Source organism: Mesorhizobium sp. P2_C7, assembly GCF_056404515.1.
Genome location: NZ_JBFUDW010000003.1, coordinates 278487 through 390830, shown reverse-complemented (window position 1 = coordinate 390830; position 112344 = coordinate 278487). Strand labels below are relative to the sequence as shown.

107 protein-coding genes, 1 other RNA gene and 1 pseudogene (2 of these 109 running past the window's edge) are annotated in these 112344 nt (G+C 63.4%); 33 read left to right on the top strand and 76 right to left on the bottom strand.

The window, feature by feature from the left end; genetic code table 11:
* Positions 1 to 1843, bottom strand: the 5' portion of a protein-coding gene (locus tag AC1D2G_RS09590) for a GcvT family protein (protein WP_477302075.1). The gene continues 569 nt to the left of window position 1, outside the view; the window shows 1843 of its 2412 coding nt (coding positions 1-1843); the start codon lies at positions 1841 to 1843; its stop codon lies beyond the left edge, outside the window.
* 309 nt (positions 1844 to 2152) lie between these two features.
* Here AC1D2G_RS09590 and AC1D2G_RS09585 point away from each other — a divergent pair.
* Positions 2153 to 3635: pseudogene (locus AC1D2G_RS09585) on the top strand (esterase-like activity of phytase family protein).
* A gap of 57 nt (positions 3636 to 3692) precedes the next feature.
* Here AC1D2G_RS09585 and AC1D2G_RS09580 read toward each other — a convergent pair.
* Positions 3693 to 4481, bottom strand: coding sequence for a L,D-transpeptidase (locus tag AC1D2G_RS09580; protein WP_477413522.1), 789 nt, complete (start codon positions 4479 to 4481; stop codon positions 3693 to 3695).
* Between the two features lie 142 nt (positions 4482 to 4623).
* Between AC1D2G_RS09580 and AC1D2G_RS09575 the strand changes: the two genes are divergently transcribed.
* On the top strand, positions 4624 to 6096 hold the full coding sequence (locus tag AC1D2G_RS09575; RefSeq protein ID WP_477413520.1) for an MATE family efflux transporter: 1473 nt from the start codon (positions 4624 to 4626) through the stop codon (positions 6094 to 6096).
* A 166-nt stretch (positions 6097 to 6262) separates the two neighbouring features.
* Positions 6263 to 6838, top strand: a complete 576-nt coding sequence (locus tag AC1D2G_RS09570) for a TMEM175 family protein (protein WP_477413518.1) — start codon at positions 6263 to 6265, stop codon at positions 6836 to 6838.
* A 143-nt stretch (positions 6839 to 6981) separates the two neighbouring features.
* Here AC1D2G_RS09570 and AC1D2G_RS09565 read toward each other — a convergent pair whose 3' ends face one another.
* On the bottom strand, positions 6982 to 7263 hold the full coding sequence (locus AC1D2G_RS09565; protein WP_184874898.1) for a hypothetical protein: 282 nt from the start codon (positions 7261 to 7263) through the stop codon (positions 6982 to 6984).
* 262 nt (positions 7264 to 7525) lie between these two features.
* Between AC1D2G_RS09565 and AC1D2G_RS09560 the strand changes: the two genes are divergently transcribed.
* A complete protein-coding gene (locus AC1D2G_RS09560; RefSeq protein WP_477413516.1) occupies positions 7526 to 8392 on the top strand; it encodes an SDR family NAD(P)-dependent oxidoreductase in 867 nt (288 codons plus the stop codon).
* 34 nt (positions 8393 to 8426) lie between these two features.
* On the opposite strand, the gene AC1D2G_RS09555 is transcribed toward AC1D2G_RS09560, so the two are convergent.
* The 3 genes from AC1D2G_RS09555 to AC1D2G_RS09545 all read right to left on the bottom strand — a co-directional run bounded on the left by AC1D2G_RS09555 (position 8427) and on the right by AC1D2G_RS09545 (position 10326).
* On the bottom strand, positions 8427 to 8852 hold the full coding sequence (locus tag AC1D2G_RS09555) for a low affinity iron permease family protein (RefSeq protein ID WP_477413514.1): 426 nt from the start codon (positions 8850 to 8852) through the stop codon (positions 8427 to 8429).
* Between the two features lie 251 nt (positions 8853 to 9103).
* On the bottom strand, positions 9104 to 9745 hold the full coding sequence (locus AC1D2G_RS09550) for a DapH/DapD/GlmU-related protein (protein ID WP_477413512.1): 642 nt from the start codon (positions 9743 to 9745) through the stop codon (positions 9104 to 9106).
* A gap of 77 nt (positions 9746 to 9822) precedes the next feature.
* A complete protein-coding gene (locus AC1D2G_RS09545) occupies positions 9823 to 10326 on the bottom strand; it encodes a CreA family protein (RefSeq protein WP_457151471.1) in 504 nt (167 codons plus the stop codon).
* 188 nt (positions 10327 to 10514) lie between these two features.
* Between AC1D2G_RS09545 and AC1D2G_RS09540 the strand changes: the two genes are divergently transcribed.
* From AC1D2G_RS09540 to AC1D2G_RS09530, 3 genes are all read left to right on the top strand, one after another.
* Complete coding sequence (locus AC1D2G_RS09540; RefSeq protein ID WP_477227001.1) at positions 10515 to 11093, top strand: SCO family protein; 579 nt, start codon at positions 10515 to 10517, stop codon at positions 11091 to 11093.
* Positions 11094 to 11172: 79 nt separating this feature from the next.
* Complete coding sequence (locus tag AC1D2G_RS09535; RefSeq protein WP_477413510.1) at positions 11173 to 12045, top strand: 50S ribosomal protein L11 methyltransferase; 873 nt, start codon at positions 11173 to 11175, stop codon at positions 12043 to 12045.
* Positions 12046 to 12190: 145 nt separating this feature from the next.
* Positions 12191 to 14035: an aminopeptidase P family protein gene (locus tag AC1D2G_RS09530; protein ID WP_477413508.1), complete on the top strand. Its 1845-nt coding sequence runs from the start codon at positions 12191 to 12193 to the stop codon at positions 14033 to 14035.
* 221 nt (positions 14036 to 14256) lie between these two features.
* Here the strand turns inward: AC1D2G_RS09530 and AC1D2G_RS09525 are convergent, their stop codons facing one another.
* The 23 genes from AC1D2G_RS09525 to mraZ all read right to left on the bottom strand — a co-directional run bounded on the left by AC1D2G_RS09525 (position 14257) and on the right by mraZ (position 41652).
* Positions 14257 to 14553: an AzlD family protein gene (locus tag AC1D2G_RS09525; RefSeq protein ID WP_477226998.1), complete on the bottom strand. Its 297-nt coding sequence runs from the start codon at positions 14551 to 14553 to the stop codon at positions 14257 to 14259.
* Positions 14550 to 15278 carry an AzlC family ABC transporter permease gene (locus AC1D2G_RS09520; RefSeq protein WP_477226997.1) on the bottom strand — a complete coding sequence of 243 codons (729 nt, stop codon included), beginning with the start codon at positions 15276 to 15278 and terminating at the stop codon, positions 14550 to 14552. The genes AC1D2G_RS09525 and AC1D2G_RS09520 overlap by 4 nt, the downstream gene beginning before the upstream one ends.
* A 111-nt stretch (positions 15279 to 15389) precedes the next feature.
* Positions 15390 to 16082, bottom strand: a complete 693-nt coding sequence (locus AC1D2G_RS09515; RefSeq protein WP_477227091.1) for a DUF2461 domain-containing protein — start codon at positions 16080 to 16082, stop codon at positions 15390 to 15392.
* Positions 16082 to 18286, bottom strand: coding sequence for an NAD-dependent DNA ligase LigA (ligA, locus tag AC1D2G_RS09510; protein ID WP_477226996.1), 2205 nt, complete (start codon positions 18284 to 18286; stop codon positions 16082 to 16084). The genes AC1D2G_RS09515 and ligA overlap by 1 nt, the downstream gene beginning before the upstream one ends.
* A gap of 264 nt (positions 18287 to 18550) precedes the next feature.
* Positions 18551 to 20224 carry a DNA repair protein RecN gene (recN, locus tag AC1D2G_RS09505; RefSeq protein ID WP_477226995.1) on the bottom strand — a complete coding sequence of 558 codons (1674 nt, stop codon included), beginning with the start codon at positions 20222 to 20224 and terminating at the stop codon, positions 18551 to 18553.
* A gap of 202 nt (positions 20225 to 20426) precedes the next feature.
* Positions 20427 to 21299 carry an outer membrane protein assembly factor BamD gene (locus AC1D2G_RS09500; RefSeq protein ID WP_095086961.1) on the bottom strand — a complete coding sequence of 291 codons (873 nt, stop codon included), beginning with the start codon at positions 21297 to 21299 and terminating at the stop codon, positions 20427 to 20429.
* A gap of 261 nt (positions 21300 to 21560) precedes the next feature.
* Positions 21561 to 22511 carry a UDP-3-O-acyl-N-acetylglucosamine deacetylase gene (lpxC, locus tag AC1D2G_RS09495; RefSeq protein ID WP_477413506.1) on the bottom strand — a complete coding sequence of 317 codons (951 nt, stop codon included), beginning with the start codon at positions 22509 to 22511 and terminating at the stop codon, positions 21561 to 21563.
* Positions 22512 to 22791: 280 nt separating this feature from the next.
* Complete coding sequence (ftsZ, locus tag AC1D2G_RS09490; protein ID WP_477413504.1) at positions 22792 to 24462, bottom strand: cell division protein FtsZ; 1671 nt, start codon at positions 24460 to 24462, stop codon at positions 22792 to 22794.
* 66 nt (positions 24463 to 24528) lie between these two features.
* Complete coding sequence (gene ftsA, locus AC1D2G_RS09485; protein ID WP_477302043.1) at positions 24529 to 25836, bottom strand: cell division protein FtsA; 1308 nt, start codon at positions 25834 to 25836, stop codon at positions 24529 to 24531.
* Entirely contained in the window at positions 25833 to 26774 is a 942-nt protein-coding gene (locus AC1D2G_RS09480; protein ID WP_477413502.1) for a cell division protein FtsQ/DivIB, read from the bottom strand. Before AC1D2G_RS09480 ends, ftsA begins: the two co-directional genes overlap by 4 nt.
* On the bottom strand, positions 26762 to 27688 hold the full coding sequence (locus tag AC1D2G_RS09475) for a D-alanine--D-alanine ligase (RefSeq protein ID WP_477226992.1): 927 nt from the start codon (positions 27686 to 27688) through the stop codon (positions 26762 to 26764). Before AC1D2G_RS09475 ends, AC1D2G_RS09480 begins: the two co-directional genes overlap by 13 nt.
* Before the next feature lie 300 nt (positions 27689 to 27988).
* Entirely contained in the window at positions 27989 to 28954 is a 966-nt protein-coding gene (murB, locus tag AC1D2G_RS09470; protein WP_477413500.1) for a UDP-N-acetylmuramate dehydrogenase, read from the bottom strand.
* The gene (gene murC / locus AC1D2G_RS09465; protein WP_477413498.1) at positions 28951 to 30357 is read right to left on the bottom strand and encodes a UDP-N-acetylmuramate--L-alanine ligase; all 1407 of its coding nucleotides are present in this window, start codon (positions 30355 to 30357) and stop codon (positions 28951 to 28953) included. The genes murB and murC overlap by 4 nt, the downstream gene beginning before the upstream one ends.
* The gene (gene murG / locus AC1D2G_RS09460) at positions 30354 to 31481 is read right to left on the bottom strand and encodes an undecaprenyldiphospho-muramoylpentapeptide beta-N-acetylglucosaminyltransferase (RefSeq protein ID WP_457150338.1); all 1128 of its coding nucleotides are present in this window, start codon (positions 31479 to 31481) and stop codon (positions 30354 to 30356) included. Before murG ends, murC begins: the two co-directional genes overlap by 4 nt.
* A gap of 1 nt (position 31482) precedes the next feature.
* Positions 31483 to 32634 carry a putative lipid II flippase FtsW gene (gene ftsW, locus AC1D2G_RS09455; protein WP_095086935.1) on the bottom strand — a complete coding sequence of 384 codons (1152 nt, stop codon included), beginning with the start codon at positions 32632 to 32634 and terminating at the stop codon, positions 31483 to 31485.
* Positions 32634 to 34034 carry a UDP-N-acetylmuramoyl-L-alanine--D-glutamate ligase gene (gene murD / locus AC1D2G_RS09450; RefSeq protein ID WP_477413496.1) on the bottom strand — a complete coding sequence of 467 codons (1401 nt, stop codon included), beginning with the start codon at positions 34032 to 34034 and terminating at the stop codon, positions 32634 to 32636. The genes ftsW and murD overlap by 1 nt, the downstream gene beginning before the upstream one ends.
* Before the next feature lie 8 nt (positions 34035 to 34042).
* Positions 34043 to 35125: a phospho-N-acetylmuramoyl-pentapeptide-transferase gene (gene mraY, locus AC1D2G_RS09445; RefSeq protein ID WP_023765130.1), complete on the bottom strand. Its 1083-nt coding sequence runs from the start codon at positions 35123 to 35125 to the stop codon at positions 34043 to 34045.
* A gap of 19 nt (positions 35126 to 35144) precedes the next feature.
* On the bottom strand, positions 35145 to 36575 hold the full coding sequence (locus tag AC1D2G_RS09440) for a UDP-N-acetylmuramoylalanyl-D-glutamyl-2,6-diaminopimelate--D-alanyl-D-alanine ligase (RefSeq protein ID WP_477302029.1): 1431 nt from the start codon (positions 36573 to 36575) through the stop codon (positions 35145 to 35147).
* Positions 36572 to 38020, bottom strand: coding sequence for a UDP-N-acetylmuramoyl-L-alanyl-D-glutamate--2,6-diaminopimelate ligase (locus AC1D2G_RS09435; protein ID WP_477413494.1), 1449 nt, complete (start codon positions 38018 to 38020; stop codon positions 36572 to 36574). Before AC1D2G_RS09435 ends, AC1D2G_RS09440 begins: the two co-directional genes overlap by 4 nt.
* A 54-nt stretch (positions 38021 to 38074) precedes the next feature.
* Positions 38075 to 39784: a peptidoglycan D,D-transpeptidase FtsI family protein gene (locus tag AC1D2G_RS09430; RefSeq protein ID WP_477226987.1), complete on the bottom strand. Its 1710-nt coding sequence runs from the start codon at positions 39782 to 39784 to the stop codon at positions 38075 to 38077.
* Positions 39781 to 40176: a cell division protein FtsL gene (ftsL, locus tag AC1D2G_RS09425; RefSeq protein ID WP_095086918.1), complete on the bottom strand. Its 396-nt coding sequence runs from the start codon at positions 40174 to 40176 to the stop codon at positions 39781 to 39783. The genes AC1D2G_RS09430 and ftsL overlap by 4 nt, the downstream gene beginning before the upstream one ends.
* 4 nt (positions 40177 to 40180) lie before the next feature.
* Positions 40181 to 41197: a 16S rRNA (cytosine(1402)-N(4))-methyltransferase RsmH gene (gene rsmH, locus AC1D2G_RS09420; RefSeq protein WP_477413492.1), complete on the bottom strand. Its 1017-nt coding sequence runs from the start codon at positions 41195 to 41197 to the stop codon at positions 40181 to 40183.
* Positions 41194 to 41652, bottom strand: a complete 459-nt coding sequence (mraZ, locus tag AC1D2G_RS09415) for a division/cell wall cluster transcriptional repressor MraZ (RefSeq protein WP_095086912.1) — start codon at positions 41650 to 41652, stop codon at positions 41194 to 41196. Before mraZ ends, rsmH begins: the two co-directional genes overlap by 4 nt.
* 409 nt (positions 41653 to 42061) lie before the next feature.
* Here mraZ and AC1D2G_RS09410 point away from each other — a divergent pair, with 409 nt between their 5' ends.
* A complete protein-coding gene (locus AC1D2G_RS09410; protein ID WP_457150347.1) occupies positions 42062 to 43177 on the top strand; it encodes a cystathionine gamma-lyase in 1116 nt (371 codons plus the stop codon).
* A 12-nt stretch (positions 43178 to 43189) separates the two neighbouring features.
* Here AC1D2G_RS09410 and AC1D2G_RS09405 read toward each other — a convergent pair whose 3' ends face one another.
* The 7 genes from AC1D2G_RS09405 to AC1D2G_RS09375 form a co-directional block, all read right to left on the bottom strand.
* A complete protein-coding gene (locus AC1D2G_RS09405; RefSeq protein ID WP_477413490.1) occupies positions 43190 to 43483 on the bottom strand; it encodes a type II toxin-antitoxin system RelE/ParE family toxin in 294 nt (97 codons plus the stop codon).
* Positions 43480 to 43764 (bottom strand): type II toxin-antitoxin system ParD family antitoxin, encoded by a 285-nt coding sequence (locus tag AC1D2G_RS09400; RefSeq protein WP_457150349.1) that lies wholly within the window; start codon positions 43762 to 43764, stop codon positions 43480 to 43482. Before AC1D2G_RS09400 ends, AC1D2G_RS09405 begins: the two co-directional genes overlap by 4 nt.
* A 170-nt stretch (positions 43765 to 43934) precedes the next feature.
* An RNA gene (gene rnpB, locus AC1D2G_RS09395) (RNase P RNA component class A) lies at positions 43935 to 44334 on the bottom strand.
* An 80-nt stretch (positions 44335 to 44414) separates the two neighbouring features.
* Complete coding sequence (locus AC1D2G_RS09390) at positions 44415 to 45095, bottom strand: lytic transglycosylase domain-containing protein (protein WP_477395104.1); 681 nt, start codon at positions 45093 to 45095, stop codon at positions 44415 to 44417.
* Between the two features lie 212 nt (positions 45096 to 45307).
* Positions 45308 to 46063, bottom strand: coding sequence for a peptidoglycan recognition protein family protein (locus AC1D2G_RS09385; protein WP_477413488.1), 756 nt, complete (start codon positions 46061 to 46063; stop codon positions 45308 to 45310).
* The gene (locus AC1D2G_RS09380) at positions 46060 to 46779 is read right to left on the bottom strand and encodes a J domain-containing protein (RefSeq protein WP_184874931.1); all 720 of its coding nucleotides are present in this window, start codon (positions 46777 to 46779) and stop codon (positions 46060 to 46062) included. Before AC1D2G_RS09380 ends, AC1D2G_RS09385 begins: the two co-directional genes overlap by 4 nt.
* Before the next feature lie 168 nt (positions 46780 to 46947).
* Complete coding sequence (locus AC1D2G_RS09375) at positions 46948 to 47208, bottom strand: hypothetical protein (RefSeq protein ID WP_109668284.1); 261 nt, start codon at positions 47206 to 47208, stop codon at positions 46948 to 46950.
* Between the two features lie 191 nt (positions 47209 to 47399).
* Here AC1D2G_RS09375 and AC1D2G_RS09370 point away from each other — a divergent pair, with 191 nt between their 5' ends.
* The 3 genes from AC1D2G_RS09370 to AC1D2G_RS09360 are packed head-to-tail and all read left to right on the top strand — an operon-like array spanning position 47400 to position 53015.
* Entirely contained in the window at positions 47400 to 51023 is a 3624-nt protein-coding gene (locus AC1D2G_RS09370; RefSeq protein WP_477413486.1) for a hydantoinase B/oxoprolinase family protein, read from the top strand.
* A gap of 31 nt (positions 51024 to 51054) precedes the next feature.
* Positions 51055 to 52353 carry a BtaA family protein gene (locus AC1D2G_RS09365; protein WP_477413484.1) on the top strand — a complete coding sequence of 433 codons (1299 nt, stop codon included), beginning with the start codon at positions 51055 to 51057 and terminating at the stop codon, positions 52351 to 52353.
* Complete coding sequence (locus AC1D2G_RS09360; protein ID WP_477413482.1) at positions 52350 to 53015, top strand: class I SAM-dependent methyltransferase; 666 nt, start codon at positions 52350 to 52352, stop codon at positions 53013 to 53015. The genes AC1D2G_RS09365 and AC1D2G_RS09360 overlap by 4 nt, the downstream gene beginning before the upstream one ends.
* A 3-nt stretch (positions 53016 to 53018) precedes the next feature.
* Here AC1D2G_RS09360 and AC1D2G_RS09355 read toward each other — a convergent pair whose 3' ends face one another.
* A complete protein-coding gene (locus AC1D2G_RS09355) occupies positions 53019 to 54398 on the bottom strand; it encodes a serine hydrolase domain-containing protein (protein WP_477413480.1) in 1380 nt (459 codons plus the stop codon).
* A 286-nt stretch (positions 54399 to 54684) separates the two neighbouring features.
* Here AC1D2G_RS09355 and AC1D2G_RS09350 point away from each other — a divergent pair, with 286 nt between their 5' ends.
* The 3 genes from AC1D2G_RS09350 (at position 54685) to AC1D2G_RS09340 (ending at position 57345) form a co-directional block, all read left to right on the top strand.
* Positions 54685 to 55488: a glycoside hydrolase family 25 protein gene (locus AC1D2G_RS09350; RefSeq protein ID WP_477413478.1), complete on the top strand. Its 804-nt coding sequence runs from the start codon at positions 54685 to 54687 to the stop codon at positions 55486 to 55488.
* Positions 55489 to 55732: 244 nt separating this feature from the next.
* On the top strand, positions 55733 to 56911 hold the full coding sequence (locus tag AC1D2G_RS09345) for a lytic murein transglycosylase (protein ID WP_477413476.1): 1179 nt from the start codon (positions 55733 to 55735) through the stop codon (positions 56909 to 56911).
* 50 nt (positions 56912 to 56961) lie between these two features.
* Positions 56962 to 57345 (top strand): hypothetical protein, encoded by a 384-nt coding sequence (locus tag AC1D2G_RS09340; RefSeq protein WP_477413474.1) that lies wholly within the window; start codon positions 56962 to 56964, stop codon positions 57343 to 57345.
* Positions 57346 to 57351: 6 nt separating this feature from the next.
* Here the strand turns inward: AC1D2G_RS09340 and AC1D2G_RS09335 are convergent, their stop codons facing one another.
* A complete protein-coding gene (locus AC1D2G_RS09335) occupies positions 57352 to 58572 on the bottom strand; it encodes an alanine racemase (protein WP_477413472.1) in 1221 nt (406 codons plus the stop codon).
* Between the two features lie 208 nt (positions 58573 to 58780).
* Between AC1D2G_RS09335 and AC1D2G_RS09330 the strand changes: the two genes are divergently transcribed.
* Positions 58781 to 59698 carry a DMT family transporter gene (locus tag AC1D2G_RS09330; RefSeq protein WP_477413470.1) on the top strand — a complete coding sequence of 306 codons (918 nt, stop codon included), beginning with the start codon at positions 58781 to 58783 and terminating at the stop codon, positions 59696 to 59698.
* Between the two features lie 411 nt (positions 59699 to 60109).
* Here AC1D2G_RS09330 and metF read toward each other — a convergent pair whose 3' ends face one another.
* Together metF and AC1D2G_RS09320 are read right to left on the bottom strand one after the other, a co-directional pair.
* On the bottom strand, positions 60110 to 61027 hold the full coding sequence (gene metF, locus AC1D2G_RS09325) for a methylenetetrahydrofolate reductase [NAD(P)H] (protein WP_095086870.1): 918 nt from the start codon (positions 61025 to 61027) through the stop codon (positions 60110 to 60112).
* Positions 61027 to 62034, bottom strand: a complete 1008-nt coding sequence (locus tag AC1D2G_RS09320; protein ID WP_095086868.1) for an ArsR/SmtB family transcription factor — start codon at positions 62032 to 62034, stop codon at positions 61027 to 61029. Before AC1D2G_RS09320 ends, metF begins: the two co-directional genes overlap by 1 nt.
* Before the next feature lie 180 nt (positions 62035 to 62214).
* On the opposite strand from AC1D2G_RS09320, the gene tsaA reads away from it, so the two are divergent.
* Together tsaA and AC1D2G_RS09310 are read left to right on the top strand one after the other, a co-directional pair.
* A complete protein-coding gene (tsaA, locus tag AC1D2G_RS09315; protein ID WP_457154110.1) occupies positions 62215 to 62754 on the top strand; it encodes a tRNA (N6-threonylcarbamoyladenosine(37)-N6)-methyltransferase TrmO in 540 nt (179 codons plus the stop codon).
* Complete coding sequence (locus tag AC1D2G_RS09310; protein ID WP_477413468.1) at positions 62751 to 63068, top strand: DUF2293 domain-containing protein; 318 nt, start codon at positions 62751 to 62753, stop codon at positions 63066 to 63068. Before tsaA ends, AC1D2G_RS09310 begins: the two co-directional genes overlap by 4 nt.
* Before the next feature lie 11 nt (positions 63069 to 63079).
* On the opposite strand, the gene AC1D2G_RS09305 is transcribed toward AC1D2G_RS09310, so the two are convergent.
* The gene (locus AC1D2G_RS09305; RefSeq protein ID WP_477413466.1) at positions 63080 to 63583 is read right to left on the bottom strand and encodes a hypothetical protein; all 504 of its coding nucleotides are present in this window, start codon (positions 63581 to 63583) and stop codon (positions 63080 to 63082) included.
* 155 nt (positions 63584 to 63738) lie between these two features.
* Here AC1D2G_RS09305 and AC1D2G_RS09300 point away from each other — a divergent pair, with 155 nt between their 5' ends.
* Positions 63739 to 64701 (top strand): D-amino acid aminotransferase, encoded by a 963-nt coding sequence (locus AC1D2G_RS09300; protein ID WP_477413464.1) that lies wholly within the window; start codon positions 63739 to 63741, stop codon positions 64699 to 64701.
* A gap of 131 nt (positions 64702 to 64832) precedes the next feature.
* Positions 64833 to 65672 (top strand): SDR family oxidoreductase, encoded by an 840-nt coding sequence (locus AC1D2G_RS09295; protein WP_477413462.1) that lies wholly within the window; start codon positions 64833 to 64835, stop codon positions 65670 to 65672.
* A gap of 78 nt (positions 65673 to 65750) precedes the next feature.
* Here AC1D2G_RS09295 and AC1D2G_RS09290 read toward each other — a convergent pair whose 3' ends face one another.
* Together AC1D2G_RS09290 and AC1D2G_RS09285 are read right to left on the bottom strand one after the other, a co-directional pair.
* Positions 65751 to 66368, bottom strand: a complete 618-nt coding sequence (locus AC1D2G_RS09290; protein ID WP_477413460.1) for an MOSC domain-containing protein — start codon at positions 66366 to 66368, stop codon at positions 65751 to 65753.
* Positions 66343 to 66942 (bottom strand): TetR/AcrR family transcriptional regulator, encoded by a 600-nt coding sequence (locus AC1D2G_RS09285; RefSeq protein ID WP_477413458.1) that lies wholly within the window; start codon positions 66940 to 66942, stop codon positions 66343 to 66345. Before AC1D2G_RS09285 ends, AC1D2G_RS09290 begins: the two co-directional genes overlap by 26 nt.
* A gap of 196 nt (positions 66943 to 67138) precedes the next feature.
* Here AC1D2G_RS09285 and AC1D2G_RS09280 point away from each other — a divergent pair, with 196 nt between their 5' ends.
* From AC1D2G_RS09280 to AC1D2G_RS09270, 3 genes are all read left to right on the top strand, one after another.
* Positions 67139 to 67561: a tautomerase family protein gene (locus tag AC1D2G_RS09280; protein ID WP_477301987.1), complete on the top strand. Its 423-nt coding sequence runs from the start codon at positions 67139 to 67141 to the stop codon at positions 67559 to 67561.
* A 31-nt stretch (positions 67562 to 67592) separates the two neighbouring features.
* Positions 67593 to 67991 carry a VOC family protein gene (locus AC1D2G_RS09275; protein ID WP_477413617.1) on the top strand — a complete coding sequence of 133 codons (399 nt, stop codon included), beginning with the start codon at positions 67593 to 67595 and terminating at the stop codon, positions 67989 to 67991.
* A gap of 118 nt (positions 67992 to 68109) precedes the next feature.
* Positions 68110 to 68688 (top strand): methyltransferase family protein, encoded by a 579-nt coding sequence (locus AC1D2G_RS09270; protein WP_477413456.1) that lies wholly within the window; start codon positions 68110 to 68112, stop codon positions 68686 to 68688.
* Positions 68689 to 68696: 8 nt separating this feature from the next.
* On the opposite strand, the gene AC1D2G_RS09265 is transcribed toward AC1D2G_RS09270, so the two are convergent.
* The 5 genes from AC1D2G_RS09265 to ettA all read right to left on the bottom strand — a co-directional run bounded on the left by AC1D2G_RS09265 (position 68697) and on the right by ettA (position 73435).
* On the bottom strand, positions 68697 to 69113 hold the full coding sequence (locus AC1D2G_RS09265) for a GFA family protein (protein WP_477413454.1): 417 nt from the start codon (positions 69111 to 69113) through the stop codon (positions 68697 to 68699).
* 203 nt (positions 69114 to 69316) lie between these two features.
* Positions 69317 to 70438, bottom strand: a complete 1122-nt coding sequence (locus AC1D2G_RS09260) for a beta-ketoacyl-ACP synthase III (RefSeq protein WP_095086841.1) — start codon at positions 70436 to 70438, stop codon at positions 69317 to 69319.
* Between the two features lie 108 nt (positions 70439 to 70546).
* Positions 70547 to 70882: a hypothetical protein gene (locus tag AC1D2G_RS09255; protein ID WP_477413452.1), complete on the bottom strand. Its 336-nt coding sequence runs from the start codon at positions 70880 to 70882 to the stop codon at positions 70547 to 70549.
* Between the two features lie 92 nt (positions 70883 to 70974).
* The gene (gene tam, locus AC1D2G_RS09250) at positions 70975 to 71742 is read right to left on the bottom strand and encodes a trans-aconitate 2-methyltransferase (RefSeq protein WP_477413450.1); all 768 of its coding nucleotides are present in this window, start codon (positions 71740 to 71742) and stop codon (positions 70975 to 70977) included.
* A 43-nt stretch (positions 71743 to 71785) separates the two neighbouring features.
* Positions 71786 to 73435 (bottom strand): energy-dependent translational throttle protein EttA, encoded by a 1650-nt coding sequence (gene ettA / locus AC1D2G_RS09245; RefSeq protein ID WP_457151700.1) that lies wholly within the window; start codon positions 73433 to 73435, stop codon positions 71786 to 71788.
* Between the two features lie 272 nt (positions 73436 to 73707).
* Between ettA and AC1D2G_RS09240 the strand changes: the two genes are divergently transcribed.
* Positions 73708 to 74994: a GGDEF domain-containing protein gene (locus AC1D2G_RS09240; protein ID WP_477395138.1), complete on the top strand. Its 1287-nt coding sequence runs from the start codon at positions 73708 to 73710 to the stop codon at positions 74992 to 74994.
* Positions 74995 to 75012: 18 nt separating this feature from the next.
* Here AC1D2G_RS09240 and AC1D2G_RS09235 read toward each other — a convergent pair whose 3' ends face one another.
* Together AC1D2G_RS09235 and AC1D2G_RS09230 are read right to left on the bottom strand one after the other, a co-directional pair.
* Positions 75013 to 75627, bottom strand: coding sequence for a hypothetical protein (locus AC1D2G_RS09235; protein ID WP_477413448.1), 615 nt, complete (start codon positions 75625 to 75627; stop codon positions 75013 to 75015).
* An 86-nt stretch (positions 75628 to 75713) separates the two neighbouring features.
* The gene (locus AC1D2G_RS09230; protein WP_477413446.1) at positions 75714 to 76721 is read right to left on the bottom strand and encodes a ribonuclease T2 family protein; all 1008 of its coding nucleotides are present in this window, start codon (positions 76719 to 76721) and stop codon (positions 75714 to 75716) included.
* Between the two features lie 188 nt (positions 76722 to 76909).
* Here AC1D2G_RS09230 and AC1D2G_RS09225 point away from each other — a divergent pair, with 188 nt between their 5' ends.
* From AC1D2G_RS09225 to AC1D2G_RS09215, 3 genes are all read left to right on the top strand, one after another.
* Entirely contained in the window at positions 76910 to 77842 is a 933-nt protein-coding gene (locus tag AC1D2G_RS09225; RefSeq protein ID WP_477413444.1) for an alpha/beta fold hydrolase, read from the top strand.
* Between the two features lie 134 nt (positions 77843 to 77976).
* On the top strand, positions 77977 to 79152 hold the full coding sequence (locus AC1D2G_RS09220; protein ID WP_477413442.1) for a CaiB/BaiF CoA transferase family protein: 1176 nt from the start codon (positions 77977 to 77979) through the stop codon (positions 79150 to 79152).
* Positions 79149 to 80798 (top strand): thiamine pyrophosphate-binding protein, encoded by a 1650-nt coding sequence (locus AC1D2G_RS09215; RefSeq protein ID WP_477413441.1) that lies wholly within the window; start codon positions 79149 to 79151, stop codon positions 80796 to 80798. Before AC1D2G_RS09220 ends, AC1D2G_RS09215 begins: the two co-directional genes overlap by 4 nt.
* Before the next feature lie 116 nt (positions 80799 to 80914).
* Here AC1D2G_RS09215 and AC1D2G_RS09210 read toward each other — a convergent pair whose 3' ends face one another.
* The gene (locus tag AC1D2G_RS09210; RefSeq protein ID WP_477226963.1) at positions 80915 to 81355 is read right to left on the bottom strand and encodes a CHRD domain-containing protein; all 441 of its coding nucleotides are present in this window, start codon (positions 81353 to 81355) and stop codon (positions 80915 to 80917) included.
* A gap of 211 nt (positions 81356 to 81566) precedes the next feature.
* Positions 81567 to 82850 carry a cystathionine gamma-synthase family protein gene (locus AC1D2G_RS09205; protein WP_477413439.1) on the bottom strand — a complete coding sequence of 428 codons (1284 nt, stop codon included), beginning with the start codon at positions 82848 to 82850 and terminating at the stop codon, positions 81567 to 81569.
* Between the two features lie 124 nt (positions 82851 to 82974).
* On the opposite strand from AC1D2G_RS09205, the gene AC1D2G_RS09200 reads away from it, so the two are divergent.
* Positions 82975 to 83433 carry an Lrp/AsnC family transcriptional regulator gene (locus tag AC1D2G_RS09200; RefSeq protein WP_457152357.1) on the top strand — a complete coding sequence of 153 codons (459 nt, stop codon included), beginning with the start codon at positions 82975 to 82977 and terminating at the stop codon, positions 83431 to 83433.
* A gap of 42 nt (positions 83434 to 83475) precedes the next feature.
* On the opposite strand, the gene AC1D2G_RS09195 is transcribed toward AC1D2G_RS09200, so the two are convergent.
* Genes AC1D2G_RS09195 through AC1D2G_RS09180 form a run of 4 tightly spaced genes read right to left on the bottom strand, consistent with a single transcriptional unit; the run spans position 83476 to position 87322 of the window.
* Entirely contained in the window at positions 83476 to 84447 is a 972-nt protein-coding gene (locus tag AC1D2G_RS09195) for an ABC transporter substrate-binding protein (protein ID WP_477413437.1), read from the bottom strand.
* 40 nt (positions 84448 to 84487) lie between these two features.
* A complete protein-coding gene (locus AC1D2G_RS09190; RefSeq protein WP_477413435.1) occupies positions 84488 to 85642 on the bottom strand; it encodes an ABC transporter permease in 1155 nt (384 codons plus the stop codon).
* Positions 85639 to 86517, bottom strand: a complete 879-nt coding sequence (locus AC1D2G_RS09185) for an ABC transporter permease (RefSeq protein WP_477301961.1) — start codon at positions 86515 to 86517, stop codon at positions 85639 to 85641. Before AC1D2G_RS09185 ends, AC1D2G_RS09190 begins: the two co-directional genes overlap by 4 nt.
* A 13-nt stretch (positions 86518 to 86530) precedes the next feature.
* Positions 86531 to 87322: an ABC transporter ATP-binding protein gene (locus tag AC1D2G_RS09180; protein ID WP_457152353.1), complete on the bottom strand. Its 792-nt coding sequence runs from the start codon at positions 87320 to 87322 to the stop codon at positions 86531 to 86533.
* 146 nt (positions 87323 to 87468) lie between these two features.
* Between AC1D2G_RS09180 and AC1D2G_RS09175 the strand changes: the two genes are divergently transcribed.
* Positions 87469 to 87867, top strand: coding sequence for a cupin domain-containing protein (locus tag AC1D2G_RS09175; RefSeq protein WP_477226957.1), 399 nt, complete (start codon positions 87469 to 87471; stop codon positions 87865 to 87867).
* Positions 87868 to 87887: 20 nt separating this feature from the next.
* On the opposite strand, the gene AC1D2G_RS09170 is transcribed toward AC1D2G_RS09175, so the two are convergent.
* The 5 genes from AC1D2G_RS09170 to aptA all read right to left on the bottom strand — a co-directional run bounded on the left by AC1D2G_RS09170 (position 87888) and on the right by aptA (position 92819).
* Complete coding sequence (locus AC1D2G_RS09170) at positions 87888 to 88238, bottom strand: hypothetical protein (RefSeq protein WP_477413433.1); 351 nt, start codon at positions 88236 to 88238, stop codon at positions 87888 to 87890.
* 41 nt (positions 88239 to 88279) lie between these two features.
* Positions 88280 to 88651 (bottom strand): hypothetical protein, encoded by a 372-nt coding sequence (locus AC1D2G_RS09165; RefSeq protein WP_477413431.1) that lies wholly within the window; start codon positions 88649 to 88651, stop codon positions 88280 to 88282.
* 2 nt (positions 88652 to 88653) lie between these two features.
* Positions 88654 to 90105 (bottom strand): dihydropyrimidinase, encoded by a 1452-nt coding sequence (gene hydA / locus AC1D2G_RS09160; protein WP_477226954.1) that lies wholly within the window; start codon positions 90103 to 90105, stop codon positions 88654 to 88656.
* A 64-nt stretch (positions 90106 to 90169) separates the two neighbouring features.
* Entirely contained in the window at positions 90170 to 91420 is a 1251-nt protein-coding gene (locus AC1D2G_RS09155; RefSeq protein ID WP_477302221.1) for a Zn-dependent hydrolase, read from the bottom strand.
* Between the two features lie 70 nt (positions 91421 to 91490).
* A complete protein-coding gene (gene aptA / locus AC1D2G_RS09150; protein WP_095088901.1) occupies positions 91491 to 92819 on the bottom strand; it encodes an omega-aminotransferase AptA in 1329 nt (442 codons plus the stop codon).
* 242 nt (positions 92820 to 93061) lie between these two features.
* Between aptA and AC1D2G_RS09145 the strand changes: the two genes are divergently transcribed.
* The gene (locus AC1D2G_RS09145; protein WP_095088913.1) at positions 93062 to 93697 is read left to right on the top strand and encodes a TetR family transcriptional regulator C-terminal domain-containing protein; all 636 of its coding nucleotides are present in this window, start codon (positions 93062 to 93064) and stop codon (positions 93695 to 93697) included.
* A 13-nt stretch (positions 93698 to 93710) separates the two neighbouring features.
* On the opposite strand, the gene AC1D2G_RS09140 is transcribed toward AC1D2G_RS09145, so the two are convergent.
* Positions 93711 to 94598 carry a helix-turn-helix transcriptional regulator gene (locus AC1D2G_RS09140; protein ID WP_477413429.1) on the bottom strand — a complete coding sequence of 296 codons (888 nt, stop codon included), beginning with the start codon at positions 94596 to 94598 and terminating at the stop codon, positions 93711 to 93713.
* Positions 94599 to 94701: 103 nt separating this feature from the next.
* On the opposite strand from AC1D2G_RS09140, the gene AC1D2G_RS09135 reads away from it, so the two are divergent.
* On the top strand, positions 94702 to 95547 hold the full coding sequence (locus tag AC1D2G_RS09135; RefSeq protein ID WP_477413427.1) for an SDR family NAD(P)-dependent oxidoreductase: 846 nt from the start codon (positions 94702 to 94704) through the stop codon (positions 95545 to 95547).
* Positions 95544 to 96266 (top strand): SDR family oxidoreductase, encoded by a 723-nt coding sequence (locus AC1D2G_RS09130; RefSeq protein ID WP_477413425.1) that lies wholly within the window; start codon positions 95544 to 95546, stop codon positions 96264 to 96266. The genes AC1D2G_RS09135 and AC1D2G_RS09130 overlap by 4 nt, the downstream gene beginning before the upstream one ends.
* A 40-nt stretch (positions 96267 to 96306) precedes the next feature.
* Here the strand turns inward: AC1D2G_RS09130 and otsB are convergent, their stop codons facing one another.
* The 12 genes from otsB to AC1D2G_RS09070 form a co-directional block, all read right to left on the bottom strand.
* Positions 96307 to 97047 (bottom strand): trehalose-phosphatase, encoded by a 741-nt coding sequence (gene otsB, locus AC1D2G_RS09125; protein WP_477413423.1) that lies wholly within the window; start codon positions 97045 to 97047, stop codon positions 96307 to 96309.
* The gene (locus tag AC1D2G_RS09120; protein ID WP_477413421.1) at positions 97044 to 98825 is read right to left on the bottom strand and encodes an alpha,alpha-trehalose-phosphate synthase (UDP-forming); all 1782 of its coding nucleotides are present in this window, start codon (positions 98823 to 98825) and stop codon (positions 97044 to 97046) included. The genes otsB and AC1D2G_RS09120 overlap by 4 nt, the downstream gene beginning before the upstream one ends.
* A gap of 146 nt (positions 98826 to 98971) precedes the next feature.
* A complete protein-coding gene (locus AC1D2G_RS09115; protein WP_477413419.1) occupies positions 98972 to 101134 on the bottom strand; it encodes an amylo-alpha-1,6-glucosidase in 2163 nt (720 codons plus the stop codon).
* Positions 101135 to 101184: 50 nt separating this feature from the next.
* Positions 101185 to 102246 (bottom strand): glycosyltransferase family 4 protein, encoded by a 1062-nt coding sequence (locus AC1D2G_RS09110; protein ID WP_477413417.1) that lies wholly within the window; start codon positions 102244 to 102246, stop codon positions 101185 to 101187.
* 135 nt (positions 102247 to 102381) lie between these two features.
* Positions 102382 to 103284, bottom strand: a complete 903-nt coding sequence (locus tag AC1D2G_RS09105) for a GNAT family N-acetyltransferase (protein WP_477413415.1) — start codon at positions 103282 to 103284, stop codon at positions 102382 to 102384.
* Positions 103285 to 103418: 134 nt separating this feature from the next.
* Positions 103419 to 103796 carry a DoxX family protein gene (locus AC1D2G_RS09100; protein WP_477413413.1) on the bottom strand — a complete coding sequence of 126 codons (378 nt, stop codon included), beginning with the start codon at positions 103794 to 103796 and terminating at the stop codon, positions 103419 to 103421.
* Positions 103797 to 103863: 67 nt separating this feature from the next.
* The gene (locus AC1D2G_RS09095) at positions 103864 to 104322 is read right to left on the bottom strand and encodes a carboxymuconolactone decarboxylase family protein (RefSeq protein WP_477413411.1); all 459 of its coding nucleotides are present in this window, start codon (positions 104320 to 104322) and stop codon (positions 103864 to 103866) included.
* A gap of 11 nt (positions 104323 to 104333) precedes the next feature.
* Complete coding sequence (locus tag AC1D2G_RS09090) at positions 104334 to 104852, bottom strand: RrF2 family transcriptional regulator (protein WP_477413409.1); 519 nt, start codon at positions 104850 to 104852, stop codon at positions 104334 to 104336.
* 115 nt (positions 104853 to 104967) lie between these two features.
* Positions 104968 to 106281 carry an NAD-dependent dihydropyrimidine dehydrogenase subunit PreA gene (preA, locus tag AC1D2G_RS09085; protein ID WP_457151189.1) on the bottom strand — a complete coding sequence of 438 codons (1314 nt, stop codon included), beginning with the start codon at positions 106279 to 106281 and terminating at the stop codon, positions 104968 to 104970.
* Between the two features lie 12 nt (positions 106282 to 106293).
* Positions 106294 to 107136 carry a class I SAM-dependent methyltransferase gene (locus AC1D2G_RS09080; protein ID WP_477395028.1) on the bottom strand — a complete coding sequence of 281 codons (843 nt, stop codon included), beginning with the start codon at positions 107134 to 107136 and terminating at the stop codon, positions 106294 to 106296.
* Positions 107137 to 107140: 4 nt separating this feature from the next.
* Positions 107141 to 108496 (bottom strand): NAD(P)-dependent oxidoreductase, encoded by a 1356-nt coding sequence (locus AC1D2G_RS09075; RefSeq protein WP_477413407.1) that lies wholly within the window; start codon positions 108494 to 108496, stop codon positions 107141 to 107143.
* Positions 108497 to 108615: 119 nt separating this feature from the next.
* Complete coding sequence (locus AC1D2G_RS09070; RefSeq protein ID WP_477413405.1) at positions 108616 to 109341, bottom strand: gamma-glutamylcyclotransferase; 726 nt, start codon at positions 109339 to 109341, stop codon at positions 108616 to 108618.
* Between the two features lie 173 nt (positions 109342 to 109514).
* Here AC1D2G_RS09070 and AC1D2G_RS09065 point away from each other — a divergent pair, with 173 nt between their 5' ends.
* Positions 109515 to 110291 (top strand): VOC family protein, encoded by a 777-nt coding sequence (locus AC1D2G_RS09065; protein WP_477413403.1) that lies wholly within the window; start codon positions 109515 to 109517, stop codon positions 110289 to 110291.
* Positions 110292 to 110372: 81 nt separating this feature from the next.
* Here AC1D2G_RS09065 and AC1D2G_RS09060 read toward each other — a convergent pair whose 3' ends face one another.
* Positions 110373 to 110861 (bottom strand): hypothetical protein, encoded by a 489-nt coding sequence (locus AC1D2G_RS09060; RefSeq protein WP_167392384.1) that lies wholly within the window; start codon positions 110859 to 110861, stop codon positions 110373 to 110375.
* Positions 110862 to 111066: 205 nt separating this feature from the next.
* Here AC1D2G_RS09060 and AC1D2G_RS09055 point away from each other — a divergent pair, with 205 nt between their 5' ends.
* A complete protein-coding gene (locus AC1D2G_RS09055; RefSeq protein WP_477413615.1) occupies positions 111067 to 111459 on the top strand; it encodes a DoxX family protein in 393 nt (130 codons plus the stop codon).
* Positions 111460 to 111480: 21 nt separating this feature from the next.
* On the opposite strand, the gene AC1D2G_RS09050 is transcribed toward AC1D2G_RS09055, so the two are convergent.
* Positions 111481 to 112344 carry the 3' portion of a GcvT family protein gene (locus tag AC1D2G_RS09050; protein WP_477413402.1) on the bottom strand. The gene runs 1563 nt beyond the window's last position, so the window shows 864 of its 2427 coding nt (coding positions 1564-2427); the start codon falls outside the window, past its right edge; its stop codon occupies positions 111481 to 111483.

Sequence of the window (112344 nt, the reverse complement as noted above, 5' to 3'; positions counted from 1 at the left end):
GCACCATACCGATGTCGAATGCCCCGCAGGCCATGAACGGCAGTGCCGCGCCCGACACGTCCTGATGCGTCGTGCGCGCCAGGATTTTGCGTGCATTCGGCCCGGTCAGCAGGAAGCCGCTCATCGTGTCGGAAAGGTCTGTGACAGTGATCCCCTCCGCCGCATGGCTCTCGAACCAGCGCATGTGGAATTCCCTGAGATAGTACGAGCCCATCAGCCAATAGTCGCCGCCACCCCAGTTGATGACCGTGAGGTCGCCCTTCAGCCGCCCGTCATGGCCGAGCATCGGCGCCAGCCTCGCCTGTCCCGGCTTCGGCAGCCTGCAGGCAAGCAACTGGTCAAGCCATGCTTCGGCCCCTTGCCCCGAGACCGCATAACGCGCATAGGCCGAGATATCGACGAGACCGGCGGCACGCCGAACCTGCAGCGCCTCGTCGCCGACGATGTTGAAGGCGTTGGAACGCCGCAGCGTCGTGTTCTCGCGAAACCCCATCGGTGCGAAATAGGCCGGGATTTCCAGACCCCAGGACGCCGTCCATTCGCATCCCGCCGCCGTCATGCCGTCATAGGCGCCGGGGCGTTTCAGCGGCCGGCCGGCGGGTAGCCGCTCATTGGGAAAGGTCATGACGAAGCGGCGCGAATAGAACTGGCGCGTCGTCTGCCTGAGATATTCGCGGTTGGCCGCGAAGGCGCCATAGCGGGCGATATCCATGCCGAAGATGTCGGCCTGCGGCTCACCATAGATCATCCACTCGGCCAGCGACTTGCCGACGCCGCCACCCTGGCTGAAGCCGGCCATGACGCCACAGGCAAGCCAGTAATTCTTCAGCCCGCGCACCGGCCCGACGATCGGATTGCCGTCGGGGGTGAAAGTGAAGGCGCCGTTGACCCATTTGCGGATGCCGGCCGTCCTCAGGCACGGAAAGCGCTCATAGGCCTTGGACAGTTCCGGGCTGATGCGGTCGATGTCTTCCGGGATCAGCTCGATGCCGTAATCCCATGGCGCGCCATCCATGTTCCAGTGCTTCGGGTTCTGCTCGTAGACGCCGAGCAGCACGCCCTTGCGCTCTTGCCTGAGGTAGGAAAAGCCGTCGAGATCGACCGCAAGACCGAGTTCCTTGTCGAGAGCGGCAACCTCCGGAATGTCTTCGGTGATGAAATAGTGGTGCTCCATCGGCGTCACCGGCAAGTCGACGCCGGCCATGCGGCCGAGCTGCTTTGCCCATAGCCCGCCGGCGTTGACGACATGCTCGGCCACGATCGTGCCTTGCTCGGTGACGACATCCCAGTGCCCGTCGGCACGCGCCTTCAACGCGACCACGCGGTTGCGCAGGATCACGTCGGCACCACGCTTTTTCGCGGCGCCGGCATAGGCATGCGTCGCTCCGTAAGGGTCGAGATGGCCTTCGTTGGAATCATAGAGGCCGCCGAGCACGTCGCTGACATCGACGATCGGGCAGATCTCCTTGATCTCTTCCGGTGTCACCAGGCGAGCCGTTTCGATGCCGACCGACTGGAACACGGCCCAGGCCGATTTCAGCCACTCCCAGCGCTGGGGATCGCTGGCCATGTTGACGCCGCCCGTCATGTGCAGGCCCGCGTCCTGGCCGGATTCGGCCTCGATCTCGCGATAGAGCTTGATGGTGTAGTCCTGCAGCGCCGCGACGTTGGGATCGGCATTGAGCGCGTGGAACCCGGCCGCCGCGTGCCAGGTCGAACCGGCCGTCAGTTCGGCTCGCTCGATCAGCGCCACATCGCTCCAGCCGAACCGTGTCAGATGATAGAGCACCGAGGCTCCGACCACGCCACCCCCGATGACGACTGAGCGGTAGTGCGACTTCAAGGCTTCCCTCCCCGGTTAGTCCGAAGGCTGCACCATATACGCACTGGACATATGTGTCTAGTGCGATGCGCACACACCTCGTTTTGTCGACCTGAGCCTGAGGGAGTGATCAATTCTTTCGTGCGACCACACGTTTTTGTCGGCTTACAAAGAAGCTGACGGGGAGGCCTTGCGCGCTGTCACGCAAGCGTCATGTTCGGGCCGTAGACCGCTTTCGGGGAGGCGCGCGCGGCATCATCGATGCCGCACCTCTTTCAGCTTTTTCGCCATCGGCCGCTCCGGCACGCTTTGTTACAAAGAGGATCATCCATGAAACACCTGCACCGAACCGCGTCGCTCGGCGTCGCGCTGGCAATGTTCACCGCCTTGACGCCGGGGCTGGCCGACAGCACCGCGACCGTCGGCGGCATCAGCTTCGTCAACAAGGGACTGGTCGGCGTCGGCCGCATCCCGGCCAGCCAGAAGGACAAGTTCGGCGAAACGTTTGGCTCAGGTTCCGGCATGGCGATCGACACCGCCGGCTGGACGCATGGTGCCGACGGTTACAGGGGTTCGCTCTGGCTGCTGCCGGACCGCGGCTACAATGTCGTCGGCACCACCGACTACCGGCCGCGCCTTCAACACGATCGGCATCGAGTTCGCGCCGACCGCGCCTGGTGCGGCACCCGCTGCCGGCCAGGAGCAGTCCGGCGTCAAGGCGACACTCGCCGACACCATGCTCCTGACCGACGACAAGGGCGCTGATGCCACCGGCCTCGACCCGCTCAACGGCGTGCGCGCAGCAAGCGGCGACATGCCGATCCTGCCCGAGGCCAACGGCAAGCTGGCGCTCGACAACGAGGCGATCGTGCGGCTAGCCGACGGCTCGATGTTCATCTCCGACGAATACGGCCCGAACATCTATCGGTTTTCCGCCGAAGGCCGCCTGCTGTCGGCGACCCAGCCGCCGGCTGCCCTCGTGCCGATGCGCCATGGCGCGCCGAACTTCGCCTCGGACAATCCCGGCCCGGGTGCTGCCGAGCCCGATCCGAAGGATCCCGATACCGGCCGACAGAACAACCAGGGCCTCGAAGGCATGGCGATGACGCCGGACGGCAAGTTCCTGATCGCCGTGCTGCAGTCGGCGCCCCGGCAGGATGGCGGCGATTCCGGCGCGACGCGCCAGAACACGCGCGCGCTGGTCTATGACGCTTCCGACCTCGCCCATCTCAAGCTGGCGCACGAATATGTCGTGCCGCTGCCGGTGTTCAAGGATGCCAAGGGCAAGACCAAGGTGGCGGCGCAGAGCGAGATCGTCGCCCTGTCCGACCAGACCTTCCTGATGCTGACCCGCGACAGCGGCAGCGGCCAGGGGTTGAAGGGCGACACCTCGTTGCTTCGCCAGATCAACATCGTCGATCTCTCCGCCGCGACCGACATCGCCGGTGGCGCCTTCGACGCCGCCGACAAGCCGGTGGCGCCCAAGGGCGTGCTCGACCCATCGGTGACGCCGGCCAAGCTGACGCCATTCATCGACCTCAACGACAAGGGCGAACTTGGCCGCTTTGGCCTGCACAATGGCGCGCCGAACGACAAGAACAACCTCTCGGAAAAGTGGGAGGCGATGTCGGTGGTCAGCGTGCTCGATCCCAAGCTGCCGGACGACTATTTCCTGTTCGTGGCCAACGACAACGACTTCCTCACCCAGGACGGCTTCCAGGTCGGCGCACCCTACAAGGCCGAGGACGGCGCCGATGTCGACACCATGTTCACGGTCTATCAGGTCACGCTTCCCGGCCTCGCCAAGAAGTAACGCCACCACCCAGGCGGACGCGCCAAGCGCGTCCGCCTACGGATCGTGAAGGCAAACTTACTGTAACATCTCCGCGTCCTTCGGTACGCCCGCATCGATCGGCTCGGCAGTCCTGTTCGACACGGCGGTGATCTTCGCGGCGGCCGACAGGTTCGCGCGCACGAAGACCGGCGCGACGCCGTTGACGCGGCCGTAGAGGTCGATGATGTCCTGGTTCATGAAGCGCACACAGCCGGACGAAGCGTTCTTCCCGATCGAATCCCACTCCGGCGTGCCGTGCAGCCGGTACATCGTGTCCTTGCCGTCGCGGAAGAGATACAGCGCGCGGGCGCCAAGCGGGCTCTGCGGGCCGGGCGGCATGCCGTCCTTGTATTTCGCCAGTTCCGGCCGGCGCTGAATCATTTCCGGCGGCGGCGTCCAGACCGGCCATTTCTTCCTCGCCTGGACCACGGCGCTGCCGGTCCATCCGAAACCGGCCTTGCCCAGGCTAACGCCATAGCGGATAGCCTTGCCGCCATCGCGCACCAGATAGAGGAAGTGCTCGGAGACATCGACGACGATCGTGCCGGGTTTTTCCCCGGTCGGGTCGGACACGATCTGACGCACGAACTTCGGATCCATCTTGGCCACCGGGATCGCCGGCAGCTGATAGCCCTCGTCGACGCGCGCCGCATACATGCTAGCGACATCGCCGAAAGCCGGATCGCTTGGCGGTGCCGCCACCGGCGGCGTCACCACTTCCGTCGTGGTGCACGCCGAAAGAGCCACGGAGGCCGCGCCCAAAGCGGAGGCACCGAGAAACGCGCGCCTGTTCAGGCGCTCAAAAAACAGTGGAATATCGGACATGAACCCCCGGCTTACGAGTTTGATCTAGTAAGGAGCGCGCCCCACGCGCCCGGAACCAGTATCCGATTACGGAAGCTTTGAGAACATGATTAGATCAAGGCACGGACCGGACCCGACATAAGCCTTCGCCGAGTTGCCTGCCATGGACGACAAGATGCCTACGCGCCGGCGCACCGGCGACCTGACCAGTGGCCCGATCCCGCGCACGCTGCTGCTGTTCGCCTTGCCGGTGCTCGGCTCCAACGTGCTGCAGTCGCTCAACGGCTCGATCAACGCCGTCTGGGTTGGCCGTTTTCTCGGCGAATCGGCGCTGACTGCCACCTCCAACGCCAACCTCGTCCTGTTCCTCATCCTCGGCACGGTGTTCGGCGTCGGCATGGCCGCCACCATCCTGGTGGCACAGTCGGTCGGCGCCCGCGACCTGCCCGAGGCGCGCCGCATCGTCGGCACCAGCGCGACCTTCTTCTTCCTCGTCTCGGTCATCTTCGCGGTCTGCGGCTGGATATGGGTCGACGCCATCCTCAACACGCTCGGCACTCCGGCCGATGCCTTGCCGCTGGCGCGCTCCTATCTGCGTATCATCTTCGTCGCCGTGCCGATGACGAACCTTCTGTCCTTCGTCATGACCGTGCTGCGCGGCGCCGGCGATTCACGCACGCCCTTTTTGTTCATGGCGCTCGCCGTCGTCCTCGACATTGTGCTCAACCCGTTGCTCATCCGTGGCATCGGGCCATTCCCGGAACTCGGCATCGCCGGCTCCGCCACCGCGACGCTGATCGGCCAGACGGTCAGCGCAATCGCCATTCTGATCGTGCTCTATGTGCGCAAGCACCCGCTGCGGCTGGCCGGCGCCAACCTCGCTCTGCTGCGGCCCGACCCTACCTTGCTGCGCATCATCGTGTTCAAGGGAGTGCCGATGGGCCTGCAGATGATCGTCATCTCGGCGGCGGCGCTGACGGTGATGGGCATCGTCAACTCCTACGGTTCGCAGGTCGCCGCCGCCTACGGCATCGCCGCGCAGCTTTGGACCTACATCCAGATGCCGGCGCTCGCCATCGGTGCGGCGGTCTCCTCGATGGCGGCGCAGAATGTCGGCGCCGGCCGCTGGGACCGGATCGGCCGCATCGCCGCCTCCGGTGTCGGCTTCAACCTGGTGCTGACCGGCGCATTGGTTGCCGTGCTTTGGCTTTTCGACCGTTCGGTGCTGAGCCTGTTCCTGAGCAACGACAGCGCTGCGATCGACATCGCCGCCCACATCAACAATGTTGCGTCATGGTCATTCATCCTGTTCGGCATCACCATCGTGCTGTTCGCCACCGTGCGCGCCACCGGCGCTGTGATGCCGCCGCTCATCATCCTGGTGATTTCGGTGCTGGTTGTGCGCACCGGCTTCGCCTATTTCATGCGCGGCGTGATCGGCGAGGAAGCGCTGTGGTGGAGTTTCCCGGCCGGCTCGATCACCTCGCTGGTGCTGGCCGCGGCCTACTACCGCTTCGGCCGCTGGCGCACCATGCACATGATCGAGGACAGGCCGGCCGCCGGCGAGCCGCCGGATACCGGCCTTGGCGTGCCGCGCCAGCGCGCGAATATGGCGCCCGAGATGCCCAACGGCTGAAAGACAGGCAATGCCTCCGCACTTCGCCGGCAACGGCGGCGTATTGATCTTCTTCCACCCGAACCGCCCCGATCCGTTCCGTCCTCAGAGGTGGTCGCCCAGCCACATGGCGGGTAGCCGCCTGTCCCGCCATCGCGTAGATTTCGCTGACATTGGGGGAGGACTTATGGGCAAAGGCAGGGTCGAGGCATTCACCGATGGCGTCGTCGCGATCATCATCACCATCATGGTGCTCGAGCTGAAAGTGCCGCATGGCGAGGATGTTTCCGCCCTGTTGCCGTTGTGGCCGATCTTCTTCAGCTATGTGCTGTCCTTCATCAACGTGGGCATCTACTGGAACAATCTGCACAACATGTTCCACACCGTGCAGCGCGTCGACGGCCGCGTGCTGTGGGCGAACCTCAATCTTTTATTCTGGCTGTCGCTGATGCCGGTGACGACGGCCTTCATGGGCGAGAACCACTTCGCACCGGTGCCGGTCGCCGTCTATGGCATCGATCTCGTGCTATGCGCCGTCGCCTATACGATACTGGCCGCAGCACTGCATCGCCTGCATGGCAACGAGACCGCCTTTGCCAAGGCGCTGGGCAATGACCGCAAGGGCAAGATCTCGCTGAGCCTCTACATCGCAGGCGTCCTGCTGACCTTCGTCAGTCAGTGGATCGGCGTCGCGGTTTATGTGCTGGTTGCGATGATCTGGTTTGTGCCGGATAGGCGCTTCGCCCGGGTGATCGAAAAATAGCGCTTTTTGTCTGACGCGATTCCCAGGGAAAGCGCTACGCGCTTTTCCCGGGAAAACCGCTTCACACTTTTCCTGGAATTGCTCTGCTTATGTCTTACGCAATTCCGGACGGAAAACCGTCTCACACTTTTCCTGGAATTGCTTCACTTGCGCATCGCCTTCAGCTTTTCCGCCACCGAGGCGGCAAGGTCGGCATAGCGCTCCTCCAACCGTTCCGCCGCCTTGATGATCGAGAAATCATGGCCGAATTTCTCCAGTGCCATGCGCAGCTTCTCGACGAACTCGGCTTGTTTCTCCAGCGCGGAAAAGAGCGTTTTCACCTGCGCTTCGCTGATGTCGGGGTTGGCCAGCATCTGCGGCACCTCGCGGCTCATCTGATCGCCCGTGGCGGTCTGTTCCTTCAGAATTGCGACCCAGTCCGTCAATCAGGAAATCTCCATCTCTCACGGCAAAAGTCTCCTTTTGCCGAGGCAACATGCGCAGCCTCGGCCGGGCTGGTCAACCCGGGCCAATGCATGTCGCCCGAATGGGCGCAGTGGCTTTGGGACGACGACATGCATGAAAACAAGGCCCGAAGCGCGCCGCATAAATCCCTTCAAACCCAATGCGCTTTACGTGCGAGTGAGGCTTGCGCTGGCCCGTTCCAGCGCTAAGTTCTGCGCCATCGAAAGAAGGACCCCATAGCCCATGATCACCGACGCCGAAATCCAGACCGCCCTGCCCGCGCTTGGCCCGGGCAACACCGCCGTCATCACCGGCGCCGCCAGCGGTATTGGTCTTGCGGCCGCCAAGCGGCTTGCATTGATGGGCATGAAGATCGTGCTGGCAGACATCGGCAGCGCACGCCTTGACGACGCCTCCCGCGCCGTTTCCGCGATTGCGGGCGACGATGCTGTGCTTGCCGTTGCCGCCGACGTTTCGAACGCGGATGAAGTGGACCGTCTCGCCGAAAGAGCGTTCGGCGCCTTCGGCGACGTGTCGCTGCTGATGAACAATGCCGGCGTTGGCAACAACCCCGGAAAGCCCTGGGAAAACCGCGATGCCTGGAGGCGGCTTCTGGACATCAATTTCTGGGGCGTCGTGCATGGCGTCGAGGCCTTCGCGCCGCGCATGCTGGCCTCGGCCAAGCCCGGCCTGATCGTCAACACCGGCTCCAAGCAAGGCATCACCACGCCGCCCGGCAACCTCGCCTACAATGTCTCAAAGGCTGGCGTGAAGACCTACACGGAAGGCTTGGCGCACGCGCTGCGCAACGAACCCGGCGCCCATCTCGCCGCCCATCTGCTGATCCCCGGCTTCACCTTTACCGGCCTCACCGAGGGCGCGACGGAAAAACCGGCTGGCGCCTGGAGCGGCGAACAGGTCATTGATTTCATGCTGGAATCCCTGACCAGGGGCGATTTCTACATCCTGTGCCCGGACAATGAGGCGGCGCGGCCGCTGGATGAAAAGCGCATGGCCTGGGCGATCGGCGACATCATCGAGAACCGTCCGGCCCTGTCGCGCTGGCATCCGGACTACAAGGAGAATTTCGCGGCCTACATGAGGCAATGAGCGTTCTCAGAGACTGATCCTGAATTCCAGCCTTTCAAGCCGCGTGCTTCTTCGGCCCGCGCTTCTGCACCACGGCCTTCTTTGCCGCCATGGCGGCGATCTTCTCGTCATGCCGCCTGGCCGCACGCTCGCATTTGTCACGGATCTCCTCGACCTCCGACTCGGTCAGATGTTCGATGCCGATGAAGTTGTTGTGGCCCTCGCTGACGCGGATCAGCTCGTCGAGCTTGGCCTGGATCGCCGCGCCGTCGCGGTTCTGGGTGTTCTGGATGAGAAAGACCATCAGAAAGGTGATGATGGTCGTGCCGGTGTTGATGACGAGCTGCCAGGTGTCCGAAAAGCCGAAGAACGGCCCGGTCACCGCCCAGACGACGACGATCAGGCAGCAGGCGGCAAATGTCAGCGGCAGGCCGGTGACGTGGGCGACCCAGTTGGCGATCTTGGTGAAAAGCTTTTCCATGTGTCGAAATCCCTCAACGCAGCAGCGCGATGAGAAACAACCGGCGACCGCTTCAGGTTCCCGGCGCAAACAAATACGTCAGGCGCAATTGGCTACACGCATAAAGAGAACAAGGCGGAAAACACGCCTTATGGCTTCAATGCCACAATGGCGGCACAGGCAAGAGTGCCTGTTCCTTCCGCTACCCAGCGGGTTATCTCCAGCCCCTTCCGCCGCGCCACCCCCGCATGGCGGAAGGGGTTTCAGTCCGGTCAGATGGCGTCGTTTTCCCAGCGGTCGAGGAACGCCTCGATCGGCAATGCCTGCATGTCGGGAACCGCCCTGGCGAGCTTTTCGACCGGCCAGTCCCACCACGCGAGCGCTTCGATCCGAGCCGCGACAGTGGCCGGGAAGCGTGATCTGAGCGGTCTGGCCGGCACCCCTGCGACGATGGCGTAGGACGGTACGTCATGCGTCACCACCGCATTGGCGCCGATGACGGCGCCATTGCCGATGGTGACCCCGGGCATGATCACCGCGCCATGGCCGATCCAGACATCATGGCCGATGGTCACTGCTTTCGCCTGCCGCCGCTCGCGGAATGCGGCGTCGACGCCCAGCCAGCGAAAATACTCGTTCGGCCGGTAACTGACCTTGTGCTGGGTCAGCCGCTCGATGGGGTGCTCCAGCGCGTTGATGCGGCTGTTTGAAGCGATCGAACAGAATTTGCCGATCGTCGTGTAGATCGCTTCGGCGTGGCGCTCGAAATAGGAGAAGTCGCCGACGCTCACCTCGCGCAGCACCACCCGCTCGCCGATCGAGGCATAGCGGCCGAGCTTGCAGGCCTTCAGTTCCGCGGTCGGATGGATGCGCGGCTCGGAATCCTTCGGGACGAGATTTTCGGAACGGTCCATGCGGGCGGCTTTACCCCTAGGCGGTTGGTCCCGCAAGCGGGACCAACCGTCCGTAAGCTCGGTTCCAGCCGACCCACCTATTTCGGCTTGCCGCTGGTCCACACCACGTTCTGGCCGTAGAGCGGCACGGTGGTGACCGACATCTTGGCCGAGCCGTTCTGCACCTGGCGTGAATGCGACAGGTAGATCAGCGTCTCGTTGGCCTTGTCGTAGATGCGGTTCACCACCTGCTTCTTCCAGATCAGGCTGATGCCTTGCTTGAACACTTCCTCGCCGCCTTCGCTCATATCGATGTCGCCGATGGTGATTGGGCCGGTCTGGCGGCAGGAGATCGATGAATCGGACGGATCCTCGAACCAGTTCCCCTTATGCAGGCGGTCGATGATGCCACGATCGAAATAAGCGACGTGACAGGTGACGCCCTCCACCTTCGGATCCTTGATCGCCTCGACGATGATGTCGTTGCCCAGCCAGTCGACACCGACCTTGCCGACTTCATCGGCCACCGCCGTGCCAGCGCCAAGGACAACGCACGCGGCCAACGCGCCGCCGATCAGTTTCCGCCCAATCAGTGCTTGCAAGGGAGCCTCCTGCTTCGAGTTGCCGGTCACAGGTGGGGCGACCAACCCCGCTTTGCAAGCATATACGTCAACACCACTGCGGTTGCGGCAACGCGGCACTTTGCCTGGACGGGGTCGAACCGTTAAGACTGTCATGCTGGCGCGGCCTTGGGCCGGCGCCCCGATGATTCTGTGGACGGACCTTACTGATGATGCGTTCTATTCTGGTCGGCATTCTCGTCCTGATGGCGGCCGGCATCGGCTGGCTGACCTTCGACTGGTACCGCGGCCACTATGGCGGCGAGCCCTTCGGCGCTGCCTTCACCCTGGTCGACCAGAAAGGCGCGCCGATCACCGAGGCCGCGTTCAGGGGCCAGCCCAGCGTCGTCTTCTTCGGCTTCACCCATTGCCCCGAAGTCTGCCCGACCACGCTGTTCGAACTGGCGGGCTGGCTGAAGACCCTCGGCAACGACGGCAAAAACCTGCATGCCTATTTCGTCTCGGTCGATCCGGAGCGCGACACGCCCGATGTGATGAACGCCTATGTCAGCAATTTCTCCGACCGCATCGTCGGCATCACCGGCGATCCGGACAAGGTCCATGCCATGGCCAAGTCGTTCGGCATCTACTGGAAGAAAGTCGACACCGGCGACGGCGACTACACGATGGACCATACCGCCTCGGTGCTGCTGCTCAACGCCAAGGGCGACTTTGCCGGCACCATCGCCTATGGCGAAAGCGCCGACACGGCCGTCGCCAAGTTGAAGCGACTGGCCGAGGGCGCATGATCCCGAACCGAAGGACCGCGTCAGCGAAAAGTGGAACCGGTTTTCGGACAAGATCATGCTCGAGCAAGACACTTAATCCATGACCCAGACGCGGCTTCATTTCATCACCGGAAAGCTCGAATCTGTCAGCATTTTCGCGGTGTTCGAGGCGGCCTTCGAGGATGAAGGCCTGCCGATCGCCGTGCTGGAGGTCGATGAAGATCGCGACATTTACGAAGTGTCGCTCTATGCCGATGGCGACGTCGATGCCGTCGAGGCGCGGGCCAAGGACATCCTTGCCGGCCTTTCCATCGCGAAGCCGATCGGCCGCGAGGCCCTGCCCGACATCGACTGGGTGGCACGCTCGCTGGAAGGCTTGAAGCCGGTGCGCGCCGGCCGTTTCTTCGTCCACGGCGCGCATGACCGCCGGAAGCGCCACAGCGGCGAACTCGCCATCGAGATCGAGGCGGGTCTTGCCTTCGGCACCGGCCACCACGGCACCACCGCCGGCTGCCTCGAAATGCTGGAAAAGGTCATGCGCCGCGAGCACCCGCGCAATGCGCTCGACCTCGGCACCGGCAGCGCGGTGTTGGCCATCGCCGTCGCCAAGCTGGCGCACATCCCGGTGCTGGCCACTGACATCGACCCGGTGGCGGTTAGGGTGGCTGCCGCCAATGCGCGGCTCAACCACGTCAAGGCGCTGGTGGAGACGGTGACCGCGCCCGGCTTTCACCACCCGATCTTTGGCAAGCGCGCGCCCTTCGATCTCATCGTCGCCAACATATTGGCGCGGCCGCTGATGCGGCTTGCACCGCAAATGGCCGATCACATCGCACTTGGTGGCTCGATCGTGCTGTCAGGCATCCTCGAGCGCCAGCGCGACGCCGTCGTCTCGGCCTATGTCGGCCAGAACTTCCGCCACGTGCGCACCTTGCACCGCGAGGGCTGGGTGACGATCCACCTCAAGCATTGAGGCCGACACGCCGGCAACGACCCAGCTTGGACCAAGCCCGGCCGGTTGTCAGTCAAGCGATGCTGTAGCAGGTTGCGCCAGCCGGAAATCGATTCCGATTTTCAAGCCCGTGCGCTACGGTCGCGCGCAATTCAGGGAGGCCACGATGTTCCAGACCTTCGATTCCGCGGGCGATCCGGCTGTCGGCAAGCCGCGCGTCGCGCTGCTGCGCCAGTGGCTGGCCGCCAACGGGCTGGACGGCTTCATCGTGCCGCGCGCCGACGAACATCAGGGCGAGTATGTCGCCGATCGCTCGGCGCGGCTGAAATGGCTGACCGGTTTCAGCGGCTCGGCCGGTGTCGCCATCGCGCTGCGCGACCGCGCCTTCGTCTTTGTCGACGGGCGCTACACGCTGCAGGTGCGCCACGAGGTCGATCTCGACATTTTTTCGATCGAAAGCCTGGTCGACAACCCGCCAGCCGCCTGGCTCAGGGACAATCTGGGCAAGGGCGCACGGCTCGGATTTGACCCGTGGCTGCACACCATCAGTGAGGTCAAGGCACTGCAGGCCTCGGCCGACAAGACCGGCGCTGTGCTGGTGCCGCTCGACAAGAACCCGATCGACATCATCTGGAAGGACCAGCCCGAGGCGCCGGTAGCGCCGGTCGAGCTCCACCCGATCGGCTTTGCCGGCGAACTCGCCAAGGACAAGCTGGCGCGGTTGGCAACGGCGATCGCCAAGGACGGCGCCACCCATGCGGTGCTGACCGACCCCTCTTCCATCGCCTGGGCCTTCAACATCCGTGGCGGTGACGTGCCGCATACACCGCTGGCGCTCGGCTTCGCCATCCTCGCAGCCGACGGATCGCATCAGCTGTTCATGGACGGGCGCAAATTCTCGCGCCAGGTCGAGGCCTATCTCACGCAGCTCGCCGAGCCACATGAGCCCGGCGAATTCGAGGCGGCGATCGAGGCCCTTGCCAAGGGTGGCGCGAAGATCGCGCTCGACCCGGTGCTGGCGGCCGACAGGCTGCGCATGCTGGTCGAGGACAATGGCGGCACCGTGGTTGCCGCAGCCGACCCTGCCCGCATTCCACGCGCCACCAAGAACCAGGCCGAGATAAACGGTTCCCGCGCCGCGCATCGGCGCGATGGCGCTGCAGTAGCGAAGCTTTTGTGCTGGCTGGAGCGCCAGAAACCCGGCTCGCTCGACGAGATCACCGTGGTGACCAGGCTGGAAGAGACGCGCCGGCAGACCGGCGAGGAAACCCAGATGCCGCTGCGCGACATCTCCTTCGACACCATTTCCGGTGCTGGGCCGAATGGTGCCATCATGCACTACCGCGTATCGCGTGCCACCAGCCGCAAACTGCAGGCCGGCGAATTGTTCCTGCTCGATTCCGGCGGCCAGTATCAGGATGGCACCACCGACATCACCCGCACGGTGCCGATCGGCCAGCCGACCGAGGAAATGCGCGAACGCTTCACGCTGGTGCTGAAAGGCATGATCGGTATTTCGACGCTGCGCTTCCCCGCCGGCACACGCGGCTCGGAGATCGACGCCGTCGCCCGCATGGCGCTGTGGAAGCACGGCTGCGACTTTGCCCACGGCACCGGCCATGGCGTCGGCTCCTATCTGGCCGTCCATGAAGGCCCGCAGCGCATTGCCCGCACCGGCACCGAAAAGCTGCTCGAAGGCATGATGCTGTCCAACGAGCCCGGCTACTACAAGGAAGGCTGCTACGGCATCCGCATCGAGAACCTGATCCTGGTGACGCCGGCGGAACAGGTCGAGGGCGGCGACATCGCCATGCACGGCTTCGAGACGCTGACGCTGGCGCCGATCGACATCCGCCTGGTGCGCACCGATCTGCTGACGCGCGACGAGCTGCACTGGCTCGACGCCTACCATGCCCGCGTGCTGGCTGAGATCGGACCGATGCTAGACGGCGAAACGCTGGCCTGGCTGGAAAAGGCCACCGCGCCGCTGCCGCACGATGCGAAGATTTAGGGGCTGGTCTTGGAAAGCTGGCGCTACCCCTCATCTGCCTGCCGGCATCTTCTTCCCGTATAGTGACGGGGAGAAGGGGCCGTTGCGACCTCGGCGCCCTTTTCTGCAACGCTGGCGATTGGCGAAACCCTCAATGACAGCGTCTTTCTCCCCGTCTCTATACGGGGAGAAATGCCGGGCAAGACAATGAGGGGCGGCGCCACGGTCGCACGGCAGAATTCCTACCCGACGAACTGCCGCGCCAGTATCAGCACCGCCGCGCCGGCGAGAAACATCGACATCAGCCCGCCGCGCAGCGAAACTACGGCGGTGACAACCAGTGCTGCCCATTCCGCCGGCCCGGCGTTCAACAGCTCCGGCGCGACCAGTGTCGTCAGGACCGCCGCCGGCACTGCATTGAGGCCGGCTTCGACGCGCGGATGGATGTTCTCGAAACGGGAGATGACCAGATGCCCGCCGATGCGCGTCAGATAGGTCGCGATCGCACCGGCGATGATGATCCAGAATGTCGTGGTCATGGCCGTGCCTTCACGCCGCTGTGGTGAGGTGGCAGGATGACGGCGAGCAGCACACCGGCAACCGCGCCGATCGAGACGTGCCAGGGCGAGCCGACGGTCTTGTAGGCAATGATCGAGGCGGCAGCGCTGGCAATGACCACCGGCAGCCACAGCGGCCGCTTGCGAAAGCCCAGGACGAGACCGAGAAAATAGATCGGCAGCAGGAAATCGATGCCCATCGCATGCGTGTCGGGGATCAGCTTGCCGAACACCGCGCCAAGCGCGCTTTCGATCACCCAGAACACATAGACCGGCAGGCCAAGTCCAAGATACCAGGCGAAGCCGACCGTCTGGCCGGATTGCGCCCTCGCCTCGGCCACGGCGAACTGCGGATCGGTGAGGATGAAATAGCCGAGCGCCTGCTCGATGATGGGCCAGTGCGCGATGCGCCGGCCGATGCCGGCGGAATAGAGCACATGGCGGAAGTTGACGGCAAAGATCGACAGCACGATCAGCCAAGGCGCGACATGCTGGCCGAACAGTTGGATACCGACCATCTGGCTGGCGCCGCCATAGACCAGCGCGCTCATCAGAAAGGCCTCGAGGACCGAGAAGCCATTGTCGACCGCAAGCGCCCCGAACAGCACCGCGAATGGCGCCGACGCCACCACGACAGGCATCGAGAGCCGTACGCCCTGCCAGAAATCGCTCCTTGCACCACTCTCGGAGATTGCGTCCGTCGCCATCAATCACTCCCTTGCGAAGGGCGGTATGTAGGTGGCGCAGCCCGGTCTGTCACACGAATTTGCTTGAGCCAAATGATCAGCGGAAATGATCGTCGTGATGCTTGTCGAAGGCTAGGCGGCGAGGGCTTTGCCCTCGATCGCCCTGCCCCAGTCGAGAAGCGGCCTGGCGCGCAAGGTGAAATCGACGAGTTCGCCGACCAGCTGCGCACCATGGATCCCCGCCGGGTCGATCACATGCTGGACGACAAAATGCCGGTTGCGGATGGCGTCAGTCAGATCGGGTTCGCTGATCTGCTCGAAGCCGCGTGGGGTACGCTTCATGCGGCCTTCCGTCTCAAGCTCAAGGCCGTTCTTCTTCAGCGCCTTTACCATGGCGCGGAACTTGTCAGGCTGCGTCGCGATGGCTTTGCGCATAGCCAGCAGCAGTGCCGGCTCCGGCTGCCACCAGGCAACGTCGGCAAAGCAACCCTCGAGCCCGACATGAACGTAGAACACGCCGTGCGCCATCTTGGTGCCGTCGGGCGACAGGATCGCCGACAGATGCCGGTTGTAAGGCCGCTTGTCCTTGGCGAAGCGCACGTCGCGGTTGATACGGAACAGCGACTTCTTGCGATCGCCGCGCAGGCCGAGCCCAGCTTGCGTGAAACGCTCCGTGAGCGTTTCGACCAGATCGCCGAAGGGATCGCGCAACTCCTTTTCGAACAGGTCGCGGTTTTCCAGGAACCACTCCCGGCTCTGATGGAAATCCAGCGCCTTCAGGAACGGAATGGCCTTCTGCCCGAAACCCTTGAATGCACCTTCCATCACGCCTTGCCGATCCGCACCAGCCAGGCGTCCTCGTCGATCACTTCGACGCCGAGCTCGCTGGCGAGCTTGAGCTTGGAGCCGGCGCCCGGCCCGGCGACCACCAGATCCGTCTTCGCCGAAACCGAGCCCGCGACCTTCGCGCCGAGGCGTTCGGCCATTGCCTTGGCTTCGGGGCGGGTCATCTTTTCCAGCGTGCCTGTGAACACAATCGTCTTGCCAGCCACCGCGCTGTCGGCCGAGATGGTCACGATATACGGCTTCGGCTTGACCTGTTTGAGCAGCGCGTCCAGCACGTCGTCGTTGCGTTCGTTGCCGAAGAAGTCGCGTAGCGCATCGATGACCGTGTCGCCGATGCCGTTGACCGATGGGAAAACGCTGTGCGGATCGTCGGCCGCCGCTGTCTCCTTGCCGACGCGGATCAGTTCCTCGATGGTCGAGAAGGTTTTGGCAAGCACTGCGGCCGTGGTTTCGCCGATATGGCGGATGCCGAGCGCGAAGATGAAGCGGTCCAGTTCCGGTTCGCGGCGCGAGTCGATGGCAGCAAACAGTTTGTCGAGGCCTTCGTAATTGCGATCCTCGACGCTGCGCACATTCTTGCGCGTCTTGCCCGATGCCGCCTCGCGCTGCCTGGCCTGCTCCTCGCGCCGCTCGGCCAACGCCTTGGTGACGGCCGGACGGCGATCCCTGAGCGTGAAGATATCGGCGGCTGTCTTGATCAATCCCGCATTGAAGAAAGTGTCTATGTTCTCGGCGCCCAGGCCTTCGATGTCCAGGGCACCGCGTGACACGAAGTGCCGCAATCCTTCCACGGCCTGCGCGGGGCAGATCAGTTCGCCGGTGCAACGGCGGCGGGAATCTTCCTTGCCTGTCTTCTCGTTGATTTCACGCGTCGCGGGCGAGCCGCAGATCGGACAGGTGTGCGGGAATTCGTATGGCACGGCGTCGGGCGGACGCTTGTCGATGACGACGCTGACGATCTGTGGAATGACATCCCCTGCCCGCTGGATCACCACCGTATCGCCGATGCGCACGTCGATGCCGTCCCTTATCGGCTGTCCCGTGCTGTCCAGGCCCTTGATGTAGTCCTCATTGTGCAGCGTGACGTTTTCGACCACGACGCCGCCGACCGTGACCGGCGCCAGCCGCGCAACCGGCGCCAGCGTGCCGGTGCGGCCGACCTGGATGTCGATCTTCTGCACGGTCGTCATCGCCTGTTCGGCGGGGAATTTATGCGCAACCGCCCAGCGCGGCTCGCCGGTGACGAAACCCCATCTGCGCTGCAGCTCCAGCTGGTCGACCTTGTAGACGACGCCATCAATGTCGTAGCCCAACGAGGAGCGCTGCTCCTCGATCCGATGATAATGCGCGATCAACTCCTCGGCCGACTTCGCCCGCACCATCAGCGGGCTGATCGCGAACCCCCAATCCTTGAACTTCTGCACGGCGCCGTACTGGGTCGGAGCGGGATCCTCAGACGTATAGCCCCAGGCATAGGCGAAGAATTTGAGGTTGCGGCTGGCGGTGACGGATGGATCCTTCTGGCGCAGGGAACCGGCCGCCGTGTTGCGCGGATTGACGTAGTCCTGGCCGCCAACCGCCGCCGAGCGTTGCTTCAGCGCCTCGAATTCCGCGTAGGTCATATAGACCTCGCCGCGTATCTCGATGATTTCTGGCCAGCCCGAGCCTTTCAGCTTCGCGGGGATGTCGGCGATCGTCCTGAGATTGGCGGTGATGTCCTCGCCGACGGCACCGTCGCCACGCGTTGCGCCCTGCACGAACACACCGCTTTCATAGCGCAGCGATGCCGACAAACCGTCGATCTTCGGCTCGGCCGTGAAGGCGATGTCGAGATCCTTGTCGCGATCGAAGAACCGCCGGCCGCGTTCGATGAAGTCGGCGACATCCTCGTCGGTATAGGCCTTGGCGAGGCTGAGCATGGGCACCGCATGGCGCACCTTGGCGAAGCCTTCCGCCGGCGCCGCACCGACCCTGCGCGACGGCGAATCCTCGCGCACCAGCGCCGGAAAGCGCTGCTCAATGGCAAGGTTGCGGCGCGTCAACGCATCATATTCCGCATCGGAGATTATCGGCGCATCCTCGGTATGGTAGCGCCGGTCATGCTCGGCGATCTCTTCCGCCAAGCGCTTCAGCTCGGCTTTGGCTTCGCTGTCTGTCAGGGCATCGACTGGTTTTTCGGACATGGTTTCAGACCCGGCTCATAGATGTATGCCGCCCAAAAGTGCGCAGCGGTTTTGGGACAACGACACGCATAGCAACAAAGACCCAGAGCGCGTCGCGCAAATCCGATTCGGCGCGACGCGCTTTGGTGGTCCGCGACCATAGATCAGCTTTCGGATCCAAGGGAGCAAAATTCTGATAAAACCGCGCCGAAACAGCGGGATGGCGCCACAAGCTGACTCTGTTGCGAAGCCGGGATTTTTGCCAGCCTGGCGAACCGTGCATCGTCAGGACGCGGCGGTGTTCTCGCGCAGCAGCCGCTCGGCGGCGGCGCGCGCCTCGTCGGTGATGGTGGCGCCGGCCAGCATGCGCGCGATCTCTTCCTGCCGCGCCGGCCGGTCCATCTCGGCAATGCCGGTCGCGACTCGGTCGGTGCTGCCCGACTTGGAGATCAGGAAATGCGTCGCCGCACGTGCCGCTACCTGCGGCGCATGCGTGACCGACAGCACCTGGACGCGTTTCGACAATCGCGCCAGCCGCTGGCCGATGGCGTCGGCGACAGCGCCGCCCACGCCGGTGTCGATTTCATCGAAAACCAGCGTCGGCGCCGAGCCACGGTCGGCCAGCGCCACCTTCAGCGCCAACAAGAAGCGAGAAAGCTCGCCGCCGGAAGCGACCTTCATCATCGGCCCAGGCCGTGTGCCTGGATTGGTGCGCACCCAAAATTCGATCTGGTCGATGCCTTCTTCCATGCGGCTCTCGGCCTCGCTCTTCATCTCGACGATGAAGGCGGCGCGTTCGAGCTTTAGAGCCGGCAACTCGGCCATGACCGCCTTGGTCAGGCCGACCGCCGCCGCATGGCGCAGCGAGGAGAGTTGTGCGGCTGCAATGTCATAGGTCTCGCGTGCCGCGGCAGCCTGCTTTTCGAGCCCATGCAAGCGTTCCTCGCCGGCATCGAGATCGGCGAGATCGGCCGACATCGTGTCGCGCAATTGCGCCAGGTCGTCGACGGCGACAGTGTGCTTGCGCGAAGCGGCGCGCAGCGAAAACAACCGCTCCTCCGCCTTCTCCAGCCGCTGTGGATCATATTCGGTGGCGCGCAGTGCGGCCTCGACGCCCGATTGCGCGGCATCTAGCGACAGCATTGCCTCGTCGAGCGACTTGACCACGTCGTCGAGCAGGCCCGGTGCTTCCGTCACCTTGCGCTGCAGCCGTCTGAGCAGGCTCGCCAGTTGCGGCAAGGGCGAGGACGGACCGGACAGCACATCTTGCGCGTCATGGATTTCGGAAGCGATCTTTTCCGCCCGCATCATCGATGCGCGCAGCTCGGCGAGATCGGTCTCCTCGCCCGGCTGCGGATCGAGCTTCGTCAGCTCCGCCACCGCCGCACGCAGATAGTCGGCCTCACGCGCGGCCGCCGCCACTTTGGCGCTGTGACGCGACAGCTCGTGCTCGCAGGCGCGCCAGTGCCGCCACGCCTCGCCGGTCGAGCGGACAGCGCCGAGATGGCCGCCGAAAGCGTCAAGCACATCGCGGTGTGCGCCGGGATCGACCAGAGCGCGTTCGTCGTGCTGGCCGTGGATCTCGACCAGCGCGCGGCCGACATCGCGCATCAGCGTGACGCTCGAAGGCTGATCGTTGACGAAGACGCGGGTGCGGCCATCCGCCGTCTGGAGGCGGCGCAGGATTATGTCGCCGTCATCGTCGATGGCGTTTTCGGCAAGCAGTGTGCGGGCTGGATGGTTGCGCGGGACGTCGAAGACGGCGATCACCTGGCCCTGCGCCGCGCCATGGCGCACCAGCGACGCGTCGCCACGCGCGCCGAGCGCCAGCGAGAGGGCATCGAGCAGGATGGATTTGCCGGCGCCGGTTTCGCCGGTCAGCACGGAAAGACCCGGCTGGAAGTCGATATCCAGCTTCTCGATCAGGACGATATCGCGGATCGACAGTCTGGAAAGCATCAGAACCCGGACCTATTGCATGTCGCCAAAAAGTGGACCCAGTTTTGGGATAACGACATGCACAAAAACAAAAGACTTAAAGCGCGATGCGCTTTAGAGCGGCACGCAACCATCTGGAGTCGCAGCGCCGCACTATCTTTTTGTTTGGGCACCGGATCAATCCGAAAAAGCGTTGCGTACGCTTCGGTCCAATGCTCTGGGGTCAGGCGCCGCCGGTGATCATCTTCCCGGCCTTGGATATCCACGAGCCGGCATTCTCGCGCGGCGCAAGCCCGTTGCTCTGCAGCAGCTTGTAGGAATCCTTGTACCACGAACTGTCGGGGTAGTTGGTGCCGAGCACCGCGGCGGCGGTCTGTGCCTCCGAGGTCAGGCCCATCGCGTAATAGCTTTCGGTCAGGCGGGCGAGCGCCTCCTCGACATGCCGTGTGTTGGAATAGTTCTCCACCACGGTGCGGAAGCGCTTGACGGCGGCGATGTATTCGCGGCGCTCGAGATAGTAGCGGCCGATCTGCATTTCCTTGCCGGCCAGCTGGTCGTTGGCGAAGCGCATTTTTTCCTTGGCGTCATCGACATATTCCGATGTCGGCCAACGCGTCACCAAGTCCTGCATCGTCTGAAGGGTCTGGCGCGCTTCCTTCTGGTCCTGCGTCACGTCCTTGATCTGGCGGTAGTAGCTCAAGCCGATGATGTACTGCGCGTAGGCGGCGTCATCAGTCGAAGGATAGAGCGTGAGGTAGCGTTTGGCCGAGCCGATCGCCTCGTCGTAGTTGCCCTGGCGATAGTCGGCGAAAGCGCCCATCACCATCGATTTGCGGGCGAATTCCGAATAAGGATGCTGGCGGTCGACGGCATCGAATTTGCGGCTCGCCTCTTGCAGGCGCCCGGCATTCAGATTGGCAAGACCTTGATTGTAGAGAACATCGGCCGGCTCGGTCTGGTCGACATAGGTCGACAGGTCGATATCTTTCTCCGACGACATGCAGGCCGACAGGAAGAGCGATGGAACAACCACCGAAAGCGCCAGGAAAACAGCCCGCTGCGGCGCTTTCGATTGACCAACTCGCTTGAAGAACATGATTGGATTCCGCCCTTTCGGCGTTATTTCAATGCGTGTTGCATGCCGTGGTCCCAAACTTGATCCCCACTTTTGAGCGACATGCCCTAATCGACGGCAGCAGCCATAAACCATAACCGCCTTGCCCGGCAACGCTATCGCCGGCCAATCGCACATTTTTGTGGCAGCCGGACGCTGCTTGAAAATCAGTGCAATTTCACCAACAGGTGTTGCATTCGTGCAACACCTCTATCTGCCAGGATCCGAAAAAAGTTAAGTAAATCAGATCATCCAAGGCGCGTAGAGCGGCGCATTGACGGCATTCATCTCGGCGCTGCGGCCGCGCTCGCGCCGTGTCGTCTCGACGATCTCGAATGCCGTGCGATCCGACAGCAGGCGGCGCAGCGCGGCGGCGTTCATCCTGTGGCCGCCGCGATAGGAGCGGAAGCAGCCGATGAAACGGGCGCCGGCCAGCGCCAGGTCGCCCATGGCGTCAAGCGTCTTGTGGCGGACGAATTCGTTGGGATAGCGCAGGCCGCCCATGTTGATGACGCGGTTGTCGTCACCGATCACCAGCGAATTCTCCAGCGAGGAGCCGAGCGCATAGCCGGCGGCCCACAGCCGCTCGACATCCTTCATGAAGCCGAAGGTGCGGGCGCGCGCGAGGTCGCGGCGGAAAATATCGGCGTTGAGGTCGGACGCGAACAACTGCCGGCCGATTGCCGGGCTTTCGAAGTCGATCTCGATCTCGAAACGGGTGCCGTCGTAAGGCTTGAACTCCGCCCACGAGGCGCCGTTCTCGATGCGAACCGGCTTGATGACCCTGATATAACGGCGCTTGACCGACAGCGTCTCGACGCCGGCCTGGTCGATGGCTTCGACGAACGCCATGGCGCTGCCGTCGAAGATGGGAACCTCGGACCCGTCGATCTCGATGGCGACATTGTCGATGCCGAGCCCGAACAGCGCCGCCATGATGTGCTCTACCGTGGCGATGTGCTCGCCAGCGGGATCACCAAGCATGGTGCACAGGTCTGTGGCGCCGACTTCGGAAACCAGGGCGCGAACCTCGCGGGCCTGCACTGCGCCGTTGAAAAGCTGGAACACGATGCCGGTATCGGCATCTGCCGGCACGAAGCTGATGGAAACTTCCTTGCCGCTGTGGACGCCGGTGCCGGTAAGCGACGCGCGCGTCTTCACTGTCGTCTGATAGTCGTGCAAGACAATCCCCACAAGCCCGTAATGCCTAAGGTCCGCTTCTCCAGCCCGAGGGCGCGGCTCTTGTTGAAATCGGCAGGCAGGGCGACTTCCCCCGAAATCCTGACAAACCGACTATGGTGGCCGGAAGATAATGTCGCGGGTGGGAGACTCCAAATCACGGTTTCTTACTCTTTGTAACCGCGAGTCGGATCCAGTTGAGCTTGATAAGCCATTGAAATCCCATGATTTTAAACGTTAACAGGCAAGCAATTTCTTGCTTGCCTGTTAACAATTCTTAAAGCCCGTTTACCGATCAGTTGGCCTGGCGGCGCAGGAACGCCGGAATCTCCAGCTGATCATCGTCCTGAGTCGCCCTCACCTGCGGCGTCAGGCGGCCCTGCTCGTCGAGCTGACCGCGGCGCGGTGCGTAGAGCTGCGCATCCTGGCTGGCAAGACGGCGCACCTCAGGCGCTGCCTGGCGCAGCTTGGGTTCGCGCGGCTGCGCCGGCTGCAGCCGTGCAGGCTCTTCCTCGCGACGGGTCAGGCCGTTCGTCAGGCGCTTCAGCAGGCCCATCGGTCCGCTGCTGTTCTCGTGGTCGGCCGGGCGGTTCTTGGCATCCACCTCGGCCTTGACGACCGGCGGAAAGTCCTCGACGCGCGGCATCCGCTGCGGCGCCATGGCAACCGGTTGCGGCGCTTCACGCAGCATTTCGCGTGGCTGCGGGGCCGGGTGTGCCACGGGCTGCGGCATCGGCTGTGCTGGCGGTGCCTGGAAGATCTTGCTCTGCGGGCGGAAATCCTCCGCATGGGCAACGGGAGCCGGACGAGCCTGCGCCATCGCCGCTGCATTTGCTTCCGCCAGCTGGATGGCTTCGGCGACCGGGTCGACGGCGCGCGGTTCGTAAGCTGCCTGCTGGACCGGCGCCGGTCGGCTTTCCACCGCGGCAACGGCCGGGCGGCTGACCGGCTTCTGCGGAGCGGTGCGGATCGAGATCGGCGCTGCGGCGATTTCCGCCGCCGACTTGTCGATACCCGTGGCAACCACCGAGACGCGGATGACCCCTTCGAGCTCTTCGTCGAAGGTGGCGCCTAGGATGATGTTGGCATCCTGGTCGACTTCCTCGCGGATGCGGGTCGCCGCTTCGTCAACCTCGAACAGGGTCAGGTCGCGGCCGCCGGTGATCGAGATCAGCAGGCCCTTGGCGCCCTTCATCGAGGTCTCGTCGAGCAGCGGGTTGGCAATGGCAGCCTCGGCTGCGGCCATCGCACGGCCCTCGCCCGAAGCCTCGCCGGTGCCCATCATAGCCTTGCCCATCTCGCGCATGACCGAACGCACGTCGGCGAAGTCGAGGTTGATCAGGCCTTCCTTGACCATCAGGTCGGTGATGCAGGCAACACCGGAATAGAGCACCTGGTCGGCCATGGCGAAGGCGTCGGCGAAGGTCGTCTTGTCATTGGCCAGCCGGAACAGGTTCTGGTTGGGGATGACGATCAGCGTATCGACGCATTTCTGCAGCTCTTCGATGCCAAAATCCGCGGTCTTCATGCGGCGCTGGCCTTCGAAATGGAACGGCTTGGTGACGACGCCGACGGTGAGGATGCCCTTTTCGCGTGCGGCACGCGCCACGACTGGAGCCGCACCCGTGCCGGTGCCGCCGCCCATGCCCGCGGTGACGAAGCACATATGGGTGTTGGACAGATGATCGATGATCTCGTCGATGCATTCCTCCGCCGCCGCGCGGCCGACTTCCGGCTGCGATCCGGCGCCAAGGCCTTCGGTGACATGCGCGCCGAGCTGGATCAGCCGATCGGCCTTCGACATGGTCAGCGCCTGAGCGTCGGTGTTGGCCACCACGAACTCGACACCGCGCAGACCGGCGGTGATCATGTTGTTGACGGCATTGCCGCCGCCGCCGCCGACACCGAACACGGTGATCCGCGGCTTAAGCTCGGTGATGTCCGGCTTCTGCAGATTGATCGTCATTGTCTCCGTCCTTTGCCTTTCACGCCGCTTCGCCGCCGCGGCCGCCTATGGGGCTGTCCCCGTCAATTAGAAACTGTCTCTCAACCACTGACTCATGCGATGCAGTTTTCCACCCGTTCCAGTCATTCTGAGACCGGAAATTCCTTTCGCCGGATGGCTCTCGAAGCTCGCCATCTGCGGATAGATCAGAAGCCCCACCGCAGCCGAGAAGGCCGGTCCCTTTGCCGCTTCCGGCAGGCCGGCCACGCCAAGCGGGCGACCGATGCGCACATTGCGTCCGAGGATCCGGCGCGCCGCCTCCGGCAGGCCGGCAAGCTGGCTGGCGCCGCCGGTCAAGACGACGCGCTTGCCCACCGCATTGCCGTAGCCGGACTTGTTCAGTCGGTCGCGCAGCAGTTCGAGCGTCTCGTCGATGCGGGCGCGCACGATGCGCGTCATCACCGAGCGCGGGATCTGCAGGGGCACGTCGCCGTCGTCGCCGATCGGTTGGATCGAGACCAGGTCCCGGTCGTCGGCGCTGCCCGGCAATGCCGAGCCATGCATCACCTTCAGCCGCTCGGCGGCGTCGAGTGAGGTCGACAGGCCCTTGGCCATGTCCAGCGTGACATGGTTGCCGCCGATTGCGATCGCGTCGCCATGGACGAACTTGCCGTCCGAAAACACCGAGATCGTCGTCGTGCCGCCGCCCATGTCGATGCAGGCGGCGCCCATTTCCAGCTCGTCGTCGACCAGGGCGGCCAGCCCGCTGGCATAGGGCGTCGCCACCATGCGTTCGACCGACAGGTGCGACCGGTTGATGGAAAGCTCCAGGTTGCGCATTGGCGCGGCGTCGCCGGTCAAGACATGCATGTCGACGCCAAGTGCGTCGCCGACCATGCCGCGCGGATCGCGCACGCCGCGCTCGGCATCGAGCGAAAAGCCGACGGGGAGCGAATGGATCACCTCGCGCTCGGCCTTCAGTGCTTGCTTGGCGCCCGCGCCGAGAACGCGCTTGATATCGGCCTCGTCGGCCTCGTGGCCGCCAAGGTTGATGGTGGCCGAGAAGGCTTCGCTCTTCAGCCGGCCGGCGGTCATGTTGACGATCAGCGAATCGACCGTCAGCCCAGCCATGCGCTCGGCCGCATCGACGGAAAGACGAATGGCATGCTCGGCGCGATCGAGGTCGACGACGACTCCCGACTTCACGCCCTGCGACTTCTGATGGCCGATGCCGATCACCTGGATCCGGTGCGAGCGGCCGCGCAACAGCTTGCCGTCTTCGCTCGGCTTCAGCTTTGCCACCATGCAGCAGACCTTGCTCGAACCGACATCCAGCACCGTCAGGGTGCCGGACCGGCGCGACGCGGCGTCGCCATGACCGCCAAGCCAGCTCATATTTTCGTCTCCGGCTTGCGCTTCAGGCTTTTGGGTTTTTCGTTGAGGGCGGCTTCGCGCTGCGTCGCCGCCTCGGGCGTCAACTGCACGACCAGCCTGTCCGTCAGGCGCATGTCGACGGCGGCGATATCGCGCGACAACAGCCCCTTGTCCTGGTCCATCTTGACGAGCTCGGCGATCGCCTGATCCTCGCCATCCTCGGGAAGCTTGACGGTGATGCCGTTGTCCAGCTTCAGGTCCCAGCGCCGCTCACCAACGCGGACATAGCCTTTGATCCGGCTCGCGAGTTCAGGATATTTTTCGACCTTGACCAGGAAGTCCGGCGCCTTGGCCGGCGCACCGAGACCGATCAGCAAAGGCAGACGCACCTGCTTGCCGCCGGAGAACGGCGCGATCACGGCGCCATTCTTCTCAATAACCGAGAGCTCATCGCCCTGCTGCCAGAGCGCGAAGGGCTCGCGCTCTTCGACGCGCACTTCCAGCGTGTGCGGATAGACCTTGCGCACCGCGGCGACCTCGATCCAGGGCAAGGTAGCAATGCGCTCCCGCGCGGCCTCGGCATCGAAACCGATCAGCGAGGTCCAGCCGTCGAGCTCGAGCCTGTCGAGAATGTCGATCTCGGAGGTCTGGCGATTGCCGACCACCCTGACCTGATCGACAGCAAAGCCGGTGCGGGCAGTGACGCTTTGGACGATGCCGTCGACATGGCCGCCGAGATAGGCGCCATAGGCACTGCTCGAGACAAGCAGCACGGCAGACATCATGGCCGCGGAGAAGCGCGGCGCCTGGAATTCACCCACGCCCAGGCGCGCAAGAACACGCACCGGGCGGCGAAGCACACGCGGCAGCACGAAATGGCCTGATGACAACGGCAAGCCGAACAGCGCCGGCCCGGCCGCGCCCTTCCCCTTGCCTTGTCCCCATTTCAACGCAGACACGAAGCGTCCTCCACCATCCAACTCAACAAATCGCCAAACGAGTGCCCGGCCTGGGCGGCGATTTCAGGCACCAAGGACGTCGGCGTCATACCCGGCTGGGTGTTGACCTCGAGCCAGACAACCTCGCCGTTTTCGGAATGCCGATCGTCATAACGGAAGTCCGATCGGGAAACGCCCCGACAGCCGATCGCTTGATGAGCCTTGAGCGCCAGTGTTTGTATTTTTTGGTAAATATTCGGTGAAACTTTTGCGGGGCATTCGTGCTTTGATCCCCCCGCGACATATTTTGAATCATAGTCGTAGAAGGAATGGCCGGTTGGGATGATCTCACAGACCCCAAGAGCGACATCGCCCATCACGGCGCAGGTCAGCTCGCGGCCATGGATGTAGCGTTCGACCATGACGGTATCGCCATATTTCCATTCGGACGAGCCGATGACCTGCGGCGGATGCGACTGCCCCTCATGCACGATGACGACGCCGAAGCTCGACCCCTCATTGACGGGTTTGACCACATAGGGCGGCTTCATCGGGTGTTTGTTCTGGATGGCGAAGCGGCTGGCGACCTTCGATTCGGCGACAGGGACACCAACCGATTTGGCAACCCGCTTGGCCTGCTCCTTGTTCATGGCCAGCGCCGACGCGAGCACGCCGGAATGCGTATAGGGGACACCGAGATATTCGAGGATACCTTGGATGGTACCATCCTCGCCAAACGGACCATGCAGCGCATTGAACGCGACATCCGGCCGGAGTTCGGCAAGCACCGAGCCGACATCGCGCCCGACATCGACGCGCGTGACCTGATAGCCTTCCTTCTCGAGCTCATCGGCACAAGCCTTTCCCGAGGACAGGGACACGGGCCGCTCGGACGAGAAACCTCCCAGCAGGACGGCCACATGCTTGCTTTTCATTCCCCCGTCATCCCCTCTCACCGCGGACCAAAAACCAAGATTTCCGCAACATTGAGTCCGAGTCTCCCGGCAGGTTGCCCCCCAGACGGAAAACGCTGAACGCGTCGAACGACTCAAATCAGGAAACGCTTTGGAGCAGAGAATCAGAGAGTTGATTCACTGGCAAGTACTTACGATTCCGAGAGATTCACTTTCTGAGAAAATGGATGCGAAAACCGCGCCGTTGAGTCTTTGCGGCAACGGTCGCGAGCCATTTTCGGCCCCATTGAAGTTCATGCATCACGTGAACTTCAACACCCACTATAGAAGTTGCCCGAGAAACTCCTGCACGGCATGCCCCGGCCGGAAATTGCCGATGCGCTTGATTTCCCATTGCAGCCGGATGCCCGAATTTTCCAGCACCCGCGTTCGCACCGTCTCGCCGAGATATTCGAGGTCGTAGCCGGTCGCGGTTCCCGTGTTGATCATGAAGTTGCAATGCAGCGGCGACATCTGCGCACCGCCGATCATCAGGCCGCGGCAGCCCGCCTTGTCGATCTCCTTCCAGGCTGACGTGCCTTCGGGATTCTTGAAGGTCGAACCGCCGGTCTTTTCGCGGATCGGCTGCACGGTCTCGCGATGGTTCTGCACCGCGTCCATCGCCGCCTTGATCGCTGCCTTGTCCTCGGCAAACCCCTTGAACAAAGCCGAGGTGAAGATCAGCCCGGAAGGTGCCGCCGAATGGCGGTAGGCGTAGCCCATGTCGGCATTGCTCAGCGTTTGCACATTGCCCTTGCGGTCGAGCGCACGCACCTCGACGACGCGTTCGCGCGTCTCGACGCCGTTGGCGCCGGCGTTCATCCGCAGCGCGCCGCCAATGGCGCCCGGAATGCCGTGATAGAAATGGAAACCGCCAATGCCGGCTTCCAGCGCCACGGCAGCAACGCGCTTGTCGGGCGTGGCCGCGCCCGCCTTGATCGTGGTCGGCGAAACAATTTCTGCCTCACCAAACCCTTTAGCCGAAAGCCGGATGACAAAACCCGGAATGCCGCCGTCACGAACCAGAAGGTTCGAGCCGACGCCGACGACGGTCAGCGGTATTTCCTCGGGAACGGCTTTGAGGAAGGCGGCCAGGTCCTCCTCGTCGGCCGGCTGGAACAGCACTTCGGCCAGCCCCCCGGCGCGGAACCAGGTGATCTTGTCCATCTCGGCATTCGGCGTGAGGCGGCCACGCAGGCCGGCAAGCCGGTCGCCAAGTCTGTCGATCAGGGCCTGGCCATACATCATGAGACCGTCCCGCCAAGCTCCTTGGGCAACGCATAAGCCCATTGGGTGATGTTTCCGGCGCCGAGGAAGACGACGAAGTCGCCGGGCTTGGCCAGATCGCGGATGATCGGCGCGATTGCTGCCGGACCTTCGATGTAGCGTGCGTCGCGATGGCCGCCGGCGCGGATGCGCGACACCAGCGCATCCGAGGTCACGCCTTCGATCGGTTCTTCACCGGCCGCGTAGACCGGCGCCACCATCACCGTGTCGGCGTCGTTGAAACAGGTGGAAAACTCGTTGAACAGGTCGTGCAGCCGGGTGAAGCGATGCGGCTGGGCAATGGCGATGACGCGGCCCTTAGTGGCGCTGCGCGCCGCCTTCAGCACAGCCGAGATCTCGACCGGATGATGGCCGTAATCGTCGAACACATCGACGCCGTTCCATGAACCGGTATGAGTGAAGCGGCGTTTGACGCCGGCGAAGGACGACAGGCCCTTCTTGATCGCCTCGGCGGACAGGCCAAGTTCATGCGCGACAGCGATCGCCGCCGTCGCGTTGGAGACGTTGTGGCGGCCGGGCATCGGCAAGCGCAGGCCGGCGATCGTCGTCTGGCCACCGCTCTTGCGGTTGCGGATCACCACGTCGAATTCCGAAATGGCACCCGCCATGCGGTGGTTGGTGAAGCGCACGTCGGCCTGCGCGTTCTCGCCATAGGTGATGATGCGGCGGTCCTCGATGCGGCCGACCAGGGCCTGCACTTCCGGGTGATCGGTGCACATCACGCCGAAGCCGTAGAACGGCACGTTCTCGACGAACTGGCGGAACGCCTCGCGCACCTTGTCGAAGCTGCCATAGTGGTCGAGATGCTCAGGATCGATGTTGGTGACGACAGCGATTTCGGCCGGCAGCTTGAGGAATGTGCCGTCGCTCTCGTCGGCCTCGACCACCATCCATTCGCCATCGCCCATACGCGCATTGGTGCCATAGGCGTTGATGATGCCGCCATTGATGACAGTCGGATCGAGCCCGCCGGCTTCGAGCAAGGTCGCCACCATCGAGGTCGTCGTCGTCTTGCCATGCGTGCCGCCAATCGCCACCGCCTGGCGAAAACGCATCAGCTCGGCCAGCATCTCGGCACGGCGCACGATCGGCAGCAGCTTCTCGCGCGCGGCCTTCAGTTCGGGGTTTGTTTTCTTGATCGCCGTCGAGACGACGACAACCTCGGCATCGCCGAGATTTTCGGCCTGGTGCCCGACGAAGCATTCGATGCCCTTGTCGCGCAGCCGCTGCACATTGGCGCTGTCGGCCTGGTCGGACCCCTGCACCTTGTAGCCGAGATTGTGCAGCACTTCGGCGATGCCGCTCATGCCGATGCCGCCAATACCGATGAAATGCACAAGGCCGATGGTCTGCGGCATCTTCATACGTGCGTCCCCTTCCTGAAGTCTGAAACGGTTTTTTGGGACGCAATAGCCTCTGTAAGATCGGCGAGCAACCGTGCCGCGTCGGGCCGGCCGGCCGATTTCGCTCCCGCCGCCATGGCCGCCAGCCGCTCGGGGCTGTCCATCAGCCCACCGATGAGGGCCGCGATGCGTTCGGGCGAAAGCGAGGATTGCGGGTGCACTTCGCCACCGCCAGCGGCGGCAAGGGCCGCCGCGTTCGCCGCCTGGTCGTGGTCGAGCGCATAGGGATATGGCACCAGCAGCGCCGGCCGGCCGATGACGGCGATCTCCGAAACGGTCGAGGCGCCGGAGCGCGACACCACCAGATGCGCCGCCGCTATGCGTTGCGCCATGTCGGTGAAGAAGGGCGAGACTTCGGCGGCGACGCCAAGTGCGGCATAGGCCGCCTTCACCCGCGCCACGTCATCGGCGCGCGCCTGCTGCGTGATCAGCAACCGCTTGCGTTGCGTATCGGAAAGCAGCGCGACGGCCGCCGGCACCGCGTCCGAAAAGAACTGCGCACCCTGGCTCCCGCCGAACACCAACAGCCTGAACGGCTGCTCCCCGGTCGATGCCGCATAAGGCGTCTTGGCCGCTTCCAGCACGGGAGGCCGGACCGGATTGCCTGTCGTCACCGTCTTGGCGCCGGTGGCACTGGCGTCCTGTGGCAGGAAGCCGCCGGCGATGGCGTCGACACGCCCGGCCAGCGCCCGGTTGGCGCGTCCCATCACCGCGTTCTGCTCATGGATCAGCGTCGGCACCTTGCGCCGCGTCGCCGCATAGAGCGGCGGCAAGGTCGGGTAGCCGCCAAAGCCGACGACGGCATCCGGCTTGATCCTGGCGATGACGGCAGAGGCCTGGCGCACGCCGCGCCAGATTTTCCAGAAGGCACCAAGCAGGGCAATGGGATTTTTCGAGCCCATTGTCGCCGACTGGATCGGATGGATGGCGGCTGCCGGGAAATGGGCGGCGAACCGCTCGGCGCGGTCGTCGGTGGCCAGATGCACCGTCCAGCCGCGCTCGTTCAGCTCATGCGCCAGCGCCTCGGCCGGAAACAGATGCCCGCCGGTTCCACCTGCCGCGAGAAGGATGACGCCTCTCGCCATATCACTCCGCCGGCAAGGCGCGTTGCGGCAGGGCAAAGCCCATTTGCTTGCGCTTTTCGGGCCGCTTGCGCGTCAGCGCCAGCACCATGCCCATCGAGATGGCGATCGCGATCTGAGAGGAACCGCCATAGGAGATGAATGGCAGCGTCATGCCCTTGGCCGGCACCAGTTGCAGGTTGACGCACATGTTGATGACGGCCTGCAGGCCGAACACGGTGACGAGGCCGCCGACCGCATAGCGGGTGAAGTCGTCATGCTCCTTCAGCGCCGTGTTGAGGCCGCGCAGCACAATGAAGGCGAAGATCGACATGATGAAGAAGCACATGATCAATCCGAATTCCTCGCCGGCGACCGAAAAGACAAAGTCGGCATGGCTGTCCGGGATGACCCGCTTGACGGTGCCCTCGCCCGGCCCGACGCCGAACCAGCCGCCATTGATCAGCGCCTCGCGGCCCATGTCGACCTGGAACGTGTCGCCTTCGCCAGTGAGGAACTTGTCGATGCGCAAGGCGACGTGCGGAAACACCGAATAGGCGGCGAACACGCCGCCGACGCCCGCACCACCTAGCGCGATGATCCACAGCCATGGCAGCCCGGCCATGAAGAACATCACACCCCAGGTGCCGGTCACCAGCATCGTTTGGCCGAGATCCGGCTGCGCCACCAGCAGCGAGACGACCAGCGCCAGCAGCAGCATGGCAAACAGATTGCCCGGAATGTCGGGCTGGCGCTTGTGTTCGGCAAATAGCCAGGCGCACATGATGACGAAGGCGGGCTTGAGGAATTCCGACGGCTGGATCGACAGGCCGGCCAGCGACACCCAACGGCGCGCGCCCTTCACCTCGACGCCGATGTAGAGCACCGCCACCATCAGCACCAGCATCAGGCACAGCATGATCAGCGCCATGCGCCGGATCTGCCGGGATTCGAGGAAGGACACCGCCAGCATCACGCCAAGCGCCGGCACGGTGAAGATGATCTGCCTGGTGGCAAAATGGAAGCTGTCGAGGCCGATGCGTTCGGCCACCGCCGGGCTGGCGGCAAACGACAGCACGATGCCGAGCCCCATCAGCGACAGGAACGCCGCCAGGAACCAGCGATCGATCGTCCACCACCAGGTCGCAACCGGACTTTTATCGAGACGGCTCTGCATTATCGTGCCCCTCCGATGGGTTTCACACCCTCGATAGCATTCGCAGCTTGCCTGAAGGCTTCGCCGCGGACTTCGAAATTCTTGAACTGGTCGAAACTGGCGCAGGCCGGAGACAACAGCACCACCACTTCGCTCGCATCGTCTTGAGCCGCATCATGCGCGGCATGTTCGACCGCAGCGGCCAGCGTGCCCGATATTTCGTAGGGGACGGCCTCGCCGAGTGTCGCCGAAAAGGCGGGCGCCGCCTCGCCGATCAGATAGGCCTTGGCGATGCGCGGGAAGAAGCCGCGCAACGGCTCGATGCCGCCCTCCTTGGGCAGGCCGCCGGCGATCCAGTAGATGCGCGGAAAGCTCGACAAAGCCGGTGCCGCCGCGTCGGCATTGGTCGCCTTGGAATCGTTGACGAACAGCACATGATCCTTGCGGCCGACCTGCTCCATACGGTGCGCAAGGCCGGGAAAACTTTCCAGTCCGGATTGGATTTCGCCAAGGTCCAGCCCGACCTTGAGGCAAGCGGCGACCGCTGCCAACGCGTTTTGCGCATTGTGCTGGCCGCGCAGCGAGCCGATGCCTTCGAGGAAAGCGACGGGGCTGTAGCGGCCGTTCACCGCCTCCATCAGGTTGCCGCCGTCGGCGAAATAGCCGTCGGTCAGCGGCAGCCGCTTGGAAATACGGATGACATGCCGCCCTGCCCGCTCCAGCCGCTCGGCGATCTGAGCGCACCAGGAATCGTCGATGCCGATGATCGCAGTCTCGCTGCCGGCCACCAGCCGTTCCTTGATCGAGGCGTAGTGCTGCATGGTGCCGTGCCGATCGAGATGGTCCGGCGTCAAATTGAGCAGGATGCCGGCCGTCGGGTTGATCGAGGGCGCGAGATCGATCTGGTACGACGAGCATTCGACGACATAATGCCGATTGGGCTCGGGCGGATCGAGCGTCATCACCGCGCGGCCGATATTGCCGCCCATCTGGGTGTCGCGTCCCGCCGCTTTGAGGATATGCGCGGTCAATGCGGTCGTCGTCGACTTGCCGTTGGTGCCGGTGATGGCGATGAACGGCGCTGCCGGCGCGGCCAGCATCCGTTCGCGGCAGAAAAGCTCGATGTCGCCAATGATCTCGACGCCAGCACCACGCGCCAGTTCCACCGTCCAATGCGGCTTGGGATGCGTCAGCGGCACGCCCGGCGACAGCACGAAAGCCGAGAACTTTGCCCAGTCGGCGCCGCGCAAATCGCTGGTTGCGATGCCGTCCGCCGCCGCCTTGGCAACGCTTTCGGGGTTGTCGTCCCAGGCCAGCACGTCCGCCCCGCCGGCGATCAGCGCGCGCGCCGTCGCGATCCCCGAGCCACCGAGCCCGAAGAGCGAAACATGCTTGCCTGCGAAGGATGCGGCGGGGATCAAGCGGGCTCCTATCTCAGCTTCAGGGTGGACAGGCCGACCAGCGCCAGGATAACGGCGATGATCCAGAAGCGGATCACAACCTGGCTTTCGGTCCAGCCGAGCTTTTCGAAATGATGGTGGATCGGCGCCATCAGGAACACCCGCTTGCCGGTCATCTTGAAGTAGCCGACCTGGATGATGACCGACAGGATTTCGACGACGAACAACCCGCCGACGATAACCAGAACGATCTCGTGCTTGGTGGCGACGGCAACCGTGCCGATCAGGCCGCCCATGGCCAGCGAGCCGGTGTCGCCCATGAAGATCGCCGCCGGCGGCGCGTTGAACCAGAGGAAGCCGAGGCCGGCGCCGATGACCGCGCCGAGCACGACCGCCAGTTCGCCGGTGCCGGGCACGAAATGGATCTGCAGATATTCTGCGAATACGGCGTTGCCGGACAGATAGGCGATGACGCCGAAGGACGCCGCCGCGATCATGATGGGCACAATCGCCAGCCCGTCGAGGCCGTCGGTCAGGTTCACCGCATTACCGGCGCCGACGATGACGAAGCAGGAGAACGGGATGAAGAACCAGCCGAGATTGATGATGAATTCCTTGGCGAAGGGGAATGTCAGCGACGACGAGAACGGCGCCTGGCCGTTGTGCATGATCACCCAGGCGGCGATGCCGGCAATGACGAATTCAAGCGCCAGCCGTGCCTTGCCGGAAAAGCCGAGATGCGACTGTTTGGTCACCTTCAGATAGTCGTCATAGAAGCCGATCGAGCCGAAGCCCAGCGTCACCAGCAGCACCACCCAGACATAGATGCTCGACAGGTTCGCCCACAGCAGCGACGACCCGATGATGCCCGACAGGATCATCAGCCCGCCCATGGTCGGGGTACCGGCCTTCTTGAAATGCGTCTGGGGGCCGTCGGCGCGGATCGGCTGGCCCTTGCCTTGCCGCAACCGCAGCGAATTGATGATGGTCGGTCCGAAGATGAAGACGATGAGTGCCGACGTGATCAGCGCCCCGCCGGTGCGGAAGGTGATGTAGCGGAAGACATTGAAGACCGAGATCTTGTCCGCAAAATCGACGAGCAGTGTGAACATGCGCTTATCGTCCCCCGACCTAGGTCTGTTTGCTTGTCGTTTGAGCCGGGAACTTGCCCAGCAGCGCATCGACCAGTTTTGCAAAACCGATGCCCTTCGACGATTTGATCATCACCACGTCGCCCGGTTTCAGCGCGGCAAGCAGCACCGGCTTCAGTTCCTCGACGCCGGCGCGGTATTCCGTCTTGATTTCGCCTGGCAGCCTCTCGGCCAGCGCCCGCATTTCCGGCCCGCCGAGAAAGACTGTCTGCGTCCCGGTGCCGACGATGAGATCGGCAAGGGCGGCATGCAGCTTGGCCGAATGGTCGCCGAGTTCCAGCATGTCGCCGAGGACGGCGATGCGGCGCCCCTCGCCTGTCACCGGCGTCGCATTGAGCAGCGCCATGGCGGCGCCCATCGACGCCGGGTTGGCGTTGTAACTCTCGTCGATCAGCGTGATCGGCCCGCCGGGGTGGCGTAGCACATGGCGCTTGCCACGGCCGCGCTCGGCCGAAAGATCGGCCAGCGCCAGCGCCGCTCTGTCGAGATCGGCGCCGACCAGATGCGCCGCACCCAGCACCGCCAGCACGTTCTGCACCATGTGGCGGCCGGGCGCACCGACCCGGGCCGTCACCTCGTGGCCGCCGATCCTGGCGGTGATGTCGGAATGGTCGGCATAGAGCTCGCATTTGACCAGCCTGAAGGTCGAGCGCGCATTCTCGCCGAAGCCGTACACGTGCTCGACTCCGGCGGCATGCGCCATCTTGTCCAGAAGCTTCCAGCGCCCATCGTCGCGATTGAGGACGGCTGCGCCGTCAGGCTCCAGGCCTTCGAATATCTCGGCCTTGGCCCTGGCGATCTCATCGAGATTGCGGAAGAAGCCAAGATGCGCCGCCGCGATCATGGTGACGATGGCGACATGCGGCCTCACCATCTTGACCAGTGGCCGGATTTCGTCGGGATGGTTCATGCCGATTTCGAACACGGCATAGTCGCAATCGACCGGCATCCGCGCCAGCGTCAGCGGCACCCCCCAGTGATTGTTGAAGGACTGCGCCGAGGCATGCACCTTGCCGACCGCCGACAGGACGTGGCGCAGCGCTTCCTTTGTGGTGGTCTTGCCGGCCGAACCGGTCACCGCGATGATCTTGGCCTCCGAGCGGGCGCGCGCAGCGACACCAAGCTTCTCAAGTGCCGCCAGCACGTCTTCGACGACGATGATCGGTGCCGTCAGCCGACCGAGCGACGGCAGCTTGCCTTCCGCCACCACCAGCACGCCGGCGCCGGCCTTGATGGCGGCAGTGGCGAAGTCATGACCGTCCATCACCTCGCCCTTGATGGCGAAGAAGGCGTCGCCCGGTTGCAGGCTGCGGCTGTCGATCGAAATACCGGATATGCCTTCCGGCATCGGCCCGAGCGGCCGGCCGTCCATGCCGGCAACCAGCGCCTCGGAGGTCCACAGCAAGCTCATGCGGCACGCTCCCGCAGCGCCGCGCGGACTTCCTCATGATCTGAGAAATGCAGCGTTTCGGTGCCGATCGTCTGGCCTTCCTCGTGGCCCTTGCCGGCCACGATCAGCGTGTCGCCGGCATGCAGCATGGCGACCGCCTCGTGGATCGCCTGGCGCCGGTCACCGATTTCGATGGCGTCTGGCGCGGCGGCAAGAATAGCGGCGCGGATCGTTTCCGGCACTTCCGAGCGCGGATTGTCGTCGGTGACGATGACGACATCGGCGAGCCGCGTCGCGATCTCGCCCATGATCGGCCGCTTGCCGCGGTCGCGGTCGCCGCCGCAGCCAAACACCACGATGACGCGACCGGTGGTGAACGGGCGCACCGAGGCCAGCACGTTTTCCAGCGCATCGGGCTTGTGAGCGTAGTCGACATAGACCGGCGCGCCGTTGGTGGTGGTGCCGACAAGGTCGAGCCGGCCCGGCGCGCCCTTCAGTTTCTCCAATGCCAGCAAGGCTTTGGCGACAGGTGTTCCAGTGGAAATGGCAAGCCCCGCGGAAACCAGCGCGTTCGATATCTGGAAATCGCCGGCGAGCGGCAAGTCGACCTCGTAGAGCGCGCCGCCGGCCTCGACCTCGGCGCGCTGGCGATGGCGCTCGTGCTCGACCCGCTTCAGCTTGAGGAAATCGCCATGGCGGCCAACCGTCAGCACGTCCAGCCCGGCAGCCTGCGCCGCCTGGATCGTCGGCGCCGACCACGGATCGTCGGCGAAAATGACGGCCGGCGCGCCTTTCGGCAGCAACGTGTCGAACAGGCGCAATTTGGCGCGGTGGTAGTCCTCGACGGTCGGATGATAGTCCATATGGTCGCGGCCGAGATTGGTGAAGCCGCCTGCCGCCAGCTTGACGCCGTCGAGGCGGCGCTGGTCGAGCCCATGGCTGGAGGCTTCCATCGAGGCGTGGGTGACGCCGGCATCCGCCAATTCCTTGAGCAGCTGGTGCAAGGCGACCGGATCGGGTGTCGTCAACGAGCCATACTCGTTGCGACCCGGCGCCACCACGCCGGTGGTGCCGATCGAAGCGGCGGCATAGCCGGCCTGCTCCCAGATCTGCCTGGTGAAGGCGGCGACCGATGTCTTGCCGCTGGTGCCGGTCACCGCGACCATGGTCTCAGGCTGCTTGCCGAAATAGCGGGCCGCGCTCAGCGCCAGCGCCAGGCGCGGATCATCGACCGCCAGCACTGGAACCGGCAACCCGGCGATGGCGCTGCCTGCGACGATTGCGGCGGCGCCACGCCGGGCAGCGTCGGCGGCATAGGTGGCGCCATCCGCCTTGGTACCGGCGAGCGCGAAGAAGACGACCCCGGGCTTTACCTGGCGGGAATCCGACGAAATCCCGGTAACCTCCAGATCGGCGGAAGGTGTTCCTTCGACTGGCAGGATACCGGCTAGATCTCTGAGCTTCATCGAGTCCCGTTCACCACAACAAAATAGCGCGCAGTTGCCGGCGCGCCCCAAGAATCACTGATAGGAAACCAGCGTTGCACCATTTTCATGGCTGAAATCTGGCTTCACGCCAAGCATGGCCGCTGATCGCTTGATGATATTGCCGGCGATAACCCCTGCATTCGCGGCCGCGACGTCGGTCATGCCAGGCTTTTCCGGGTGCGGGGCGTCGGCGATCGTAAACACGAGGTATTGCGGATCGTCCATCGGGAAAGCGGCGACGAAGGTATTGAAGTTCAATTCCTTCGAGTAGCGGCCATTGATGACCTTCTCGGCTGTTCCGGTCTTGCCACCAACGCGGTAGCCGGGGACCCTGGCGTTTCTGGCCGAGCCCTTCTCGGCGTTGAGCGTATAGAGGTAGCGCATGCCATCGACCGTCTTTTCGCTGACCACCTTCTTGGCCACCGCCATCGCTTCTTCCTGAGTGCGGACCAGGAAGGTAGGATTCATCAGGAAGCCACCATTCATCAGCGCCGCGCAGCCGACAGCCGCTTGCAGCGGCGTCGTCGACACGCCATGGCCGAACGCGATGGTGAACGAATTGACCTGTTTCCAGACCTTCGGTTCAGTCGGACGGGCGACTTCCGGCAGTTCGGTCTGCATCTTGTCCAAGATTCCAAGGCGATGCAGGAATTCGCGGTGCCCCTCGATGCCGACCATCTCGGCCTCCCTGGCCGACCCGATGTTGGACGAATAGAGGAACACCTCCGGCAATGACAGCACACGGTTCTTGCCGTGGAAATCGTGAATGGCCTGATGGCCGACCCGGATCGGATGCGAAGCGTCGAAGCGGCTCGCCATCGTCGCCTTGCCGGAATCGAGCGCCATGGCCGAGGTGAAACTCTTGAAGGTCGAGCCCATCTCATAGAGCCCCGCCGACATCCGATTCAGCCGGTCCTTTTCCTGTGCATTGTAAGGATTGTTCGGATCGAAATCCGGCACCGAGGCCATCGCCACCACTTCGCCGGTCTTGACGTTGAGCACAACGGCGCCAGCGCCCATGGCGCGATAGCGCTCCAGGCCGGCGGCGATCTCGTCGCGCACCACATGCTGGACGCGCAGATCGATCGAAAGCCTCACCGGCTTCAGATCCTTGGCCACCGCCAGGCCCGATGCCTGCAAGTCGCTCAAGCCCTGCTCATCGACATATTTCTCCATGCCGGAGATGCCCTGGTTGTCGATGTTGGTGAGCCCGACAACGTAGGACGAGGTCTCGCCGCTCGGATAGAAGCGGCGCTTTTCGGTGCGGAAGCCGAAACCGGGAATGCCGAGCTGCATGATGTCGGACTGCTGCTTGGGCGTCAGCTGCCGCTGCAGCCAGACGAAGCCGGCGCCGCTTTTGAGCTTGTGGTAGGTCTGCTCGTAGTCGATCTCCGGCAGCACCGTCGACAGCTTCTCGATCGCCTCGTCGGCGTCGACGATGCGCCGCGGCTCGGCGAACAGCGAGGCCGTCTTGATGTCCGTCGCCAGCACTTCGCCGTTGCGATCGACAATGTCGGGCCGCGATGCCGTCACCCGGCTCTGCGGGCCGCCCGACATGTCGGGGGTCTGGAAGCCGAGATAGACCAGCCGCCCGGAAATGGTCGCGAAGATGCCGAAGAACACCGCCATCGTCATCACGATGCGCGTCCTGCCCTTGCCGCCGGTCGCCTTGCGGGCGCCCTCGACCACGATCGATCCGCCTTCACCGGCCTTGGTGCTGCGCTTCAGCAGTTTGCCGATCATTGGGCGATGCCTCCGGTCACAACGGGATCCTTGCCGTCCGGGGACGCCTTGTCGGAATTGTCGGCCATGCCGCCCTCGCGTCCTTTGAGGATGTCCTGAATGTCCAGGGCTTTGGCCGGCAGGTCGCCGATGCCGACGATCTGGCGGGCGCTGACCGGCTGGAGTTCGAGCTGCGACTTGTAGAGGTCGGCCAGCTTCTGCAGCCGCGACGGCTGGGTGAGCAGGCTCCAGTCGGCCTTGAGCAGGTCGATCGTGTCCTCCTCATAGCGGATCTGCTCATGGATCTTCTGCACCGCTGCCAATTGTTCCTCGGCTTCGCGCTTGGTCTTGTAGGTAAGGGCCGCCGCCGAAACCATGACGGCGATCAGGACGATGTCGCTGGTACGAAACACGTGCTTACCTCTCCCCCGGCCGGTCGATGCCGGGAAGTTTTGGAAGGCCGAAGATCGAAAAGTCGCTGTTGCGGGCCGGTGCCTCGGTGCGGATGGCCGCGCGCAGCCGGGCCGAACGGGCGCGCGGGTTGGCTGCGACCTCGGCATCGCCGGCAGTCACGCCGCCGCCCGCCTTGCGGAAGGTCGCGGTGCGCGCCTGCGCCTCTGGCATATGGCGCGAGCCGGTCACGGCGTCGGCGCGATCGGCGATGAAGCGCTTGACGATGCGGTCTTCCAGCGAATGGAACGTCACCACGGCGAGCCGCCCGCCCGGCTTCAGCGCGCGTTCGGCGGCCAACAAGGCCTTCGCCAGTTCGCCAAGCTCGTCATTGACGAAGATGCGCAACGCCTGGAAGACGCGCGTGGCCGGATGGATCTTGTCCTTTGGTGCGCGGCCGACATGTGTCTCGATGGCGTCGGCCAGTTCCAGCGTGCGCTCGAATGGCCGCTTTTCGCGGCGAGCCTCGATCATGCGGGCAATACGGCCGGCGTGACGCTCCTCGCCGAGGAAGCCGAAGATCCGGGCGAGATCGCCCGGTTTGAAGGAATTGACGACATCGGCGGCGCTAAGGCCCGCTTGCGCCATGCGCATGTCGAGCGGTCCGTCGGCGCGGAACGAGAACCCGCGTTCGGCCTGGTCGAGCTGCATCGACGACACGCCGATGTCGAGCACGACGCCGTCGGCGCTCTCGACATGCTCGTCCAGCGTCGAGAATGGCGCCTGCACCAACCTCAATCGGCCACCGGATTGCGCCTCGAGATCGCGCCCAGCGGCGATGGCATCCGGATCGCGGTCGATCGCCACGACGGAAGCGCCCGTCGCCAGAATTGCCTTGGTGTAGCCGCCGGCGCCGAACGTGCCGTCGACGATGATGTCGCCCTCCACCGGCGCCAGCGCTTCGAGCACTTCGCCAAGGAGGACCGGAATGTGGCGGGCCGATCCGCCAACGGCGTGAAGGTCATCGCCGTGGCCCACCATCATTCCGGTCGCTCCCCAGGCTTCGTCCCCTGCCGAAGCTGCAAAAGCCGGGCACGCGCCTGCGCCCCATAGGCAGCTAGCCGTCCCGGCTCCCAGATCTGAAAGAAATTGCCGCGCCCGACAAAGGCCACCTCCGCCGAAATGCCGGTATGCTCGCGAATGAAATCGCTCATCGTGATGCGGCCGTCCTGGTCGAGCTTCAGGAAGGCGCCATCGCCATGGCAGAAGAACGACATGTCGTCCGCCGTCTGCAGGAAGGGATCTTCGAGCGCGATGCGCTCCTCGTAGCGGTCGAGCAGGTCGAGCCCCCCGACATCCATCGCCGGCTGGTCGAGGCAGCGCAGCCCGTAGAGCTCCGAATAGCCGCGCTTCTGCACGACGGCACGGAAATGCGCCGGAACGGAAACTCGCCCCTTCGCATCGATCCTGCTCACCGTATTTGACAGAAACCGGTCCATTGAACGTCACAGCCGCTTGCGCCGCCGCACCCCTCTCCATCTTGTCGCACGCGCCGCCGCAACGCGCTCCCTGCCCCGTGTCAGCCTCGTCCATAAGGGCAAAAACCGGCAAACGCGCAGCCGCCGCGGCTGCCCGATTGGCGTACGCTTTACCCTGACGCGGAACGAAGGCTTGAGTATCGAAATGGGATATCATGGGGCACTATGGGCGTCAACGGGAATGGGTTCACAAACACGCGCGTCGCGACCAATGAAAGCAGCCTTGACGGCACGTCTCGTCTTTATGGTCCATTAAGCCTAACGAAGCGTTTAGACCCGCCTGGCCCAACCGGACGCGCCTTGCCGCAAGCCACCGCCCGGCATAGCGTCTCGCCGCATCTCGTCGGTCACCAAGAGGGTCTGAGAATCGATGTCTGAAACAGCGAACGCACGCGCTGCGGCACTTCCCCATCTGCGCGACAGGGGGTTCGCCAAGGGTGATCCGATCCCGCTGCCGCTGACCATGGCCGCGATCTATCACACCCCCGGCGACGCCAACGGTTTCGATGAGTATGGCCGCTTCAGCAACCCGACCTGGGATGCGGTCGAGCACATGCTGGCGCATCTGGAAGGTGCGCCCAGCGTCGCCTTTCCGTCCGGGATGGCTGCGATCTGTTCGGTGTTTTTCGGCCTGCTTAAAGCCGGCGACCGTATTCTGCTGCCTGCGGACGGCTACCACACGACAAGGGCCCTGGCCGACCGCTTCCTGAAGCCGTTTGGCGTCACCTACGATATGAGGCCGACATCGACCTTCCTCGACGGTGGCTTCGAAGGTTACCGCCTTGCCTTCGTCGAAACCCCAGCCAACCCGGGACTGGACATCTGCGATATCGCGGCCGTTGCAAAAGCCGCTCACGTGGCCGGTGCGCTCCTTGCCGTCGACAACACGACGATGACGCCCTTCGGACAGCGCCCGCTCGACCATGGCGCTGATATAGTCGTTGCCGCCGACACCAAGGCACCCAATGGCCATTCCGACGTTCTGTTCGGCCATGTCGCCAGCCGCAATGCCGATATCATCGCCGCCGTGACCGGCTGGCGAGAAATCTCCGGCAGCATTCCTGGACCGTTCGAGGCATGGCTGGTGCATCGCGGCCTCGAAACGCTGGATGTGCGCTTCGACCGCATGTGCTCTTCGGCGGAAGTGATCGCACGGCGGCTGAAGAGCCACCCGGCAATCAGCGGCCTGCGTTTTCCCGGACTGGAGAGCGACCCGTCGCACAACCTTGCCCGAGCCCAGATGGAGCGCTTCGGCTTTCTCATCTCGTTCGAGCTCGCCTCTGAAGACAAGGCCGAGGATTTCATCAACAACTGCGATCTGATGCAGGCCGCAACATCCTTTGGCGGCGTCCATAGCTCCGCCGAACGCCGATCTAAGAGAGGCGATGCGGTTGCCGCCGGTTTCGTTCGCCTCTCGGTCGGCTGTGAGCCGGTGGAAGAACTTTGGAAGGCGATCGAGGCGTCGCTGGACAAGATCAGCGGCTGACCGGGGCGTCGATCATGAACCGGGGTCGTCGGCTTCGATCTTGCGTTTGCCGTGCAGCACGCGGATGATTTCGATCGCGTCGTCACCGACCCGGTACAGAGTGAGGTAGTCGCCCACGACCAGATGACGGATGGCCGGGGCGATATCGTCGCGTGGCGCGCCTGAGAAGGGATGCAAAGTCAGCAAATCCCACCGTCTTTGCAACGCATCCACGAGGCGGACAGCTGCCGATGGATCGTGGCTGGCAATGTAGTCACCGATATTTTCGAGGTCGACCACTGCTTGGGGAAGCAAGCGGTATTTCACTCCTGAAAGCCCTTGGTCTCTGACAGTTTCAGATATTTGGCGCGCAATCGTTCCATGAGTAGCGGCCCATCCAATGCCGGCCCGCTGTCGATCCCCTCCTGCACCAGCTTGCGCAACTCCTCGACCGTGTAGCCATGCAGATCGCGCCGGTCCTTCCATTGCCTGAGCGCATCGCGGATCACCTCGCTCGCCGAAGCGTATTCGCCGGCTGCGACCACATCGTCCACCGCCTGCGCCAGTTCCGGCGAAAGCGTAATGCTGCGTTTATCGACCTGTCCCATGATAGGCTCCTGATGCCATTCTGGCCTGTGGTACGATTTAATCGCACCAACTTCAAGCAACTGGTAGGCTCCCGCTGCGACGGCAAGTAGCTGAATAGCTTGAATCGGCAGGCGCGCCCGAGGGCGCAACCTGCTGATCTCAAAGACTTCTTTTCGATGTCGTGGAGAGAATTGCCAGCTGGCCTGTAAGCCGGGTTCTGTATGGCCCTCGCCCCTTGCGAGGCGAGAACGTGGCGGCCATTCATCTTGGGCGCATGTTGCCATGCGCCTCACGCAACCTACCCGGACGGTGAGCCGGAAACAGCCCTCGAGGGTTTCCCCTCGCACCGCCCCTATTCGGTCTTGCTCCCGGTGGGGTTTACCGTGCCGCTCCTGTTGCCAGTCGCGCGGTGGGCTCTTACCCCACCCTTTCACCCTTGCCACGATTAGATCGTGGCGGTTTGCTTTCTGTGGCACTTTCCCTGGGGTCGCCCCCGCCGGCCATTAACCGGCACCGTGTCTCCATGGAGCCCGGACTTTCCTCACCCGCGGCCTTTCGGCTGTTGCGGGTGCGGCCGCCCGGCCAGCTGGCAAGGCGTATAAAGGGGTTCACGCTCGAAAACGCAAACGAAAAAGCCGGCCGCTCCGGCCGGCTCCACGCAACCAGTCGGCTAAAGCGCCGCCATCTGCACCTTGACCTTGCTGCAATAGGCGGCCGACACCGGGTTCATCCGCGTTGCGGCGTGGCCGGCGTTATATTTCAGGATCGTGCCGCAGGTGGTGCCGCCGCCGAGGTCCTGCGCCATGGCGAGGTACTTCATGCCGTATTTGATGTTGGTGTCGGGGTCGAAGAGGCCCTTTGCCGAACCGTTGTAGCCCATCATCCGCGCCGTCGCCGGCTTGATCTGCATCAGGCCGATCTCGCCGGCGCTGCCGACCATGTTCGGCCGGTAGTTGCTCTCGATGCTGATGACTGCATGAGCGAGCGATACCGGTACGCCGTAGCTCGCGGCATAGCGCGCGACGATCGCCGAATACTGACCGCCGCCGGCCACTGCTGCCGTCGACGCAGCCGCGTTCCTGAGGCCGATCGACGCCGTTGTCGCCATGTCCAAGGTCTTGCGGCCGCGCTTCGTCTGCCTCTTGGCGGATTTCTTCGGCTTGGCAAAACTTGCCTTTTCCATTTTCACGGGAGACCGCTTCGTGGCCTTGGCGTCTTGGCCTGCCTTGCTGGGTTTTGCGGATACCGTGACGAGCCCTTGATCAGCCCGAGGGCTGGCATTCGCGGCACCGAAGGCAAAAGTCATTACGCCGGCAGCAACAGCTGCCGTTAAAACGGTCAATTTCTGCATGTGATCCTGTTCTGTCTGAACCGCGTGAAGGTGTTCACGCAGCAACGCTTAATCAATATCGGAACATCCGGGGGGGGCTGGGGGTCCGACAACTTGCACGCCAGCCGTTTGAAGCTCGAATTGGTGCCAAACAAGGCCAGGCAAGTCACTTTGAGTGACAGCTTGTAACTTGAGGACTGGAATGAGTACCTTGGGAACAGCTTCCCCCGAGATCAAGACCTTACGGAAGCAAGTAGCCTTTCTAGCGTCCGCTGTGTCGAGCCATCGGCAACACCATCCACTTTGCGCGGCCGGAAATGTCGCTGAAACGCTTCGACGACAATCTCCGTCTGCCGGTCGAAAATGCCTGATATCTCGACGCCATAGCCATAGAGCGCCAGCATCGACTGCAACGCCTCGACATCGGCGCCGGTGTCTCCGGTCTTGAGCACGGCTCCTCGCCTGACGGGTGCGGCCGCCACGAGATGGCCGACGCCGGCCGCAAACAGCGTCCGCCATGGGAACTTCTCGCCCGGATCGATCTTGCGCCCCGGCGCCACGTCGGAATGGGCCAGCACTCGCTCGGCAGCAATCGAGTGCCGACCTGCAATCCCGGCGCACAGGCCGATCACCGCATCGATCTGTCGCCTGGGGAAACCGGGATAGCCCAGCGAATGTCCTGGATTGACGATCTCGATGCCTATCGAGCAGGAATTGATGTCGGCGCGTCCGAACCACGAGCTCTGGCCGGCGTGCCAGGCGCGATCGCTTTCCCTGACCATCTGCACGATGTCGCCATTCTCATGCACGAGATAGTGCGACGAGACCTCGCTGGCCGGATCGCACAGCCATGCTTCGGCGCCGGTGCCGGTCGCCATTCCAGTGTAATGCAGCACGATCATGTCGGGCCGGAGCGTGTCGCGCCGCGGACCGAAATTCGGCGATACCCTGACCTCGGCGCTAGGCTCGTCGGGCAGGAAGCCGCTCATGCGTGCCGCAGGCCCCGCTCGATCATCTCATAGGCGGCGTTGATCGCCGCCACCCGGGTCGTTGCGATCTTGATGAACTCCTGCGGCAGGCCGCGTGCGATCAGCCGGTCCGGATGATTGTCGGAGACCAGCTTGCGATAACGCTTCCTGACTTCTTCGAACGGCTTGCCGCGTTCGATGCCGAGCACGACATAGGGATCACCTGCTCCGAGATTGACGTGCCGCGCCATGATGCTCTCGTAATGGGCCTCGTCGATGCGGAAAATCTCGGCGATACGATGCAGGAAATGGCCTTCGCGCTCATGCACCAGCCCATCGGCCTTGGCGATGTGGAACAGACCGTCGAGTATATCTTCCAGCATCACGCAGTTGGAATGGCCCGACCCGCACAGTTGCGCCATCCGCTCAGCATAGGTTTCGAAACCGGCGACGTCGCGCTGGGCGAGATCGAACAGCCGCGCCACATTGCGCGTCTCCTTCGGCGGTACCTCGAATATTTCCTGGAACGCGCGCACCTCGTCCTGGGTCACGATACCATCGGCCTTGGCCATCTTGGCCGACAGCGCGATCATCGCCACCGAGAAAGCGACACGCCGGCGCAGGTCGGCGTCGCCGGAAAAAACCGTGCGCACTGCCTCCACGACGTCGGCGATGCCCGACGAGGTTGAGGATGAAACGCGCGTGATGAACTCGCCAAGGCGATCCCAAATCGACATGGCCTGCTTCTTAGGGCTACGGCCTCTTGCTATCAAGCCGGGACAGTGCCGCAGCCTTGGCGCAACAGGTCGGCCTGACGCGGCGGACAACATGTGAGGCAGACAATATGAGAAAGGCCAGCGCGCAGCCGGCCTTCCTCAATCATCACACGAGTACTGCTTTGCTGACTACTGCGCGGGCGCAGGAGCTGGTGTTGCCGGAGCCGGCTCGGCAGGCTTCTCGGGTGTGATGCTCTTGGTGGTCGAGTTATCGGTCGCCGGAGGCGTTGCGGCCGGCGGCGTGGCTTCCGGCGTCGCCGGCTTCATCGGCTGCTCGGCGGCTGGCGGATTGGTGCTCTGGGTGGTGGTGTTGTCCGTGCCGCTGTCGCTGCAGGCAGCAACGCCGAGCAACGCCAAAGCGGAAACGGACGCAAGAATGAGCTTTTTCATAACATCTCTCCTTCACTACACGTTCACGTTGCGGTGAACGGTCGAAGGGGAAATGCATCAGATGGCCATGAGTTTCGTAACGTTGCGTTTCCATATGTAACATCATCTGGCCCGTTTGCGATTGCCGGCCAGACAACGGCGAACTAACAGGATGTGTTGAGCAAATCGAACTGAAACTGCCGGGAGCTGCCATGACCGCGACGTGGGATTTCTGGATCGATCGCGGCGGTACCTTCACCGACGTCATCGGCCGCGACCCGCAAGGCGGGCTGCATCCGCGCAAGCTTCTCTCCGAAAATCCCGAAGCCTATGCCGATGCCGCTATCCAGGGCATTCGCGACCTTCTCGGCCTGTCCTCCGGCGGCGCAATCCCGCCGGGCCTGATCGGCGACATCAAGATGGGCACCACCGTCGCCACCAACGCCCTTCTGGAGCGCAAGGGCGACCGAGTTCTGCTGCTCATCACCAAGGGGTTTCGCGACGCGCTGAAGATCGCCTATCAGGCACGGCCGGACATCTTCGCCAAGGAGATCATCCTTCCAGAACAGCTCTATGAGCGCGTCATCGAGATCGACGAGCGCGTGCGCGCCGACGGCAGCATCGAACGGCTGCTCGACATCGCGGCTTGCCGGCCGGCGATCGAGCAGGCGAAAGCCGATGGCATCGACGCCGTCGCCATCGTCTTCATGCATGCCTGGAAATACCCCGACCACGAGAAGGCAGTGGCAAAAGTCTGCCGAAAACTGGGCTTCGGCCAGGTTTCCGTCAGCCATGAAGTGTCGCCGCTGATCAAGCTGGTCGGCCGCGGCGACACCGCCGTGGTCGACGCCTATCTGTCGCCGATCCTGTCGAGATATGTGCAGAAGGTGGCTGGGGAATTGGGCGCGGCGCCCGGCCAATCTCCCCACCTCATGTTCATGATGTCCTCTGGCGGCCTGACCGCCGCCGACATGTTCCAGGGCAAGGACGCGCTGCTATCCGGGCCAGCGGGCGGCGTTGTCGGCATGGTCGAGACGGCGAAGCTTGCCGGCTTCGGCAAGGTCATCGGTTTCGACATGGGCGGCACCTCCACTGATGTCGCCCACTATGACGGCGAGTATGAGCGTGCCTTCGACACCGAGGTCGCCGGCGTGCGGATCCGCGCGCCGATGATGCGCATCCACACCGTCGCCGCCGGCGGCGGCTCGGTCCTCCACTACGAGGCCGGCCGTTTCCGCGCCGGACCCGATTCCGCCGGCGCCAATCCCGGCCCGGCCGCCTATCGCCGCGGCGGGCCGCTGGCCGTCACCGATGCCAATGTCATGCTGGGAAAGCTGCAGCCCGATTTCTTTCCGAGGATCTTTGGTCCCGCCCAGGACCAGCCGCTCGACGTCGAGACGGTGCGCGAAAAATTCACCGCACTGGCCGCCGAAATCGGCGACGGCCGCACGCCCGAGGCTGTCGCCGAAGGGTTCGTCACCATCGCCGTGGAAAACATGGCCAATGCCATCAAGAAGATTTCCGTCCAGCGCGGCTACGACGTCACCGAATATCTGCTCAATTGCTTCGGTGGCGCCGGCGGCCAGCATGCTTGCCTGGTTGCCGACGCGCTCGGCATGGAAGCGGTGCTGATCCATCCCTTTTCCGGCCTGCTGTCGGCCTATGGCATTGGCCTGTCCTCGGTTTTTGCCTCGCGCCAGCAGGCGCTGCTGAAGCCGCTGGCGGAAGAGTCCAGAACCGAGATCGGCAACCTGATCGCCACCTTGAAAAAGGCCGTCATCGCCGAATTCGCAGTGCAAGGCATCGCCGAGGACATGGTTGCCGCGAAGCCGGTACTGCACATTCGATATGACGGCACCGACACGACACTGCCGGTGAATTTCGAGGAAGACTCGATTTTCAAGGCCAAGCGCGATTTCGAAATTGCCCACAAGGCGCAGTTCGGTTTCGTCTATGATAACAAGCCGATGATCGTCGAGACCGTCGGCGTCGAGGGGACCGATACCGGTGGCACGGGACGCGACGAAAGCGATTCCGCGCTCGAAGACATCGCCGCAAGTCCTTTGGAGGTTAGAAAAATCTTTTCCGACGGCATCTGGCGCGACGCCGGCATCATTCGCCGCGAAGGGCTCAAGCCCGGGCATAGAATTGCCGGCCCTGCGCTGATCATCGAGCCGAACCAGACCATCGTCGTCGAGCCGGGCTGGCAGGCCGAGATCACCGCCAAGAACCATGTGCTGTTGCGCCGCGTCGAGGAGAAGCAGCGGCAGGCAGCGCTCGGCACCGAGGCCGATCCGGTGATGCTGGAAGTCTTCAACAATCTGTTCATGTCGATCGCCGAGCAGATGGGCGTGACGCTGCAGAACACCGCCTATTCCGTCAACATCAAGGAGCGGCTGGATTTCTCCTGCGCCGTCTTCGACCACAACGGCGCGCTGGTCGCCAATGCGCCGCACATGCCGGTGCATCTTGGCTCCATGGATCGTTCGGTCGAAACCATCATCCGGCTGAATTCCGGCGACATCCACCCCGGCGACGTCTTTGCCCTCAACGCTCCCTACAATGGCGGCACCCATCTGCCCGATATCACCGTGGTGACGCCGGTTTTCGACGACGCTCGGCAGAAAATCCTGTTTTGGGCCGCCTCGCGTGGCCACCATGCCGATATCGGCGGCACGGCGCCCGGCTCGATGACGCCGCTCGCCACAACGGTCGACGAGGAAGGCGTGCTGTTCGACAATTTCCGCATTGTCGATCGCGGCCGCTTCCGCGAGAAGGAACTGGAAACGCTGCTCACCGACCACCGGTGGCCGGCCCGCAACCCGCATCAGAACATCGCCGACCTCAAGGCGCAGATCGCCGCCAACGAGAAAGGCGTCGCGGAACTGCGCAAGATGGTCGCGCATTTCGGCCTCGATGTCGTCGAAGCCTATATGGGCCATGTCCAGGACAACGCCGCCGAGAGCGTGCGCCGCGTGCTGGAGCGGCTGCCGGACGCTTCCGAATATGAATATCCGACCGATACCGGCCAGCTCATCAAGGTGAAGATCACGGTGGATCGGCAACGGCGCGAGGCGACTGTCGACTTCACCGGCACGTCGCCGGTCATGAAGAACAATTTCAATGCGCCCGAGCCGGTTGCCCGCGCGGCGGTCCTCTATGCCTTCCGCGTCATGGTCGAAGACATGATCCCGATGAATGCCGGCTGTTTGCGGCCAATCAACATCATCATTCCCGACGGCTGCATGCTCAAACCCGCCTACCCTGCCGCCGTCGTCGCCGGCAATGTCGAGACCTCGCAGCACGTCACCAATGCGCTGTTCGGCGCCATGGGCGCCATGGCCAATGCGCAAGGCACCATGAACAACCTGACCTTCGGCAACAAGCAGTACCAGTATTACGAGACGATCTGTTCCGGCTCACCCGCCGGCCAGATGAACTCCGGCCGCGGCTTTGCCGGCACTTCCGGCGTCCACACCCACATGACCAATTCGCGCCTCACCGACCCGGAAGTGCTGGAACTGCGCTTTCCCGTGCTGCTCGAGGATTTCCACATTCGGGAAGGTTCCGGCGGCAAGGGCAGATGGAGCGCCGGCGACGGCACCAAGCGCACCATCCGTTTCCTCGAGAAAATGGAATGCGCGATCCTGTCCTCGCATCGCAACCGCCCGCCGCAAGGCTTGGACGGTGGCGGCGACGGCGACGTCGGCTCGACCAAGGTCCGTCGCAAGGACGGCGCGATCGACCTGTTGAAAGCCTGCGACCAGACCGTGCTTCAGGCGGGCGACGCCGTCATCCTGACGACGCCGACACCGGGCGGGTTTGGCAAGGCGTGAACATACGTCAACAGGCTGTCACCGGCCTGTCATGACCCTGCGCTACCCGCTTGCGCCAAAGCAAATGGGGAATCACCTTGCCATGACGGACGTTTCCGCAGATCTGGTTTTTCGCCGCGGCAAGGAAGTTGGAAAAGCCGTCTACCAGAACCGACCGCTGTCGAAGGCCGGCATTTCGGAGCGGCTGTTCGCCTTCCTGTTTTCCGGCCTTGTCTACCCGCAGATCTGGGAGGACCCCGATGTCGACATGGAGGCGATGCAGCTTGGCCAGGGCCATCGCGTCGTCACCATCGCATCCGGCGGCTGCAACATCCTTGCCTACCTGACCCGTTCGCCGGCACAAATTGACGCCGTCGACCTCAACGCCGCGCATATCGCGTTGAACCGCATGAAGCTGGAGGCCGTGCGCCACCTGCCTTCGCAGGGCGACCTGTTTCGCTTCTTCGGCGCCGCCGACACCAGCCACAATTCGCAAGCCTACGACCGTTTCATCGCGCCGCATCTCGACCCGGTCAGCCGTCACTACTGGGAGCGCCGCAACTGGCGCGGCCGCCGGCGCATCGCCGTCTTCGATCGCAATTTCTACCAGACCGGCCTGCTCGGCCTGTTCATCGCCATGGGCCATCGCACGGCAAAGTTCTTCGGCGTCGATCCTGCCGGCATCATGCAGGCCCGTAACATCGGCGAGCAGCGCCGCTTCTTCAACGAGAAACTGGCGCCGGTCTTCGACAAGCCGCTGCTGAAATGGGCGACGTCGCGCAAAGCCTCGCTGTTCGGCCTCGGCATTCCGCCGGCGCAGTATGATTCGCTGATCACGTCGGGCGACGGCACCATGGCCAGCGTGCTCAAGGCCCGGCTGGAAAAGCTCGCTTGCGATTTTCCGCTGGAGAACAACTACTTCGCCTGGCAGGCCTTCGCCCGCCGCTATCCGAATCCCGGCGAGGCCGCCCTGCCCGCCTATCTCGAAAAGCAGAATTACGAAGCCATCCGCGGCAATGTCGACCGCGTCGCCATCCACCATGCCAATCTGATCGAGTTCCTTGCCGGCAAGGATGCAGGCGCGGTCGACCGCTTCATCCTGCTCGATGCGCAGGACTGGATGACCGACGACCAGCTCAATGCGCTATGGTCGGAAATCACCAGCACCGCGTCGGCCGGCGCCCGTGTCATTTTCCGCACCGCCGCCGAGCCCAGCCTGTTGCCCGGCCGGGTTTCCAGCTCGCTGCTCGACCAGTGGAATTATCAGGACGAGGCCTCCCGCGAATTCTCGGCCCGCGACCGTTCGGCCATCTATGGCGGCTTCCATCTCTATGTGAAGCGCGCGGCATGAGCACCACCGAGCTGCCGACCAGCCATGCCGAACTGATGGACGGCGTCTACCGCTGGCAGCGCCACATCTACGACCTGACCCGCAAATACTATTTGCTCGGCCGCGACCTGATGATCTCTGGGCTCGACGTACCGGCCGGCGGCACCGTGCTTGAACTCGGCTGCGGCACCGGCCGCAACATCATCCTGGCCGCCCTCCGCTATCCCGACGCCCGCTTCTTCGGCCTCGATATTTCGGCCGAGATGCTTGAGACGGCCGGCACTGCCATTGCCCGCGAAGGCCTGTCGGGCCGCGTCACGCTGGCGAGGGGCGACGCCACCGATTTCGACACAGACGCGCTTTACGGTGTCGAACGGTTCGACCGCATCTTCGTATCCTATTCGCTGTCGATGATCCCTGGCTGGGAAAAGACGGTGTCGGCGGCACTTGCTGCGCTGTCATCGAATGGTTCGCTGCACATCGTCGATTTCGGCCAGCAGGAAGGCCTGCCGGGTTGGTTCCGGGCATTGCTGCGCGGCTGGCTCAAGAAGTTCCATGTCGCGCCGCGCTCGACCCTGCGCGAGGTTCTGGAATCGGAATCTCGTCGAACCGGCGCAAGCTTCCGTTTCCGCACGCTTTATCGCGGCTATGCGTGGCTGGCCGTGATCGGGCCGCGTCCGTAGAAGCTAATGTAGCGCGGCCACCAGAGCCCCGACCATCGCCTGAGGGCGGTAGCCGAGCTTGGCCGGCGTCAGCCCGAGCCGCACCACCACCAGTTGCTCCGAGGGAATGATGGTCACCGTCTGCCCGTCATGGCCTTCCATCCAGTAGGTGTCCTTGGGCAGGCCCGCCGCCACGCCAGCGCCGGGCTTTTTCTCGTCGCCCGGTGCCTCGATCCACAACTGGCCCTTGCCGTAGACTTTCGAGGCCGGCGCCGGCTCCCGCATCCAGTCGACGAAGCCGGCCGGCAGCACCTGGTTGCCGTTCCACACGCCACGTTGCAGCAGGAACTGGCCGAAGCGAGCCCAGTCACGTGCCGTGGCATAGAGATAGGACGAGCCGACGAAGGTGCCCTGTTCATCGGTCTCGAGCACCGCGCTGTGCATGCCGAGCGGCTCGAACAGCGCCGTTCGTGGCCACGTCAGCGCCTTGCCCTTGTCGCCGATCGCGTCCTGCCAGAGGCGCGACAGCATCACCGCCGTGCCGCTCGAATAGGTAAACACTTTGCCGACCTCGGCCACCAGCGGCTTGGCTTCGGCGAAGCCTGCCATGTCGGGTTCGAGGTAGAGCATGCGCGTGACGTCGGCAACGTCGCCATAGTCCTCGTTGAACTCCAATCCGCTCGACATCGCCATCATGTCGGCAAGGCTGATCGCGGCGCGGCCGTCCGCCTTCCATGGCGCGAACAGGCCTTTGTTGTCGACCGCCATCTTGCCGTCCTTGACCAGCGTGCCGACGATCGCGGCGTTCACCGTCTTGGTCATCGACCAGCCGAGCATCGGCGTCTTTGCCGAGAATCCCGCGCCATAGCGCTCGGCGACGACGCGGCCATTCTTGACCACCACCACCGCACGCATGCCGGTGCCGGTCAGCGCCGCATCGTCGAGCAGCTTGGCAATCACCGGGTCCTGTGAAGGCTCGACCCGCTCGCCCTCCGGCCACAGCGCGTCCTGGCTGACCGCCGACGGTTCGGCATAGATCGCCGTCCGTCGCGCCTTGCCGACATCGCCATCGGGAACCGAGGCGCAGCCCAGCCCATCACGGGCGACAGCGAGGCTCTTGCCAAGGAAGCCGAGCAGGCCCGCCGAGACCGTTCCCCTGTTCTTGTCCACCGAGACCCGCATCAGCCGCAGCAGCGGGTGCCCAGGCGCCTGCACGTCGACCGCGAGCACCTCATTGGCGTCGCGACCGGCGATGAAGACGTTCGAGCAGACAATCTTGGCCGAATAGCCCGAACCGACACGGATCAATTCCGGCGGTGCGATGTAGAGCCAGGCGAAGAGCGCAGCGATCGCCAGCACGACCAGGCCAAGCAGCCATCTGACGATCTTGGCGACGGTCCGCATTTGTTTCCTCCAGGCCCCTGCCTGACGCTTATGTCATCGATTTGCCGCCATTGCTTCCGCAAATCGCAGTGCTTGTCGAGCGCCGTCAACCTGATATCAACCATGTTCGGCGATGACTGGATGCGTGTCGCCCAAAACTGCGCAGCGGTTTTGGGACAACGACATGCACGAAAGCGAAGATGCCGGGCGATGTTGTGGGGCGATCGCTCGTCGGGGGCCAGACCAAGCGCCGGCCATCAGTGCACAGACCCATCAGCGACCGGCTGAATCCGGCTCGGGAGTTGCGATGCGCCGTCTTGCGGGCCTCATCATGCTGACGCTGCTTAGCGCCTGCTCGACGGTGGACGATCTCTCGCCGCTGTCGCCGTCTGCGTCCAGCAGCCCGACGACGGTTGCCGTGCGCGCGCCGCGCTTCGCCGATTCCAAGCCGCATGAATGGGACAGCGGCGCGCCGTGGAACTATGCCGTCCACGGCACCGATGTGTCCAAATATCAGACGTCGGTCGACTGGCCGGCTGCCAAGGCCAGCGGCATCTCCTTCGCCTTCATCAAGGCGACCGAGGGCGGTGACCGCTTCGATGAATATTTCAACGAACACTGGGCCCGCACGAAAGCCGCCAGCGTTCCGCGCGCGGCTTACCACTTCTTCTACTTCTGCAGGCCCGCCGCCCAGCAGGCGCGCTGGTTCATCCAGAACGTCCCGGTCGATCGCTCGGCGATGCCGCCAGTCCTCGACATGGAGTGGAACCCGAAGTCGCCAACCTGCAGGTTGCGTCCCGATGCCGCCACGGTGCGCGCGGAGATGACCACCTTCCTCGAAATCGTCGAACGGCACTATGGCAAGAAGCCGATCATCTACACCTCGGTCGACTTCTTCGACGACAACCAGCTATCGACCTTCCGCGGCTATCCCTACTGGCTGCGATCCGTCGCCGGCCATCCGCGCGAAAAATACGGCAGTCACCCCTTCACCTTCTGGCAATACACCGGAACCGGCATCGTTCCGGGCATGACCGGCAAGTCCGACATCAACGTCTTCAACGGCAGCGAAGCTGCGTGGAACAAGTGGTTGCGGCAGAACACCCGTTGAGCCCGGTTCAACGGCAACAAAGTCGCCTGGAAAAAGGGGGCTGTGGCAGCACACCCGTTGACCTAGGTTTAACCGCAGCGAAGCAGAGCGGAATAAGGGGCTTCGGCAGAACACCGTTGACACCGGGCCTGCCGCTTGCTTTTCGACACAGCCGGCGGCAAAGAGTGCAACCGGCGGTAATCAAGGGCGTTGGGGCTTCCGAGGGGGCCACGACAAATGCCCTCATTCGTTCGAAAGGAAGCTGATGCGACTGCGTTCCCAAGCCCTCGCGGCGCTATTCTTGTGCGCCACGGCCTTGCCGGCGATGGCGCAGGAATGTGGCGGCGACTTCGAAGCCTGGAAGCAGGGCGTAGCGGCGGAAGCCAAGGCGGCTGGTGTCGGTGCATTGGGTCTGGACGCGCTGGAGGATGCCACCATCGACGACAAGGTCCTGGCGCGCGACCGCGCCCAGGGCGTCTTCACCCAGACCTTCACCGAATTTTCGAACCGCATGATCTCGGCCTACCGGCTGAAGCAGGGCGCGGCGAACATGAAGAAATACGCCGATGTCTTCGCCCGTGCCGACCAGCAATTCGGCGTCCAGGCACCGATCATCGCCGCCTTCTGGGCGCTGGAGACCGATTTCGGTGCCGTACAGGGCGATTTCCACACGCTGAGCGCCCTGGTGACGCTGTCCCATGATTGCCGTCGCCCGCAACTGTTCCGGCCTCAGCTCGTGCCACTTCTGGAATTGATCGATCGCGGCGTCGTGCCGGCCGATGTCAAGGGTGCCTGGGCCGGTGAGATCGGCCAGACCCAGATCCTGCCTTCCGACTATCTGGCGCGCGGCGTCGACGGCGACGGCGACGGCAAGGTCGACCTGCGCGGCAGCGTGCCGGATGTGATCATGACCACCGCCAACAAGGTGCTGTCGCGTGGCTGGAAACGCGACGAGCCGTGGATCCAGGAAGTCCGCGTGCCCGACGACATGCCGTGGGACCAGACCGGGCGCACCAACAAGCTGCCGCTGACGCAATGGGCACAATGGGGCGTCACCTACCCCAGCGGCGCACCGCTGGTCGATAACGGCCTGAAGGCGGGCCTCGCGCTGCCGATGGGCCGTAAGGGGCCAGCCTTCCTCACCTACGACAATTTCGACGTCTATCTCGAATGGAACCAGTCCTTCACCTACGCGCTGACCGCTGCCAACCTCGCCGCCAGGCTGGCGGGCGCGCCACAGTTCGATCCGCGCAATCCCGAGACCGGCCTCAACAATGAGCAACTGAAGGCGCTGCAGACCAGGCTGGAAGCCAGGGGCTACGATGTCGGCACGGTCGACGGCATCCTCGGCACCAACACCCGCGAAGCCATCCGCAAGGAGCAGATGCGCCTTGGCCTGCCTGTGGACGGTTGGCCGACGCCGGAGCTTTTGGCGAGACTGTAAATTGTCGGTATGATTTTTGAAGTTGGCGCCAAGTATTGTAGACGTCAAACATGAGCCTCTACGACCCAAAGAATAGCTACACGCCGAACCTTGTCTCATCGCGACCGTGGGACAACATCGAGGCGTTCTACATCTCGCTGACCAACGAAGCCTTCGACCAGCAGCCTGTGGTCGATCTCATTCGTCACATCCGGTCTGCTTATGCGGAGAATAGATTTTACGCATTCACCTCGATGCATACGCTGGTTATCAGCGTCAATAATCCCATCGAGTTCAATCGTGACAATCTGCGAATTGATTTTCATTTCCACGACGTGACTTGGGAATTCAATTATCTGTCGAACCCTTTCAAGCCAGCCGAATTCGTCAGGCGCTACCCGGCGGCGCTGGGGATCGAAAAATTCGACAGTTTCGTACAGATGATCGGCTGGTAGGGGCCACTACCCCGCCATCGTCTCCAAACTCGCAAACCCTTGCGGCGCATCGCCCTCGTCGAACGGCGTCGTCACCTCGACGAAGGTGTCGGGATAAAAGCCGTTGAAGCGGGTCCGGAGCGACAGTGAATAGGCGCCGATATGGCCGATCTCGATCCAGTCGCCGGTGTCGACCGTTTCCGGCAGCCAGAATGGCCGCGACAGGATGTCGACGGAATCGCAGGTCGCGCCGCAGACCTTGAACGGCACGATGTTCTTTTCCTCCCCATTGCGCGAGCGGATCGCCGGATCGGGGATGAAACGCGCCGGCAGCGTGATCTTGCCGGTCCAGGAGTCCGACAGCGACGCCCAGATGCCGTCATTGATGTAGAGCCGCTTGCCCTTGCGCAAGAGCACCCGCACGATCAGCGACAGGCAGCGCGCCACAATCACCCTGCCGGGCTCGGCCACCAGCGGTATCTGGTCGAATTGGTATTCCTTGAGGTCGCCGGAAAGCCGCGACATGATCTGGCCGAGCGACGGCATCTCGATGTGCTTTCGGTTCGGGTCGTGGCCGTATTCGGCCGGAAAGCCGCCGCCGACATCGAGCCCGGCAATGTCGAAGGTCAGGCGGTTGCGCACCCAGTCGGCCGAGGCCAGCGCCCGCTCATAGGTATCGGGATCCTCGATCTGGCTGCCGACATGGAAACACAGGCCGACCTTGTAGCCAGTGCGGTTCAGCCGCTCCGCCAGCTCGACCGCATAGGCCGGCCCGGCGCCGAACTTCTTCGACAGTTCGTAGGCGGCAAGCCCCTTGGTCTGCACCCGCACGAACACGGCTATCGCGCCCGGATCGATGTCGAGCGCCCGCACCACCCGTGTCAGCTTGGTGATCTCGTCCTCATGGTCGAGCGAAATGACACGGATGGCGTACTTCTCCAGTGCCAGCTTGATGTCCGACTGCGCCTTGACCGGGTGCATGTAGAGCATCTCGGCATCGGGTGAGACCGCGCGCACGGCGGCGAACTCGCCTGGCGAGGCAACGTCGAAAGCAGTGACGCCGGCCTCGACCAGCGCCTTGAGTACGATCGGCTCGCCATTGGTCTTGACCGCATAGGCGGTCTTGCCGGGGAACATGCCCATGAACTGCCTGGCATCCGCCATCAGCACCTGCGGGCGGAAGCAATAGACCGGATCGTCCGGGCGAAGCGCCAGTGCCGCCTCGCGGGCATTCTCGAATCGCTGCATGGACGAATCCTCATGTCGGCTGCGCACAATTAATCCAAGCTAGCGGCTAATGAAAACAATTCTGTGTCTCGTGGCACTGACGCAGCTGCGCTAGCTCCAAGTGGCAGTGTTTGCCATCAGTCAGGTTTCGGGTGGCCCTTGTCGCCAGACGCGATATGCGTTCTGGCTGACCGGCTGGCATTCAGGCCGTCTGGGGAGGACGATTGACATGGCAATGGCCGCGACATCAGCGCCACGCGGGCCGATGGTGCTCAAGGACTGGGGACAACTCCTGCTGCTCGGTGCGATATGGGGTGGCTCGTTCTTCTTTGCCCGCATCGCGGTGGCGGAACTTCATCCGCTGGTGCTGGTGCTGTTTCGCGTCGCCATCGCGGCGATCGCGCTGCAGCTCTATCTCGCCATTCGCGGACCGTCTTTCCGCCTCGCGCTTCCCCATGCCGGCCTGTTCTTCCTGCTGGCATTGACCAACAATGTCGTCCCTTTCTCGCTGATCTTCGCCGGCCAGACCCAGCTTGGCGCCGGCGTCGCCTCGGTGCTCAACGCAACGACGCCGTTCTGGACTTTGATCCTCGCCAACGCGCTGACATCAGACGAAAAGCTCTCCTGGAACAAGCTGGCCGGCATTGCGCTCGGCGTCGCCGGCACGGCGGTGATGATTGGCCCCGGCCTGCTTGCCGGGCTCGGCGGCCCGGTCTGGGCCAAGTTCGCGCTGATCGGCGCTTCGCTGTCCTATGGCGTGGCGCTGATGGTCGCCCGCCGCTTCAAGGGCGTCCCCTCGCCGGTCATCGCCACCGGACAATTGACCGCCTCGACCATCATCATGATCCCGATCGTGCTCTTCACTTATGGCCCTGCCGGTGTGTTCTCCGCCTCGCCTCCGGTCTGGGCGGCGGTGCTGGCGCTGGCGCTTTTGTCCACCGCCTTCGCCTACATCCTCTATTTCAACCTCGTCGCCTCGGCCGGCGCCACCAATGCCTCGCTGGTCACGCTCATCGTGCCGGCCAGCGCCATGCTGCTCGGCTTCCTGTTCCTCGGCGAACGGCTCGAACTGTTCGAAATCGGCGGCGTGGTGCTGATCGCACTTGGCCTCGTCACCATCGACGGGCGGCTGTTCGGAAGGCGTTAGAGCGCCGCGGTAGCGCTGCCATGACACGATAGTGACACATCGCCGCCACATTTTGTTCACAGGTCTGAAGCGGGTTTTTGCCGAAGAGTTTCAATGCCTAACGGCAAAAGGCGGGTCGCAAATCTGGCAATCACGTCGCAATGCAGCACATTTTTCGCTTGCCTGTGGCACAAATGAACCTAGACTCTCGGACATAGCTCTTTAAGAGGAGGCTATGTCATGGGACTTACGAGGCCTATCAACGCATTGATGATCTGTGCTGCGTTCGCCTTCATCGGAGCCCTCATTATGGGCTTTCTTCCCTGACCCGCCAAGACGGGGAAGACCAGCGCCACATAGTCAAAACCATCGAAAAAGGCCGGGTTTTTACCCGGCCTTTTTGCATTTCGGAAGCTCGGAACAGGAAACGCTCTAAGCCGCAGCCGAACCCGTTGCCTCGGCTTCGTGTGAGCGGATGCCGATCATGTGGCAGATGGCAAATACCAGATCGGCTCGGTTCATCGTGTAGAAATGGAAATCCCCGACCCCGCGCTCGACCAGGTCCATGACCTGTTCGGCCGCCACCGCCGACGCCACCAGCGCGTGCGTCTGCGGGTCCCTGTCAAGGCCCTCGAACCGCTCCGCCAGCCAGCCGGGCACATGCGCGCCCGCCCTCGCGGAAAAGTTTGCGACCTGTTTGAAACTGTGAACCGGCTGGATGCCCGGCACGATGGGGATGTAGATGCCGGCGCGGCGGACGCGCTCGACATAGCGCTCGTAGAGATCATTGTCGAAGAAGAACTGGGTGATGGCGCGCGTCGCACCATTGTCGACCTTGCGTTTCAGCATCTCGATGTCGGTGGCGAAATCGGGGCTCTGCGGGTGCTTTTCCGGATAAGCCGCGACGGAGATGTCGAAATCCGCGATCTTCTTGAGTCCGGCGACCAGTTCCGCACCATTCTCGTAGCCACCGGGATGCGGGCGATACGGTTCGCCGACACCCGAGGCCGGATCGCCGCGCAGCGCCACGAACCGGTTGATGCCGATCGACTTATAGTCCTGGATGACCGCGTCGACCTCGTCGCGCGTTGCACCGACGCAGGTCAGATGCGCCGCGGCCGGAATACCGGTTTCCGTCAGGATGCGCTTTACCGTGCGGGCTGTACGCTCACGCGTCGAGCCACCGGCGCCATAGGTCACCGAGACGAATTTCGGCTTCAGCGGCTCCAGCCGGGTGACCGTGTCCCACAGCCTCGCCTCCATCTCGTCGGTCTTGGGCGGGAAGAACTCGAAGGAAACCCTGACCTTGTCGCCAATGTCGGGACGGCGGGAAAAGCGGAACTGGTTCATCAGGCAATTTCCCTTATCTGCCTTGTGTCATTGGAAGGATCGGCTATCAGCAGGCGCCGGTCGCGCCCAAGCCAGAGTTTGACGGTGAGTCTGGCTTCGTTGCCGCCGCGTGGCTCGAACTCCTGGCTGTCTTCGAGATCGAGGCCGGCTTCCGCAAACCAGTCGGCGATCTGCCGGTCGGAAAAGCCGAGCCGCATATGCGCGTGTTCGTCGCGCAGGAATTCCAGCGTGTGCGGCGCGAAGTCGACGATGACCAGCCGCCCGGCCGGCCGCAAAAGCCGCGCCGCCTCGTGGATGGCGCGCGCGGGATCGTCGAGATAGTGCAGCACCTGGTGGATGGTGACGAGATCGAAGGCGTCGCGCTCGACCGGCGGCGCGAAGATATCGCCCTGCCGCACCTGAGCATTCGAAACGCCTGCCTTGTCGAGATTGGCACGCGCCACGGTCAGCATCTCGCGCGACATGTCGATGCCGACGCCGCGCCGGTAGAGCGGCGAAAAGATTTCGAGCAGGCGCCCGGTGCCGGTGCCGAGGTCCAGCATGGACTGGAACGGCCGCTTGCCGACCAGCTTCAGCATCGCGGCTTCGACGGCGCGGTCCGGCACATGTAGCGAGCGGATATGGTCCCAGCTTGCCGCATTCACCGAAAAATACTCGGCTGCCCGGTCCTGCCGCTTGCGTTTGACCGAGCCCAGCCGCTCGAGATCGCGCTCGACCTGCGGGTCGGCGCCGCGAATGCTGGAAACCAGCCCCATGACGAAGCCGCGCGCGGAATCCGCATCAGACAGGCGAAAGAAGGCCCACGACCCTTCCTGGTAGCGGCCGATTAGCCCGGCCTCCAGCAGCAGCTTGAGGTGCCGCGAAACGCGCGGCTGCGATTGACCGAGAATTTCGGTAAGATCGGAAACGGTGAGGTCGCCGCGCGACAACAGTGCCAATATGCGCAGGCGGCTGGATTCGGCCGCCGCCTTCAATGTGTCCACCATGGTGTCGAGCGAGACATGCATCAGAGTATTCTCTTTGAAAAAGATATAAACATATGTTTATGTCGATTTTCGCATCCTTGCAAGCGCTATGTCGCTTCCGGACAAGAAAATGCCGCTTGCGTGATCCCTTGGTGCATGTCGCCCAAAAGTGTGTAGCGGTTTTGGGGCAACGACATGCACGTCCAAAGATGCGAGGGCGCAATGACCGGACCACGTGAGATGTTCGAGGCGCGCGACGGCGAGCAGAAGCTGGAAAACGATCCGGCACTGATGCCGGCCGACGGCGGCATCGTCTTCATCGGCCGCATCACCTCGCCATGGACGACACGGGAGACCTGCCCTAAGAACATGCGCGCCGCGCGCGAGACCGGGCAGCCGGCCGTGGTGACCATCGACGCGCCCTATCGCAGCGGCCTGCAGGGGCTGGAGCGCGCCAGCCACATCATCATCCTGTCCTGGATGCATCATGCGCCGCGGACTCTGATTGTGCAGAAACCTCGCCATGCGGCTGAAGCAAAAGGCGTATTCGGCCTGCGCTCCCCTGCCCGACCGAACCCGGTCGGCCTGCATGTGGCAAAACTCGTCGGGCTCGACATCGGCACCGGCCGCCTCGATCTCGACGCCATCGACGTGCTCGATGGCACGCCGGTCATCGACATAAAACCCTACTTCGCCTCGACCGATGCCTTCGCCGAGGCGACCATTGAAGGGCGCGACGAGCCCAATCGGATTCGGCGATGAGAGCAGCGCCGACCGGCCGCCGCCGCGCCATCGCCAAGGCGCTGACAGCACTGCTGCCGCTGGCGCCCTATGCCGACATGGAGAAGATCCGCGCGGATGCCGGCTCGGTTCACATGAAGACGTTGCCACCGACCATCGCCGTGTGGTTGGCGACCATTGCCCACATCCGCCACATGCACACCGATTATGAAAAACTGCTGGGCGAAGGCTATGACCGCGACTCGGCGCGTTTCTTCGTCATCGAACAGACCAACATCATGCTCACCCGCTGGCGAGCCACGCGACTGCTCGATGCCGACGACGAGGAGGAATGAGGCAGAGCCTGTTATTGCCGCGTCAGCACGGCGACCGCATTGTAGGGCTGGCCGTCCGCCTGGCCGGTCCATGTCCAGGACAGATTTCCCTTGAAAAACCTGACGGTGACGTTGCCGCCGTCGATGCACTTGTCCTGACCGTAAGTGATGCTCTCATGGTATTCCGCTGATGTCTCGTCGCTGGACGTCTGGGACAGGGATCCGCCGCAGCCAAGTGACGGATAGTCGATCGATGCGCCGCTATCATTGATCGTCATAGCGATCGACCAGTCGGCACCGGTGGCCCCGGCCGGGCTCTGGTGGCCGCTGCCGACCCAGCTGCCGCTCAGCGTCGGCGCATTCACCGCGCAAGGCACGTTCTGGAAGATCGGCGTCAATTCGCTGCCGGTTTTCTCGCAGCGATAGATCTGACCGCTCTGGCACAGTTCCTCGCCTTCGCGTGCGCATTGGGCGCTGGCTTGGCCCGTGGCGGCGAAAAACATCATGGCTGCGATGACGGTCCCGAACCTGCCCATGTCCCCTCCCGGTCAGAGCCCGCAACATAGGGCAATTCCAGTCCAATGTATCGGCCGGATAGCCATCGAGGACGAACGGCGCCTGTCGGCTGGCTCTATGCCTTCCGCGTGGCGCCGATAGCCTGCTGATCCCGCCTTGCGCGAGAGGACGCCAGATGAGCCAGACGATGGCAAGACAGGATGCAAAGCCACTGCCAACGGTCAGTGATCGCCACGTAGACCCGCATTCCTATCCCGACGGCATCGCCTTCCTCGACGGCCAGTACCTGCCGATGTCGCAAGCCAAGGTCTCGGTGCTGGACTGGGGTTTTCTGCATTCCGACGCTACCTACGACACCGTGCATGTCTGGAACGGCCGCTTCTTCCGCCTCGACCTGCATCTCGACCGTTTCTTCAGCGGGCTGGAAAAGCTGCGCATGACGATCCCCTTCGACCGTGAAGGCGTGACCGAGATCCTGCACAATTGCGTGGCGTTGTCGGGACATCGCAGCGCCTATGTCGAAATGCTGTGCACGCGCGGCGCCTCGCCGACCTTCAGCCGCGACCCACGGCAGGCGGTCAACCGCTTCATGGCGTTCGCGGTGCCGTTCGGCTCGGTCGCCAATGCCGAGCAGTTGCAGCGCGGCCTGCGTCTCGCCATTAGCGACAAGGTGCGTATCCCGCCGGCCTCGATCGATCCGGCGATCAAGAACTACCACTGGCTCGATCTGGTGCGCGGCCTCTATGACGCCTATGACCGCGGCGCCGAGACCGCGCTGATTCTCGATTTTAACGGCAATGTCGCCGAGGGCCCAGGCTTCAACGTCTTCTGCGTCAAGAACGGCAAACTGTCGACGCCGGCCATTGGCGTGCTGCCCGGCATCACCCGGCGCACCGTCTTCGATCTCTGCTCCGAACAAGGTCTCGCCGCCGTTGCCACCGATGTCAGTGTCGCCGCTTTGCGCGAAGCTGACGAGGTCTTCATCACCTCGACCGCCGGCGGCATCATGCCGGTGACGGAGATCGACGGCGACCGGATCGCGAACGGCAACGTCGGCCCGATCACCAACCGCCTGATGACGCTCTATTGGCAAAAGCACGACGACCCGGCATGCTCGAGCCCGGTGCAATACCCCTGATCAACAAGGCGGTTTGTTCAAAAAGATATCCTTCGCCTCTGGAAAAACGCCGGATCGTCCGTATATGGCCCAAAGCGGAGAAGCCTCCGCTTTCACCCGAAATTACGCCGCAGGGGCAAGGACTCCACATCATGACAAACAAGGTTTGGTTCATCACCGGATCGTCGAAGGGCTTTGGCCGCGTCTGGGCCGAGGCCGCACTCGCCCGTGGCGATCGCGTCGCGGCGACCGCCCGCGATGCCGGCACGCTCGCCGATCTCGTCGAGAAGTACGGCGACAATATCGCCGCGATAAAGCTTGACGTCACCGACAAGAAGGCCGTCGACGCCGCGATCGCCGAGGCGCACAAGCGCTTTGGCCGGCTCGATATCGTCATCAACAATGCCGGCTATGGCCATTTCGGCGCCATCGAGGAAGTCAGCGAACAGGAAGCCCGCGACCAGATCGAAACCAATGTCTTCGGCGCCCTGTGGGTCACCCAGGCCGCGCTGCCGATCATGCGGGCGCAGCGCTCCGGCCACATCATCCAGATCTCGTCGATCGGCGGCGTCAATGCCTTTGCCTCTCTTGGCCTCTACCACGCCTCGAAATGGGCGCTGGAGGCCTTCAGCCAGTCGCTCGGCATCGAGGTCGCGGAGTTCGGCATCCATGTGACGCTGGTCGAACCGGGCGGTTTCTCCACCGACTGGGCCGGGCCGTCGGCCAAGGTCTCCAAGCCGATCGAGGCCTATGCGCCCGCCCGCGCCAAGATGGCCGAACGCCGCGCCAATTCGGTCGCCGGCGATCCCGAGGCCACCGGACCGGCCATACTGGCCATCGTCGATGCCGCCGAGCCGCCGCTGCGCGTGTTCTTCGGCGACGGCGGCCTGCCGATGATCAAGCAGGAATACGCCAACCGCATCGCCACCTGGGAAAAGTGGGACGACGTTTCCACCATGGCGCAGGGCGCGAAGAAGAACCGCAAAGTCTGAGGCCAGTTCGGAGATATCGCTACGCCGCCTCGGCGGCGTAGCCCCTACCCAATGCTGCATTCCAATGCGGGCGAGAGTCTAGCTCGGATAGATCCACTGCTCGGGCACCCGCACCGATATCTCTTCGCCGGCCTTGATCGTTCCCGGCTTCTCGACCCAGGCGACGAGGCCGCGCAGCCGCTTCGCCGATTTCGGGAACAGCAGCGCGCCGGCCTCGATGTCGGCCATCCCGGCATGTTCGGCGATCGATCGGCCGGCGATGCGGCAAGGTCCGTTCTGCGCGTCGACCTTGATGGTCACGCCGTCCTTGAAGAACAGCAGCGTGCCGGCCGGCAGCATCGACAGATGCGGCACACCTTCGATCAAAAGATTGGCGCCGATCCATTCCGGCTTGATCTCGGCCAGGCCCATCCGGTCGGCAACGATGGCCAGCTCGTCCGCCGCCACGACGGACAATTGCCGCTCGTTGCGCATTTCGGTGCCGCGCGGATACCAGGGCTCGCGCCCGCCGGAGCGCCGCGTCGCGCCGGCGTGGAAATCACCTGATATGCCATCGAAGCTCAGCCGCAACGCGTCGACCGGGCGCGTCTCGAAATGATCCGATGGCGCCATGTAAAGCGCTGCCACCTTGGCGACCAGCTTACGCGCCGGGACAATTTCGACCGGCCTTTCAGCCTCGGGGAAGAGATCCAGCATCGGCTTCATTCCTTGGATGATGCGCCTGTTTTTGCCCTTCGATTGCGAACGCCGCAAGAGCGGTTTGGGCCAAAGTGCGCAACTCTTCGACCGAAGCGCCGTCGCGCGCCTGGATCGACATGCCGTTCATGACGCCGGTCAAGTATTTGGCGAAGCCCTCGACGGCGAGCCCTTCCGGTAGGTCACCGATTGCCCGGCCCTCGGCCAGCCGCTCGCCGATCGCCGCTTCACTTGCCTTGCGATAGGCCTTGAGTTCATCCGCAATGGCTTGCGCCTGCGGCGAGGCGGCGAGCGCACCGGTGACGAACAGACAGCCACCCGGCTTGTCGGGCCTGGAATAAGCCTCCGCCGCGCCGAGCAACAACCGCCGGATCGCCTCCCCCGTCGGCACCGGCGCGCTCAGCGCCTCCAGCGCAAAGCCGACCTCTGTCTGGTGGTAGCGCGTCAGCGCCTTGCGGAACAAACTCTCCTTGTCGGTGAAGGCGTTGTAGATCTGCGGCGGCGTCAGCCCCATCGCCTCGCGCAGCATGGCCAGCGACGTCGCCTCATAGCCATGCTCCCAAAACAGATGCATCGCCGCATCCAGCGCCCGATCGAGGTCGAACGCGCGTGGCCGGCCACCCCGAGGCTTTTCCAAATTATCCATAGTGATCGATACGAAACCTATTGACTCGCCTTCTCCGCATAACGTAACAATTGATACGAAACATGGCAAGCCGGAAGACATGTCTGCCGTCTTGCCATGGAAACCAGCGAAAAAGGAGAGCCAAATGCCAATCACCGTGACCGCGCCCGAAGGCGTACTGACACCGGCGGGAGAGCGCGAGATCCTGCCGCGTCTGAGTGCCGCCCTCATCGAAGCCTCCGGCGCCACAGGCAATGCGTTCTTCACAGCGATCGTCGGCGGCACGGTCCACGTCCTGCCGCTGCATCGCATCTATGCCGGAGGTGCCAACCGGCCGGTGGTCATGGTCGAACTGAAGCTGCCGAACATCGGCCTTGGTTCGATCGAAGCCCGAAATGCGTTCATCAATGCGGCCGCCGGGATTGTCGCCGCGCTCTGCGTGCCCGGCCACCGGCCTGAAAACACCTGGATCAACATCGTCAATGCGCCCGACGGCGGCTGGGGTATCGGCAGTCGGCAATATTCAGGCGAAGCACTTGTCGCTGCCGCGACCGCCGCCGCGCAGTGATCTGGCGGCCGCGATGAACAGTAGCGAACCGATGCGGCTCTCACCTTCGCTGTTCTTCACCACCAATTGCGAGCCGGCACTGGCCTTCTACGAACAGTGCGGTCTTGGCCGGGCGACTATCCTGCTGCGCTGGGGCGACAACACCATGCCGGTGCGGACCGAAGCCATGCGCGGAAAGGTGTTGCATGCGCGATTCGAAGGTCCGGGCGTTCTGTTTCATGCCTCGGACAATGACGATGCCGAGCCGATGAAAGGCTTCGCCCTTTGCCTGGAATTCGACAGCCTGTCGGCGATGCGGCAGCTTTTCGCCCGCATGGCCGCGGGCGGCCGGATCACCGTCCCTATGGCGCGGCAATATTGGGGAACCAGCTTCGGCATGCTGGTCGACGCCTTTGGCGTGCAATGGATGTTCAGCTGTCCCAATGAATGAGGTCCGGCGCGGATCACGATCTTCTTACCTGAAAGTGGAACCAGTCCACGCAACGCCGCATTGCTGCCGCGCCGCGCCGGCTTCATGGTGACGCCAGACCAAGTCTGCGGAGGTTCTTATGCGTCCCGGGACAGCAATCGCGCTGCTTTGGCTGATCTGGGTGGTGACCTGGGCCGCCGCCGCGCTCTGGGCCGACCCTGCCCAGAAACGCGCCGGGTTCAGGGTGGAGGTTCGCTATCGGATTCTCTGGCTGGTCGGCGCGGCGTTGCTGTTCATTCCAGCGCACGGCTATGAAGGCCGCCTCAGGTTGTGGATGCCGACCATCGCCGAGGCATGGATCTGCGTCGTCCTGATCGCCATCGGCATCGCCTTTGCCTGGTGGGCGCGCCTGCATCTCGGCAGGCTATGGTCAGGCACCATTACCGCCAAGGCCGGGCACCACGTCGTCGACACCGGCCCCTATAGGCTGGTCAGGCATCCGATATACACCGGACTGCTGGTGGCGATCCTGGCCACCATGGCGGCAAAAGGTACGGTTTGGGGCATTGTCGGAACCGCTTTGCTCATCATCGGCATCGTGACGAAGGCAAAACTCGAGGAACACTTCATGCGCGGCGAACTGGGCAGCGCCTATGACAACTATGCCAGGCAGGTGCCGATGCTGGTGCCGTTCGCGCCAGCCCGATACGGCAGGTGAGCGCCGTCTCAGCCTGATTGTCTTGCCGCACTGCTTTGCTGGAAGTGTTCGACAGCGCCATCGATATTAACCCAATCATGTTTCGACTGCTCAAAAACCGACCTGACGGGGGGCGGGTAGTTCGGGTCTGCCAGCGCGCCGACCGCAACGCCGATGAAAGACGGCAGCTTGTCGGCCTTCCAATAGATCGTCGATCCGCAATCTGGACAGAAGTAGGTGTGGACTTTGCCGCCGCTTGCTGCGTCGCGAGTGAACTCTTTCGCGGTTCCGGAGATGGCAACGGCGTCGACCGGATAAAAGGCGCCGACGCCAAATGGCGCGCCAGTCCTGCGTTGGCAGTCAAGACAATGACAGGCGACGACCAGTTTTGATGGCCCTGGAAGCGTGAGCGTCAGAGCACCGCAACTGCATCGGGCATCACTCATTGCAAAACCTCCTTTTTCAGAAGCGTTGATCTCAAACCGAGACACTCCCGAACGTGGGGAGCTGTTGAGATCGAGGTCAGGCTGAGGGGAATAGAAGATCGGCGCGAAGCGACAGGAATGGTGGATTCCGGGAACCGCAACGGGGCGCGCTTCGGTGTGCGGGAGCACCGAATGCGCAGGCCAGCTGTATCGAATGCCCGAGTCTAGAGCATTCTGAGAAGCGCACCACCTATTGAATATCCTGCGCCAAACGCGCAGATCAGGCCGAAATCGCCGGGCTTCATATCGGCATGGTTCTCCGACAGCGCCACGATGGCGCCGGCGCCCGCCGTGTTGCCCAGCCGCTCGAGCACCATGGGCGCGCGATCGTGGTCGACCTCGTGGCCGAATGACAGTTTAAGGATCATGGCGTTCATGCGCGCATTGGCCTGATGCAGCCAGAAGCGCCGGACCGCCTGCGGCGTCAGCCCATGCTCGGCGAGGAATTCCACGATGAACTTGTGCCCGGCGACGGTGACTTCCTTGAACACCTTGTTGCCGACCTGCTTGATCAGGTTTCCCTCCAGATTGATCATGTAGGGGTCATCCTGAGCGGTGCGGGTGTGATAGCCCAGATTGGTGCGGATATTGTTCGACATCTGCGTCCAGGTACGCGTTTCCAGCACCTCGAAGCGGCCCGGCCGCTTTTCGCCCTGCGCCAGCCCTTCGACCACCATCGACACCGAGGCGTCACCGAAGATGAAATGCGTCTGCCGGTCGCGAAAATTGAGATGGCCGGTGATGATCTCGGGCGTCGTCACCAGAATGCGCTTGTGCGCTCCAGACCGCACCAGGTTGACGGCGATGTGCAAAGCGGCTGCGGCTGAAGAGCAGCCGAGCCCCATGTCGAATCCGGCGCCCTTGGTGCCAAGCGCCGCCTGCATTTCGATGGCGATCGCCGGATAGGGCCGCTGGTGATGCGAGGCCGAGCAGATCACCAGGTCGATATCGGACGGCTTCAGCCCGGCATGGTCGAGAGCCTTTCGCGCCGAGGCAATGCCGAACTCGGCCTGAAGCGACAGCGCGTCATCGGCCCGTGCCGGAATGCGCGGCGCCATGCGGGTCGGGTCGAGAATGCCTTCGCGCTCGATCACGTGGCGTGTGCGTACGCCCGAGGCGTGGACGATGAAGTCGCTGTCCGATTTCGCCAGCGGCGCCTCGTCGGTGCCCTGGCGGCGCGCGTTCTCCATGTCGACCCAGGCATTGAAGCTGGCGACCAGTTCTTCATTGGTGATCTTGGGTTCGGGGATTTCAACGCCAATGCCGCTGATGATGACGCGATGCATGTGTCCAGTCCGTCCCATCCGCAGGCGTTGCGGGCTTCATGTGGGCGCCGAAACGCTCGGGCGCAACACTTTTCTCACCGAGGCGGTTTACGCCGGCTTAAATCTACTTCACCAGGCGCACAGCTTGGTGTTGGTCTGCGGGTTGTTCCAGCAGGCGCCGTCGTCGCGACTGCGCACGAACTGTCCCGGCACCGGCACATTGCGGCGGCCGAGATTGACATAGCCATAGGCAAAGCCCGGCCCGTAGATCTCCAGGACATAGGTCGGGTAGCCCGGCGCCGAGATGCGGAAGCTGCCCGCGTCGTCGATCGCCCTGTAGCTGCATGAGAAATAGCCGTCATCGCTGGTATAGCAACGCGCCCGCTTAGCGTCCGCCGAGATCGAGAACGCCAGAAGCACTGCCGCGCACACGCCGCCGCCGAAAAGCATCTTTTTCAGTGTCATCACCCACCCCTGCCACGGGCCATCGTGACCCCAACGCGATGAAATGCGCACGGCGGCGAAACCGGGTCAAGCGGCCGCAACTGGCGCGACAATCAGGCCCGCTTGGCGACGATGAAGATGCGCGGAAAGCGCAAAAGCACCTTGCCGTTCGCCGTCTGCGGATAGGCCTTGGCGATCTTCGCCGTGTAGCTGTCGAGGAACATTTTGCGCTCGTCCGCCTCGAGCGGATCGAGGAACGGTTTCAACCCGGTCGATTTCACCCATTCGACGATCGCCTCAGCGTCGGCAAGCGGGTGGTTGTAGATGGTGTGCCAGATATCCAGCCGGGCGGACAATGGCGAGAGCAAGTCATAATAGAACGACACTGGTGGCAACGGACCGCGGGCCGCGTCTTTCATCTTCGCGGCAAAAGGCATTTCGGCCGCGGTTTCCCGCATCACCTGATGCGACGGCTCAAGAAGATTGTCGGGCATCTGAATGGCCAGCGCGCCGCCGGGGGCCAAAAAACCCATCAGCCGCTGGAAGACCGCCGGATGCTCGGGCAGCCACTGGAACACCGCGTTGGCGAAGATCACATCGACCGGCACCCCCGGCTGCCATTTGGAGGCATCTGCCAGATCAAAGGTGACGTCAGGCAGGCGCGCCCTCGCCTTCTCGATCATGTCAGGCGACGTGTCGAAGCCGCTCATCTGCGCATCCGGCCAGCGCTCGACAAGCAGCTCGGTCGAGTTGCCCGGACCGCAGCCGATGTCGACGACCCGGCGCGGGAAATCCACCGGTACCTGCGCCGCGAGATCACGCGCGGGTCGCGTGCGCTCGTCCTCGAATTTCAGATACTGGGCGGCGGACCAATCAGCCATGTGAACTCCTCATGTCGCTTGAGAATTCGCCGCCCAAAAAACCTTATCGCGTCAGCCTCTTGTAGGTCATGCGGTGCGGGTTGACGGCATCCGGGCCGAGGCGGCGGATCTTGTCTTGCTCGTAATCCTCGAAATTGCCCTCGAACCATTCGACATGGCTGTCACCCTCGAAGGCGAGGATGTGCGTCGCCAGGCGGTCGAGGAACATACGATCGTGCGAGATGATGACCGCGCAGCCACCAAAATTTTCCAGCGCGTCTTCGAGTGCCGCCAGCGTTTCCGTATCGAGGTCGTTGGTCGGTTCGTCGAGCAGCAGCACGTTGCCGCCGGTCTTCAGCATCTTTGCCAGGTGCACGCGGTTGCGCTGGCCGCCGGAGAGGTTGCCGACCTTCTGCTGCTGGTCGCCGCCACGGAAGTTGAACGACGCGCAATAGGCGCGCGTGTTGGCTTCGAACTTGCCGAGCTTGACCACTTCGGCGCCGCCGGAAATCTCTTCCCAAACCGTCTTTGACGGATCGAGTGCATCGCGGCTTTGGTCGACATAGCCGAGCTTGACCGTCTCGCCGACGCGGACGGTGCCGGCATCCGGCTTTTCCTGGCCGGTGATCATGCGGAACAGCGTCGTCTTGCCGGCGCCGTTCGGACCGATGACGCCGACGATGCCGCCGGGCGGCAGCTTGAATTCCAGGCCGTCGATCAGCAGCGTGTCGCCAAAGCCCTTCGACAGGCTGTCGACCTCGATCACCACATTGCCGAGCCGCTCGCCATGCGGGATGACGATCTGCGTGTCCGTCGGCCGCCGCTTGTCGGCTGCATCCAGGAGATCCTGGAAGGCCTGGATACGCGCCTTGGATTTGGTCTGGCGGGCCTTGGGGCTCGACTGAATCCACTCGCGCTCGCGGCCGATGGCGCGCTGGCGGGCATCGTCTTCGCGGCCTTCCTGCTTGAGCCGCTTGGCCTTGGCTTCGAGATACTTGGTGTAGTTGCCCTCATAGGGAATGCCGCGGCCACGGTCGAGTTCCAGGATCCAGCCGGTGACATTGTCGAGGAAGTAGCGATCGTGGGTGATGATCATCACCGCGCCCGGATAGGCGCGCAGATGCTTTTCCAGCCACGCCGTGGTCTCGGCGTCGAGATGGTTGGTCGGTTCGTCGAGCAGCAGCAGGTCGGGCTGGCGCAGCAAGAGCTGGCAGAGCGCGACGCGGCGGCGCTCGCCGCCCGACAGCTTGGTGACGTCGGCGTCCTTGGGCGGGCAGCCCAGCGCTTCCATCGCCATCTCGACCTGCTGTTCGAGGTCCCACAGGTTCAGCCGGTCCATCTCGTCCTGGAGCTTGGCCGACTCATCGGCCGTCTCGTCGGAATAGTTCATCATCAGTTCATTGTAGCGTTCGATGATGGCGGTCTTGGCCGCGACGCCTTCCATGATGTTCTCGAACACGGTCTTCTTCGCATCGAGCGCCGGCTCCTGCGCCAAATAGCCGACGGTGGCGCCTTCGGCGAGCCACGCCTCGCCGTTCCACTCCTTGTCGAGCCCGGCCATGATCTTGAGGATCGTCGACTTGCCGGCGCCGTTGGGGCCGAGAATGCCGATCTTGGCATCTGGATAGAAGGACAGATGGATGTTCTCGAGCACCTTCTTGGTGCCATAGGCCTTGTTGAGGCCGGCCATGTGATAGATGAACTGGCGTGCCACGCGCGCTTTCCCTGAAAAACTGACTGGCCCAGAGAAACTGACTGGATTTGTCAAATTGAATGGAGGTTGGCCGCTATGTAGGCGATGCGGCGGCGAACGGCAATCGCTTTTGCCGCTTCTGGCCGGTCACACGCGGAAGTGTCCGCCAGGCCTGAAGTTTTCCGCCGGCCGCCGGGCGCGATGAAAGCTCCGGTTAACCCTTCGGCGTCAAAACAGGATCGAGTGGAATCGCCGGCTTGTCGCGATTCAGGAGAAAGATCGGATCGACGGCATTGCTGAACAGTTTCCTGCTCCTTGCCGAAGCGGTCGTCTACTTCAGCGTCATGGTGACGCTTTTCCACTTCAGGAAGCGCATCGGCCTCGGCGTCTTCGTCTGCGCGCTTGGCGTCATGCACTTCCTCGAGACCTACCTCGCCAGCGTCTTTTACGTTGCCTTGCCGTTCGGCATGGTCTCGCCGGGCTCGGCGGTGCTGTTTTCCGGCAAGCTGGTCATGCTTTTGCTGCTCTACATGAAGGAGGACGCCGCCACCGTCCGTCAGCCGATCTATGGTCTGCTGCTTGGCAATGCGCTGATGATCGGGCTGGTGCTGCTGTTGCGCCTGCACGCCATCGCCCCGCTGTCCGATGGCAGGCTCCCTGACATCGGTTTCATCGATGAGATGGGCTGGCTGATGGTGTGGGGCACGACGCTGCTGTTCGTCGACGCCATCCTGATCATCCTGCTTTATGAAAAGCTCGGGCGATACCTGCGCAAGGCACAGTTCGCGCGCATCCTGATTTCGGTCGCCTGCGTGCTCACCTTCGACCAGGCGGGGTTCTTCACGGCGCTGCATTTCGTCGCCGGCGCGCCGATCGCGGTGTTTTTCGGCGGTTGGTTTGCCAAGATGGTCGCCGCGCTGACCTACAGCACCATGCTTGTGGCCTACCTCAGATGGTTCGAAGAACGCCAGATCGCGCTGCCGCGCGGACTGACCGACATCTTCGACACGCTGACTTATCGCGAGCGCTACGAAGCGCTGGTCGAACACGTCGGCCGTGACGGCCTGACCGGCCTGCTGCACAGGGGGCGCTTCGACAGCGATGGTGAAGCCGCCGTCCAGGTCAGCCTGCGAACGGCGAAGCCGCTCAGCCTGCTGATCATCGATGTCGACCATTTCAAGTCGATCAATGACCGTTTCGGCCATGCCGAAGGTGACAAGGTGCTGAAAGCCGTTGCGACCCTGCTTGGCGAGGCGGCAAGCGCGGAAGACCAGGTGTTCCGGATCGGCGGCGAGGAATTCGCCATCCTCAGTTCGCGTCCGCACTCGGTCGCCAGGCTGTTCGGCGAGAGCATCCGCTATGCGGTCAAGGCCTCCGCCAACACCAGCCGCTTCGACCTGACCGTCAGCGCCGGCGTCTCCAGCGTCAGCGAAACGACGCGCTGCCTTGCCGATCTGTTCGCGCTTGCCGACCAGCGTCTCTACAAGGCCAAGTCGACCGGACGCGATCGCGTCGTTGGCGAGCCGGACAGCTACGAGGCCGATGCCGCCGTTGCATGGACCAAATCCGCTCAGATCTAGAGCACGGTCCCGTGAAGCTTACGACGACTTTTTCTGCCGCCGAACGCCGGCCAAAGTGGAGACCGCCATCAGGGCGATCGCCAGCCATTTCAGTGCGGTGATGACCGGTCCGGCTTCGATGTCATAGGCTATGAACAGCAGGATGCCTGGCACCAGCAGGCCGCACATGATCAGCATGATGCGGTTGATCTGCCAGGACACTCTTGAGGCTAGCGCCTCGTCGCCGGGCGCAGCGACAAGCGCCGCACGCACCGCCCTGCTGGCCGCCAGCACTGCCGAGAGGCGCATAGAGATCGGCAGGCCAAGACCGATGATGAGGAAGGCGCAGGCCGCCAGCAGCAGCGAAAACTTCAGCGCGCTGGTCTCGGCCGGTACGGGAAACAGCACTGTCGCCAGCGGCAGGAAGACGCCGAAAATGCCGAGCGCAGCAATGGTGATGAAGATCACCGCGTTGACGATCGTGAACAGCTGGTAGCTGCCGGCGGTGATCGGTTCGGAGAGCGTCTGCATGCGCGCCCATTCGGCATCGGTATAGGAAAAACCAGGCCATTCCATGCGGGCATCGTTTATCGCGACCATGCCCTTGGCCCAGAAGGCCAGCCGCGCCAGCGCGCTGCTCGTAATGCCATCCATTGAGACCCCCGCCCGAATGATGCTCGGCGCAGCATAGCACCACGACGAGGCAAGGCGACAGTCCGGCGTCGGCGTTCAGCCAGTGCTTACTGGAACCCGATCGCGTCCACGGTGCCGGTCGGGCACCCGGCCTTGTTGGTCGGCACCGAAGCTAGCAGCAGATCCTTTAGCGAGCTGTCTGGGCCGATCGGGCCGGCAAGGCCGAGCGTCAGTTCGCCGATCAGCCGCCTGCCGCTGGACGGATCGATGACGCAGGAGACGCGCACCCGGTCCCCTGCCCCAGCGCCAAAGGCGCTGTCGAAGGCGCCGCGGATCTGGTCCGCCGTCAGCTTGCCGCCGATGTTCTTGGCAAAGAGATCGCGCACCGGCGAGCTGTTCACCGCGCGCATCAAATTGAGCGCGTCGGAGAAATAGTCCTGCTGGCTCTTGCCGTAGCAGGTGCCGTGCTTGATCCATTCATGCCGCTCGAGATGGGAAGCGGTACCCGGCATCACCTGGTCGAGTTCCGTGCGGGTGCTGGCATCCAGATTGACCGGTGGCAGGTCCTTCCAGTGGGCCGGATTGTCATTGGCCTTGTCGCTCGCTGTCGCCTGGCAATAGAAATTGCCGTTCGGCTGCGGCCACAGCCCGTGCAAGGTGAAATGCGTGGCGTCGAAATCGCCTGCGCTTTGCGCCTTGCATTCGGTCTTGCTCGACTTGGTCTCGCAAAAAGCCGGCTGCCAGCTCAGCGCGAAGACATATTCAGGCTTTCCCGACGCCGCCGGCTTGCCTTGCCCGCCAGGTGCTGCCGGCACCGTCGCGGCGCTGCTGCCGGACACGTGGCCGCAGCTGACCTTCACCCAGCGGCGCTCCGGATCGGCCCCCGGCACCAGGATGAGATAATGCGTAGGCGCATCCTTGTTCCCGGCAAGCAGCTGGTAGCTCTGTCCAGCATCGGTCGAGACGTTGCCCGGATTCTTGCTATTCTTGATGGCTTGCGTTGCCGGACAGGCCGCATCGGCGACGAAGGTGCCCCTCATCTTGACGTCGGCACGCGCCGCACCGGCCAGCGAGGCCGCTAGCATGGCCAATCCGAAAACAACACCAATGCGCATAGGAATCCCCGGCTGAAGAAGTGGGCGACAGACTGAAGCTGTCTCCATGTCAGAATTGCGATATTTTGCTGGCCAAAGGCAAGAAACATCGTCGCGGAAAGTCAGGCACAGCGGATTGACGCAAAACTGGTGCCGGCGCAAACAAAGCCGGCGCCACGATGGCGGTCAGAACCAGGAGACCGAGCGGCATGTCATTCAGCCAGCAGCGCGTGGTTCGCTCGCCGACGGGTGCCGGCCTCAATCTCTTCGTCAGGCAGGCCGATGGCAGGCCGCGTGCCGTCGTGCAGATCAATCACGGGCTGGCAGAGCACGCCGCGCGCTATGCCCGCTTCGCCGATTTTCTTGGCCCGCGCGGATACCACGTCTATGTCCACGACCATCGCGGCCATGGCGCGACCAAGGCGCTCGATGCGCCACTCGGCAAATTCGCCGACCAGGATGGCCCCGCCAAGGTGATCGCCGATGTCGGCGCCGTCCATGATCTCATCGCCCGCGAACAGCCGAACCTGCCGGTCATCCTCTTTGGCCATTCGATGGGTGCGTCCGTGGCGCTGAACTTCCTGTTGCACCACTCGCCACGCGTTCATGCGGCCGCGATCTGGAACGGCAACTTCTCGCAACGCCTGCTCGGCCAGCTGGCCTTGGGTATTCTTGGCTGGGAACGCATGCGGCTGGGCTCAGATGTCCCATCGCGCCTGCTGCCGAAACTCACCTTTCGGGCCTGGGGCAAGGCCGTGCCCAATCACCGCACGCTGTTCGACTGGCTGTCGCGCGACGAGGCTGAGGTGGCGAATTACATCGCCGATCCGCTCTGCGGTTGGGACGCGTCGGTGTCGATGTGGCGCGACGTCGTCGGCATGGCGCTGAATGGTGGCAGGGACGCCTGCTTTGCCGGCATCAGGCGCGATCTCCCAGTCAGCGTCGTCGGTGGCGAGAAGGATCCCGCCTCGGACTACGGCAAAGGGATCACCCATCTTGCCAATCGCATGCGCATGATGGGGTTTTCGAATCTAGTTTCAAAGGTTTACGCCGACACCCGCCACGAAAGCCTGAACGAGGTCAACCGCGACATCATCATGGACGATTTCGCGACCTGGGCCAACGGCTTGCTAGAACAATAACGCGGCCAAAGCGGTGCGAATCCGCGTCGAACTGGCACCTTGGCCCATTGCAAGGGCCGTGACAGCCACCGCCGGGCTTGATAGAGGCTCTGCTTTCGCAGCAATCAAAGTGATTGCAGCAACCACGGTGATTTATGGCCGAACCCCCACTGAAAGGCGTCCGCGTCGTCGAACTCGCCCGCATCCTTGCCGGGCCCTGGGCCGGGCAATTACTGGCCGATCTCGGCGCCGATGTCATCAAGGTCGAGAGCCCCGATGGCGGCGACGACACCCGCAAATGGGGCCCGCCCTTCGTCATGGGCAAGGACGGCGAGAACCTGTCGGCCGCATATTACCATTCCTGCAATCGCGGCAAGCGCTCCATTGCCATCGACTTCTCGACGCCCGAGGGTGCCGAGACGGTGCGCCGGCTGGTTGCGACGTCGGATGTGCTGATCGAGAACTTCAAGCTCGGCGGCCTCAAGAAATACGGCCTCGATTACGACAGCCTGAAGACGATCAACCCTCGCCTCGTCTACTGCTCGATCACCGGCTTCGGCCAGGATGGTCCCTACGCGCCGCGCGCCGGCTATGATTTCATCATCCAGGCAATGGCCGGCATGATGTCGATCACCGGCGAGGTCGGCCGCGAGCCGCAAAAGGCCGGCGTCGCCATCTCCGATATCTTCACCGGCCTTTATTCGGTCATCGCCATCCAGGCGGCATTGCGCCATGCCGAACAGACCGGTGACGGCCAGCATATCGACATGGCGCTTTTCGACACCCAGATCTCGGCGCTCGGCAACCAGAACCTCAACTATCTCGTTTCCGGCAAGTCGCCGGTGCAGATGGGCAATGCGCATATGAACATCGCGCCTTACGAGGTGGTCCCGGTCAGGGATGGTCACATCATCCTGGCGGTCGGCAATGACGGCCAGTTCGTTAAATTCTGTGCCGCCGTCGGGCTCGACGATTTGCCCGCAAATCCCGACTTCGCCACCAACCCTGCCCGCGTCACCAACCGGGTCAAGCTGCGCGAGCACATGATCGAGGCGCTGAAGATCTTTGATCGCGACCCGCTGCTGGCAAAGCTGGAGGCGGCCAGCGTGCCGGCGAGCCCGATCAACACGATCAGCCAGATGTTTGCCGACCCGCAGACGATCGCGCGCGGCATGCGGCTCGACCTTGACGACGGCCATGGCAATCTTCTGCCATCGGTGCGCGCACCGATGGTGATGTCCGGCACGCCGCTCGTCTATGAGCGTCCCTCGCCGCGCCTCGGCGAGCACACGCAAGAAATCCTTGCCGAACTGGAGAAGTCTGGACAATGAAGACTGGCGGACAACTGATCGTCGACGCACTCGAAGCCAACGGCACCGACCGCATCTATTGCGTGCCTGGCGAATCGTACCTGGCGGTGCTCGACGCGCTGCACGATTCGGCGATCCGCACCATCGTCTGCCGCCAGGAAGGCGGCGCCGCCATGATGGCCGATTGCCATGGCCGCCTGACCGGCAAGCCCGGCATCTGCTTCGTCACCCGCGGGCCCGGCGCTACCAATGCGTCCGCCGGCATCCACATCGCCATGCAGGACTCGGTTCCCGTCATCCTGTTCATCGGCCAGGTCGCCAGCCATGCCAAGGAGCGCGAGGCCTTCCAGGAAGTCGACTACAAGCGTTTCTTCGGCGACATCGCCAAATGGGTGGTCGAGATCGACGATGCCTCGCGCATCCCGGAATTCGTCACCCGCGCCTTCGCGGTGGCGACATCGGGCCGCCCCGGCCCGGTAGTCATCTCACTTCCCGAAGACATGCTGACCAGTGTCGTCGAAGCGCCCATCGCCTTGCCGCACACATCGGTCGAAACCCAGCCTGGCGAAGCCGAACTCGACGCGCTGGAGGCATTGCTGGCCAAGGCCAAGCGGCCATTCGTCATCCTCGGAGGCACCCGCTGGGATGCCGAGGCCGTGGCGCAGATGCGCACGATCGCCGAAGCGTGGTCGCTGCCGGTCGGCTGTTCCTTCCGCCGCCAGATGCTGTTCGACCATCTGCATCCGAACTATGCCGGCGATGTCGGCATCGGCATCAATCCGAAGCTGGCCACCGCGATCAAGCAGGCCGATCTCGTGCTGCTGATCGGCGGCCGCATGGGCGAAATGCCGTCGTCCGACTACACGCTGCTGAAAAGCCCCTACCCCGACCAGACGCTGGTCCATGTCCATGCCGATGCCGGCGAACTCGGCCGCGTCTACCGGCCGACACTGGCAATCAACGCCTCGCCTTCGGCCTTCGTTCAAGCCTTCGCCAAGCGCAGGCCGGCCGCCGCGCCCGTCTGGGCAGCCGAGACGCCAAAGCTGCATGCGGCCTATCTCGACTGGTCGACGCCGCCGGAGAGCGGTCCCGGCCCGGTCCAGATGGGGCCGATCATGAACTACCTCGAAAAGGTGTTGCCCGACGACGCCATCCTCACCAACGGTGCCGGCAACTACGCCACCTGGGTGCATCGCTTCCACCGCTCGCGCCGCTTCGCCACGCAGGCAGCCCCGACGTCAGGCTCGATGGGCTATGGCACCCCTGCCGCGGTCGCCGCCAAAGGGCTGTTCCCGGATCGCATGGTGGTTGCCTTTGCCGGCGACGGCTGCTTCCTGATGAACGGGCAGGAGTTCGCCACCGCCGTCCAGTATGACCTGCCGATCATCGTCGTCGTCGTCAACAATGGCATCTACGGCACCATCCGCATGCATCAGGAGCGCGAATATCCCGGCCGCGTCGTTGCCACGGATCTCAAGAACCCCGACTTTGCGGCCTTGGCCCGCGCCTATGGCGGCCATGGCGAGACTGTCGAGAAGACCGCGGATTTCGCTTCCGCCTTCGAGCGTGCCCGCGCCAGCGGTAAACCGGCGATCGTCGAGATCAGGCTCGACCCCGAGGCGATCACGCCGACCCGGACGATGACCCAGATCCGCGACAAGGCCTGAGCACCAACGGCATGGGTCGAACAGCGTCGCGTCCCCTCCATCCTACCGGACGGAGGGGACGCTGTTCCTTAACTTCGAGGTAATTCAGTCCCCCAGTCCCCCGGGGCGACGTTATCCTACTTCGCCTTTTCGATCTGGCCGCGGATCTCGCCGTCCTTGTTGGCGGCGGTGTGGACGTTGACGTAGTATTTGCCGGCCTCGAGGTCAGCGGCCTGCGCATCGGTCAACGTCTCCGATCCCTTGATCGGGCTCTTGAGCTTTTTGAACGGGATGACGGGTCCGGCGTTTTCACCCATCGCCGCCGGGCCGTGAATGTGCGCGGCCGTCGCCGGCCCGCTGAGACCGGAATATTTGACGTTCCAGCTGAGCTTCTTCTTGGCCGTGTCGAACGTGAGAGTGGCCGTGCCTTTGCCCTTCGTGGTGACGGGCGGGCTCTGCTGGCCGCCATCGAGCGTCGCAGTGAACTTTTCCGTGTCGGCCAAGGCCGGCGAGACAAGGAAGATAGAAACAGTGACGGCAAGTGCCGAAACGATCGGCGAAATGGACTGCATGCGCATTTTAGAAACCTCCGTTGGATGAAACACCCTGCGGCCCCCCAGCGCATGGATACATCACCACAACGATCTACCGGCCAAAAGTATCCTCGGCGCACGCATATGTGATGACGACCGATAAAGAGAGAGGCGGTTGCCCGCCCCTCCTGGGATTATCCAACTCAAAGCCGCGACGGCGCCTCCGCCTCGCTGCCGAGGCGCGCCTCGGAGACGGTCAGACCGCTGCCAGCGCCTGCGTCAGGTCGGCGATCAAATCGTCCGGATGCTCTACACCGATCGACAGCCTGACCGTGGTCTCCAGCACGCCGATACGTTGGCGCACGTCGAAGGGTATCCCCGAATGGGTCATGGCCGCTGGGTGGCTGGCCAGCGATTCCGTTCCGCCGAGGCTTACAGCCAGCTTGAATATCTGCAGGCCGTTGAGAAAGGCGAAAGCCGCCTTCTGTCCGCCGCGTATGTCGAAGGAGAAGGTCGAGCCGGCGCCGCTGCACTGTGCCTTATAGGCGCGGCCGGCCGGCGTATCCTCGCCCAGGAAAGGCAGGTAATGCACCTTCTCGACCTTGGCATGATCGCGCAGGAATTCAGCGACCATGCGCGCATTGTCGTTCGCCCGCTCCATGCGGATCGACAGCGTCTCCAGCGAACGGCCAAGCATCCAGCAGGAATGCGGGTCGAGCTGCGTGCCGATCGCGCCGCGCAGCGCCTTGATCGGTTTGGTGACGGCCTTGCTGCCCATGGCGGCGCCCGCGATCAGGTCGGAATGGCCGCCGACATATTTGGTCAGCGAATAGACGGACACATCGGCGCCGTGTTCGATGGGCCTCTGGAACACCGGACCAAGCAGCGTGTTGTCGCAGACGATGATCGGCGCCGACCCTTGGCGCGCGCCGATTTCGTCGGCGATCTTGCGCATCAGCGCGATGTCGACCAGGCTGTTGGTGGGATTTGACGGCGTCTCGATCAGGATGACCGAGACACGGCCCTTCGCGACTGCAGCGTCGGCTGCCGCGCGCACCGCCGTCTCGTCGACGCCGTCCGCGAAGCCGACAGCACCGATACCGAAGCCGGAAAGCGTGCGCGTCAAGAGCGTCTCGGTGCCGCCATAAAGCGGTTGCGAATGCAGGATGACGTCGCCCGGACGAGCATAGGCGAGAAGTGTCGTCGCGATCGCCGACATGCCTGACGAAAACAGGATGCAGGCATCCGTCCCCTCATAGATCGCCAGCCGGTCCTCGACGATCTCACTGTTGGGATGGTTGAAGCGCGAATAGACCAGACCGGACGCCGTGCCGCTCGGCGGCTCCTTGCGGCCGGACGTGTAGTCGAAGAAGTCGCGTCCCTCTTCCGCCGACTTGAACACGAATGTCGAGGTCAGGAACACCGGTGGCTTGACCGCGCCCTCCGAAAGCTGCGGATCGAAGCCATAGCTCAGCATCAGCGTCTCCGGATGGAGCTTGTGGTTGCCGATATGGGTTTTCGACGGGCGTGGCGCGGGCATGGCTTTTTCCTGCTTTCTCGAGGAGTGTCGCTCGGCAATTTATGCGATCCCTATCGCGCAGTCCTTGCTATTTTTGGGCGTGCATGGCTGCATCCTCGCAACAAATTGCCGGGAGAGGCCGAAAGTGCAACAAAAGATAGCCGATGATTTCGACCGCAGGATTCTCCAGGAACTGCAGGCCGACGCCCGCATCACCAACAACGAGCTTGCCGAACGGATAGGCCTGTCGCCGTCGCCCTGTCTGAGGCGGGTGCGGCGGCTGGAGGAGACCGGCGTCATCAGAGGCTACACCACGCTGGTCGATCCGGCCGCCTTCGGCTGGAGCATGGTCGCCATCGCCACCGTCCGGCTCAGCCGTCAGAACGAGGACGAGATCGTCATGTTCGAGGACGCGATCCGCGGCTGGGAAGAGGTGCTGGAATGCCACCTCGTCACTGGCTCGCGCGACTATGTGCTGAAGGTGGTGACGGGCAGCCTCGAACAGTACGAGCGCTTCATCAAGGAAAAGATCGCGCGGCTGAAATGCGTAGCCTCGATCGAGACCAGCTTCGTCATGAACACCATAAAGGAACGGCGCCTCTGACAGAGGCGCCGTTCGTCAATATCAAGATATTGCCGGCTGGGCTTACTTGACCGCCTTGTCGGTGATGGCGGTGGTGTAGGCGCCTTTCGGCTCCTTGGTGATGATCTTCTGGTCGAGCAGCGCCTTGGCGGTGCGCTCGTAGGTCGCCGGATCGAGCTTGCCGTCGGCATTGTCGATCAGCTTGGCGATTTCGCTCATCATCCGCTTCTGGTGGTTCTCGTCCTGGCCGCCACCGTCCATGACGATGCCTGCCGCCTCGTCATTGTTGTCGACGGCGTATTTCCAGCCCTTCATCGAGGCGCGCACGAAACGCACCATCTTGTCCTCGAACGCCGGATCCTTGAGCTTGTCTTCCGATGCATAGAGCCCGTCCTCGAGCAGGTCGTTGCCCATCGCCGAATAGTTGAACACGGTCAGCTGTTCCGGCTTGTAGCCGGCGTCGATCAACTGCCAGTACTCGTTGTAGGTCATGACCGAGATGCAGTCGGCCTGCTTCTGGATCAGCGGCTGCACGTCAAAGCTCTGCTTCAGTACGGTGACGCCATCCGGGCCGCCTTCGGTCTTCAGGCCGAGCTTGTTCATCCAGGCGTAGAACGGATACTCATTGCCGAAGAACCAGACGCCGAGCGTGTGGCCCTTGAAGTCGGCTTCGGTCTTGATCGGGCCGTCCTTCGGGCAGACCAGCTCCATGCCGGCCTTCTTGAACGGCTGGGCGATGTTGACCAGCGGCACGCCCTTTTCGCGAGCGGCCAGCGCACCGCCCATCCAGTCGACGATGACGTCGGCGCCACCGCCGGCGATCACCTGCTCGGGCGCAATGTCGGGACCGCCCGGCTTGATATCGACGTCGAGACCTTCGGCCTCGTAGAAACCCTTGGCCTTGGCAACATAGTAGCCGGCAAACTGGGCCTGCGTGACCCATTTCAGCTGCAACGTCACCTTGTCGGCGGCCATTGCCTGGAACGCGGCTAGCGACATAGCGCCGGCCAGAACAGGAATAATCAGTCTTTTCATCTTTTTACCCTCTGAAGTTAGTACCCTTAAACCCACCGCCCTATCCACCACGGACAGAGGGATGCCAAAACGTGACGGCTCTTTCGACAAGAGCGACCACGCCATAAAAGACCGAACCCGCAAGTGCTGCAACTGCGATTTCGGCCCAGACCATGTCGATGTTCATCCGCCCGACCTCGGTCGAGATGCGGAAGCCCATGCCGACGACAGGCGTGCCGAAGAACTCGGCGACGATGGCGCCGATCAGCGCCAGCGTCGAGTTGATCTTCAGCGCATTGAAGATGAAGGGCGCTGCTGCCGGCAGCCGGAGTTTCAGCAGCGTCTGCCAGTAGCCCGACGCGTAGGTGCGCATCAGGTCGCGTTCCATATGGCCGGACGCGGCGAGCCCGGCGACCGTGTTCACCAGCATCGGGAAGAAGGTCATGATGATGACGACCGCCGCCTTGGACTGCCAGTCGAAGCCGAACCACATGACCATGATCGGGGCGACGCCGATGATCGGCAGCGCCGAGACCATGTTGCCGATCGGCAAGAGCCCGCGGCGCAGGAACGGTACGCGATCGGCGAGGATCGCGGTGATGAAGCCGGCGCCGCTGCCCACGACATACCCGAAGATCACCGCCTTGAAGATCGTCTGCCGGACATCGGCGCCGAGCACCGGCAGCGAGTTGGCGATGCGCGCGCCGATGGCGCTTGGCGGCGGCAAAAGGATGAAGGGAATGCCGGCGCCCCGCGTCACGGCTTCCCAGATGATCAGGATCCAGGCGCCGAAAATGGCGGGGATGATCAGGCGCAGCGCGCTCCGGGCCCAGTTCGCCATCGGGCGAAGCTCCGACAGGACGGCGACGCAGCGCCAGCCGAGCAGCCAGGCAGCAGTGAGCAGCAAAAAGTACGGCGCCAGTGCCGTGCCTTCAAAACCGGCTATGCCCGATATCAGCAACCATGCGACGAGGTGGGCGCCGACAAACAGCACCACCGCCTCTGCAAGGGGCGGAATCCTGGTCATCGAGATCAGCGCCGCCAGCACGGCCAGGCCGAAGATCAAGCCCTTCGTTGTGAGGTAGGGGTAGTTGAAGCTGACTGCCGGGTCTGCAAGCGCTGCCGCTTCCGGCTTCGACATCGCGCCGAGCGCCACGGCGATCAGGCACAACGCGATGGCGAGCACCGCTTGCCACGAGGGTTTCAGCCAATTCATGCCGGCCTCCCGCCCATGGCGCGGTCGACGATGCGCCCGGCAATGCCGACCACCATGACCAGAAGTGCGGCCACCACCGAACCGGCGACCAGCGCCGACCAGATGTCGATGGACTGGCTGTAATAGGCGCCGGCCAGAAGTTTGGCGCCGATCCCCGCGACGGCACCTGTCGGCAGTTCGCCTACGATGGCACCGACCAGGCTCGCCGCCACGGCCACCTTCATCGATGTGAACAGGAACGGCACCGAGGCCGGCACGCGCAACTTCCAGAAGGTCTGCGACGCGCTGGCATTGTAGGTGTGCATCAGGTCTAGATGCATGATCTCCGGCGAGCGCAGGCCCTTCACCATGCCCACGGTTACCGGGAAGAACGACAGATAGGTCGAGATCATCGCCTTCGGGATGAGCCCGGTGATGCCGACCGCCGCCAGCACGACGATGATCATCGGCGCCACCGCCAGGATGGGAATGGTCTGCGAGGCGATGATCCACGGCATCAGGCTGCGGTCTAGCGTCGCCACATGCACGATGCCGACGGCGATGATAATGCCGAGCCCCGTGCCGAAAGCAAAGCCAAGCAGCGTCGACGACAGTGTCACCCAGGCATTGTAGACGAGGCTGCGGCTCGACGTGACGGGGCGCAGAAAGGTGTTCTCGAAGAAATTGACCGCCACCTGATGTGGCGCCGGCAGCGTCGGCTTCGGCTGCGACAGCGTTTTGCCGATGAATTCGCTCAAGGCAGGGGTTTCACCGGCGCGCCGGTCGAGATCGCGCTGGAACGGCGTGTTGAGGATAACGGCGAAAACGTACCAGAGCACGACCACGCCAGCGAGGATCGAGGTCACCGGAACGAGCTTGTCGCGGAAGCTGTCCATCTAGCGCACCGCCTCAATCTTCATAGCTGTGCCCTGCCCGCAGACCATCCCGGACGCGGGCTGCGATCGCCAGGAATTCCGGCGTCTCGCGGATGTGGAGCGGCCGCTCCTTCGGCAGCGTCGATTCGATGACATCAGTAACGCGGCCCGGGCGTGGCGACATGACGACGATGCGTGTCGACAGATACACGGCTTCGGGAATGGAGTGGGTCACGAAGCAGATGGTCTTGTTGGTGCGTCCCCACAGTTCCAGCAATTGCTTGTTGAGGTGGTCGCGCACGATCTCGTCCAGCGCGCCGAATGGCTCGTCCATCAACAGAAGGTCGGCGTCGAAGGCCAGGGCCCGGGCAATTGACGCGCGCTGCTGCATGCCGCCAGAAAGCTGCCAGGGATATTTCTTCTCGAAACCCGAGAGGTTGACGAGGTCGAGCGTGCGATTGATGCGCTCCGCCTGCTCTGCCTTGGACAGGCCCATGATCTCCAGCGGCAGCCCGACATTGCGCTCGATGGTGCGCCACGGAAACAGCGCCGCGGCCTGGAAGACATAGCCATAGGCGCGTTTCTCACGCGCCTGTTCGGGCGTCATGCCGTTGACCGAAATCGTCCCCGAGGTTGGCTTCTCCAGATCGGCGATGACGCGCAGCAAGGTGGTCTTGCCGCAGCCCGACGGCCCGATGAAGGAGACGAACTCACCCTTGCCGATGGTCAGGTCGACATTGGACAGCGCCTGCACCGGCCCGTCATTGGTCTGGAAGGTCAGTCCGAGTTGGCTTGCCGCGACGACGGCTGGCGAAATCCCCGTCATCGCTTGCTGCCTGCCTGTTCCGGCCACTGCGGCGCCGACCGGAATCCGATTGCTTTTATCGCGATGTTGTTTTCCACTCGCCCCTGTCCCATTGGCCCCAGTCCCACTAATTTTGTCCCGCTCAATCGACGCCCGGAGTTTCCCCGATGTCGCCCACTTGTCATCTTATCCGCCCTGAAACCACTTATGAAGGCAAGCAGGGATTGACCTATTTTGCCGGCATCGCCACTGAAACCGTCGGTTCCTCCGGCATCTGCATGCACATACTGACGATGCCGCCCGGCGCCCGCGCCAAGGCGCACATGCACGAGAACCATGAAACGGCGATCTACGTGCTCTCCGGCGAAGTCCATACCTGGTATGGCGACCGGCTGGAGCACCATATCGTCGTCAAGGCCGGCGACCTCTTCTACATTCCGGCCGGCGTGCCGCATCTGCCGGCCAATCTCAGCGGCGCCCCGTCTTCTGCCGTCATTGCCCGCACCGATCCCAACGAACAGGAAAGCGTCGTCCTGCTGCCGGAACTGGATGCGCTGGTCGCTTGAAGCCGATGGGAACTTGATTGTCATCGGCACCGGGAGACTTCCCCCATGACATTACCGTCCGCATCGGTGATCTCCAGCTTCTTGGCGCTCTTGGGGCTTTGCTTGACGGTGAACTCTGCCGGCGACTGCCCATCCTCGCCTTCGGCCTCGCATTGCGCCTTGATGACCAGAGAACCGTCCGATTTCGCCTGCTTGTCGGTAAAGGTGCAGGCGCTTGCCACGGTGACCAGATCCGTGTCCGTCAGCAGCAGCATGTCCTCGGCATAGACTTCCTGGCCGTTCTTGTTGATGCAGCCGGACTTGTTGCCACAGGGCTCGGACAGATCAATCCCCTTTGCCGAAGCCTGACCGGCAGCCAGCACGAGCGCCATTGCAACAGACAGACCAAAACCGCGCATGCCAACGCCCCAAGTCACGAACATGATTGCAGCGGCCCCATTTCTTCAAGGCCCGGAATGGAGACGAAGAAACCATCCTCCCCCTTGTTGGTGACCACGATTGTTTCTAGCGTCGTCCCCGCCTCGCCCTCGGCGGAACAGGTCGAAGTCAGCGATTGGGCGCCCAGCACCGACGTCAATTGCTGCGCGAACCGGCAGCCGCTGCCATAGGTCTCGATGCCCTCGGCGGTCAGCACGATATAGGCATCGCTGTCCTGATAGCCGGCCTTGACGCCGGCGCAGCCGACATCATTGCCCCAGGAGCCGGCCAGCACGCCGCTCGCTGATGCCGGACCAGCGACAACTGCCGCCAGGACCAACGAAATGAGCGCGGCCGAGCGCGCCAAGCTCAAACCCCGGTCGCCGGGATGCCGGTGCGTTCGACCTTGCGCGGCGCGGAAATTTCCTTCCACGTCGACAGCGCCCGGTTGACCGCCGCGTTCGGCTCGCGGGCCACGAACTCGCCGTGCCCCGGCTTGGCCTTGACCTCGGCCTCCTGGATCGACAATTCGCCGCGCGAGAACACGAAGCGCGGCAGGCCGGTCACCTCGAACCCTTCGAAGACATTGTAGTCGATGACAGATTGCTGCTTCTTCGACGAGATCTTCTTCTTGCGTTTCGGATCCCAGACGACGATGTCGGCGTCAGCGCCTTCGACGATGGCGCCTTTCTTCGGGTACATATTGAGGATCTTGGCGATGTTGGTCGAGGTCACGGCGACGAACTCGTTCATCGTCAGCCGGCCGGTGTTGACGCCGGTGGTCCACAGCACCGGCATGCGGTCTTCCAGCCCGCCGGTGCCGTTCGGGATTTTGGTGAAATCGCCGACGCCGTTGCGTTTCTGCTTTGTTGTGAAGGCGCAATGGTCGGTCGCCACCACCTGCAACGAACCCGCCTGCAGGCCGGCCCACAGCGAATCCTGGTGCAATTTGTTGCGGAAGGGCGGGCTCATGACGCGGCGCGCCGCATGGTCCCAGTCCTTGTTGAAATACTCGCTCTCGTCGAGCGTCAGGTGCTGGATCAGCGGCTCGCCGAACACTCGCATGCCCTTCTGCCGGGCCCGGCGGATCGCCTCGTGGCTCTGCTCACAGGAGACATGCACGACGTAGAGCGGCACGCCTGCCATGTCGGCGATCATGATGGCGCGGTTGGTCGCCTCGCCTTCCACTTCCGGAGGCCGCGAATAGGCGTGACCCTCGGGGCCATTGTTGCCGGCCGCCAAAAGCTTCTGCGACAGGGCGGCAACGACGTCGCCATTCTCGGCATGCACCAGCGGCAGCGCGCCAAGGTCGGCGCAACGCTGGAACGACGCATACATCTCGTCGTCGTCGACCATCAGCGCGCCCTTGTAGGCCATGAAATGCTTGAACGAGGTGATGCCCTTGTCGACGACGGTGGCCATCTCGTCGAACACCTGCTTGCCCCACCAGGTGATCGCCATGTGGAAGGAATAGTCGCAGGATGCTTTCGAGGTTTTGTTGTCCCACATCTGCAAGGCTTCCAGCAGCGACTGCTGCGGCGCCGGCAGGCAGAAATCGACCACCATTGTGGTGCCGCCGGCAAGCGCCGCGCGTGTGCCGGATTCGAAATCATCGGCCGAATAGGTGCCCATGAACGGCATTTCGAGATGGGTATGCGGATCGATGCCGCCCGGCATGACATAGCAGCCGGTGGCATCGAATTCGTGGTCGCCATGCAGGTCCGAACCGATGGCGACGATCTTGCCGTGCTTGACCAGCACATCGGCCTTCCACGTGCGGTCGGCAGTGACGATGGTGCCGTTCTTGATGACTTTGGTCATTTTCTTGTTCCCTTGTTCTCTTCGCGCTTCTTTGCGAGCGGCGTTTGGAATGCGGATTTGAGGCTCACTCCACGATGACAGCCGTCTCCACCACGGCATGGAACAGCACGTCGGCACCAGCCGACGCCCATTCCTTGGAGATGTCCTCGGCCTCGTTGTGGCTGAGCCCGTCGACGCAAGGGCACATCACCATCGCGGTCGGCGCAACGCGATTGATCCAGCAGGCATCGTGGCCGGCGCCGGAGACGATGTTGCGGTGCGTATAGCCGAGGCGTTCGGCGGCATCGCGGATCGCCTTGACGCAGCCGGCGTCGAAGGTGACCGGGTCGAAAGCGCCGACCTGCTCGATCTTGTACTGGATGTCGAGCGCCTCGCAGATCGTGTCGATGCCTTCGCGGATGCGGCCGTCCATCGCATCCAGCACTTCCTTTTCGGGCGAGCGGATGTCAATGGTGAAGACGGTGCGGCCGGCGATGATGTTGCGCGAGTTGGGAAACACCTCCATATGGCCGACCGCGCCGACGGCGTCGGGCTGGTAGTCCATGGCGATCTCGTGCACCAGTTCGATCACTCGCGCCATGCCGAGCCCGGCATTGCGGCGCTTCGGCATTGGCGTCGAGCCGGTATGCGCCTCCTTGCCGGTCAGCGTCACCTGCAGCCACTTCAGCCCTTGCCCGTGGGTGACGACACCGATGTCGATGCCCTCGTCCTCGAGGATCGGTCCCTGCTCGATATGGAGTTCGAAGAAGGCATGGATCTTGCGGTCGCCGACCTTCTCGGCACCCTTCCAGCCGATGCGTTCAAGCTCCTCGCCGAATTTCTTGCCTTGCTTGTCTGTATGCTCATAGACATCGGCCTGGTCGAGCACACCGGCAAACACGCCGGATGCCATCATTGCCGGGGCAAAGCGCGCGCCTTCCTCATTCGTCCAGTTGGTGACGACGATCGGATGTTTGGTCTTGATGCCGAGATCGTTGAGCGACCGCACCACTTCAAGCCCGCCCAGCACGCCGAGCACGCCGTCATACTTGCCGCCGGTCGGCTGCGTATCGAGATGGCTGCCGACATAGACCGGCGGCAGGCTGGGATCGGCGCCTTCGCGGCGGGCAAACATCGTGCCCATCTCGTCGACGCCCATTTCGAGCCCGGCCGCATCGCACCAGCGCTTGAACAGATGCCGGCCCTCGCCGTCCTCGTCGGTCACGGTCTGGCGATTGTTGCCGCCGGCAATGCCGGGGCCGATCTTCGCCATCTCCATTATCGAATCCCACAAGCGGTCTGAATTGATTCGCAGATTCTCGCCGGGTGCGGCCATGCCAAGTCCTCTCATTTCATGTCCTGGGCGGGCGGCGGTTCCCGTCGCCACCCGTCCAGGTATAGGCAGATTAGTCTATCGAGCGCAGGACATCCCGCACATGGTCGATCAATTCGTTGATCTGGCCCTTGGTGATGATCAGCGGCGGCGACAGCGCGATGATGTCGCCGGTGGTGCGGATCAGCGCGCCGCGCTCGAACGCCTTGACGAAGGCCGAGAAGGCCCGTTTGGTCGGCTGGCCAGCGATCGGCGCCAGCTCGATCGCGCCGATCAGGCCGATGTTTCTGATATCGATGACGTTCGGCTCGCCCTTCAGCGAGTGCAGTGCGTCTTCCCAATAGGGAGCCAGTTCCTCGCCACGGGTCAGCAGGCCCTCTTCCTTGTAGGTATCGAGCGTGCCCAGGGCCGCCGCGCAGGCGATCGGATTGCCCGAATAGGTGTAGCCGTGGAAGAACTCGATCATGTGCTCGGGGCCGGTCATGAAGGCGTCGTGGATTTCCTTCTTCACGAACACCGCGCCCATCGGGATGACGCCGTTGGAGACGCCCTTGGCGGTGGTCATGATGTCGGGCGTGACGCCGAAATAGTCGGCGGCGAACGGTGTGCCGAGACGGCCGAAGCCGGTGATGACCTCGTCGAAGATTAAGAGGATGCCGTGTTTGGTGCAGATTTCGCGCAGCTTCTGCAGATAGCCCTTGGGCGGCAGGATCACACCGGTGGAACCGGCGACCGGCTCGACAATGACGGCGGCGATGGTCGAGGCGTCATGCAGGGCGACGATACGCTCAAGCTCGTTGGCCAGTTCCGCGCCATGCTCCGGCACGCCTTTGGTGAAGGCGTTCTTCTCGGGCAGATGCGTGTGCGCCATGTGGTCGACGCCGCCGAGCAACGTGCCGAACATCTTGCGATTGGAGACGATGCCGCCGACCGAAATGCCGCCGAAATTGACGCCGTGATAGCCGCGCTCGCGGCCGATCAGACGCGTGCGCGAGCCCTCGCCCTTGGCGCGGTGATAGGCGATCGCCATCTTGAGCGCCGTTTCGACCGATTCCGAGCCGGAATTGGTGAAGAAGACATGGTCCATGCCCTTCGGCGCGAGGTCGACCAGGCGATTCGCCAGTTCGAAGACGATCGGATGGCCCATCTGGAAGGCCGGCGCGTAGTCGAGCTCTGCGGCCTGATGCTGGATGGCCTCGGTGATCTTCGGCCGGCAGTGGCCGGCGTTGACGCACCACAGGCCCGCGGTGCCGTCCAGCACCTTGCGGCCATCGCTGGTCGTGTAATGCATGTCCTTGGCGGACACCATCATGCGCGGCGCCTGCTTGAACTGCCGGTTTGCCGTGAACGGCATCCAGAATGCACTGAGATCGTTCGGCGTGACTTTCAGCCGGTTGGACATGACCAAGACTTCCCCTTGTAACTTGTTTCGGTGCGCCCAACGCTTGGTCTTCGTTGCGATTTCGTGCTACGCAAATTTTTGACCGATTGGACAAACGTTAGCACCGCCCTGTCGGCGGTCAAGGGATTACTAGCGGAAATGCGGCACCTGAAGTGCGTTCCACAGGCCAAGGAAAAACTGGTCCAGAGAATTGGTCCAGATGACCTTGAACGCGAGGTTTGGCAAAGCGAGGGCTGGCAACGGTGACCACCAGCACGGACGCCCCTCGCCGCACCCGTATCCAGCAGGAAAAGCGCGAACTCATCCTGGAGGCGGCGCTCGAGGTTTTCTCCACCAACGGCTTTCGCGGCTCGACCATCGACCAGATAGCCGAAGCCGCCGGCATGTCGAAGCCGAACCTGCTTTATTATTTCCGCCGCAAGGAGGACATCCACGAGACGCTGATGCAGCGCCTGCTCGATACCTGGCTGGCACCGCTGCGCGAGCTGGACGACATCGGCGATCCCATGACCGAATTGCGTAACTACATCAGGCGCAAGCTCGAAATGGCGCGCGATTTTCCGCGCGAGAGCCGGCTGTTCGCCAATGAGATACTGCAAGGGGCGCCGCGCATCATGCCGCTGCTGGCGGGTGAACTGAAAACGCTGGTCGATGAAAAGGCCGCCGTCATCAAGAGCTGGATGCGCGCCGGCAAGATCGCCAGGACCGACCCCTGGCATCTGATCTTCTCGATCTGGGCAACAACGCAGCACTATGCCGATTTCGACGTCCAGGTCCGAGCCGTGCTCGGCCCCGACCGCGGCGGCGATGGCCGTTTCGAGGATGCCGCCCGTTTTCTGGAGCAATTGTTCCTCGACGGGCTGAAGCCGAAAAACTAACTTTCGGCGGCTATCAGGCGCTGCGCCGTTCGGCCGGCAGCGCATCCAGCAATGTCCGCAGCTTTGCGATCGAGTTCTGCTCGGCAAGCGGCGTGTAGACGATCAGCTTCATGTCGGAGCCGTCGCCCACCGACAAGCTCATATGCTCGAACGTCATGCCGCCAGCACTCGGATGCCTGACATGCTTCACCCCCGACAGTCGGTGCGCCACGTCGCGCTGCGGCCACCAGGCGCGAAACTCCGGGCTCGAGCGCGTCATCAACTCGATCAGCCGCTCGAAATCCGGATCGCCTACATATCTGGCGCTTGCGGCCCGGAACGAGGCCAGCACGATGCGCGCCAGTTGCTCCCAGTCGACCAGCAGCCGCCGGTGGTGCGGATTGGTGAAGACCATGTGGACGATGTTGCGGGCATCACCCTCCAGCAGACCATAGTCGCCGAACACCGCGACCGCCGCCGGGTTCCAGGCCAGCACGTCCCAGCGCCGGCCGACGACATAGGCCGGCTGCAGCACCAGGCTCTGCAGCATGTGCAGCAAGGGGCCGTCGACCTTTTCCGGCGCCACGGCGCGACGCTCCGGCTGCTGGCGGCCGGCTAGGATGAACAGATGCTGCTTTTCGGCGGCGTCGAGGCGCAGCGCCTCGGCAAGCGCCGTCAGCACCTCGACCGAGGGCCTGACGTCCCGCCCCTGCTCCAGCCATGTGTACCAGGTGGTGCCGACGCCGGCGATCATCGCCACCTCCTCGCGCCGCAGCCCGGGCGTGCGCCGCCTGAGGCCGGTGGCAATGCCTGTGGCCGATGGCGTCAGCCTTTCGCGGCGCGAGCGCAGGAAAGCGCCCAGCTCGCGCCTGCGGCTGTCTTCGGCGGAGTGCGTGGGAGCAGGGTGAGGTTGGGATTCCATGAATCTAATATAGCAGTATTGATACCAGGATAAAGTTTGAACTGTTTGACGCGCGCCCGCTGTCCCATCTTCCGTTCAGAGCAACAGAACGGAGGCTCCGAACATGAAACTCAAAGACAAGACAATCCTCGTCACCGGATCGACCGACGGCGTCGGCCGCGTCGTCGCGCAAAGGCTCGGAGCTGATGGCGCCAGCGTGCTGGTGCATGGCCGCGATGCGACGCGCGGTAAGGCGACCGTCGCCGACATCGAAGCCGCCGGCGGCAAGGCCGAGCTGCTGGTCGCCGACCTCTCCTCGCTGGCCGAGGTGCGCCGTCTCGCCGAAGCCGTGCGCGCCAGGACGGACCGGCTCGACATCCTCATCAACAATGCCGGCATCGGCACCGCAGGCCAAGGTGCCAAAAGGCAGGTCAGCGCCGACGGCTACGAACTGCGCTTTGCCGTCAACTATCTCGCCGGTTTCCTGCTGACATCGGAACTTCTGTCATTGCTGAAGGCAAGCGCGCCGGCGCGCATCGTCAATGTTGCCTCGGCCGGGCAGCAGGCGATCGACTTCGGCGATGTCATGCTGACCCGCAGCTACGACGGCGTGCGCGCCTATTGCCAGAGCAAGCTGGCGCAGATCCTGTTCACCGTCGACCTTGCGCAGGAATTGAAAGCGACAGGCGTTACCGTCAACGCGCTGCATCCGGCCAGCTACATGAACACCACCATGGTCCGCCAGGCAGGCGTCACGCCATGGAGTTCGGTCGAAACCGGCGCCGACGCCATCCTCAACCTCGCGACTTCATCGGCGCTGGACGGACGCGGCGGCCTGTATTTCGACGGCCTGCGGGAATCCCGCGCCGACGCCCAGGCCTACGACGCCAAGGCAAGACAACAGTTGCGAGCTTTGAGCCTCGACCTCGTCGACCTCGCCTCCCCAACATCGAAGGAACAGCATTCATGACCACCACAATCCAGCACACCGTCATCATCGGCGGTTCGTCCGGCATCGGCCTGGCGACGGCGCGCAAGCTGATTGGCCCCGGCATGAAGGTGACCATCACTGGGCGCAACCAGGATAGGCTTAGCGGCGCGTGGAAGAGCCTCGGCGGGGCCGTCGAGAAGGCTGCGTTCGATGCCTCGAAGCCGGACGAAGTCAGCCAGTTCTTCGAACGCCTCGGCTCCTTCGACCACCTGGTCCTGGCGGCCAGCGGCGGCAAGGGCCTTGGCCCCTTCCAGACGCTAGACCTGACCGATATCGGCAGCGGCGTCGACGAGAAAGTCCGCCCACAACTGTCATGCCTGCAAGCCGCCTTGCCGACGCTGAACAAGAGCGGATCGGCCACCTTCATCTCGGCAGTATCGGCTCAGCTCGCGACGCCGGGCGTCGCCGGCATCGCCGCCATCAACGGCATGCTGTTGACGGTGGTGCCGATTCTGGCCGTGGAGCTGAAGCCGCTACGCGTCAATGTTGTGGCGCCTGGCGTCATCGATACGCCCTGGTGGGATTTTCTCGCCGAGGAGCAGCGGCAAGCGCTGTTTGCCGACTATGCCTGCAAGACCCCGGTCGGCCGCATCGGCCGCGCCGAGGACGTCGCCGAGGCAATCGCCTTTCTCGTCTCCAACGGCTTCATGACCGGTCAGGTGCTGACCTGCGACGGCGGCCTGCGATTTGCGGCTTGATCATATCGCCCCAAGCCCCGGTTATGCCCCTCGGCTGGATCTAAAGTTGACCCCTCAGCCAGGCGAGCGTTTCGGCAACGCCGTCAAGGCCGTACCGTGCGGCGGTATACGCGGGTGGTTTGACCCGTATCGATATGCCGCCGGCATCGTTGACGGCTTCGAAGCCGTTTTCGTCTGGCGTGTCGTCGCCCAGGAAGACCGGGCGGCGGCCTGTGAAGGGCGCTATGCCCATGAAGCGCCGGATCGCGGCACCCTTGGCTGCCTCGAGCGGCAACAGTTCCACGCCGGCATTGCCGGCAACCACCCGGTAGCCCTCGGGCAGGCTGGCCAGCGCCTGCTCGACAAGCTGCGTCGCGCGCGGAAGCAAATGCGGGGCAGCGCGCGTGTGGATGGCCAGCACCCGGCCCTTGCGTTCGACATAGGCTTGCCCACGACCGAGCTCGGACTCAATCTCGTCGGCAAGGGCCGCGATATCCGCCGGCTCTCCAGCGACTTCGACTTGGTCATCCGGCAGGAGCCTGTGTTCCAGGCCATAAAGCCCGGCCGCGCGCAGCTTCAAAGGCTGAAAAAGCTCATCCACTGCCGCAACCGAGCGGCCCGTGATAACAGCCAATGCCCCGTTCAACTTGTGATCCAGGCCTTGCAGCAAAGAGCGAAGCTCGGCGCTGACCGAGACGGCGTCCGGGTGTTCGGCATGTTCCAGCAGGGTGCCGTCAATGTCGAGGAACAGCGCCCATTCGCCGGCCAGCACAGTCTGTGGCTTTCGCAGAGTCTCGCTCATGACATTGCCAGCCGTTTGCGCTCGAACATAGAAACGACATTGTCGGCGCTTGGAGGCTGTCGGTCGCCAGTGCCGGTTGCCCGATCGACGTCACCGCGCTTGCGCAAGCGTGCCGCATCCAGAAGCATGCTGCCGGCCCAGCGATAGACGTTGTTGTCGCGGACCATCTGCCGCATCGGCCGCATGCGCTCGCGCTGCTCATCCGGCGTCATCGTCAGCGCCTGCAGCAGCGCCTCGCTCATCATGGCGGCATCGTAGGGGTTGACGATCAGCGCCTCCAGCAATTCGCGCGAGGCACCGGCGAATGTGCTGAGCATCAAGACGCCCTGTTCGTCGTTGCGCGCTGCAACGAATTCCTTTGCGACCAGGTTCATGCCGTCATGCAGGCTGGTGACCATGCAGATGTCGGCGGCACGATAGATCTCATAGACCTGTGCCTGCGTGTGATGTTCGGCCACCATGATCACCGGCCTGTAGCCGTCGCTGCCATAGCGCTCGTTGAGCTCTTCGGCATAACGGTGGCATTCGTCGTAGAGCTGCCTGTAGGCCGGGAGCGTGCCGCGGCTCGGTGCCGCGATCTGCAGGATGACCACCTTTCCGATCCATTCCGGGTATCGCTTGAACAATTCGTCCAGCGCTTGGAGGCGATCCAGAATACCCTTGGTGTAGTCGAGACGTTCGACGCCGACGCCCAGCTTCACATCCGCTTTCAATCCGAACCTGGCGCGCAGGCGGGCGCGGCAGTCATCGACATCAGGCAATCTTGCCAGAAGGTCCTCCGGCCACTCTATCGAGATGGGATAGGCATGCACCAGCGTCGTCTGCCCGCCATAGGAGATGGCCGCATCCGCCCGCTCGATGCGGCTTTCCAGGAAGCGATCGACACTCTCGGTGAAATTGTTGGCATGGAACTGGGTGTGGAAACCGATGATCGAGCTGCCGAGCAGCCCTTCGAGGATGCGCTCGCGCCATGGACAGATGCTGTACACTTCCGAGTTCGGCCACGGGATGTGCCAGAAGGTTATGATGATTGCCTCTGGCAGGCGCTCGCGGATCATCCGCGGCAGCAGTGCGAAGTGATAGTCCTGGACCAGCACGATCGGCCGCTCGTTGCGTGCTTCGGCCACCACCGTGTCGGCGAACTTCCGGTTGACGGCTTCATAGGCCTCCCAGTCCGAAGCGCGAAAGATCGGCCGGGTGAAGGCGATATGGCAAAGCGGCCACAGACCCTCATTGGCAAAGCCGAGATAGTAGCCCTGATGCTCTTCCTCCGTCAGCCAGACCCGGCGCAGCGTGTAGGACGGATTGCCGGGTGGCACCTGGACCCGGTCGTCCTCGTCGACCATGAGACGGTCCGCGGTGCCGCCGCCATAGGCAATCCATGTCCCGGCGCAGGCGCGGGTGATCGGCTCCAGCGCCGAAACCAGCCCGCTGGCCGGCACGAGCAGTTCCACGCCATTGCCTCTGACGTTGTGGATGTATGGTTCGCGGTTGGACACCACGATGACCTGCGCATCGGGCAGATCGTCAGCCAGGATCTTGCGCAATGTCTCGGGCGACCACGTCACCAGGGCGGCATCGGCTGATTGGCCGTTCTTTTCGAACTCCCGTATCACCTTGCGCGCCGCTTCCGCGGCCACGTCCTCGCCGGCTGGATGTGCAACCGTTGGAGGGTGGCTGCGGCGTTGCCGCGATATGGAGAAGAAAACGGCAAGAGCGGAAAGACAAAGGCTCGCGAGGATCAGAACCCAGAGCAGGTCCGCACCATAATCTGTCATTGGAATGCCAACTCACCTCAGGCCGTTCGGCGGCCTTTTTGTTCGTGTTTCCGACTAGAAACTGTCCGCCGGCAACCTGGTCGGCGCCCGGACCTGTATTGTGCAACGCACAAGGCAGCGATCAGTTCCAGCCAATCTGGATCGGATCATGTTCTGACGATGAGTGGTACAAGGCCTTCATGCCGGTCGGCGAGGAAGGCGACGACCCGGTCGCCGACACGCTGGAACGTGAGATCGACCACCCTTTCGCCGACGCCCAGATGTCGCAGCGTGAGTGTGTCGATGCCGATCGGCAGCCTCGGACGGGTGACGCGGATTTCGCCATCCCAGCCATCGATTTCCAGGCCGAGGCAGGCCTGCATCAGCATGAAGGCGGATCCCGCCGACCACGCTTGCGGCAGGCAAGCGACGGGATAGGCGATCGGTGCTTCGCCCGGCGCGCGGGTAAAGCCGCAGAACAGTTCCGGCAACCGCATGTTGAAATGGACGGCGGATTCGAACGTACCGCTCATCAGGCGCACCACGCTGTCGCGCTCGCCATAGCGCGCCAGCCCGGCGCCGCACATGGCGGTGTCATGCGGCCAGATCGAGCCATTGTGGTACGACATCGGGTTGAAGAACACGGCATCGTCGGCAAGCGTCCTCAGCCCCCAGCCGGAATGGAAGGAGGCGGAAAGCAGCTGATCGGCGACCATCTGCGCCCGCGCCGGTTCGGGAAGCCCGACAAGGAGGAGATGGCCCGCATTCGAGGTCCGCACCTTGCAGGGCTCGCCGGCACCGTCGATCGCAAGGGCATAGAAGCCGAGGTCGTCGAGCCAGAAATCGCGTTCCACCGCGGCTCGCATGGCCTCGGCGAGACTGTCCCAGTGGTCGGCTCTCTCGTCCTCGCCACGGCGACGGGCAAGCGCCGCCAGCCCCCGAAAGGCGGCAAAGACATAGCCTTGCACCTCGACCAGCGCGATCGGACCCTTGGGGATGCGGCCATCGGCATGAAAGACGGAATCGAAGCTGTCCTTCCAGCCCTGGTTGGCGAGGCCGGACTCGGCAGCCCGCTGGTAGGTCACGAATCCGGTCTCGCGGCCCGCCTCCTCCGTCCATTCGGCCGCCGCGCACAGCGACGGCCAGAGGCTGTCGATGAACGCCATGTCGCCGGTACGATCTGCATAGGCACAGGCGAGATGGATGTAGAGCGGCGTCGTATCGACGCCGCCATAGTAGCGGCCGAATGGAAGCTCCCGCAGCGCCGCCATCTCGCCCTTGCGGGTCTCGTGCATGATCTTGCCCGGCTGCGAATCGCTGAACGGCGACGTCTCCGTCGCCTGATGCTGGGCCAGGAAGGCCAGCACGCCACGCGCCAGGCCGGGATTGAGCCACAGCATCTGCAGCGCCGAGATGACGCCGTCACGGCCGAACGCCGTCGAGAACCAGGGGATACCTGCATAGGGATAGGGTCCGGTCGCAAGCTCGGTGGTCAACAGCGCGACATCGGCGCGGGCGCGCTCGACCCAGTCGTTGAAGACGCGACCGGAACTGTGCACCGTCGCGCCATGGCGGCGCTTGGCACGCATGCCAAAGCGGGCCCGGGCGGCTGCGGCGCGGAAACGGTCACGATCGGGCGCATCCGCCACCTCGGAACCGACCTCGACATAGAGCACACTGCTGCTGCGCTTGGTCACCGCAAGCAAGAAATCGGCGCGGTCGGCTGTCAGTTGATCCGGTGCCTGCGAGAACGAAATCGCCGATGCGCGCGCCAGTCCGTCCAAGCCGTCGTAGCGCAGCAGGACGGACGTCGCATCCATCTCGGCCACATGCGTCATGCCGCGCCGCAGCCGTGTCGAGCCGCGCACTTCGAACATGTCACGGAAATCAGCAGCAAAGTGCAGGGAAACGCCGATCGTCGAGGTTTCCCGGCTGTAATTGGAAAGGGTGATGCGTTCGAACAGCCTGTCTTGCCAGAGCAGCCTGACGCGTTCGACATGAATGGCGCCCTGCGGAATGTCGCGACCGCTGGCGCTGAGCATCGGCAGATTGGTCAGGTTGGTGGTGAACAAGACATTGTCCTGGCTGAGCGAGGCGCCAAGCAGCGATGTCTGCCTGCCGCCGACGGTCAGCCGGAACTCGGACAGCACCCGTGTGTCGTCGCGGAAAAAACCGTCGCCGGCGCCGCGTATATCGCCATAGGCATCGGCAACCGCAAAGCAGTCGCCCTGTTTGAGCGCAAACAGCCGGTGCGGCTCACGAGGCGCTGTCGCGTCGAGCGAGGCAAGCGCGACGGCGGGATCGAGCTGGCGCTCATCGAGTTGGGCCATTCGTCACAAATCCCTGTCGTTTCATTCCCATAGATCGAGCGCGTCGCTGCTCACGACGCCTTCGCCTCGCTCGGGACACCGAGCAGGCGCGCATAGGCGGCCAGGTAGTCGCCGGCCATTCTTCTGGCGGAAAACCGCTTTTCGAAGACGCCCCTCACCTTTCGCCTGTCGAGCTGCAGCAAGTCCGGCACCGCGGCGACCGCGCCATCCAACGAATCCGCGATAAAGCCGGTGACGCCTTGATCGATGATCTCGGGCAGCGCGCCGCAATTCCAGGCTATCACCGGCGTGCCGCAGGCCATTGCCTCGATGGCGGCAAGGCCGAACGGCTCCGGCCAGTCGATCGGGAACAGCAGGCCGGCCGCGTTGCCGAGAAATTCCGCCTTCTGGTCCTCCTCGATCTCGCCGACATAGTCGATGCGATCGCCGTCGATCAAAGGCTCGACCACTTCGTGGAAATAGGCTCGGTCGTCGTCGCCGATCTTTGCCGCAAGCTTCAGCTTGAGCCCGGAGCGCAAGGCGATCTCGATGGCGCGATCCGGGCGCTTGTCGCGTGAAAACCGACCGAGGAAGGCAAGATAGGGTTCTTGCGCCTTCGTCTCGAACGTCGGTTCGTAAGCACCGGCCGGCAGTCCGTGGTGGATGGTTGCCAGCCAGTTGGCCCTGGCAAGGCCCGTCTTCTGGCTGCGCGAAATGGAAATCATCGGGAAGCGCGGGAACCGCTCATAGGCCGGCGCCAGGTCGACATAGTCCAGCCTGCCATGCGGCGTCGTCACTGTCCGCTCCGCCATGTCCTCGAAGAAGGAGAAGTGCAGGAAGTGGCTGAGGTGGAAGTGGATGACGTCAAACTCTCGCGCTCGTTTCCGCACTTCGGCAAGCATCGAAAGATGCGCCGCAATCTCGGATTTGAGCGGGCGCGGATCGAGGCGAAGCGCGCATTCCCTGCCGGCGACCAGCTTCGCGGAGGTCTGGCTGTCGCCACTGGCAAACAGGGTCACCTCATGGCCAAGGTCAACCAGCGCTTCGGTCAGGTACGAGACGATGCGTTCGGTGCCACCATAACGTCTGGGCGGCACCGATTCAAAAAGCGGCGCGACATGGGCAATTTTCATATTTCGTCCCGGGATGCTCGGCATACAGGTGCGAAATGCATCAACGGCTCGATTGGTTCCGATTTAACATCGATGCCGTCGGAGGCGACGAGCGGCTGCGGGTCGAATGCCATGCCACGCAGGCAGTGGCTGCGATCACATGAAACCAGGATTGCGGGGCAGATACTGAGACCAATCGCCAAGATCCCGCGTCGACATCAGAACCATGGGAAGCGTGATGCGCATTCCATGCTCGACGGCGGTGCTCAGAGCTGTTTGCGTCGTGCCAGGCAGAAACGCCGACACCTGCGAAGAGCCAATCTCCGCGGCGAGATTCAGTGCGGTTCTGAAGGCAGCGTCGAGCTGATCCGGCCGCACGACCGCAAGTGGCCCGATGTGGCCGTTGGTGCCTATATAGACGTAGCCTACGCAGTCGTCCCCGGCATAGAGAACGACACCCCTCGTCGCATCGTCGTTGATCAAATACCGATGGTGCTTTTCGCGTGATACGCCCAGGGCCCGATCGTCAATATTGGCAAGGCTATGCAGGTGCGAAGCTGTTTCCCTCAGAGGCACACTGCGGAGCTGCCCGGCCTTCAATCGACCTTTCAGGACATCCTGCGCGACGCTGAGATTGTAGATCGGGAATCGCGGGAACATTCCGTGCCTGATGTAGAGACCTTGCGATACGGTGTTGAAGCTGAAGGTGATCAAAGCCTTGTTGGTCGCTCCCGATTGCCGCGCATGCTCCAGCGTTCGTTTCAACAGTTCGTTGCCGATCCCGCTGCCCTGATGGCTGGAAGAAACGAACAGCTGCGCGAGAAACCACAAATCCCCGCAGACCCAACTCCAGGCGAAGCCGAGGATTTCACCGGCGTCTTCCGCCACCCACAAGCCAGCGGCGTCGTCGTTCAAGGAAAACAATTGAAAATTGGTCGGGCGCGGCACGGCCATAGGGCCAAAGCCATGGCGCTCGGTCAAATCGTTGATGCTGGCAACGACAAGCTCGTCAGCTCGTTTCAGATCTTGCGCGCCGGCAGGTCGATACACGACTGACACGGGGCCACTCCTTGACAAGAAGCCGCCGGCGCACGTTAGAGCGTCCGGTGCCGAAGTCAAACAGCACCGCCGTTACCTGCAATCCCCGTGGTCTGTCGATCTCCTGCGGGAAAACCCGATCGCTTGTTCTTTGCCTAGACAGACTGTGCGATCAGCGTCAGAAAACCACCGCTCAGTGCGACATTGCCGACGAAGCCGTTGATGCGCGACGCCCGGTCTGGGCCCTTATGATCCCAGAAATTGTGGAACATCGGCGTTGCAACAATGAGGAACACGACCAGCACCGCACAGGCAATTGCGATCCAGAAGCCCGCCATTACCAACACGCCGGCAATGATCTGCAGGACAACGCCGGCCCATAGCGCCAACCGCGCATGCGGCACGCCGCGCGCGGCCATCAGATGGGTCAGGAAGGCCGCGTTCTGGATGTTTCGCAGGCCGGCGAAGACGAAGGCGCCGCCGAGCAACAAGCGGCCGAGAAACAACAAGGTCGAAGGCAAATCGATCGGCATCAAACTCTCCCTTTCAAAACAGTTGGAGCGCCGCCTCCTCGACGGCGCTCCAAGACAAACCTGTCAATCAGGCAGCTTTGGCCGCCGCAACTGGATGAAGGGCGTGGAACGGGATGCAGAGCCGGTTCCAGGTGTTGATCATGCCGAGCGCGACGGACAGCTTGACCAGTTCCTCTTCCGAGAAATGCTCGAGCGTCTTTGCATAGAGTTCGTCCGAGACGCCATTGTCAGCGATTAGGGTAACGGCCTCGGTCCAGGCGAAGGCGGCACGCTCACGCTCGGAAAACAGCGGCGATTCCTTCCAGGCCGAAACCAGATAAAGCCGTTGCTCGGTCTCGCCGTCGCGCCTGGCCTCGCGGCTGTGCATCTCGACGCAGAACGAGCAGCCATTGATCTGCGATGCCCGCAATTTGATCAGGTGCAGCAGTGTCACCTCGAGCCCGCATTCGTCGACTGCCTTGTTGAGCGCCGACACCGCCTTCATGATCTCCGGCGCCTTGGCGAAAAATTGCAGCCTCTGTTTCATCTTGATGTCCTTTACGCTTGCTTGGTTGAACTGGATTTCTGCGGCCGCTGATGGCGCGCCACGAAGGCGCAGCCGGCAGCGACCGAACGCGGATCTGCATCTGTCACGTATTCCGCCACGATGTCGGACAGCTTTGCCTCGGAGAGTGCGGCGCGGTAGGCCTTCTCGGCCTTCAGCATCGCGATATTGATGCCGCAGGGTTTGACATAAGCCGAGGGGTCTAGCCTGGTCGGACCGTTGCGGCGGATCTCGCCGCAACGGAAGGCCGGTTCGCGCCCTTCGACGGCCAGCACGATATCGAGCAGCGTTATGCGCTCGGCCGGCCGCGCCAGCCGGTAGCCGCCGGCCGGTCCCGGCACCGATTCCAGGATGCGCGCAGCGCTCAACATGTTGAGATGCTTCAGGAGGTAGCTCGGCGACAGGCCAAAGGCCTCCGCCAGCGCGGCGCCCGGCATGGTCGCCTCGCCCTCGATGCCGGCCAGCATGGCGGCGCAGTGGATGGCTGCTTCAACGCCTTCTCCCAGCTTCATTGTGTCGATCTCCAATTCATGGACAAGTCTTATCGTGGATAACTTCTATCTGCAATAGAAGAAATAAAAAACGGCGCCCGAAGGCGCCGCTTTTTTCGACGAATGGCTGCCGCCCCTACTCCGCCGCCACCTTGGCCATCGGGTTGTTCGGGTGCGTCGTCCAGTTGGCATAGATCGGCGACACCGGCTTGCCGGTGCGCTGATCCATTGCGCCTGCCGCGAGCGGCTCCATGGTGATGCAGTTCTCGACCGGGCAGACATTGACGCACAGATTGCAGCCGACGCATTCGGCCTCGATCACCTCGAAATGCCGCTTGCCGTCGACCATGCTGGTGATCGCCTGATGCGAAGTGTCCTCGCAGGCGATGTGGCAGCGGCCGCATTGGATGCAGGCGTCCTGGTCGATACGGGCCTTGGCGACATAATTGAGGTTGAGGTACTGCCAGTCGGTGACGTTGGGCGTGGCGCGGCCGACAATGTCATCGAGCGAGGCATGCCCCTTCTCGTCCATCCAGTTTTCGAGACCGGCGATCATCTCCTGCACGATCTTGAAGCCATAGGTCATCGCGGCCGTGCAGACCTGCACATTGCCGGCGCCGAGCGCCATGAATTCGGCCGCGTCGCGCCAGGTGGTGATGCCGCCGATGCCGGAGATTGGCAAGCCGTGGGTTTCGGGATCGCGCGCGATCTCGGCCACCATGTTCATGGCGATGGGCTTCACCGCCGGCCCGCAATAGCCGCCATGCGAACCCTTGCCGTCGATGGTCGGCTGCGGCGCGAAACTGTCAAGGTCGACGCCGGTGATCGAATTGATGGTGTTGATCAGCGACACCGCGTCGGTGCCGCCGGCAAGCGCGGCGCGCGCGGGCTTGCGCACATCGGTGATGTTGGGCGTCAGCTTGGTGATGACCGGCATGCGGGTGTTGGCCTTGCACCAGCGCACCACCATTTCGATGTATTCCGGCACCTGGCCGACGGCGGCACCCATGCCGCGTTCCGACATGCCGTGCGGACAGCCGAAATTGAGCTCGATGCCATCAGCTTCCGTCTCCTCGACCACCGGCAGGATCGCCTTCCAACTCTCCTCGACGCAAGGCACCATCAGCGAGACGACGATGGCACGGTCGGGCCAGTCCTTCTTGACCTGCTTGATCTCGCGCAGATTGACCTGCAGGTCGCGGTCGGTGATCAGCTCGATGTTGTTGAGGCCGAGCAGTCGCCGGTCGGCGCCCCAGATCGCGCCGTAACGCGGGCCGTTGACGTTGACCACCGGCGGGCCTTCCTCGCCAAGCGTCTTCCAGACAACGCCGCCCCAGCCGGCCTTGAAGGCACGGATGACGTTGTAGGCTTTGTCGGTCGGCGGCGCCGAGGCCAGCCAGAACGGATTGGGCGATTTGATGCCGACGAAATTATTGCGGATGTCTGCCATGACAGGTCCCTTTCAACCGAGACGAAGGAGCAGTTCGACGGGTGCAAGAATGCCGCCTTCAAGTGCGGCGGTGATATTGGCGATCTTGGTGCGGGCGTCGTCGCCCATGACGAGGCCAACGCCGGGCGGCGGCTTGCTGCCTTTCGCTTGCGCGGCTGCCAGGCGCGCACGCATCGTGGCAAAGAACTCGATGGCAAAGGCGCCGCGCGGCCGCTCGGCGATCACGGAGAACCCGGCGGCGACGGCCGCTGAGCGATAGTCGTCCGGGGTGGCAACGAAGGACATGGTTTCATCAGACGCCCATGGCAGCGGATAGGTCAGCGCGCCGTCCTTCAGCCGCATCACATCGTAGACGGCGAAAACGCCGCCCGGCCGTAGCACGCGGGCAGCTTCGCTCATCAGTCCCGGCTTGTCGGGCAGGTTCATGCCGACATGCAGGAGGACCGCCGCATCGAAGCTGGCATCCGCGAATGGCATGTCCAGCGCACTGCCTTGCACGAACCGCGTCTTGCCCGCCAAACCGGTTCGCTCGGACAGGCTGGCCGCGATATCGACATAGCTTTGCGTGAGGTCGATGCCGGTAACATCGGCGCCAACATTGTTGGCGACAAAGCGGGCCGGCCCGCCGACGCCAGACCCGATGTCGAGAAGCATTGTCCCCGGCTTCAGCCCCATCTGCCCGACGAGTGCCATGGTCGCGGCCACTCCGCCAATGTGAAATTCGTCGACCGCTTCAAGATCGCTTGCACGCAGATTGGCAACGTCCACGCCGCTATCGGCGAGCGCGGCAATGATCCGCTCCTCCAGGCCCGATATGTCATAGTGACGGGCGATGCCCGGTTCCACCGTGGCCATGATCCTATCCCTGAGCGAGGCTCCTGTGGATGCTCTCCGCCGCGTCGCGGCCTTGCGCCACGGCCGAAACGGTGAGGTCGTCGCCGCCGAAGATGCAGTCGCCGCCGGCCCAGACCTTCGCGAGCGAGGTGCGGCCTTCCGCATCGACCTTGATGCGTCCGGCTTCGAGCTCGATCTCGGCACCGCTGCCGTTAAGCGCGGTCGGCACGAAACTCTGGCCGATCGCCTTGAACACCTGGTCGGCGACCAGTGTCAGCCTCTCGCCGGTGCCGGCAAGCCTGTCGCCGTCCATGGCGGTGTATTCGAGTTCGATGGCCGACACCTTGCCGCCTTCGGCAATTACCCGCTTCGGCTGCAGCCAGTGGCGGATGGTGACGCCGTTGGCGGCGGCAAGATCCTGTTCGAACCCGGAAGCGTTCATCTGCTCGTGGCCGCGCCGGTAGCAGATCGTCACTTCCTCGGCGCCAAGCAGCTTCGACTGCACCGCCGCGTCGATCGCCGTCATGCCGCCGCCGATGACGACGACACGCCGGCCAACCGGCAGGCTGGCGAGATCACTGGCCTGGCGCAGCTCGGCAATGAACTCGACCGCGTTGGTTACGCCGTCGGCATCCTCGCCATCGGCGCGCAGCGCATTGACGCCGCCAAGGCCCATGCCGAGGAACACGGCATCGTAATTGCGCATCAGGTCGGACAGCTGGTAGTCGCGACCAAGTGCCTTGCCGTTCTGGATGTCGATGCCGCCGATGGCGGTGACGTAGTCGACCTCGGCCTGGGCGAAATTGTCGACGCTCTTGTAGGCGGCGATGCCGTATTCGTTGAGCCCGCCGGCCTTCGGCCGCGCTTCCAGGATGGTCACGTCATGGCCGTGGCGGGCGAGCCGATGTGCGGCGGCGAGGCCGGCCGGCCCTGCCCCGACCACGGCGACCGTCTTGCCGGTGGCAGTGGCGCGTTGGTAAAACTGCTTGTTCTCGCTCATCGCGACATCGGTGGCATAGCGCTGCAGGCGGCCGATCTGGACCGGCTTGCCTTCCGCCACCTCGCGCACGCAAACCTCTTCGCACAGCGTCTCGGTCGGGCAGACGCGGGCGCACATGCCGCCCAGAATGTTCTGGTCGAAGATCGTCTTGGCCGAACCGATCGGATTGCCGGTCGATATCTGGCGGATGAACAGCGGAATGTCGATCGAGGTCGGGCATGCATTCATGCACGGCGCGTCGTAGCAGAAATAGCAGCGGTCGGATTCGACCAGCGCCTCGTGGTGATCGAGCGGCGGGTGCAGGTCGGAAAAATTGTCCGCATACTGGTCGGCTTGGAGCCGGCCGCCGGCAATGCCTTCCTTGAACTGGCCTTCTGGCATCGTCAGTTCCCCATGTTTTATTTTGGCGAAGGCTAGCACGTTTTATTTTTTTATCAATTGGTCAATTTTCGGCGCAGGGCCCTGAAAAGGCTAGATAAAACATGATATTTTTACTCATGTTATGGCGTTTGCAGTGCGAGCGAATGGCTGGGCGCGACAGCATGGCCATGGATAGCCCGGACCTCGTCCGCGACCAGTTCCTGCAACCGCCACAGATTGCGGTCGTGGATGCCGAACGCTTCGAGATGACTGACCGTGTTGTAGAGATATTCGGCGCCGGATCCGATGTGCCCGCAGGCTCTGGCCAGCACGCTCGCCACCTTGTCCAGCGGCTGCTTCAGCGACGTTCCCCTGCCCTTCGCCCCGACCCAGAAGCCAAGCGCGCGCAGCGATCCTTGTGCCGTATGCACCGGCAGCCACCTGACCGTGTCGATACTTTCGTGGTCGCTGATCTCGCGCCGCAGCAGCCTTTCGATCTGGGCCGGTTTTTCGCCTTCCGGCAAGCGATAGATGACGCCGTTGCACCGTCCACCCCGCTCGAGCGCCATCATCAGCCCCGGCTGCTCGGCGCTGCCGCGCCAACGCACCATGTCAAGGCAGAAGGAGCGGTGCCAGCCAAAGGCCGTGGCGAGTTGCTGCTCGACCGACTCGAACTCCGGCTTCCAAATCAGCGATCCATAGGCGAACACCCAAAGCGGCCCCTCGTCGGCTTCACCGGACAGCCGCAAGGCAAGGGGCCGGAAATCCTCGTCTTTCAATTCCGTCCAGCTCGGGTCAGGGCCAGGATCAGCCTCCTCCCGATGGCACAGTGCGACAAGCTCAGGCGTGAGCGACATCCGGCGCATGAAACGACATCCCCTCTCTACCGCAGAGAAATCGAAAACCGGTGGGCGCGCAACCCGGGAACGCTTGTCATAGACCGACATTCTTGTTTGCGCGATTGTCGGATTTCTGTCGTGAAGATCGTCCTAGGATGGATCGACCGACGATCGATGCATAACCGGTGAGGAGACCGACCATGCCAAAAACCCCGATGCCCTTTTTCTGGTACGAATTGTTGACCACAGATCTCGACGCCGCCGAGGCGTTCTATACCAAGGTGGTCGGCTGGACTGCGCAGCCTTTCGACAAGGCCCCCGGCATGCCGCGCTACATCGTCATGAATGTCGGCGAGCGTGGCGTCGGCGGGCTGATGACGATGCCCGAGGACGCCGCCAAGATGGGCATGCCGCCGGCTTGGCTCGGCTACATCCATACAAAAGACGTCGATGCCGCAACGGCATCGCTGGAGAAAGCCGGCGGTGCGGTTCACCGCAAGCCCGACGACATTCCGGGCGTCGGCCGCTTTGCCGTCGTCGCCGACCGGCAAGGCGCGACCTTCATGTTTCTGCAGCCGAACGGCCCGGACCAGCCCATCGTGCCAGCCAACACCCCAGGCCATATCGGCTGGCACGAGCTTTACACATCGGACTGGAAGGCCGCGTTCGATTTCTATTCCGACCAGTTCGGCTGGGCCAATGCCGGCGATTTCGACATGGGCCCGATGGGCACCTACCAGACCTTCACAGCCGGCCCCGAATCCGGTGGCGGCATCATGAACAAGCCGCAGCAGATCCCGGTGCCGGTCTGGCAGTTCTACTTCAATGTTGCGGCCATAGATGCGGCCGCCAAGCGGGTCACCGACAATGGTGGCAAGATCCTGATGGGCCCGATGGAGGTCCCCGGCGGCAGCTGGATCGTGCAATGCCAGGACCCGCAAGGCGCCCATTTCGCATTGATGGCGCCGGTGCGGTAAGAGGCCAGGCCCGGTTTCTCCGCCCCTCTGTCCATCTGGACAGAGGGGCGCTGTCTCGCTGACTCTGGCGCTCTTTGAGAATTACTCGGGCGTCAGCACCGCGACCTTCAGGTCTGCCTTTTTCGCGCCGCTGAACTGGACGGTGGCCGGGCCGGCCGCAAGCTTGAAACGCACGCTCTTGCGGATGCCGGGGCAGGTTTTCACACCGCTATAGCCCACTGACTTCATGGCGTGGCCGTCCTGAATGACATCGATCCAGGCCTCGCCTGACAGACTTATCTGAATGGCGCCCTCGGCCGGCACCTCGACGCTGGCGACGGCACCGAACGTGCCTGATGCGGGGGCATGTTCGGGCGGCAGCGCAAAACCGGCTTTCTCCGCCGGCACCAGTGCCAGATCCGCAGCAGCACCCACCACCAGCGTCGCTCCAGACGGCGTTGCAGGCGCTGCGGCAAACAACGCCTGTTCCCGCGTCACCGGCCATTTGAAGGCCTCGCAGCCGGCATCCTCGGCCATGGCGAAGCTGGTCCCTGCAAGGATTGCGAATAGACTGATGGCGACTTTTTTCATAACCAAGGGAACCCACCTGTTCGGAATGTCCATATTATGGGTACAACCATAGCGATACAAATGCAACCCCTACGAGAACAATATGAAAGGTCAAACCGAGGAACATTTCCAATCACCGATTGTTGATGGCATGCCATGGGAAGTGAATGGTCCGTTACCCAGCGACAATCTATGGCCGGTCGGGAAGCGACAAATGGAGCCATTTATGAAGCTTTTCGAAAGCCTCGCAAAGTATCAGCCGCAGGCCTTGGGGGTGCTGCGTATCATGACGGCGCTGCAGTTCGTTGAGCACGGCAGCCAGAAATTGTTCAATTTTCCCATAAGCGACCAACCCCATACCCTTACCGGGCTGACACTCGCCGCTGGAATTCTCGAATTCGCCGGCGGCATCCTGCTGGCGCTGGGGCTGTTCACCCGCCCGGTCGCGTTCCTGCTGGCCGGCGAAATGGCGATCGCCTATTTCACGGCGCACATGCCGCGCGACTTTTTCCCCGTCAACAACGGCGGAGATTTGGCGATCTCGTTCTGCTTCATCTTCCTCTATCTGGTGTTTGCCGGCGCCGGGGCCTTCGCACTGGACAACCGCCGGAGCGCCTGACCACTTGGGAGGGATGCGTGCTCAAGCGCGCATCCTCTCGAAATTGGCGTCGAACAGCGGCGCCGCCTGCATGCGCGCGACATGCCGCTTGCCCAAGAGCTCGATCTCGAAGCCTTCGCTCTCGTCGGCGATCTCCTTCGGCACATAGCCGACGGCAACGGACTGTTTCGAGTGATGCGCGTAGCCACCCGAAGTCACCCAGCCACGCACCACGCCATCGAACCAGATCGGCTCGTCGCCGATGACATCAGCATCGTCGGCATCGACGATGAAGGCGCGCAGGCGCAGCTTGCCGCCCTGCTTGCGCTCGGCGAGCGCCGCGGCCTTGCCGATGAAGTCCGCATCCTTGCTGTAGGCAACGAAGCGGTCGAGACCGGCTTCCAGCGGCCCATAGATCGGCCGGTACTCGCGCGCCCATGAGCCGTAGTTCTTCTCCAGCCGCAGCGCGTTCAGCGCCCGCGAGCCGAACAGGCCGATGCCGAATTCCTCGCCGGCTGCCATCAGGGCCTGGAATACGGCGCGCTGATACTCCGGCGCCACCCACATCTCGTAGCCGAGATCGCCGGTGTAGCTGACGCGGCCGACCAGGCACGGCGCCATGCCGATGTCCATTCTTGCAACCGCCATAAAGGGAAACGCGGCGTTGGAGGCATCCGCGCGGCTGACCTTGGCCAGCACTTCCCGCGCTCTCGGCCCGGCGATCGCCAGGCCGTTGAGTTTCGGTCCCAGCGCCTCGATGCGGACTGAACCATCAGCAGGCAGATGCCGTTCGAACCAGCGCATATGGTATTGCTCGGCGATGCCTGAGCCGGCGAGGAACCAGCCTTCGCTATCCAGATTGGCCAGCGTAAAGTCGCCGATCAGCTTGCCGTCTTCCTTCAGCAT

Bases quoted from the DNA above. Each gene is read 5' to 3' on its own strand.
- AC1D2G_RS09580 (WP_477413522.1), bottom strand. From the start codon at position 4,481: ATGTCCGATATTCCACTGTTTTTTGAGCGCCTGAACAGGCGCGCGTTT.
- AC1D2G_RS09575 (WP_477413520.1), top strand. From the start codon at position 4,624: ATGGACGACAAGATGCCTACGCGCCGGCGCACCGGCGACCTGACCAGT.
- AC1D2G_RS09570 (WP_477413518.1), top strand. From the start codon at position 6,263: ATGGGCAAAGGCAGGGTCGAGGCATTCACCGATGGCGTCGTCGCGATC.
- AC1D2G_RS09560 (WP_477413516.1), top strand. From the start codon at position 7,526: ATGATCACCGACGCCGAAATCCAGACCGCCCTGCCCGCGCTTGGCCCG.
- AC1D2G_RS09555 (WP_477413514.1), bottom strand. From the start codon at position 8,852: ATGGAAAAGCTTTTCACCAAGATCGCCAACTGGGTCGCCCACGTCACC.
- AC1D2G_RS09550 (WP_477413512.1), bottom strand. From the start codon at position 9,745: ATGGACCGTTCCGAAAATCTCGTCCCGAAGGATTCCGAGCCGCGCATC.
- AC1D2G_RS09540 (WP_477227001.1), top strand. From the start codon at position 10,515: ATGATGCGTTCTATTCTGGTCGGCATTCTCGTCCTGATGGCGGCCGGC.
- AC1D2G_RS09535 (WP_477413510.1), top strand. From the start codon at position 11,173: ATGACCCAGACGCGGCTTCATTTCATCACCGGAAAGCTCGAATCTGTC.
- AC1D2G_RS09530 (WP_477413508.1), top strand. From the start codon at position 12,191: ATGTTCCAGACCTTCGATTCCGCGGGCGATCCGGCTGTCGGCAAGCCG.
- AC1D2G_RS09525 (WP_477226998.1), bottom strand. From the start codon at position 14,553: ATGACCACGACATTCTGGATCATCATCGCCGGTGCGATCGCGACCTAT.
- AC1D2G_RS09520 (WP_477226997.1), bottom strand. From the start codon at position 15,278: ATGGCGACGGACGCAATCTCCGAGAGTGGTGCAAGGAGCGATTTCTGG.
- AC1D2G_RS09515 (WP_477227091.1), bottom strand. From the start codon at position 16,082: ATGGAAGGTGCATTCAAGGGTTTCGGGCAGAAGGCCATTCCGTTCCTG.
- ligA (WP_477226996.1), bottom strand. From the start codon at position 18,286: ATGTCCGAAAAACCAGTCGATGCCCTGACAGACAGCGAAGCCAAAGCC.
- recN (WP_477226995.1), bottom strand. From the start codon at position 20,224: ATGCTTTCCAGACTGTCGATCCGCGATATCGTCCTGATCGAGAAGCTG.
- AC1D2G_RS09500 (WP_095086961.1), bottom strand. From the start codon at position 21,299: ATGTTCTTCAAGCGAGTTGGTCAATCGAAAGCGCCGCAGCGGGCTGTT.
- ftsZ (WP_477413504.1), bottom strand. From the start codon at position 24,462: ATGACGATCAATCTGCAGAAGCCGGACATCACCGAGCTTAAGCCGCGG.
- ftsA (WP_477302043.1), bottom strand. From the start codon at position 25,836: ATGAGCTGGCTTGGCGGTCATGGCGACGCCGCGTCGCGCCGGTCCGGC.
- AC1D2G_RS09475 (WP_477226992.1), bottom strand. From the start codon at position 27,688: ATGAAAAGCAAGCATGTGGCCGTCCTGCTGGGAGGTTTCTCGTCCGAG.
- murB (WP_477413500.1), bottom strand. From the start codon at position 28,954: ATGATGTATGGCCAGGCCCTGATCGACAGACTTGGCGACCGGCTTGCC.
- murC (WP_477413498.1), bottom strand. From the start codon at position 30,357: ATGAAGATGCCGCAGACCATCGGCCTTGTGCATTTCATCGGTATTGGC.
- murG (WP_457150338.1), bottom strand. From the start codon at position 31,481: ATGGCGAGAGGCGTCATCCTTCTCGCGGCAGGTGGAACCGGCGGGCAT.
- ftsW (WP_095086935.1), bottom strand. From the start codon at position 32,634: ATGCAGAGCCGTCTCGATAAAAGTCCGGTTGCGACCTGGTGGTGGACG.
- mraY (WP_023765130.1), bottom strand. From the start codon at position 35,125: ATGTTCACACTGCTCGTCGATTTTGCGGACAAGATCTCGGTCTTCAAT.
- AC1D2G_RS09440 (WP_477302029.1), bottom strand. From the start codon at position 36,575: ATGAGCTTGCTGTGGACCTCCGAGGCGCTGGTTGCCGGCATGGACGGC.
- AC1D2G_RS09435 (WP_477413494.1), bottom strand. From the start codon at position 38,020: ATGAAGCTCAGAGATCTAGCCGGTATCCTGCCAGTCGAAGGAACACCT.
- AC1D2G_RS09430 (WP_477226987.1), bottom strand. From the start codon at position 39,784: ATGATCGGCAAACTGCTGAAGCGCAGCACCAAGGCCGGTGAAGGCGGA.
- rsmH (WP_477413492.1), bottom strand. From the start codon at position 41,197: ATGATGGTGGGCCACGGCGATGACCTTCACGCCGTTGGCGGATCGGCC.
- mraZ (WP_095086912.1), bottom strand. From the start codon at position 41,652: ATGGACCGGTTTCTGTCAAATACGGTGAGCAGGATCGATGCGAAGGGG.
- AC1D2G_RS09410 (WP_457150347.1), top strand. From the start codon at position 42,062: ATGTCTGAAACAGCGAACGCACGCGCTGCGGCACTTCCCCATCTGCGC.
- AC1D2G_RS09400 (WP_457150349.1), bottom strand. From the start codon at position 43,764: ATGGGACAGGTCGATAAACGCAGCATTACGCTTTCGCCGGAACTGGCG.
- AC1D2G_RS09390 (WP_477395104.1), bottom strand. From the start codon at position 45,095: ATGCAGAAATTGACCGTTTTAACGGCAGCTGTTGCTGCCGGCGTAATG.
- AC1D2G_RS09385 (WP_477413488.1), bottom strand. From the start codon at position 46,063: ATGAGCGGCTTCCTGCCCGACGAGCCTAGCGCCGAGGTCAGGGTATCG.
- AC1D2G_RS09380 (WP_184874931.1), bottom strand. From the start codon at position 46,779: ATGTCGATTTGGGATCGCCTTGGCGAGTTCATCACGCGCGTTTCATCC.
- AC1D2G_RS09375 (WP_109668284.1), bottom strand. From the start codon at position 47,208: ATGAAAAAGCTCATTCTTGCGTCCGTTTCCGCTTTGGCGTTGCTCGGC.
- AC1D2G_RS09370 (WP_477413486.1), top strand. From the start codon at position 47,400: ATGACCGCGACGTGGGATTTCTGGATCGATCGCGGCGGTACCTTCACC.
- AC1D2G_RS09365 (WP_477413484.1), top strand. From the start codon at position 51,055: ATGACCCTGCGCTACCCGCTTGCGCCAAAGCAAATGGGGAATCACCTT.
- AC1D2G_RS09360 (WP_477413482.1), top strand. From the start codon at position 52,350: ATGAGCACCACCGAGCTGCCGACCAGCCATGCCGAACTGATGGACGGC.
- AC1D2G_RS09355 (WP_477413480.1), bottom strand. From the start codon at position 54,398: ATGCGGACCGTCGCCAAGATCGTCAGATGGCTGCTTGGCCTGGTCGTG.
- AC1D2G_RS09350 (WP_477413478.1), top strand. From the start codon at position 54,685: ATGCGCCGTCTTGCGGGCCTCATCATGCTGACGCTGCTTAGCGCCTGC.
- AC1D2G_RS09345 (WP_477413476.1), top strand. From the start codon at position 55,733: ATGCGACTGCGTTCCCAAGCCCTCGCGGCGCTATTCTTGTGCGCCACG.
- AC1D2G_RS09340 (WP_477413474.1), top strand. From the start codon at position 56,962: ATGAGCCTCTACGACCCAAAGAATAGCTACACGCCGAACCTTGTCTCA.
- AC1D2G_RS09335 (WP_477413472.1), bottom strand. From the start codon at position 58,572: ATGCAGCGATTCGAGAATGCCCGCGAGGCGGCACTGGCGCTTCGCCCG.
- AC1D2G_RS09330 (WP_477413470.1), top strand. From the start codon at position 58,781: ATGGCAATGGCCGCGACATCAGCGCCACGCGGGCCGATGGTGCTCAAG.
- metF (WP_095086870.1), bottom strand. From the start codon at position 61,027: ATGAACCAGTTCCGCTTTTCCCGCCGTCCCGACATTGGCGACAAGGTC.
- AC1D2G_RS09320 (WP_095086868.1), bottom strand. From the start codon at position 62,034: ATGCATGTCTCGCTCGACACCATGGTGGACACATTGAAGGCGGCGGCC.
- tsaA (WP_457154110.1), top strand. From the start codon at position 62,215: ATGACCGGACCACGTGAGATGTTCGAGGCGCGCGACGGCGAGCAGAAG.
- AC1D2G_RS09310 (WP_477413468.1), top strand. From the start codon at position 62,751: ATGAGAGCAGCGCCGACCGGCCGCCGCCGCGCCATCGCCAAGGCGCTG.
- AC1D2G_RS09305 (WP_477413466.1), bottom strand. From the start codon at position 63,583: ATGGGCAGGTTCGGGACCGTCATCGCAGCCATGATGTTTTTCGCCGCC.
- AC1D2G_RS09300 (WP_477413464.1), top strand. From the start codon at position 63,739: ATGAGCCAGACGATGGCAAGACAGGATGCAAAGCCACTGCCAACGGTC.
- AC1D2G_RS09295 (WP_477413462.1), top strand. From the start codon at position 64,833: ATGACAAACAAGGTTTGGTTCATCACCGGATCGTCGAAGGGCTTTGGC.
- AC1D2G_RS09290 (WP_477413460.1), bottom strand. From the start codon at position 66,368: ATGCTGGATCTCTTCCCCGAGGCTGAAAGGCCGGTCGAAATTGTCCCG.
- AC1D2G_RS09285 (WP_477413458.1), bottom strand. From the start codon at position 66,942: ATGCATCTGTTTTGGGAGCATGGCTATGAGGCGACGTCGCTGGCCATG.
- AC1D2G_RS09280 (WP_477301987.1), top strand. From the start codon at position 67,139: ATGCCAATCACCGTGACCGCGCCCGAAGGCGTACTGACACCGGCGGGA.
- AC1D2G_RS09275 (WP_477413617.1), top strand. From the start codon at position 67,593: ATGCGGCTCTCACCTTCGCTGTTCTTCACCACCAATTGCGAGCCGGCA.
- AC1D2G_RS09270 (WP_477413456.1), top strand. From the start codon at position 68,110: ATGCGTCCCGGGACAGCAATCGCGCTGCTTTGGCTGATCTGGGTGGTG.
- AC1D2G_RS09265 (WP_477413454.1), bottom strand. From the start codon at position 69,113: ATGAGTGATGCCCGATGCAGTTGCGGTGCTCTGACGCTCACGCTTCCA.
- AC1D2G_RS09260 (WP_095086841.1), bottom strand. From the start codon at position 70,438: ATGCATCGCGTCATCATCAGCGGCATTGGCGTTGAAATCCCCGAACCC.
- AC1D2G_RS09255 (WP_477413452.1), bottom strand. From the start codon at position 70,882: ATGACACTGAAAAAGATGCTTTTCGGCGGCGGCGTGTGCGCGGCAGTG.
- tam (WP_477413450.1), bottom strand. From the start codon at position 71,742: ATGGCTGATTGGTCCGCCGCCCAGTATCTGAAATTCGAGGACGAGCGC.
- AC1D2G_RS09235 (WP_477413448.1), bottom strand. From the start codon at position 75,627: ATGGATGGCATTACGAGCAGCGCGCTGGCGCGGCTGGCCTTCTGGGCC.
- AC1D2G_RS09230 (WP_477413446.1), bottom strand. From the start codon at position 76,721: ATGCGCATTGGTGTTGTTTTCGGATTGGCCATGCTAGCGGCCTCGCTG.
- AC1D2G_RS09225 (WP_477413444.1), top strand. From the start codon at position 76,910: ATGTCATTCAGCCAGCAGCGCGTGGTTCGCTCGCCGACGGGTGCCGGC.
- AC1D2G_RS09220 (WP_477413442.1), top strand. From the start codon at position 77,977: ATGGCCGAACCCCCACTGAAAGGCGTCCGCGTCGTCGAACTCGCCCGC.
- AC1D2G_RS09215 (WP_477413441.1), top strand. From the start codon at position 79,149: ATGAAGACTGGCGGACAACTGATCGTCGACGCACTCGAAGCCAACGGC.
- AC1D2G_RS09210 (WP_477226963.1), bottom strand. From the start codon at position 81,355: ATGCGCATGCAGTCCATTTCGCCGATCGTTTCGGCACTTGCCGTCACT.
- AC1D2G_RS09205 (WP_477413439.1), bottom strand. From the start codon at position 82,850: ATGCCCGCGCCACGCCCGTCGAAAACCCATATCGGCAACCACAAGCTC.
- AC1D2G_RS09195 (WP_477413437.1), bottom strand. From the start codon at position 84,447: ATGAAAAGACTGATTATTCCTGTTCTGGCCGGCGCTATGTCGCTAGCC.
- AC1D2G_RS09190 (WP_477413435.1), bottom strand. From the start codon at position 85,642: ATGAATTGGCTGAAACCCTCGTGGCAAGCGGTGCTCGCCATCGCGTTG.
- AC1D2G_RS09185 (WP_477301961.1), bottom strand. From the start codon at position 86,517: ATGGACAGCTTCCGCGACAAGCTCGTTCCGGTGACCTCGATCCTCGCT.
- AC1D2G_RS09180 (WP_457152353.1), bottom strand. From the start codon at position 87,322: ATGACGGGGATTTCGCCAGCCGTCGTCGCGGCAAGCCAACTCGGACTG.
- AC1D2G_RS09175 (WP_477226957.1), top strand. From the start codon at position 87,469: ATGTCGCCCACTTGTCATCTTATCCGCCCTGAAACCACTTATGAAGGC.
- AC1D2G_RS09170 (WP_477413433.1), bottom strand. From the start codon at position 88,238: ATGGCGCTCGTGCTGGCTGCCGGTCAGGCTTCGGCAAAGGGGATTGAT.
- hydA (WP_477226954.1), bottom strand. From the start codon at position 90,105: ATGACCAAAGTCATCAAGAACGGCACCATCGTCACTGCCGACCGCACG.
- AC1D2G_RS09155 (WP_477302221.1), bottom strand. From the start codon at position 91,420: ATGGCCGCACCCGGCGAGAATCTGCGAATCAATTCAGACCGCTTGTGG.
- aptA (WP_095088901.1), bottom strand. From the start codon at position 92,819: ATGTCCAACCGGCTGAAAGTCACGCCGAACGATCTCAGTGCATTCTGG.
- AC1D2G_RS09140 (WP_477413429.1), bottom strand. From the start codon at position 94,598: ATGGAATCCCAACCTCACCCTGCTCCCACGCACTCCGCCGAAGACAGC.
- AC1D2G_RS09135 (WP_477413427.1), top strand. From the start codon at position 94,702: ATGAAACTCAAAGACAAGACAATCCTCGTCACCGGATCGACCGACGGC.
- AC1D2G_RS09130 (WP_477413425.1), top strand. From the start codon at position 95,544: ATGACCACCACAATCCAGCACACCGTCATCATCGGCGGTTCGTCCGGC.
- otsB (WP_477413423.1), bottom strand. From the start codon at position 97,047: ATGAGCGAGACTCTGCGAAAGCCACAGACTGTGCTGGCCGGCGAATGG.
- AC1D2G_RS09120 (WP_477413421.1), bottom strand. From the start codon at position 98,825: ATGACAGATTATGGTGCGGACCTGCTCTGGGTTCTGATCCTCGCGAGC.
- AC1D2G_RS09115 (WP_477413419.1), bottom strand. From the start codon at position 101,134: ATGGCCCAACTCGATGAGCGCCAGCTCGATCCCGCCGTCGCGCTTGCC.
- AC1D2G_RS09110 (WP_477413417.1), bottom strand. From the start codon at position 102,246: ATGAAAATTGCCCATGTCGCGCCGCTTTTTGAATCGGTGCCGCCCAGA.
- AC1D2G_RS09100 (WP_477413413.1), bottom strand. From the start codon at position 103,796: ATGCCGATCGATTTGCCTTCGACCTTGTTGTTTCTCGGCCGCTTGTTG.
- AC1D2G_RS09095 (WP_477413411.1), bottom strand. From the start codon at position 104,322: ATGAAACAGAGGCTGCAATTTTTCGCCAAGGCGCCGGAGATCATGAAG.
- AC1D2G_RS09090 (WP_477413409.1), bottom strand. From the start codon at position 104,852: ATGAAGCTGGGAGAAGGCGTTGAAGCAGCCATCCACTGCGCCGCCATG.
- preA (WP_457151189.1), bottom strand. From the start codon at position 106,281: ATGGCAGACATCCGCAATAATTTCGTCGGCATCAAATCGCCCAATCCG.
- AC1D2G_RS09080 (WP_477395028.1), bottom strand. From the start codon at position 107,136: ATGGCCACGGTGGAACCGGGCATCGCCCGTCACTATGACATATCGGGC.
- AC1D2G_RS09075 (WP_477413407.1), bottom strand. From the start codon at position 108,496: ATGCCAGAAGGCCAGTTCAAGGAAGGCATTGCCGGCGGCCGGCTCCAA.
- AC1D2G_RS09070 (WP_477413405.1), bottom strand. From the start codon at position 109,341: ATGCGCCGGATGTCGCTCACGCCTGAGCTTGTCGCACTGTGCCATCGG.
- AC1D2G_RS09065 (WP_477413403.1), top strand. From the start codon at position 109,515: ATGCCAAAAACCCCGATGCCCTTTTTCTGGTACGAATTGTTGACCACA.
- AC1D2G_RS09060 (WP_167392384.1), bottom strand. From the start codon at position 110,861: ATGAAAAAAGTCGCCATCAGTCTATTCGCAATCCTTGCAGGGACCAGC.
- AC1D2G_RS09055 (WP_477413615.1), top strand. From the start codon at position 111,067: ATGAAGCTTTTCGAAAGCCTCGCAAAGTATCAGCCGCAGGCCTTGGGG.